The following is a 115,343-nucleotide window of genomic DNA, read 5'->3' as shown; positions in this document are numbered from 1 at the left end:
GGGTGCCCCATATACCGTCATCAAACAGATTTTTTATATAATACAGGAGAAGAAAGAAGATAATAAAGAAGTTCCCCTGCCAGGCTTTGAACAGATATTTTAAACCCAGGAGATGAATAATAAATGCACTGAACAGCCAATACCAAAGCGGTGCCAGAACAACAACAGCCGCCATTTTTCTCTGCCGGTAGTTGGCAAGGAGACGTTCCCGGATCAAGGTGCTGACCAGAAGGAAAGTCATAAAAATACCGCAGCACCAGTTATATACCGCAGCTAAAATATAGTAGGTGCGGCTGTTGAGCTGATAAAAGCGGGTATCTGTCAGCGGGTAAGCAACAGAAAATAAAATAGCTGGTACAAATACTAAAAATTTGAGCCAGCGAAAACTTTTTGGATGTCTCTGGTCAAAATTGCTGAAATAAAAGCCAAACATAATAGCACATGGCATAGCCAGATAATAGAGAACTCCCGTAAGCACAGAGTATATGTGATAGGAAAGCCTGGGCGTGTAAAACGAGAACTCTGCGATCAGGGACGGATCCAGTGAAAAGTAAAGGTATTCCTTAAATACTCCCATGCTGAAGCATAATCCTGCAAAGGCACACCACTGGTTTGATCTGTTTTTCCTGTTTGAGAGATAGACCAGGAGAAACAAAACCCATACAAAAAAAGTAAACAATAATAAGACGATTCCGGGCATGCCCTTAGAAGTGCCGATTCCCATAACATAAGATCCTCCCTCAAAATTTATCATTTCTATACTATTATAATCTAAAAAAAACGTCTACTCCAACTTCCGGGCTTTTTCCTAAACTTTATAGGAAATTATTATTTTGCATCAAAATAGTTTGTATACAAATAAAATTTCCAAAACCTCTTTTTTTCTTCTCCGTATTTGTGTATAATAGCCCAAGAGGTGAATACAATGAATGAAAACAAAAAGATGGATGGTTGTATTGTTTATGGCATTTTTTATTTGGAATACAGTGGCTGGAACAAACGAAAAACAGACTGTTTATGCCTCAGATAAAAAGTCCGTATGGCAGAAAAAACTGAATCAATACCGGTATGACAGCAAAGTCAGACAGCTGATTTTTGTTAAATACAAAAAGAAGTCGAGAGCGGCTGTTTATATGTACCAGAAAAGAGATCATAAATGGAAACGGATCTTAAAATGCAGAGGTTATGTAGGAAAAAAAGGTATATATAAGAAAAAAGAAGGCGATATGAAAACCCCAACCGGTACTTATGGGTTTTCAGGAGCTTTCGGGATCAAAAAGAATCCGGGATCAAAGATGGAATATACGAAGGTGAACCAATACCTTTACTGGTGCGGAGATAAAAAATATTACAACCGGCTGGTGGATATAAGAGAAAAGAAGCACCGCTGCAAAGGAGAGCATTTGATCAGTTATAAGCCGCAGTACAATTATGGTTTATTTTTAAACTATAATCCTAAACATAAATATAAGAAGGGCTCTGCAATTTTTTTACACTGTAAGGGTAAGAAGCCTTATACGGCAGGATGTATCGCAGTCAGCCAGTCAAACATGAAAAAGATATTAAAAAATGCGGAGCCAGGAGCTAAAATCTGTATTTACCGCAAATAATCAGGAGGAGATACCAATGGAATACGAAGGAATGGTTTACAGACCGCCCAGCGAGGCATACAGCCTGATCATACAGGTAACGATTGGATGCAGTCAGAACGATTGTATTTTCTGTAATATGTATAAAGAAAAAAGCTTCAGGATGAGGCCTTTAGATGAAGTTTTAGCTGATTTCAGGGAGGCAAGAGCATATTACAGCTCAATCGGGAAAATCTTTTTGGCAGACGGGGATGCCCTGATCTGTAAGAACGAATATCTCAATGAGATTTTGAAATATATACGGGAGGAGATCCCGGAATGCCGGCAGGTAACGTGCTATGCGTCTCCCAGAAGCGTTATCATCAAGAAAGAGGAAGAATTGCGTGAACTGAAAGAAAACGGACTGGATATGGTCTATATGGGACTGGAATCAGGAAATGCGCAGGTTCTTGAGTTTATGAAAAAGGGAGCAACTCCGGAGGAGATGAAAGAAGCTGCAGCAAAGATAAAGCAGGCTGGCATACGGCTGTCTGTGACAGCAATTTCAGGCCTTGGAGGAAAAAGACTTTGGAGAGAGCATGCAGTTGATACAGGCAAGGTTCTGTCTGCCATGAAGCCGGATTATGTAGGACTTCTCACCTTGATGGTAGAGCCGGGGCTTCCTCTGGAGGAGAAAATCCAGAACGGGGAATTTGAACTGATCTCCCCTTACGACAATTTAAAAGAGACGAAAGTAATGCTGGAAAATATGGACTGTCCGGGATGCATTTTCCGTTCTAACCATGCCTCGAATTATGTTAATCTGAAGGGAACCTTAAATGAAGACAGAGAGAGGATGATTGCACAGCTGGAAGAAGCAATTCAGGGAAATGTACACTTAAAGGAAGAGTGGATGCGCGGGTTTTAGCAAAAAACATTTGAATAGAATAGAGAGGCAAGAGGGGGTGTCCTGACGAAAGGACATCCCCCTTCTTTTATAATTTTATAAATTCTGGTTTTTGCTCCCGAAATACGGTGTAGTAACGAAAACCAAGAGAAGTGAGCAGTTCAGGAAGCTTTGAGAAATCATAGGCCATATGTTCCGGACAGTGTCCGTCTGATCCTATGGTCAGAATCTCTCCTCCAAGCTGCAGATAACGCTTTAATATATCCGGATGTGGATTCGGATATGAAAGGCCGTATTTGTAACCGGCTGTATTGACCTCAATTCCTTTGCCGTCTTCAATGATTGTTTTTAAGATTTCTTCGATTAAGTCAGCATAATCCTTATACACAAAACAAAAGCTCTTATCAGGACAATAGCGAACTGCATAATCCAAATGACCGTAGACACAGTAGTCATGGTAGGTCTTTACATTGCCAAGAATTACTTCTAAATATCTTGTAAGTCCCTGTTTTCCAGGATATGTTTCAAAAAATATGGATTCATATGGGTCCATTTGGTCAACAATATGGGTAGATCCAATGATAAAGTCAAAATTTTCTGAGCGGGCAAAGTCCCTGCATTTGTCATAGGTTGTGGGCATAAGTCCGATTTCAGTGCCGAACATGACCTGTATATGATCTTTGTATTTGTCTTTTAAATCAAACAATTCAGCTTTATATGCACCGGTATCCAGCAGAAAATCAAAGTTTTCGCTGTTTGCAGGATAATCAAAATCCTGGTGCTCGGTAAAACAAATTTTAGTAAGACCCAGTTCTATGGCCTTTTGGATCATAGATTCCATAGAGGCCTCAGAGTCAGATGAGTGGCTGGTATGTAAATGAAAATCTGAACGAATCATGGCATCTCCTTTATATATATTTACGAACGGTTTCACACTTATTATATATAATTATTAAAAAAAATACATGAAAAACAGAGAAGTTACAAAACTTTTACTTTTAATTAACAATTACCTTATGTTAAACTAAGGATGTTTAATACAGGAGGAAAAAAAGAATGAGTACATTAGATCATATAGGGAACCTATTTGCCTTTGCCGGCGGACTGGGTATGTTTCTCTATGGAATGAATGTGATGGCAGATGGACTGCAGAAGACAGCCGGAAATAAAATGAGGCAGCTTTTGGGGTATCTGACCAACAACCGCTTTTTAGGAGTTTTAGTGGGAGCTTTGGTCACAGCCATCATCCAGAGCAGTTCGGCAACAACTGTCATGGTCGTAGGTTTTGTAAATGCCGGGATCATGAATCTTACCCAGGCAGCAGGCGTAATCATGGGAGCAAACGTCGGAACCACGATCACCGCATGGCTTGTATCAGCCAACGAATGGGCAGGAGCATTAAAACCGGAGTTTTTCGCACCTTTGATTCTTGCTATCGGTGCATTTATTGTAACTTTTTCAAATAAACAGAAACTAAACCAGAAAGCAGAGATTGCCGTTGGTTTTGGTGTACTATTCATTGGACTTTCCTTTATGTCCAGTTCGATCGGAGTTTATCAGAGCAGCCCGATCTTTGCAAAAGCATTTGAGATCCTTGGCGGGAATCCTATTCTGGGTATTATGGTTGGTGCCGTAGTTACTGCCGTGATTCAGAGTTCTTCTGCATCTGTAGGTATTCTGCAGACACTTGCCATGAAGGGGATTGTAAACTGGCGTTCGGCCGTTTTTATCACTCTCGGGCAGAATATCGGTACATGTATTACCGCCCTTTTATCCAGTGCAGGGGCTAACAAGACGGCAAAACGGGCCGCAGTGATCCATTTATCCTTTAATATTATCGGGGCCGGCATTTATGGTATTATCATGACAATCTTCTTTGGGGTGTTTGATAATATGGCAATGCAGCATATTACGAGTACGGAGATATCTATTTTCCACTCTATCTTTAATGTGTCCGTTACAGTGCTGTTATTCCCATTTGCCAATGTTTTGGTAAAACTGTCAGGATTGATCATCCACGAGGAACCGGAAGACGAGGAAGACGAAGAAGTAGAGGAAATGGTACTCCGTCATCTGGATCCGCGTATTTTAGAGACACCTTCTTTTGCAGTGGAAAATGCTGTGAAGGAAGTAGTGCGCATGGGTGATATCGTGCTGAAGAATATGAAACGGGTTACAAAAGAGGCCGTGAATCAGCAGCCCAGTGAAAAGCAGCTGGACAAAGTGTTCAGAGATGAGAAGGTTATCAACCATCTGGAAACTATGATTACAGGATACCTTGTAAAAATCAGCAACCTGGCGCTGACTGAAAAGCAGAGCAAGATTGTTACAGATTTATTTTACACAATATCCGATATTGAGAGAGCCGGCGATCATGTCGAAAATATTGCTGAATTTATGCAGATGAAGCATGATGATAAAATTGCGTTTTCAGACCTGGCTAAGGACGAATTGCACAAAATGACGGCTCAGGTTATTAAAACTTTTGACTATGCTATCCGTGCCATTGAAAATGACGATGTGGAAATTGCGAAGCAGGCCCTGGAGGGTGAGGAAGAAGTTGACCGGATGGAAAAGCAGTACCGGAAACAGCACATTGAACGGCTGGAACGGGAATCCTGCATACCTGAGGCAGGTGTAATCTACATTGACATGATGACAAGCCTGGAGCGTATTTCAGACTATGCAGACAATATTGCCAATTATATCATCGATGAAAATGAAAAATAAAAGAATTTAGTAATCTTGTACAAAGGTATGATTTTGTATACATGAGAGAAATGCCAAAATAGACTTGATATTTTTGGACATATTGTTTAAAATAAAAAGGAAGTTTGTCAATAGATTGACAATTGACAGACAACATTAAATTATTCATTCAAGACTTAGGAGGAATTGAGATGGCAGTAAAAGTAGCGATTAATGGATTTGGACGTATTGGACGTCTTGCATTCAGACAGATGTTCGGAGCTGAAGGTTATGAAGTTGTAGCAATCAACGATTTAACAAATCCTAAGATGTTAGCACACTTATTAAAGTATGATTCTGCACAGGGAAGATATGCATTAGGTGACAAGGTAGAAGCAAAAGAATCTTCAATCGTTGTAGACGGAAAAGAAATCGAAATCTATGCAGAAGCAGACGCAACAAAACTTCCTTGGGGAGAATTAGATGTTGATGTTGTATTAGAATGTACAGGATTCTACACATCTAAAGACAAAGCATCTGCACACGTTCAGGCAGGAGCTAAAAAAGTTGTTATTTCTGCGCCAGCTGGAAACGATCTTCCAACTATCGTATACAATGTAAACCACGACACACTGACAAAAGAAGACACAGTCATCTCAGCAGCATCTTGTACAACAAACTGCTTAGCACCTATGGCTGATGCACTTAACAAATATGCAGCAATCCAGTCTGGTATCATGTTAACTGTACATGCTTACACAGGAGATCAGATGACTCTTGACGGACCTCAGAGAAAAGGTGATTTAAGAAGAGCACGTGCAGCTGCAGTCAATATCGTTCCTAACTCTACAGGAGCTGCAAAAGCTATCGGATTAGTTATCCCTGAATTAAACGGAAAATTAATCGGATCTGCTCAGCGTGTACCGGTTCCGACAGGATCTACAACACTTTTAACAGCAGTTGTTAAGGGTGACAATGTAACTGTTGAAGGAATCAACGCAGCTATGAAAGCAGCAGCTACAGAGTCTTTCGGATACACAGAAGAAGAATTAGTATCTTCTGACATCATCGGAATCAAATATGGTTCTTTATTCGATGCAACTCAGACAATGGTTACTGAAGTTGGCGACGGATTATATGAAGTTCAGGTTGTATCTTGGTATGACAATGAAAATTCATACACAAGCCAGATGGTAAGAACAATCAAATACTTTGCAGAATTAGCATAAGCTGCCCTGCAGGCGGACGTGCTTTGCATGACAATGTAAAAGACTCAAACGGGTCCGGTCTTTTTGGACCGGATCCGTTTTTATTGTAATTGGACAGGCATCCGGCAGGATGGACATTTTATTTGATCCTATAAGAAATCCCAGGAGGAAAGAACATGTTAAACAAAAAATCAGTAGATGATATCAACGTAAAAGGAAAGAAAGTTTTAGTCCGCTGTGACTTCAACGTTCCGCTTCAGGACGGAAAGATCACAGATGAGAACCGTCTGGTGGCAGCACTTCCTACATTAAAGAAGTTAATTGCTGACGGCGGAAAGCTGATTCTCTGCTCTCATTTAGGAAAACCAAAAGGAGAGCCAAAACCGGAATTATCTCTTGCACCTGTAGCAGCCCGCCTGAGCGAATTGTTGGGACAGGAAGTAAAGTTTGCTGCAGATGACAATGTTGTAGGACCGAATGCAAAGGCAGCAGCAGAGGCAATGCAGGACGGAGATGTTATTTTACTCCAGAACACACGCTATAGAGCAGAAGAGACAAAGAACGGGGAAGAGTTCAGCAAGGAGCTTGCAAGTCTCTGTGATATCTTTGTAAATGATGCTTTTGGAACCGCCCACAGAGCACACTGCTCCAATGTAGGTGTTACCCAGTTTGTAGATACTGCAGTTGTAGGATACTTAATGCAGAAAGAGATTGATTTCTTGGGAAATGCAGTAAACAATCCGGAACGTCCAATGGTAGCGATCTTAGGAGGAGCAAAGGTTTCATCTAAGATTTCTGTCATCAATAACCTGTTAGACAAAGTTGACACGCTGATCATCGGCGGAGGTATGGCATATACTTTCATGAAAGCTTTGGGAGAAGAAGTCGGAGATTCTTTATTGGAAGCTGACTACCTTGATTATGCCAAAGAAATGATGGACAAAGCCAAAGAAAAAGGTGTGGACCTTCTGATTCCTGTGGACACTGTTGTAGCAGATGATTTTTCTAATGATGCAAATACAAAGGTTGTAGAAAGAGGACAGATTGAAGCTGGATGGCAGGGACTTGACATCGGACCGAAAACACAGAAATTATTTGCAGATGCAGTCAAAGGTGCAAAAACTGTTGTATGGAACGGACCTATGGGATGCTTTGAAATGTCAAACTTTGCAGCAGGTACAGTAGCAGTTGCTCAGGCTATGGCAGATCTTGAAGGTGCGACAACTATCATCGGCGGAGGAGATTCCGCAGCAGCTGTAAATCAGCTTGGATTCGGTGACAAGATGACTCATATTTCTACAGGCGGCGGAGCATCCCTGGAATTCCTGGAAGGAAAAGAACTTCCTGGTGTTGCAGCAGCAAATGACAAATAAGCACTTAACACTTATTGAAAGTAATCGGAGGATATACCATTATGCGTAAAACAATCGTAGCAGGAAACTGGAAAATGAACAAAACACCCAGCGAGACAGTAGCTTTAGTAAATGAGTTAAAGCCATTGGTAGCAAGCGAGATCTCAGATGTTGTCTTCTGTGTACCGGCAATCTGTATTCCGGCAGCACTTGAAGCGGCAAAGGGAAGCAATATCAGCATCGGTGCTGAAAACATGTACTTTGAGGAGAGCGGTGCTTACACAGGAGAGATCGCTCCAAATATGCTGACTGATTTAGGTGTAAAATATGTTATTATTGGACACTCTGAGAGAAGAGAATACTTTGCAGAGACAGATGAGACAGTAAATAAGAAAGTTTTAAAAGCATTTGAGCACGGAATCACTCCAATCGTATGCTGCGGAGAAACTCTTGCACAGAGAGAGCAGGGAGTAACAATCGACTTTGTACGCCAGCAGATCAAGATTGCATTCCAGGGTGTTACTGCTGATCAGGCAAAAACTGCTGTAATCGCATATGAGCCAATCTGGGCTATCGGAACAGGAAAAGTTGCGACAACAGAACAGGCTCAGGAAGTTTGCAAAGCTATTCGTGAGTGTATCGCAGAAGTATACGATCAGGCAACTGCAGATGCAATCCGTATTCAGTACGGCGGTTCTGTATCTGCTGCAAGTGCACCGGAATTATTTGCACAGGATGACATCGACGGAGGATTAGTCGGCGGAGCTGCATTAAAACCAGACTTCGGTAAGATTGTAAACTACAAATAGTCTATATTTAAGCTGTAAATTTAAATTATACTGGATTTGAGCAATTAAATCATCTGTAGGAATACTCCATCTGCTCTTAGAGCAGATGGAGTATTCTTTAATTAAAGAAAAAGTTTATATAAGGGCAGAGGAGGAGAGAGAGAATGGGGAAAAAAGTTATCTGCATTTTGGTTTCGTTAATCATGATGTTCAGCAATGCTGTTATGACTGTCAGCTGGGCAAAAACATCAAATAGCAGTGTAAAGAAATCAGCAACTTGTTTTGCCGGAGGAGATGGTACAGCATCTAATCCATATCAAATTGAAACGCCAGATCAATTAAATGAGATCAGAAGTTATTTAGGAAATCACTTTATATTAAATGATGATATAGATTTAAGTACCAGTTATAAAACGGAAAATTGGACACCCATTGTTGATTTTTACGGGTCTATCGATGGCAACGGAAAGAAGATTAAAGGGTTAGTTGTAGACATGCCAACAAATGTTCAAACTAATGCTGGTTTTATTGCTAATTTCACTTCTAAAGATTTGTACTGTGGGATAAAAAATTTAAATTTTGAAAATGTTAGTGTAAAAGGTTTTTATGCCGGAGGGATCGTCGGTTTTTCAATGCGGCAAAGAGAAATCAGTGAAGGCCGCCGTATCATTAAAAATTGTACTGTAAGCGGAGAAGTGACAAGTGCTCAAAATAATAGTGCAGGTAACGGATATGCAGGAGGATTGGCGGCTAATCTGAATTTTACAGCAATTGAAAACTGTGAAGTCTCCAACATGAAAATTATCTGCGGACATGGCGGAGGAATAGCAGCAGAAATCTATTCATGCAGCGTACAAGATTCGAGTTTCAGCGGTACGTTAGAGTCTGCAGAAGGACAATATGCCAACTTAGGCGGAATATCCGGAGAGTGTGAAAGCACTGTTATAAAGGGATGCAATACAACAATTTCAGCCTCCGGAGGACAAAGTATGGGAGGCATCTGCGGTATGGCCCGCAGAAAGCTGGAGATTATTGGTTGCATAACAAATGGAACTCTTAGGAAAACAACATTTGCAGGAGGAATTATAGGATATACTGATGGGGTATCTTCAATCCAAGGATGTAAAAATAAAATTAATATTAGTGATTCAGAGTATGCCGGAGGAATAACAACCCACTTTTCAAAGGCCGGCTATACCAGTGAATGTTCTAATTATAATCTTTCAAAATGTGAAAATTATGGTACTATAAATGCTTCAAAAGATGCCGGAGGAATTTTAAATACTGCAGATTCTGAGGCGGATATAATTTCTTGTATAAATTATGGAACTGTCACAGGAGGGGAGTTAGCAGGCGGAATTATTTCAACCTCAAAAAAAGATAATTGGACAAGCAGAAATCCTAAAATTATTAACTGTGATAATTTTTCTCGGGTTGAGGGGACGAATGCAGGGGCGATTGCAGGAAGTGCAGAGAGCTCAGATGATGAAAGCAAGTTTTCTCATTGCGGATGGGCCCAGGGAGATTCAGCAACAGGAGAAGGTACTGCAAAAGGAACCTATAGGATTGGAGAAACGTCGAACAGCAAATTGATTAGCGGGGAAGTAAAGAGTTTAAATTCAAAATACCAAGGAGAGATTACCTTAGTTCCGATCTCATCTTCTGATAATAATGTTATTTCTGTTTCAGACAACAATAAATTACGTGCAAATAATGCAGGAAATGCAGATATTACTTATAATGTTACATTGAATAAAAATAATCAGCAGATTAAATATCAGCTTACACAGCAATATCAAGTTTTAGAAAAAGGAATTTTTTCGGAGGGAGACGGCAGTGCTGATTCTCCATATGTCATTAAAACAGAAGAAGATTTAAACAATATTTCACAAGATTTATATGCTAATTATATTATTAATAATGACATAGAAACTACAAAACCTTTTACCCCAATAGGAGACATTTCATCACCATTTATGGGAAATATAAATGGGAATACAAAGACTATAAAAAATCTGAGGATAACAAAATATACTGATTATGCGGGACTTGTTGGTTTTGGCCTTGATGCAAAAATTCAAAATCTTTCATTAGAAAATGCTTATATTTCCACAGGACAATATGCCGGAGGTATCGGCGGATACACTGTAAATAGTAATATTTCTGATATTGTTGTCAATGGAGAAATTACATCCACATCAGTAAGAGATAACTATTCTGGGCTTATTGTAGGTTATGCTATAAATGGTGAAATAAACAATGCCTGTGGACTGGGTGATGTAAAATCAGCTTATGCGGGTGTATTTGCAGGATATGCAAATACAGAGCTTAATAATTGTTATTGGTATGGCCAGGAGACAGAAGAGGGTATTGGTGAAGGAGAGGACAAGGGATTAGAGGAAATAGAATTAAACGTTGGCTCTCTAAATGTAGGAAATACAATAGATGACAGCAGTGATCAGATACAAATTCAGCAGAATGCCAGGGCAGCAGTATCTAAACCAGCGTTAAAAACGAATTTCAGACTGTATGGTAGTCCTAAAAGAATTCTGTTTGTGAAAAGTTATGACAACTCAAAACTTAAGATAGAGAATGGATTATTAAAACCTGTTTCTTCAGGAAAAGCCAAAGTAAATGTCAAGTTTGTTTATGAAAATGGGAAATCAGTAGCGGTTGATTATAAGTTAACTGTAGGAAAAGGGAACCAAAATATCATTGTAGCTGATGTATTCAATAAGAAGTATGAGGATAAAAGCTTTTCTTTAAATGCAAAGACAACTGGGGATGGCAGACTTTCATACAGTTCATCAAATACAAAGACAGCAGCAGTGGATTCTTCAGGTAAAGTTACAATAAAAAATTCAGGAACGGTCCTTTTAAAGATTCAGGCAGCGGAAACTTCTAAATATAAATCAGCTTCTAAAACTGTTAAATTGATAATTCAGCCTAAAAAAGCTGTTCAAACCAAGCCAAAGAAAAAAGTTGTAAAGAAGCCTAAGAAGGCGGTCCTTTTAAAACTTACTTCTCCAAAGAAGAAAATCTTGAAAATAACTTGGAAAAAGGATAAAGAAGTAAAAGGTTATCAAATATATGTTGCTAAAAATAAAAAATTTTCCAAGAGCAAGAAATACTTTGTGAAATCTTACAAAACAACTTCTAAGAAAGTTACAAAGCTTAGCAGAAAAAAATACTACTATGTTAAAATCAGAAGTTATAAACTGGATGGAAACAAAAAAGTTTATGGAAGCTTTAGTAAAGTAAAAAGAATTAAAATTAAGTAGCTGAGTAAATTATAGCGAATAGGGCATATTAGATAAGTTGAAATTAAACAAAAAAAACGTTATAATATTAACGGTATATTTAAGACAGCCAAAATGACAAGATAAAGGAGATAACAATGAGTAAAAAACCTACCGTTTTAATGATTTTAGATGGTTATGGATTAAATGATAAGAAAGAGGGCAATGCGATCGCAGCTGCAAATACTCCGGTTATGGACGGATTGATGGAAAACTGCCCGTTTGTTCCTGGCAATGCGTCCGGGATGGCAGTAGGTCTTCCGGAAGGACAGATGGGAAATTCAGAAGTAGGCCATCTGAACATGGGTGCAGGAAGGATCGTTTACCAGGAACTGACAAGGATCACAAAAGAAATTCAGGATGGGGATTTCTTTAAAAACGAAGCACTGCTTCAGGCAGTGGAAAACTGCAAAAAGAACGGCAGTGCGCTGCATGCAATGGGATTAGTATCCGACGGAGGGGTACATAGCCATAATACTCATCTGTACGGCCTGCTGGAGCTTGCAAAGAGAAATAATATTGAAAAAGTGTATGTACATGCCTTTTTGGACGGACGTGATACAGCTCCGACTTCTGGAAAAGGATTTGTAGAAGAATTGGAAGCAAAGATGAAAGAAATCGGCGTAGGTAAAGTTGCCACCGTTTCCGGGCGTTACTATGCCATGGACCGTGATAACCGCTGGGACCGCGTAGAGAAGGCTTACAAAGCGCTTGTCCTGGGAGAAGGAGTGATGAAAGACTCCGCTGTTGACGCCATTGCAGATTCTTACAAAGAGGAAGTCAATGATGAGTTCGTTCTGCCGACTGTCATTACAGAGAATGGAGAGCCGACTGCTACAATCAAAGAAAATGATTCTGTCGTATTCTTTAACTTCCGTCCGGACCGTGCAAGAGAGATCACAAGAGCAATCTGTGATGACAAGTTTGACAGCTTTGAGCGTCCAAACGGATACTTTAAGACAACCTATGTATGCTTTACAGAATATGATGCAACAATTCCGAATAAAATTGTATCGTTCCATAAAGTTGAAATCAAAAACACATTTGGGGAATTTTTAGCAAAAGAAGGGCTGAAACAGCTTCGTCTGGCTGAGACAGAGAAGTATGCACATGTAACTTTCTTCTTCAACGGAGGAGTAGAAGTTCCAAATGAAGGAGAAGAGAGAATTCTTGTAAAATCCCCTTCTGTGGCAACTTATGATCTGCAGCCGGAGATGAGCGCATTGGAAGTAGGAAGCAAACTTGTGGATGCTATTGAGTCTGACAAATATGATGTGATTATCATCAACTTTGCAAATCCTGATATGGTAGGCCACACCGGAATCTGCGATGCGGCTGTAAAAGCGATTGAGACTGTAGACGCATGTGTCGGCAGGGCAGTGGAAGCTATCAAAAAAGTAGATGGACAGATGTTTATCTGCGCTGACCACGGCAATGCAGAGCAGCTGGTAGATTATGAGACAGGAGCTCCGTTTACTGCTCATACAATCAATCAGGTACCGTTTATCTTAGTAAATTACAATGACGGTGTTAAGCTGAGAGAAGGCGGATGTTTGGCAGACATTGCACCAACACTTATTGAAATGATGGGACTTGAACAGCCGGAAGAAATGACCGGAAAGTCTTTACTAGTAAAATAATTTGATAATTGACAGAGAGCAGCGTGTTTTTTTGAGGCACACTGCTCTCTTTTTGTATTTCAATGTATGGATCTTCATCTATCTGGATAAAATACTACTAATTACTTGTAAAGGATGTGAATGTGTTGAAATATGGCTTATCAATAGAAGATGTTGTAGGAAGAGAAGTATTAGACTCCAGGGGAAACCCTACGGTGGAAGTGGAAGTTATGCTGTCAAACGGACATTTTGGAGCTGCATTAGTGCCGTCAGGTGCTTCTACAGGAAAGTTTGAGGCGCTGGAACTTCGTGACCGTGAAAAACGCTACGGGGGTCTGGGAGTAGAAACAGCGGTAAATCATGTGAATCACCGGATCGCGGACCGTCTGGTGGGAAAAAATGCACTCAATCAGATCGAGATTGATCAGATCATGATAGAGGCAGACGGAACTGAGAATAAGGAGAAATTCGGTGCAAATGCGATTCTCGGAGCATCTCTTGCCACTGCGAGAGCTGCTGCAAATGGACTGGGAATTCCGTTGTACCAGTATTTAGGAGGGAGTTTCGCATGTAAGCTTCCGGTACCGATGATGAATATTCTAAATGGGGGAAAACATGCGGACAATACAGTAGACTTTCAGGAGTTTATGATCGCACCGGTTGGAGCAGAGACCTTCAAAGAAGCACTAATGATGGGAACAGAAATTTACCATAAGCTGAAAAGTATCTTAAAGGAGAATCATCTGAGTACAGGTGTGGGGGATGAAGGCGGTTTTGCACCGAATCTGGAAAGTCCTGAAGCCGCACTGGATCTTTTGGTCAAAGCCATTGAAAATGCCGGTTACAAAGCAGGAGAACAGGTGATGATTGCTATGGACTGTGCTGCTTCAGAGATTTATGATGAAGATGAGGACGTGTACTACTTTCCGGGAGAAAGCAAAATGACCGGAAAGGAAATCCGAAGGAACTCTGAAGAGATGGTACAGTATTATGAACAGCTGGCAGAGCATTATCCTATTTTCTCCATTGAAGACGGATTAAACGAAGAAGATGCTCCAGGCTGGAAGGTACTCACCTACCGTCTGGGAGAAAAAATACTTCTGGTTGGCGATGATTTATTTGTTACAAATAAAAAAAGATTAATGGACGGTATTGAGAATGATATGGCAAACAGTATTCTAATCAAGCCGAACCAGATCGGGACACTGACAGAAACTCTGGATGCTATCGAAACTGCCAAAAGAGCAGGATATAAAACGATTATCTCCCATCGGTCAGGGGAAACAGAAGATACAACCATTGCGGACATTGCAGTGGCTACAAACAGCGGACTGATCAAGACAGGTGCCCCCTGCCGTTCTGACCGGACAGCAAAATACAACCGCCTGCTGAGAATTGAAGAAGAATTAGGGTCCTGCAGGAGATATGGATTGTACTTGTAGAGATACAGTGATATAATCAAGAAAAAAGCAGTATTTCATTGTCAGGAGGGGATGGGGATGAATCATATTAAGAAAGTGATATTATGGATTATGGCAGTCTGCATCTTCTTTGCATGGAGTATTTCGGTAAACGGGGAACAGACTTTAAAACAGGCAGGGCAGCGGTGCAACGTTGTCCTGTTTGTTCAGTTCCCGGAAGATGAGAAAGAGGATTATTTTAACAGTCATCAGGAATCACTGAGTTATGACGGGAACTCAGAGCTATTGGCAGGATTTGATGCATATGAGCGTATTCTGAATGGCAAAGGAGAAAAAAACCGCACCTCGCTGGCGACCTACATAGATGCCATTTCAGAAGGCAAATTAAATATTAAGAATTTATTTTCCCAGTATAGAGGCGAAAAGATTATTCCTATTACAATGGATCACAATGCTGATTATTATGACAGTTATTCTGGAGAAGTACAGTTTTTGGACGAGACGATCCGAAAGGCAAAAAATGTAATAAGTCCTTCAGCAGAAGTGGATCTGGACGGGGATCAGGTTGTTGATAACTTGATGATTTTTGTTCATTATAAAGGAGATTCCGATCAGACAACATTATTTTATCCGCACAAAGCGGACAGCCCGGGGAACTGGGATATAAATGGAAAACATGTAGGGCATTATGTGCTGATCAATACAGGAGATCTTTGGGCTTCATTTCAAAAACAGGGTGTAGTCTGCCATGAATTTTTGCACACTCTCGGACTTCCGGACTTATACCGAAATCAGTCTGTGGAAGGAATTATAAGTTATCCTGTGCAGGTGTGGGATATTATGGGCGGTTCTTCTGAGTTTCTGCAGTATCCGCTGAGCTGGCAGAGGAAGCAGCTGGGCTGGATTGATCTTTCGGAGCAAAATCAGTCAGGGACATATACACTGTATGCTCCGGGAACAAAAGGAAGAGATTATTCCTTTGTGATAAAAAGTCCTATGTCAGATACGGAATTTTTTGTAGTAGAGTATAGAAAACAGGGAAAACAGAGATCTGAAGAACTGGATACCCATATACCTGGAAGCGGATTAATTATTTATCGGGTGGACACTACGAAGGAAGAATATGGAAACATTGGGGGAGATGATTATCTGTATGTATTCCGGCCGGGGAACAAAGACAATCTGTCAGAGTCGTTTTTATCTGAAAATGCAGGAAGAACAAGTTTTGGCACTTCTGACTGGTCAAAAGGAATCAAGGATAATGCGATTACATACTCTGATGGAAGAAACAGCGGAATTGTTATTGATCAGGTGGGGAATGCAGAGGAGTCTATTTCCTTCCGGCTGACATTTCCGGATTATGATGCACTTGCATTATGGAACAGAATCTATACTGGGGAAGATAAAGGCGAATATGACATTGTTTCATCAGTAAACGGTGATGTTTATTTTGCAGCAGAAAGCCAGCAGGGAGTCGAGATCAGGAAGAGAACAGGAAAAGTATGGACAAAAGTAGGGGGTATGATTCAAAATGCGTGCCGGCCTAAACTTGTGGCTGTGGGGAGCGATATCTATGCTATATATTCAGAAAAGAAGGAATACAAAACCGTTTTCAGTAAATTTGAGAATGGTTCATGGACACAGATTTTTAAATCAGATGGGTATGGAAACGGAAAGATTGCTGCAGTGCCCTTTGATCATGGCTTTTATGCTGTATATGATGAAGGGGATAAACTGAAGGCGAAAAGGGTTGCAGACAAAGAAGTAACGGATATGGGAGATGCCGCTGATAAGCTGAAGGCAGTTGGCGAGCCGGGGATTGCTCTGTATCAGGGGGCTCCGGTACTGATCTTCCGGGACATTTTTGGGAGCAATATCCTTAAGGTGATGCGATATGTGGATGGAAGCTGGTCCCTGTTAAAAGAGATCAATACGGAGGCAAATTCGTTTGACTGCGTTGCCATTGACGGACGACTTTATATCAGCAGCACAGGTATGACAGGAACCTCATTGTATGAGTATGACGGAAAACTGTGGAGTAACATAGACATATCACAGCTTCCCGAGGGAAGTGGGTGTAAACTTTCTGTATATCAGGGGAATTTAGCAGTCGGAAGGCTGGAGGATGGGCAGACGACAGCAAAGCTTTATATCAGGAAAGAGGATGTCTGGACTCAGATTGGAAACTATATTACAAAATCTGCCGACGATTCAGAGTGCAGGTTTGCAGTATCCGGGGAAGCTGTCTATGGGGCTGTCAACTGCAGTAACGGACTGGGAATCTTTCTGAAGGGCGAAGAGTTTTCAGAATCAGGCAATACTGGAGATACTGCCACAGAATCAACAAATTCCACTGTATCGGGCAGTACAACTGCAAAGCCAACCCGGCCCACAACATCGGCCGGCACGGAAAGAACAGAAAAAAACACAGCTGTGAGTCCAAGTGTTTCAAAACCCAAACCAAAGAAAAAGATGACTTATCAAGTGGCAAGATATGCAAAAATCCAGGTGACATGGAAGAAATCAAAAGGGCGTTCCGGGTATGCCGTTTATGCAAGGGGAGGAAAGAAAGGGCCATTTAAAAAAGTAAAGACAGTAAAGAAAGCGGCGAAAACTACTGTTTTTCTAAAGCCTGGAAAGAAATATTATTTTAAAGTAAAGCCGTACCGGACAATGAAAAATAAAAAACGCCGATATGACAAAATGAAAAAAGCAAAGGGAAAGAATGCGGTTAATATCATTCAGATCACTTACTCAAATATCAGCGGCTATCAGGGATATGTGGTGGAAATGAAGACCGGGTCAGGAAGATATAAAAAAGTGAAGGAGACATCCAGGGGAGGAACGATCCGGTATGAGAAGAAAAAGATAAGCTTGAAGAAGAAATATCAGTTCCGTCTGAAAGGGTTTCGCAAAGTAAAAGGCAAACGGATATATACTCAGATTTCCGTTAAGAAAAGGTAAGATTTTAAGGCGTCCTTGCATTTTATGGAAAGGTGTGCTAGAATAATCAGCAGTGAGCAGAAACATTAGGAGGAAGAAGCAATGAAAACGGCATTAACAATATTGTTTTTAGTATCGTGTATTGTTCTAATTATATTAGTATTGATGCAAGAAGGAAAAGAAGCCGGATTGGGATCCCTGACAGGGTCAACGATCTCCGGTACGTATTGGAGCAAGAACAAAGGCCGTTCCAGAGAAGGCAGCATTATAAAAGCAACAACTGTATTTACAGTAATCTTTTTTTTGACAGCGGCTCTTCTTTGTTCCAGATTTCTTTAGAATGGAAACACTTCTTAAAGCAGATAATGTTTAAGAAGTGTTTTTTTATTCCATAGGAAAGAGCGCCCTATGAAATAAAAAAGCCCTGCGGGCAGGATGCGCACAAATGCATAAAGAAATTATTTGCCTCCAGCAAATTGCATTTGGCGCGCAAAGTGTACAAGCCCTTCAAAGAATGAGAGGTTGGGGGAACTGAGGTGGGCATGCCCACTTTGGCCTTCCATAGGAAATTATATGATATTCTGCAGAAAGAAAAGGAAACATTATGGACAAGCAATTATTTAATCAAAGAAAAAAAAGAATCAGAGATCTGATTTATGATAAACATTATCAGCCTATGAAGCAAAAGGAAATTGGATATCTTTTGCAGGTAGAGCCGGAAGACCGCAAAGAGTTTACTCAGATTCTGGGGGAACTTGTGGATGAAGGGGTTGTGGAGGTTTCCAAAAGAGGCAAGTATCGCCCTGTTACTAAAAAGATGCTTACCGGAACCTTTGTATGTACCCAAAAGGGATTTGGATTTGTCTCGGTAGAAGGGGAAGACGATGATTTTTATATCGGTGAAAATGATATGAACGGAGCCTTTCATGAAGATACGGTTTTGATTGAGGTGACACAAGAGCAGGCAAAATCCGGCAGGAGAAAAGAAGCCAGAGTTATTAAGATCATTGAGCGGGGAATGAAGGAGATTGTAGGGACTTTTGAAAAAAACAAAAGCTATGGATTTGTCGTTCCTGATAATCAAAGATTTGACAGCGATATTTTTATTCCAAAAGAACAGTGCGGGAATCTTTCAGACGGATTCAAGGTTCTGGTAAAGATTACGGATTACGGGGATATAAGAAGAAGCCCTGAAGGCAGGATCATAGAAGTTCTGGGACACAGAGACGATCCGAGAGTGGACATTCTGTCGATTGTAAAGGCATACAATATTCCTACAGAGTTTGGGGAAGAAGTTATTCAGGAAGTGGAAAAAGTACCTTCTTCCGTGGAAAAAACAGCCCTGGACGGACGGATGGATCTGAGGGACTGGCAGACAGTAACCATTGACGGCGAGGATGCCAAGGATCTGGATGATGCCATAACCCTGACAAAAACGGACAGCGGATATCAGCTGGGTGTTCATATTGCAGATGTCTCTGAGTATGTGAAAGAACACTCTGCATTGGATAAGGAAGCGCTGAAAAGAGGAACTAGTGTATACTTGGTAGACCGGGTGATACCGATGCTGCCTCATCAGCTGTCTAATGGCATCTGTTCTCTCAATGCTGGAGCTGACCGCCTGGCATTAAGCTGTATTATGGATCTGGATGAAAAGGGGAATTTAAAAAGCCACCGCATAGCGGAAACTGTTATACATGTGGACGAGCGAATGACTTATACAAGTGTAGCGGCAGTGCTGGACGGAGATGAGGGAGAGCGTATACGATATAAAGATTTTGTTCAGATGTTTGAGCAGATGAAGGAACTGTCTGATATACTGAGGGAATTGAGACATGAACGGGGAAGTGTTGATTTTGATTTTCCTGAGTCAAAGATTGTCCTGAATGAAGACGGAAAAGCAGTGGATGTGATTCCTGCCAAAAGAAATGCAGCCACAAAAATAATAGAAGATTTTATGCTTTTGGCCAATGAGACAGTTGCTGAGAACTTTTACTGGCAGGAGACGCCATTTGTCTACCGGACTCATGACAATCCGGATGGGGAAAAGGTTCAGAAGCTGCGGACTTTTCTGGAGAATTTCGGGATTGTACTGAAACTGAAAAAGGATGAGATCCATCCGAAAGAGATACAAAAACTGCTGACGAAAGTGGAGGGGACGCCGGAGGAGGCTTTGATCAGCCGGCTTACGCTAAGGTCTATGAAGCAGGCCAGGTATACAACGGAGAGTTCAGGGCATTTCGGCCTGTCTACCCAATATTACTGCCATTTTACGTCCCCGATCCGAAGATACCCGGATCTTCAGATTCACAGGATCATAAAGGAAAGCCTGCGCGGAAAGCTTAATACGAAAAGAATCCGGCATTATGAATCAATACTTCCGAAGGTTTCTGAACAGTCTTCTAAAATGGAGCGCAGGGCAGATGAAGTAGAGAGAGAAGTAGAAAAGCTGAAAAAAGCCGAGTATATGGAACGTCATATCGGGCAGCAGTATAAAGGCGTCATCTCCGGAGTGACAGGATGGGGTATTTACGTGGAGCTTCCGAATACAATAGAAGGGATGGTCCATGTGTCCAAGCTTCCGGGAGATTATTATAATTATAATGAAATGTCATACTCTATGGTAGGGGAAAGAACAGGACGAACCTGGAAACTTGGACAGCCTGTAAAGATTTCAGTGACCGGAGTTGATAAAATTTTGAAAAATATTGATTTTGAGATTATCGAGGAGGATGAACATGGCGAAGACAGGCGGAACAAAGCTGATAGCGAATAATAAAAAGGCACGTCATGATTACTTTGTAGAAGAGACAGTGGAAGCAGGCATAGTGCTTTTTGGAACAGAAGTGAAGTCGATGAGACAGGGTCACTGCAGCATTAAAGAGGCTTTTATCAGTATTGAAAACGGAGAAATTTTTGTAAAGCAGATGCATGTCAGCCCTTATGAAAAGGGAAATATCTTTAACAAAGATCCATTAAGAGAGAGGAAGCTTCTGCTCCATGGCTCTGAGATCACAAGGCTGATGTCGGAGGTAAACAGAAAAGGCTATACGCTGATTCCGCTCCGGGTTTACTTTAAGGGCAGCCTGGTTAAGGTAGAGGTCGGACTGTGCCGCGGTAAAAAATTATATGATAAGCGTCAGGATATTGCAAAGAAAGACCAGAAAAGAGAAGCCCAGAGAGACTTTAAGGTCAGAAATTTAGGATAGGCAGCGGAACTTCCCGGTCCTTCCGGCATACTATAGTTACAAAAGGACAGGAGGAACGTATGCACAGAAGGAAAGGAATTGACGTTAGCTATGCCGACGGACGCATTGACTGGAGAAAGGTCAGGCAGGATGGCATTGAATTTGCCATGGTCAGGGCCGGGTTCGGCGATGGAAATATAGATCAGGAATTTGAGCGGAATGCAAGAGAGTGTAACCGTGAAAGAATTCCTCTTGGAATTTACTGGTTTAGTTATGCCTATACAAAGGAGATGGCCAGAAGAGAGGCCAAACAGTGTGTCGATATTATCAGAAAATACAGGGTTGAGTATCCGGTGGCTTTTGATTTTGAAGAAGATTCCATAGACTACGCAAGGGATCAGGGAGTTATTATAACGAAGGATCTGGCAACAGATTTTACAAGAGAGTTCTGCAATGAAATCAGAAGGTCCGGTTATAAGCCTATGTTTTATACAAATTTGTCTGATCTGGAAGATTATTTTGATATACGCCGGCTGAGAGAATATGAGCTGTGGCTTGCTAAATATCAGCATGTCCTCGGTGTTGAGGATGTTGACATGTGGCAGTATACCAGTGACGGGAGAGTAAGAGGTATCCGCAATGCCGTGGATATGGATTATAGTTTTAAAGATTATGATAAGAGAGATCCGTCGGAAAAGCACAGGCTTTGTCCGGAAATCAGAAAAGACGAAGAATAACAGATCCCCATTCTGGTACAGGCAAAATGCCTGGAACAGAATGGGGTGTTTTTATATCAGGCCGAATTTTTTCAGCCCGTATTCAATGCCGTCTTCCAGCAGGGGCAGAGTTTCATAGGCAGCCCGGCGTTTGACCTCATCCGGGCTGTTTCCCATAGCGATTCCGAAGGAGACGGCATCAAACATTTCCAGGTCATTTCTGCTGTCCCCGAATGCGTAGCTGTCTTCCCTGGTAAGCCCTAAATGGGATAATAAGATGTTGATGCCGGATGCCTTAGAATAACCGGCCGGCATAATTTCATTGTAGCAGTGTTCCGGATGAAGTATGACCTGAAATTCCGGCTGCAGTTCACGGACAAGTGCTTCAATATCGCTGTCTTCCTTTGGATAACCGGTGATTTTAGAAAAACGATAATCACAGGAAGAGAGAGGGCGAAGATTTTGTGCGTAGCTGTGTCGGATCCTTTTTACTGCGGCGCGGAAGCTGTCTCCTGCCTCAGCGTCATCCAGATAGACAAAGTCAGGGGATTCAATAAAAAAGTTTACCTTGGTTTTGTGAAGTACAGATACTGCATGTTTTCCGATCTGTTCAGGAAGCACGGCATTGTGCAGTTCTCTGCCGCCGAATTCTACATAGGTTCCGCAGCCGCCTATGATACCATGAAATCCCAGATCAAGGATCTTCTGTTTGATGATGCTTTTATTGCGGCCTGTACAGATTACTGCAAAGTGGCCGTTAGAAATCAGTTGTTTTATTGAACGTTCTGCACTTTCAGGTATGATGCCGGAACGGTCATGAAGTGTGCCGTCTATATCAAAAAATACAATTTTGGGACGTGTCATGGCTGGTTCTCCTTTTCCGTTTAAGATTGGTATTATTTTACCACATCCGGGTTTGGGCATGATATAATAATCTTTAAGAAAGCGGAGTTTTTCACGGGGAAGGAGCTGAGCCATGAAAAGAAGAAATGTTATAGCGGCATGTCTGCTGTTTGCGGCAGCATGTCTTTCAGGCTGCAGCCACAGCGGTTCAGGAAAGGCTGCGAAACCATCAGAAGCTCTTTATAAAAAGCCACAGTATGAATGGAAGAAGAAGGTCGGACAAACCTTAGTGCTTTGGTCTCAGGAGCCGGAGATGGAACGGGTGTATATGAAGAGGGCTGTTAAAAATTATGAAACTTCCACAGGCAGCCGAATAGAGATAAAATCTTTTCCAAAAGATAAATTTCAAAAAAAGATCAAGAATGCATTTTCAGGGAAAGAAAGCAGGCCGGATCTTTTGCTGACCTATGGAGGGACAAATATTGACAGTATTGATCCGGATGAAAATTTATATGATTTTACAAAAGCGGTCTGGGTGGATGATCTGACAGATACGTCGGTCAACCAGGCAGTCTATCATGGAAAAATTATAGGTCTCCCTCACTGGGAGGCATCTATTTCCGGAACCATTTACAATAAAACAATGTTTGATAAGCTTGGTTTAAAGGTTCCCAAAACCCAAAAAGAATTTATGGAAGTATGCAGGGTGCTGAAAAAGAATGGCATCACACCGCTGTACATGCCTTTTGAGGAGTCTTCCATGATGCTTTATCAGTTTCCTTTGGATACTATAGTGGATGATTCACAGATTCTTGAAAATTTGAATGCCCAAAAAGCCGGTTATCAGGATCTTCCGGAGATGGAAACTGTGCTTAAGTGGTATAAGACGATGGCGGAAAAAGGATACTTTGGGCAGAAGTTTACGGACAATACCTGGGACGGAATGAACAGTGCCATGAAAAGCGGAAAATACGGCATGATGCTTTGCTGGGATACATGGCTTTATACGGATTTTGACGGTGATCCGGAAGAGTTTGGAATTATGCCTGCTTTTATGGGTGCCCCGGAGCAGGGGACCTTTGAAGGGCCGAACCTTGCACTGATTACGGTGAACAAACACAGCACAAAGCTTTTGGAGGCCCTTAATTTTGTCACTTTTTTGGCAGATCCCTATAATTATAACAAAGCATTTGAGGGGATTTATACAGCACCGGTATTTAAAAATCAAATGGCAAGTATCTCTACACCGCAGTATATGCAGTCTGAGCGCTTGATTGACCGAAATTATCACGATTCCGCCGCATGGCTGAGGATCAAAGGGTTCTCTCAGACTGATGCCTTATGCATTCAGGAGTACATGGTTTCTGATGATATAACAGAAAAAGAGTGCCTGAAAAAGATGGAGAAACTGCGGAGACAGAGGATGAGACAGGATAGATAACGGTGACGGCAGGGAGAACGGCTTATGAAGAAAAACAAAATGAAGATTTCAGGTTTTAATAAAAAAGTAATCTGCTGTCTCTGCGGGGCTATTTTGGTGCTGACGGTGCTGTTTATTTCTGCTGTATTTTTTTATTTTCGCAGATTTGACCAAACACTCGAAAAAGAAAATAAGGCCCGCCTGTCAGAGACGGCACAGCAGATCACTTCACATGCACTGACGATTGTTGAGGATACCAAAACATCACTGGAGATATCGGCTGATGCACTGGCGTCCATTGAAGGGAAAACTAATAAGTTATCTTATCTTTCCGAGGTAAGAAAAAAGCCGGGAATCGCATTCATCGGATATGCAGACAAAGACGGGACTTTATGGACGCCTGATATGAAGCATCCGGATAATGTGTCCAGGGAACCATATTTCATTGATGCGTGCCGGGGCAAAACAGCGGTTACCGATGTACAGCGCAGAATCCTGGAAGACAAGGCTGTGTCAGGAATTACTTTTTGTATTCCGGTTGCCGGTGAATACGGACATACAGACGGCGCACTGATTGCAATGCTGGATATTAAGAAACTTCAGGATGCGCTCAGCATCAGCAGTTTTAACGGGAATGGATATGCTTATCTGATTGATGCCGGCGGAGAACTGATACTGCGGACAAAGAGCATGGATTATAATAATTATTTCAGGGTGCTTGAAAATGACGCTTTCAGCGGTGATTACAGTCTGGCAAAAGTAAAAGAGGATATAAAGCATCACAGAAAAGGAATGACACTTTACGAGCACTTGGGAATGGAACAGTATGCTTATTATCAGCCATTAGGCATGAATGACTGGACCATTGTAAATATTGTGTCTAAAGATACCGTGTCTGCAAATACTGCAGTTTTGACAAAGGAACTGGCAATGCTCAGTGTGTCCAGCGTGGCCGTTTTTGCTGTACTTTTAACTATGGTGGTGGTATCTCTTGCAGTTTCTAAAAACCAGCAGCATATAGCAGAAATGAAATCTGCTTTTTTGGCTAATATGAGCCATGAGATCCGGACACCGATGAATGCTGTTACAGGAGTCAGTGAACTCCTGCTGCGGGAAGAACTAAGTGCAAAGCAGAGGGAGTATGTGGAGACTATTGACCGTTCGTCCAGAAGCCTGCTCGTAATCATCAATGACATTCTGGATTATTCCAAGATTGAATCCGGAAAATTTACACTGATGGAGGAAGAATATAGTCTGCGAAGCCTGATTGCAGATATAACGGCTCTCACGGTTTTAAAAATCGGCGAAAAACCTGTGCACTTCTATGTGGACTTGGACAGACGGCTGCCGGCCCGCCTTTACGGAGATATCACACGGGTGAAGCAGATTATGGTGAATCTGCTGGGTAATGCTGTGAAATTTACTGAGAAGGGTTATATCTGTCTGCATCTGAGCTGCAGAATGGAACATGATAATTTTCAGCTGATGATAACAGTGGAGGATACCGGGACCGGAATCAGGAAGCAGGATATGCATCGTCTCTTTAACAGCTTTGAACAAATCGATACTCACTACAGCCACAGCAGTGAAGGCACCGGTCTGGGCCTTGCCATATCTAAGAATCTTGCAGAGATGATGGGCGGAGGTATCAGTGTTGAGAGTGTCTATGGAAAAGGTTCGTCTTTTTCAGCAGTTATCTGCCAGAGGCCTTTGGGAGATGAAAAGCTTGTTCATGTCAGATGGCCGCAGGGAGGTGTTCTGGCTGTATATGAGGCAAATAAGGATCTCTGTGTCCAGTACCAAAAGTCATTAGAGGAATACCGGATTCCTTGTCAGATTGAATCAGACCAGTTAAAATTTTTAGAGATGGTCAGCCGTGGAACTTATGAGTTTATTTTGGCGGATCAGGAAACATTGTCCATGATAGATCGTACAGATTTAAATCGGCCATATGAAAGCACGGTTCTTCTGCATCAGAAAGAAGATCCATATGGGTATGAAAAGCCGGCGGTTTATTCTCCGCTGTTTTGCTTAGGGCTGGAATTCCTGATGGATTCAGGGAAAAAGAATGTGTTCCGGACAGCCGGACAGTTTGATATTTCTATGGTGCATCCATTTCCGGAGGCAAAGATTTTGATTGTAGATGATAATCAGATTAATCTGGGAGTGGCAGAGGCCTTGATGGACCCGTATCAGATGCAGATTGACTGTGCAAGTTCCGGAAAAGAGGCTGTGCAGGCTGTGAAGAGATTTGGTTATGATTTGATTTTTTTAGATCATATGATGCCGGAAATGGACGGTATTGAAACATTAAAAGCCATCCGTGCTTTGCCGGACCCGAAAAATAATATTCCGGTGATTGCTTTAACGGCAAATGTGACAAAGGAAGCGCAGGAATTGTTTAAGAAGGAAGGTTTTGATGGTTTTATGCCAAAGCCTGTTGATATTCGGCTCTTAGATGAAATCCTGATGAAGTATTTATCATATGCCAAAGAATAAATGAATCTATTTCTTTTTATTGACTTTTTCACAAAAAAAGGGTTATACTATATAAGGAAATATTCGGGCTAGTACTGGTTTCGACAGGGATTCTGAAGCTCGGGAAGCCATTCGGAGAGACCACGTCACGGTGTAAACTTAAATTAAACGCAGATAATAAATTAGCGTACGCTGCAGCCTAAGGGCTTGCAGTAGTCTGTGGCAGGTCATCTACAGCCTGTCATTAGGCTTCAAATAATGTAGAACCCTCGTCTGCTTAAGCTTTGCGGCAGATGAAGTATTTATGAAGCTACTGAAGTGCTGATCCTGTCTCTGGGAGCAGCATAGAGGGAATGTCAGTACAGAGACTGTAATGGGAGATGCCTGAGGGGATGGGTTTTTGGACGCGGGTTCGATTCCCGCCTAGTCCATCGTAAGGAGCGCGTATTTACGTGCTCTTTTTGTTTTTCGTGCTGCATTTTTCACAAAATAATCATCAGTACTAATAAGTCCCTTTACGCCTTCTTAAAAATGAGCACAAAAATAACACCTATTGCCAGAACGGGTGCCAAAATGATATAATATGAATGTGAATTGTACTATATCATGGCATTTGTCTGGTAATAGTATCTTATGTGCCGTCCGGTTGCCGCCGGGCGGTTTTTTGATTATTTATAAGCTTTGTTTACTCCGTACCTTGCCTGCTTTGGCGTAAATCCTTCATATTCTAACTGTTCTATTAGACCGGATTTAGAGAAAGACTGGTTCTTTAGATATTGTTCAGCTTTTTTTACGGCTTGTTCTTTCCAATTTGCCCCACAATTATTCGCCGCATATTTTGCTTCTTTTTTTGTAAATCCTTCATATTCAAGCTGTTCAATTAATCCTGATTTTGAAAATGCCATGGTGTTAAGGTAGCTATAAGCTTTGCTTAGAGCATTTTCTTCTCCTGTAGTCGGTGTGTAGGCTTCTGTTGTGTCCTCGGTAGTGATTTCTTCGGTGGTAGGTTCAGTGGTTGTTGTAGGACTTTCAGTAGAAGATTCACTATTTTCTATTTCATCCAAACTGATGGAATGAGTTATTTTTTTAAAATATGAATCGTAGTTGCTATTTGGTAAAGATGTCATGCTTATTAATACATAACCGTTTTTACAATTAAAAATAATAGCCTTTACTTTAAAAGTTTCATTATTTGTATCCATATTGTAATAAAAACGCATTAAAGGAATTTTATTAATTTCAGTATATTCTGATTTAAAATCGTCCTTATAGTGATCAGATTTTTTTATACCACCTGCAAGTGATTCAAATATTGTATCATCTGTTACGTCACCTTCAAAATCAGAGTAGTTAACATATAACATACCATCTCCTGAACCAATTTCTTTTTTGTAATAGTATGCATCTGTTTCTGTGTTTGAATCACTAATTTTCCACTTCTTTGGTACTTTGTACTTTAATCCATAGGATGTTTCTATTTGTTTGTAATTTTCATACGGATCTTTGTCTTCATTATTTGCGGTGTTGACAGAACTTTTGCATCCTACTAATAACAACAACATCATTACTGTTAATATCGAAGTTAGTAATCTTTTTTTCATATGTATTTTTTCCTCTCTAAAGCATTTTTTATTGACACCATAACTTATATAATTCTTCATTATACCCTAACAGGCTTGCAAACTGTCTGGTTTTAATTTTTAATTTCTGTCCAGTTGCCGCCGGGCGGTTTTTGTTTTTTATTATTTGTTTGAATATGAATTATCATTAGCAATATTATAAATAATACTAAATCCTACGCTACCGTTTTTCATTTTGGCACCCGTTCCAACTAGCTGAGACGTTTTATATCTAGCATCTTTTGAAACGAAAAATGCTTTGTATATAAAACCTTCATAGTAAACACCGGCAATATCAGCTAAGTCAGAATTTTTTTCAACTGCCGAATCAGTTTTCTCTAATTTACCGATCGAACCTTTATCATTTTTGTCTTCCCTGACAAAGAAGAAATGCTCCTTAAACTTCTGTGTTTTTTCTAATTCTGAATATATTATCTCAAATTTTTCCTTATAGTCATTTTTGTTATTCGCAAAATAGTATAATTCAACGTCTTTTAATTTATCACTTTTAAATTTAAGTGATGCTGAGATATGAGACTTTTCTACCGTGCCTAACGAATCTATAACAATATCATCTAAGTAATATTCAGAATCATATCCTTCGCCAGGAAATGTTTTTTTTGTGTATCCGGCTTCTTCTATTTCCTCCCCAGTATATTTCCAATTTATAGATTTTATAAACGAATTTATACTGGAATATTCTTTTTTCAAAGGATCAATTTTTAATACTTTTTTCTTGTGATTGGACGCACATCCTGTCATTGAAAATGAAAATATTAAAACTAAAGTTGTAAATAAACAGAATATCTTTCTCTTCATAAAAAATCTCCTTGTAGTTGTTGTATTTATTTGTATGCTTTCTTCACACCATATCTCGCTTGTTTGCTTGTAAAACCTTCGTATTCAAGTTGTTCTATCAATCCGGATCTGGAAAATGATTGATTCCTCAAATACTGTTCAGCCTTCTTTGCAGCCTGTTCTTTCCAATTTGCCCCACAATTATCAACTGCGTATTTTGCTTCTTTTTTTGTAAATCCCTCATACTCTAGCTGTTCAATTAATCCTGATTTTGAAAATGCCATGGTGTTAAGATAACTATAAGCTTTATCTAATGCGTTTCTTTCACCTGCCGTAACCTGTTGCTCAGTAGTTTCCTCATCATCATAATAGTCATTTAAAGAAGTGTCATCGTCAGAATAATCTTCTTCGTAAGTTGTACTATTACCGTCACCATAATAGTTTTCTGTTGCTATTTCTGAATCGTTAGGGTCATTTTTGATTTTAAGATGTATATATGCATCATTATAATTTTCACTCAGTGTTCCGTCATTAAATGCTATATCAAGTAAGATTTTTTCAAAACTTGAATCTGATGGATTATAGTATGCTTCGATTACAATTTTATCTTTGCTTTCAATTTTATTTGTAATTAAAGTAGTTAAATCTTCATCATTACTTAATTTATCATAATTATAATCATCTTCTTCATTAGATATCTCATAATTTCGTATTTTTTGAGACGAAATAGAATAGTTTTGGCCCAATTCATCTATAATTTTACCTATAACTTCAATGGCTTCTTCTTTTGACTTTACTTCAAAATCTAGAACGGCATTGATGATTTCTTTACCTTTTTTTGTCTCATACGTAATTGAAACATTATCTGAAATACTTTCTATTTTTTCATCACTGCTATAATCATATCCTCTATGACTGAAAGAAGAATTTTTTAAATCATCACCTTCTAAATCCCAGTCCGTCAAATCATGTATATAAGAAAGTAAATCTTTATGACTTGCACCATCTCCGAACACGGTTTCATTTTTTCTGCAACTTGTCAGAATAATTAACGACAACGTCAAAAAAATAGCGATTAAAGTTCTTTTTTTCATAATTCCACCTCATTGTTAAAGCTATAAGCTACATCCCTCTTAAGTGTATTAATATCTTTGTTAAATACTGTCAAGCATCATCTTGTCGTAAATAATATATTTCCTTTCATTATCATCCTATATAAATTTTCGATGTTTTTTTGACTGGCGATATGGACATAATAGCTCTTTTGAATTTATAATCTCACGGGCACACTGTCTGCAAGTTTTTATACTATAAACAAACTTGTCTCCTTTTTTTAATTGTCGGTATATCGACCAGTCTACATAATCAATATGGAAAGCACTCCTTTTATACCATTCTTGATAGTCTTGCAAGATTACCTCTGATGCCTACAGGCTTGTATCAATTACCATTGCCACATCAGCAGCATTCTGGCATTTATTTTTATAAAAGGTCTTTAGTTATACAAAAATAAATAGTGCTATGAAAAAGTACTTAAAGACCAAGAATGGCTTAGATATACGGAGTTTGAATAAACCGCATAAATAAGCCATTCTTGAAAAATTGTCTTTTTCGGGTTCGATTCTCGCCTAGTCCATCGTAAGGAGCGCATATTTACGTGCTCTTTTTGTTTTATTTATTCTTATCCTGCCCGGTATCAGCCGGGCGGATTTGTTTTATCTTAGAAAGTATATTTTACCCAATATTCACCGAAGGAATTTGTTTGAATGGTGTTGCTGAAGGAGGTCATTCCATTTGGAACATACAGAGCCATGTGCATTTTGCTGCTTGCCCCTGAATATAACATTAAAGAGGCGTTGTCCTGTGATTCATGTGGTCCGTTTAAATAGCACGCTTCTATTCGATTAATCTTCTGTGTACAAGAACCATTATATAAATCATAAGAATTTATAATATCCAAACCCTTAAGCGGGTATTTAGAATATCCGCTTATTGCTTTGACATCATATTCAAACAAAACCAATGTAGTTCCGGGATTTTCAGCATAATCCTCCTCTTCGTATTCTCCCCATTCACCCATAGAAATCAATTGGGATACTGCAGATGTGCCTCTGTATGTTTTTGTAAGTTTAAAATACATAGTCCCATTTAAAGCTTTAACGGTAACGCCATTTCTTGGATTTGCAGGGTTAGTCCTCGTACCTAACTGATTGTAAACGGATATTATGCAATAATATGATTTATCAGAGATTTTTACTGTGATCTTTGCAGTTCCCTGTTTCTTTGCGGTAACAACTCCTTTGCTTGACACAGCAGCTACAGAGTTATTGCTTGTATAAAATTTCTTTGATCTAGAACAGCCATTCAGCTTGAGCGTATACTTGCTGCCTGCCGCTATGCTTTTCTTTGTTGCAGATAAACTCGGAGTCTCTACTTTTACCTTGCATTTGTATTTTTTCTTCCCTATTTTTGCTGTGATAGTAGCAGATCCGCGTTTCTTACCAGTTACTTTGCCCTTTTTAGAGACGGTAGCAACAGATTTTTTACTGCTTGACCATTTAGCCTTTTTCTTTGTGCCCTTTACTTTTAATGTGTAAGTTTTTCCTTTTGTAATAGTAATGGATTTTTTGTTCAGTTTGATTGATGCAGCCTCTGCATTATTTGATGGTGTTACTGCTAAAACAAGAATAATCATTACTATAATAGACAATAATTTTTTACAATTTTTCATGTGGTTCTCCTTATAGTGGAATGTGTATATAGTTACTTCTTTTTTAGAATTCTAATGCAGCCAAGTATAAAAAATTATGAATTTTTCCTATTCTTTCCGCTCTTAGTAGCAAACTTTACAAGGTCTGCTTTTAGGACAAGAAGATAAGGAGCCAGAGTATATTGTCCGAGACCGGCTGAGTGTAGGACAATTTACAGTTCTGTGGTATACAGAGCCTCCTGGAGTCCAATATACAGTTCCTACAACCTTTTTCTTTGAAGCTTTCTTTTTGCGGGAAACTTTAATCTTACATGTGGCTTTCTTGCCGGATTTCATGGTAACTGTGATTTTCGCAGTTCCTTTACTTTTTGCCTTTACTTTTCCTTTTTTTGAAACAGTAGCAACTTTTTTATTGCTGGATTTCCATTTCTTTACGGAGTCACCCTTTGCATATTTAATTTTCAGTTTGTAAGTTTTTGATACTTTTAATTTGACTGTTTTCTTTGTGAATTTTACATAAGGTTTTAATTTCGCAGTTTTCTTTGACTGTGCTGCATCACATATAAAACACTCGCGCTCTTGCAGCCCTGTTTTATGGATAGTTGGTTTTTTTACGGCATACCAGTCACTCCACTCATGGCGGCATGGCTCATCAGCAGGCACTGTCATGGCCGGGACTGCCATGGCAATGACTAAAAATAAACAAAACAGCTTTTTCTTCATACAATAATCTCCTTTTTGTTAAATTTAAAGTTACATCCCTCTTGAGTATACAAATGATACCAATATATATAAATATAACACAAATGATGACAAATGGAGTAAAATATATGTAGATTTTCTGGATAAAATGGATTTATAAAGAGGCAGTAACTATCTGTGTATATATCATTTACTAGGATGCGTGGATTGTCTGAAAGAAATGAAAAAATTTGAAAGGCTGTGAAAGGATTCTCCCTGATGAATCGTATTAATAATAGAACGTTAAAACATTGAAAGAAAGAGAAGGTGGATCAAATGAAAGTTTCAGCAGCAATCATCACAACAGGAATTTTGTTTTTAGGCGGAGTTTCTTCCTTTCCCGGAAACAGCGCACAGAAAAATATGTCACTCAGGAAACCTGCAGTGCAGACAGTTTGTTCTGTAAAATCATGCAAAAAAACAAAGGCTCATAAGCATCATGCAAAAACAAAACATCATAAAAAAACAAAACACTACAACTGCGGCGTATCTAAGTGTACAATAAAGAAGAAGCATACTCATAAACGCCATTATACACATCACAGAAACAGCCACAGCAGCAGTCATCATGGGAAACACCATTCATAAGACAAAAAGCTTGCAACAGTTATGCCTGGGAGGGCAAAAATGAGAAGTGAAGCAGATCTGACCCGTACAATAGAAATATATTCTGATATGCTCAGAAAGATATGTTTTATGCATCTGAAAAACTACAGCGATGTGGAGGATGTATTTCAGGATGTATTTTTAAAATACATGCAGAGCGACATCAGCTTTGAAAGCGAGGAGCATAAAAAGGCCTGGCTCATTCGGGTTACTGTGAACAGATGCAAGGATGTGCTGAAGAATTTTTTCAGAAGAAATGCGGTATCCATAGATTCTGCAAGTACGGAGCCGGTTTTCTTAAATGAAAGAGATCTGGATGTTTTCGATGCAGTAGCAAAGCTGCCGACTAAATTTAAAAATGTAGTGTATCTATTTTATTATGAAGAATATACGGTGCCGGAAATCGCACGGATTCTTCATAAAAAAGAAAACACGATTTATACCTGGCTTGGAAGAGCAAGAAATAAGCTTAAGGAAAATTTAGGAGGTGACTTTTTTGAAGAATGATATAAGCAGGTCTTTTGAAAAAATCAAGGCGGAAGAGGAGTTAAAGGAAAAAACAAGAGAAGCGGTATTAAACAGGTTAAACGAAAGGCCAAAGCCGAAACGGAGACTTCAAAGATTTTCTGTTGTATTTGCAGCCGCAGCATTCCTGCTTTTTTTCGGAATCGGGTCGTATCAAATATATTTTTCTGAGAGCAGTTATATAGATCTGGATGTGAATCCTTCTATTGAATTATCTGTCAACCGTTTTGAGCGGGTAATCGGGGCGTCTGCTTATAATCAAGACGGCAGGGAAGTGCTCTCCGGGATGAATCTTAAGCATAAGAGCTACAAGGATGCAGTTTCTCTCCTTTTAAAGAAGATAAAGCAGAAAGGATATCTGAAGAGAAGCGGTATCATCTCTGTGACGGTCCAGGGAAGAAAGGATGCAAAATCTGCTGAGATTAAAGATCTGCAGACCGAGATCAGCCAATGCATCAGCGGGCATGAAAAGGAACATAAGATTGAAGTTTATGCTGTGTCGAAAGCGGTGAAGAAAAAGTCTCACTACTGGAATGTATCGCCGGCTAAGTATCTTGCAATTAAGCAGCTTCAAAAGGTAGATCAGTCAGCAACTGTGGAGACGTGCAGGGATCATTCCATCAGTGAAATAAAAGACTATACAAAGAAATGTGAGGAAGAACACGGAGAGGATCAGCAGCAGGGCCATCACAGCCATGGAAACCATCACGGCCATTAGTGCTTTTATTGTGTCTTAAAGGTCACAGTAAGGCACAGAAAAGTTCCGCACATGGAAGCACAGACGGAACCGTGCATCTTTTCGGTAAGAATTTTTACCACAGAAAGGCCGAGTCCGGTACTTTCTGTACTGCGTGAAGGATCTCCGGTATAGAACCGTTCAAACAGCCTGTTTACGTCCAGCAGTTCAGGATTACGGACAGGATTTGATATCTGGAAGACAGCTTGGCTGTCCGGCAGCACAGAGAGACGGATGTCTATAGTACCTGTCGTATAATGGACTGCGTTCGTTATCAGATTGAGAAGGATACGGTCCAGCATATTGGGATCTGCCAGTACAAATACAGAGACATCGGGCATCGTGATCTGCGGATGGATATGTTTGTGTTCAAATAAAGGAGCATTTTCTGCCATAAAATCAAAGAAAAAATTAGAAAAGCTGATCTTTTCCAGCTGAGGTTTGAGCTGTTCTGACTCCATCAGTGACAGATCATAAAATGTGTTGATGAGATCCTTTAGGCGGTAAGATTTTTGAAGAGAAGTCTCAATCTGCGCCAGCTGATCCGGGAGAAGGGGAGTACCCATCAGCATTTGGAGATGACCGATGATGACGGTCAGTGGAGTACGCAGGTCATGGGAGATGCCGGATATAGATTCTTTCAGCTGTTCTTCATGGCGCAGTGTCTTTGCTACGGCACTTCGCTGGACAGCAAAAACAGCATTGATCTGTCCGGCCAGCAGTTCTAAGTCGGAGTCAATAAAGGAGATGTCCAGCATTTTTTCAGATTCACAGGAGATCACCTGCTTTATTTGGCGGGAGATATTGTGAATCTGTTTTTTTAATGTCATATACTTTATAAACAGAATAATGGCCAGGATGGCAAGAAACAACACAGCAATGTTCATAAAAAATCCTTTCCGTCTAAGTCAGGTCGCAGCGGCAAAAGATACTCCAGGAAGCAGCGAGCAGTACGGTGTTCCATAACAGAGCGACTGCCAGGCTTTCTATAGAAAATATCCCGCTGTTGGTTACCACTTCCCGGATCTGATAGGACGGAAGAAAACGGATGGGAAGCTTCAGCATCATGCCATATCCGAGATACAGGCTGGAGACAAAAGTGATGAGGGCGGCAGCGGAGAGTGCTTTGGCCATATTTTGAAGAACAAAACAGCACAGTATCGGGATGAGCAAAATGCAGCTGTTAAGCAGGAAGGAATGAAAGGCTGCTTTTGCAAAGGCATAGAAAAAGGTTCCTGCGTCCGGGAGACCGAAGCGCGGTATTTCTCTGATGCATCCGGCAGCAGGGTAGATCAGCGCCAGAAGATTGAATGCAGTGAGGTAAACAGCTGTTTTGCTCAGGAACACGCTGAGCCTTGAGTGGCCCGCACTGATATCCTGATGAATTGTCCGGAAAGAAAACTCCTGACCAAGAATCAGTGCCAGAATGCAGGAAATGATCACAAGCAAAAAAGTACTGTCGTAGACCATGCCATTCAGAATATCGGTGAGTGAATGCGCAGTGTCTCCTTTCGGACCGAACAATTCTGACAGATAAGTGTCGGCAGTCACAAAGCCCAATAAAAAAACAGCAAATGCACTCAGCCAATAAGTTCTGTTGTGAAATAGATGGAAACGTTCCATTTTTATAAGATTGTTCATAATATTCACCTCAATTCAAATCTGCACGGGAAAAATCCCGGTATGCCCAGGTGTAACAGACAATAAGCCAGATACAGTCTGCCAAAAAGGCTGATACATATAAGTTTGAAAGCTGGCCAAGGGACAGCAGGCGGAGCTGGCCCATCGGAAAACAAACTGCCATGAGCCGGTAGTGCCGGCCGTTTAGGAGAAAAAGCATGATGAAGTAAAGCATCAGCGGCACGGTCAATGTCTTTCCTATATCTTTAAAAAGAAATGCACAAAGGAAAGGGAGCAGACCCATCATGCAGATGATGATAAATGCCAGGACCAGCTTTGTGAGAATCGGGATGATACCGTTGTCTGATATGCCGTACAGTATGAACCCGGTGGCTGTGTGAAACAGAAGAGGAGCAAACAGGATGGCGGCACAGCCTGTAAGATGGACGATGCTTTTAGCTGCAAGGATGCTTCCTCTCTTGTGACCGGCAGAAATGTAGATTTGTATGGTGCGGAGATCAAAATCTTTTCCGATAAACAAGGCTCCGAAGATCATGATCAATACATAGAGAAGAGGCAGTATGTAAAGTGCATGATCGAAAAACGCGGAGCTGTCTGACGGAACAGATCCGTCAAGCATGAGGATGCTGCTTAATAAAAAAGAAAATATGGCCAGGCCCCAAAAACTTTTTTGTGTTCCTAATTTATAGAATTCGGATTTTAACAGCTGCTTCATGAACCGGCACCTACCTTTCTTAAGAAGTAGTCTTCTAAGGTATCACCGGACATGTTCAGGCCGGTCACAAGGATACCGGACTCTGACAGAAGCTCAGCCACTGTTTCTATGTCATCCAAATGTTCATACAGGCGGATGGTGCCGTCCGGCATCAGGCGAAGCTGTTCTGTATGAAGTTTTTCTTCCAGGGAAAGGAGCGCTTTTTGGGGAGATGTGGTTTTAATGGCTATGTGTCTTTTGCACTGTTCGTTTAACTCACTGTCTGAAATCTCTTCAATGATGCGTCCTTTATGAAGCAGTATAAATTGTGAAGCTGTCTGGTAAAGCTCTTCTAAAATGTGGCTGGATACCAGGATGGTCATTCCGTATTCTTTATTTAAGCGCCTGAGAAGACTTCGGATCTCAACGATTCCGGCAGGATCCAGCCCGTTGACAGGCTCATCCAGAATTAAAAATTCGGGAGTATTTAAAAGTGCAAGGGCGATTCCCAGACGCTGGCGCATTCCAAGAGAAAAGTTTTTCACCGGCTTTTTTTCAGTGTTTTCCAAGCCCGCCATGCGCAGGCACTCTGTAATGACAGATTTGCCGGGAATACCCCGGGAAAGGCGCTGGACCTCCATATTTTGACGGGCAGTCAGGTTGGGATACAAAGCCGGAGTTTCAATCATACATCCCATCCTTTTCCGCTGTTCCTGCAGGCCGGCACTGCTTTGCTCTCCCCAGAGGGAAAGTGTGCCTTCGGAGGCAAAGGACAGACCGGCTGCGATGCGCAGAAATGTGGTTTTGCCTGCTCCGTTTTGGCCGATGAATCCATAGATCTTTCCTTTTTGAATGGTTAGGTCCACATGGTCCAGTACCAGTGAATGCTTAAAATATTTTGTAAGGCCGTGTGCCTCTAATACTGAAGAAATCATATGCTGTGCTCCTTTCTTTGTTCAGTACCAGTATAAGCCTCAATATTAAAGAATTTCTTAAATAGGAGCCCGAAATTATAAAAGAAACCTAAAGGACCATCAGCTTTTATGCAGACGGTATCCGATCCCCCATACGGTATCTATGTATTCCTGATTGGAAGAGGCGGCTCTCAGTTTGTTTCTTAAATTGCTGATATGAACATTTAAGGTATTATCTTCGCTTGAATAGTCGCTGTTCCAGACACTTTCAAACAGGTTTGACTTTGAAAATATCTTTTCCGGATGTCTCATCAGCAGTTCCAGAATCTGATACTCCTTGGAAGTCAGCAAAAGTTCCTGGTCTCTGATATATACGGTGTGGGCTGACGGATCAAGTGTCAGTTCCTGAAATTTAAGTGTACAGTCCGGTGCCGCCCGGAGGTTTGCCCTGCGCAGATTGCACTCGATTCTTGCCAGAGTTTCCTCTAAGTCAAAAGGTTTTGTTATATAATCATCGGCGCCAAGGCGGAGAAGATCAATTTTGTTTTGAGTGGTTCCCTTTGCGGAGATAACGATCACCGGGATATTGGAGCAGGAACGTATTTGGGCGAGGATCTGGTCACCGCTTTTATAAGGAAGCATAAGATCCAGCAGAATCAGATCAGCTGAACAGTCCTGCAGAGTTTCTGAGATCCGGCGTCCTTCGTGTTTACAGATTGTTTCATATCCATATTCACCTAAAAAATCAGACAGAAGATGACAGATTTCCTTATCATCTTCGATGATTAATATTTTTGGCATGTACGCCACCTTACCCTTTCTGTAAAATTGATTAGAGTATAACACAGGTATATGGTTTTCACCAGTTCTCCGGTTCCGCCGTTATTGATGAGGGAAGAGAAACAACAGCAGAACATTGGAAGGGAAATGTACGGTCCTGGATTTTTAGGTTGCATATCTTACGCTGTTTCTTTAAAATGTTGATTAAGAAGCCATTACCCGGGAGGATAAATAAAAATGATAAAAAGAAAAAAACAACTTGTCTCTCTGCTGCTTTCTCTGCTGCTGGCGGTTTCGCTGGCCGGGTGCAGCACTCCGTCCCGTGAGGGCACTGCAGATCAGGGGAGCAGTAAGGCTGCTGCAGAACAGCAGGCAAAGACCGGCAGACAAAAAGAGTTCGACAAGTTTTTAAGCCGGCAGGTAAAGGAGAGTCTTTCAGAAAATACGCTGAATCTCCATTATCAGCTGAAAGATCCGGAAAAATACGGGATCAGACAGAAGAAGGTTTCCATTGGGCATATCGTCCCGGGAACTGATGAAAAAGCGCTGGAGGAAAATAAAAAGACAGCCAAAGAGCTTGCCGGATTTGACAGAAGCAGCCTGACGAAGGAACAAAAGCGGACATATGATATATTAAAAGACTATCTGGACATGCTGATAGAGGAGCAAAAGTATCCTCTGTATTCAAATATCATCGGAGATGTATCCGGGATCCAGTCCAATCTTCCTGTGACATTTGCGGAATATCAGTTTTACAGAAAGAAGGATGCAGACGATTATCTGGAGCTGTTAAGCCAGCTTAAGGGCTATCTTGCAGAGGCAGGAGACTATCTGAAGGCACAGTCAGAAGCCGGCCTGTACGTGACTGACAAAACAGCAGACAATGCCGCAAAACAGATTGATGATTTTTTAAAGGAGAGCGGGTCAAAGAATATCCTGAGTGCAACCTTTAAAGAACGTATCAATTCACTTTCGGGGCTGAGCAATAAGCAGAAGTCTGATTATATCAAGCGGAATAAAAAACTGCTTTCAGGTTCTGTATATCCCGGATTCCGGGAGTTCAAAAAGACAATACTGTCTTTAAAGGGTACCGGAAAGAACAGCGGAGGAGTATGCAGGCTTAAAAATGGAAAGGATTATTATCAGCTGGTATTAAGACAGCAGACAGGGACAGATAAGACGATCAATGAACTGGGATTAAAAGTGACGCAGCGTCTTCAGAGCTGTATGAGACAGATGATGCAGCTGATGGAGAGTGATAAAAGCCTTCAGAAAAAGTTTTACAGCTTTGATCCGGTAATGACAAATCCTAAAAAGATACTAGAAGACCTGGAAAAACAGGCGAAAAAGGATTATCCTCCGCTCAAAAAAGTCAATTATAAGATCAAGTATGTGCCGGAAGCTTTGGAGGACACACTGAGTCCGGCCTTCTATATGATTCCTCCAATGGATGATGAGTCAGAAAACACAATTTATATCAACAAAGGATCCACAGATAAAAATGGCCTTTATACTACTCTAGCCCATGAAGGTTATCCGGGTCATCTCTATGAAAACAATTATTTTCTCGGTACAGATCCGGATGACATCCGGCTGATTATGGATTTTCCCGGGTATTCCGAAGGCTGGGCTTCCTATGTGGAGATGCATGCATACGATTATGTTCCCTATGATAAATCTGTCGGAAAGTTACTGCGTGTAAATACGGAAATGAATATGTGCCTGGGAAGCGTGATGGATATTAAAGTCAATTACAGCGGCTGGAGTTTAAGCAAAGCAAAAGAGTTTTTAAAAAATATAGGATACAGTACATCTGACGCAGAAAGGCTTTATCGGCTTGTGACAGCAGAACCCGGCTATTATCTTAAGTATTATGCGGGAGCTTTGGAATTTCAGGAACTGCGGAGCAGGGCATCCAAAGAGCTTGGAAAGAAGTTTGAAGCAAAAGAGTTCCACCGGGCGGTCCTTGAAAACGGCCCGAGTAATTTTGCAGCAGTGAGAAAAGCCGTAGAGGCCTATATAAAAGAGAATAAGTAAAAAGCAGGAAGGAAGTTTATATTATATGGAAGATATATTACAGGTGGGGGCCATCGCCTCAACCCACGGTGTGCGGGGAGAAGTAAAGATCTATCCGATGACGGACGATGTGGAGCGGTTCAGAGATCTGAAAGAGGTTCTGCTGGATACAGGAAAGGAAATGCGGTTGCTGCATGTGCAGTCCTGTAAATTTTTTAAGAACCAGCCGATTCTGAAATTCAAAGAGTTTGATGATATTAATGATATTGAACAGTATAAGCGCTGCGGACTGTTTGTTACAAGGGAGAATGCAGTGAAGCTTGAGGAGAATGAGTTTTTCATCGCCGATATTCTGGGATTTGATGTTTACAGGGAAACGGGAGAAAAATTAGGCATATTGCATGATGTGCTTCAGACCGGAGCCAATGATGTTTATGTGGTAAAAATGGAAGGCGGAAAAGAAGTACTCCTCCCTGCCATCAAGGACTGTGTCAAAAAGGTGTCCCTGGAAGAGAAAAGGATTGATGTATTTGTAATGAAAGGATTGTTAGATGAATAAGTTTCATGTTTTGACCTTGTTTCCGGAGATGATAGAAAGCGGATGCAATACAAGTATTCTCGGAAGGGCTAAAGATGCGGGGCATATCAGTGTGGAAGCTGTCAACATCCGTGACTTTACAAGGGACAAGCATAAAAAAGTAGACGATTACCCATATGGGGGTGGTGCCGGGATGGTGATGCAGGCAGAACCAATATACCTGGCATATCAGCATATTGAAAAAAAGATGGAGAAGAAACCAAGAGTAATCTATGTCACTCCCCAGGGAAAGGTTTTTCATCAGGAGATGGCCAAGGAACTTGCGAAAGAAGAGGAGATTGTTTTCCTGTGCGGGCATTATGAGGGCGTGGACGAAAGGGTTCTGGAAGAAATCGTGACAGATTATGTGTCCATCGGGGACTATGTTCTGACGGGAGGAGAGCTTCCGGCCATGGTAATGATTGATGCGGTTTCCAGGCTGGTTCCGGGAGTACTGAATAACGGCGAGTCAGCGGAGTATGAGTCTTTTGAAAACGGAATGCTGGAATACCCGCAGTATACAAGGCCGCCGGAATTTTTAGGAAGAAAAGTGCCGGAGGTGCTGCTGTCAGGCCATCACGGCAGGATTGAGGAATGGCGAAAAGAGCAGTCTTATATAAGAACGAAGGAGAGAAGGCCGGATCTGCTCGAGAAATAATAAAAATTCCTTGCAAAAGAAATATTGATATGCTATTATATAGCAGTTGTTATAAATAGGATGGTCCTCTGTTACGCAAGGTATTAAGAACATCTAAAATGATTTAAGGAGGAACAACATGAACGATATTATTAAAAGTATTGAAGATGCACAGTTAAAAGAAGTTGCAGATTTCAGAACAGGTGACACTGTAAAAGTATACGGAAAAGTAAAAGAAGGAAACCGTGAGAGAATCCAGGTATTCGAAGGAACTGTTATCAAAAGACAGAACGGCGGAGCCCGCGAAACATTTACTGTCCGCAAGAATTCCAGCGGTATCGGCGTAGAGAAAACCTGGCCTGTACATTCTCCGATCATCGAAAAGATCGAAGTAGTGCGCAAAGGTAAGGTTAGACGTGCGAAATTATACTACTTACGTGACCGTGTAGGTAAAGCTGCGAAAGTTAAAGAAAGAGTATAGTCTGTCCGATTCAGGAAAAGACAAACAGGGACGAGCCGGAGCTTGTCCCTATTTTATTCTGCGGGGAATTCCTATGACATTTTGACCAGTTCGAATGCAAGGCCTCGCGAACTGGTCAAAATGGATGTAATGTCTGCTGGAGAGTGGTCAAGCCCTTCCAAAAAGAGTGAGGGGCCCAGGAGATAAGGTGGGCTTTCCCACTTTGATCTTATTATTTTAGAAAGGATGTGAGGTCGGTGAGTGGTTATACAGTAACTTATCAGATGAGAAAGAAAAAAAGGCAGAGACGGGATAAAATTGCAGCCTATCTTTTGGCTTTTGCGGCAGTTGTTTTTATAGCATTCTTAATTGTCAGGTTTCTCTGTGCCGGTTATACGATACAGGGTGATTCTATGCTTCCCACATATCAAAGCGGAGAAAAAAGGCTGGTCAACCGTCTGATTTATAAAGTGAAAAGTCCTTCCCGATATGATATAATATTGTTCAAATCGGAAGATGAAACCAATCAGCAGTATTATGTAAAAAGAGTCATCGGGCTTCCGGGCGAGACAGTAAAGATTAAAAACGGAGATGTTTATGTAGACGGAAGAAAAGCCAAAAGCTTTGGAACTGAAAAGATCCTGTCTCCGGGACTGGCAGCTGACGGTGTGAAACTTTCAAAGAATCATTATTTTGTTATAGGAGATAATTACAATAACAGCGAAGATTCCAGAAGTGCTGTTGTAGGGAATGTAAATAAGGCACAGATTATAGGAAAGGTCGGCATAAAGTATTGGCCGTTTGGATAAAGAAGGAGGACATATGCAGTTTCAATGGTACCCAGGTCACATGACCAAGGCAAAGAGAATGATGCAGGAAAATATCAAGCTGATTGATATTGTGATCGAATTGGTAGATGCAAGAATTCCATTCGGCAGCAGAAATCCTGATATTGACCAGCTGGCCCAGAACAAATCCAGGCTGATACTGCTGAACAAGACAGACCTTGCAGACAGCAGAAAGACAGAACTTTGGGAGAAGTATTTTAAAGACAAAGGTTTTTTTGTAGGGAAGGTGAATTCCCAGAAGGGGACAGGCGTCAAGGCAGTTCAGGGCATAGTTATGGAAGCCTGCAGGGAAAAGATCGAAAGAGACAGGAAAAGAGGCATTAAGAACCGCCCGATCCGTGCGATGATTGCAGGGATTCCTAATGTTGGAAAGTCTACCTTTATCAACAGCCTGGTAGGAAAAGCCTGCACCAAGACAGGAAATAAGCCGGGGGTGACCAAAGGAAAACAGTGGATTAAGCTGAATAAGAATATTGAGCTTTTGGACACACCGGGAATTTTGTGGCCAAAGTTTGAAGATCAGACAGTAGGCCTTCATCTGGCTCTGATCGGTTCTATTAAGGATGAGATCTTAAACAGGGAAGAGATGGCCATGGAGCTGATTCCTTTTCTGGTAAAAGAATATCCCGGAATTTTGGCCGGCCGGTATCAGGCAGACGAAGGAAGCAATACATTAAAGATATTAGAGCAGATAGCAGCAAACCGTAACTGCAAAGAAAAAGGAAATCAGCTGGACTATGAAAAAGCTGCACATATTCTGCTGGAGGAGTACAGGAATGGAAAGCTTGGAAAAATCACGCTGGAAGTTCCCGCTGACTATGAGGAGTAATCAATCACATGCTGTTTCGAATAAGGCGCAGAGCGCACCGTTTTTATTCTGAATTATTTTTCTGGTTATCAACTGTGGTAATCGCAGTTATTGTCTCTTTTTTTGTGATCAGCTTCGTGGGAGAGAGGACCGGAGTCTCCGGATATTCCATGGAACCTACACTGGAGGACAAAGACAGCGTATTGGTGGATAAGCTTACGTACCGTTTCCGGGATCCGCGGCGTTTTGAGGTTGTGGTATTTCCCAACCCCGCCGACAGGAAGGAAAAGCTTGTTAAAAGAGTGGTTGGCTTGCCCGGGGAGACAGTGGAGATTCGGGGTGAGACCGTTTATATTAACGGACAGGAAATCTCCTATGATTATTCCAAAGACCATATGACCCTTCCTATCAATGTAGAAGGGAGTGTCACATTAAAAGCTGATGAATATTTTGTTTTAGGAGACAACAGGAACAACAGCATGGACAGCAGAGACATACGTGTGGGGCCCATATACAGGAAAGAGATCAAAGGAAGAGTCATCTTCCGTCTGTTTCCGGTAAGTCATGCAGGCAGGATCCGTTAGAAGAGGTACTTATGACAAAACAGGAAGAAAAACGCTTGGAAAAATTAAACACAGAGAAGGAACGAATGTATGAGATGTTCTCCTATGAGAGGGAATACGCAGATTATTCTCATATATGCGGGATTGACGAAGTAGGCCGGGGGCCGTTTGCCGGGCCGGTGGTGGCCGCAGCGGTGATTCTTCCGAGGGACTGTGATATTTTATATTTAAATGATTCAAAAAAAGTTTCTCCGAAAAAAAGAGAAGCTTTGTATGATGAGATATACGAAAAGGCTGTGGCAGTGGGCATTGGGATGGCCTCAGAAAAAGCCATTGATGAGATCAATATTCTGAATGCCACCTATGAGGCTATGAGGATGGCGGTTTCAAAGCTTTCTGTGGCTCCGGATCTTTTGCTGAATGATGCAGTGACTATTCCCGGGATTGATGCAGAACAGGTACCGATTATCAAGGGAGACGCCAAGAGTGCTTCTATTGCTGCGGCAAGTATTGTGGCAAAGGTAACCAGAGACCGGATGATGGAAGAATATGATCAGATTTACCCCCAATATCAGTTTGCAAAAAATAAAGGCTACGGGACAAAGGCACACATTGAAGCGATTAAGGAATCCGGCATCTGTCCTCTTCACCGTAAGACATTTGTAAGGAAGTACATATGAGAAATCAGAGAAAAACCGGGATGGAGAAGGAAGAGACTGCGTGCCGGTTTTTGGTGTCCCAGGGATATGAGATTCTGGAGCGGAACTTCTATTCCAGACGCGGGGAGATTGACATTGTTGCCCGGGACGGAGAATATCTTGTGTTTATTGAAGTGAAATATCGGAAAAACGCAGAATACGGATATCCGTCTGAAGCGGTTAATGCAAAGAAACAGCAGAGAATCCGCAGAACTGCAGAGTATTATCTATACTCCCGCAGTCTGTTCCCGGTACCGGCCAGGTTTGATGTGGTAGAAATATTAGGAAAGAAGATCAGGGTGATAAAAAATGCATTTTAAAAAATCAAACGAAAATCATTCTACAAAACTGCATGAAGGAAATGTTCCGTACCTGACATTCAGAAAGCTGGATCAGGCAGGAGTTGTCCACGGCTTTTCGACAAGAGCGGGAGGCGTCAGTGAAGGGATGTTTTCATCCATGAATTTAAGTTATACAAGGGGAGACGATAAGAAAGCAGTAGATGAAAACTTTCGGAGGATCGGAGAAGCTGTCGGTTTTGACCACACAAAGCTTGTGTTTTCAAATCAGGTTCATGGGACGCAGATAAAAAGAGTCGGGGAGAGTGACTGCGGAAAGATCATGACAGATATGGACGGATTAGTGACGAATGTACCGGGAGTTCCTTTGTATACCGGATATGCGGACTGTGTACCTTTATTTTTCTATGATCCGGTGAAAAAGGTGGCGGCGCTGGCTCATTCCGGATGGAAAGGAACGGTCGGAAGAATCGGTGCCAAAATGGTGAAAAATATGGAGGACGGATACGGATGCTGTCCGGAACATATTGTAGCTGCTGTGGGACCTTCTATCTGCAGGAAATGTTATGAGGTCAGCGGCGATGTGGCAGAACAGTTTATAAAAGAATTTTCCGGGCATCCGAGAGAAGAGTTCCTGGATGAAAAGGGAAACGGAAAGTATCAGCTGGATCTGTGGAAAGCAAATGAAATTATTTTAACGGAAGCAGGAATCCTGCCGGAGCATTTGGATCTTACGGATTTGTGTACCTGCTGCAACAGTGATTATTTATTTTCACACCGGGCAACCAGGGGCAGGCGCGGAAATTTAGGGGCATTCATTGTCCTATGAATATGATATAATGGACACATAGTCCGGATTATATGATCTTTACAAGTGGGAAAGATTATTTTATAATCAAACGGAAGTTTTAGGAAGAAAGATTCCATACAGAGAGGAAATAAACATGAGTAAACCGATAGTAGCAATTGTGGGAAGGCCGAACGTGGGGAAATCCACGCTGTTTAACGCACTTGCGGGAGAGAATATTTCGATTGTCAAAGATACCCCCGGAGTGACCAGAGACAGGATATATGCGGACATTACCTGGCTGAATTATAATTTTACACTGATTGACACAGGAGGAATCGAACCGGATTCAGGAGACGTTATCCTTTCCAGGATGCGGGAGCAGGCACAGATCGCCATAGAGACAGCCGATGTTATCATCTTCCTGGTGGACGTAAGACAGGGATTGGTGGATGCCGATTTTCAGGTTGCGGACATGCTGAGACGTTCACAAAAGCCGGTTGTCCTGGCAGTCAACAAGGTGGACAACTATGATAAGTTTTTGGCGGATACCTACGAATTTTACAATTTGGGACTGGGTGATCCCCATCCGGTTTCTGCAAACTCTAAGCTGGGATTCGGTGATCTGCTGGATGTAGTAGTTGAGCACTGCGATCCGGAGGCTCTGGAGGAAGAGGAAGATGAACGGCCGAAGATTGCCATCATCGGAAAACCGAATGCGGGCAAATCTTCTATTATCAACAAGATGCTTGGCGAGGAAAGGGTCATAGTTTCTGACGTCGCAGGAACCACAAGAGATGCCATTGATACAGTCATTGAAAAGAACGGCAAAGAATATGTGTTCATTGATACGGCAGGACTCCGAAGAAAGAACAAGATCAAGGAAGAACTGGAGCGCTACAGTGTGATCCGTACAGTATCTGCCGTGGAGAGGTGTGATGTGGCAGTTCTGGTTATTGATGCCACAGAAGGCATCACGGAACAGGATGCAAAGATCGCAGGGATTGCCCATGAGCGCGGCAAAGGGATGATTATTGCGGTGAATAAATGGGATCTTGTGGAGAAGGATGACAAGACGATCTACAAGTTTACCAACAAAATCCGTGAAGTTTTAGCTTACATGTCCTATGCAGAACTGGTTTTTATTTCTGCAAAGACCGGACAGCGTTTTCCTAAAATCTTTGATACACTTGACGCGGTTATCGAAAACCATGCTATGCGGGTGCAGACCGGAGTGCTGAACGAGATTCTGGCTGAGGCAGTGGCGATGAAACAGCCGCCGTCAGATAAAGGAAAGAGACTGAAGCTTTACTATATGACACAGGTATCAGTAAAACCGCCGACATTTGTTGTATTTATCAATGACAGGCAGCTGATGCATTTTTCATATACCAGATATATTGAAAATCAGATTCGGAATACCTTTGGATTCCGGGGAACCCCGATTCACATCATTGCTCGGGAAAGGAAGGAGAAGTAATGGTCCTTTGTGTTTTTCTCTGCCTGGCGATGGGATATCTGCTGGGCTGCATTCAGACAGGATACATCATTGGAAAGATCAATCACATTGATATAAGGAATTACGGAAGCGGAAATTCAGGAACTACCAATACACTCCGGACTTTGGGAAAGACAGCGGCACTGCTGACTTTCCTGGGAGACTCCCTGAAGGGGCTTATCGCAGTCAACGCTGCGAGATACATACTGATTCCACAATTCGGCGGCATGGCCCATGAGGCTACGCTCTGGCTGGTGACCGGTTTTGCAGTGGTCATCGGGCATAATTTTCCTTTTTACCTGCACTTTAAGGGCGGAAAGGGAATCGCTACTACAGGAGGAGTGATCTTTGCATTTGACTGGAGGCTGGGACTCCTTTGTCTGCTGATCTTCTCTGTAGTAACGGGAATCAGCAGATATGTATCACTGGGCTCCATTTGTATGGTGCTGGTGATTCCTTTTATATTATATTTCAGCAGCCCGGATGACTGGCAGCTGGTGGCAGTGGGATGTGTATTCACCGCAATGGCAGTCTGGCGGCATAGGGCAAACATTGACCGGCTGATTCACGGAACGGAAAACAAGCTTGGACAGAAGGTAAAACGTTAGGAGGAAACTATGAAGAAGGTAAGCGTAATCGGTGCAGGAAGCTGGGGAAGTGCTTTGGCTGTTCTGCTGGCGAACAATGGGCATGAAGTGACACTGTGGTCTCATGACCCTAAGGAAATTGACATGCTTATGAAGGAAAGAGAGCAGAAAGACAAACTTCCTGGAGTGAAGCTTCCTGAAAATGTGAAGGTGAGCGGTGATCTCGAGGAAACCCTCACCGGCAGAGATGTTATTGTTATGGCTGTACCGTCTCCGGTAGTCCGTTCTATGGCAGGGCGGATGGCTCCTTTTATAAAAGAAGGACAGGTCATTGTCAATGTGGCAAAGGGTATTGAGGATGAGACCTTTAAAACGCTGACGGAGATTATTGAGGAGGAGATTCCGGGCGCTGTTGTCTGTGTGCTTTCGGGACCAAGCCATGCAGAGGAAGTGGGAAGAAAGCTTCCTACCACCTGTGTTGTCGGCGCCAAGAAGGAAAGTGTAGCTGTTATGCTGCAGGATCTGTTCATGAATGAAGTATTCCGTGTTTATACAAGCCCGGATATTATGGGAATTGAACTTGGAGGAGCGTTAAAGAACGTCATCGCTCTCGCGGCCGGCGTCACAGACGGTTTGGGATACGGCGACAATACAAAAGCTGCATTGATGACCAGAGGAATCGCAGAGCTTACCAGGCTCGGAGCAGCCCTTGGAGGAAAGATTGAGACATTTACAGGACTGACCGGCATCGGTGACCTGATCGTTACCTGTACCAGTGTCCACAGCCGAAACAGGAAAGCCGGGCTTTTGATGGGTCAGGGATATTCCCCGAAAGAAGCTATGGACGAAGTCAAGATGGTGGTAGAGGGTGTATATTCGGCGAAGGCTGCCCTTGGGCTTGCAAGACGGAATCATGTAAATGTTCCGATCATCGAGGAAGTCAACAAAGTGCTCTTTGAGGAGAAGGACCCGAAAGAGGCAGTGGCAGATCTGCTGCTCAGGGAACGCAAGAAAGAACATACAAATCTGAAATGGGAAGAAGAATAAGAAAGGACAAAGCTATGGCAGAATTCGCGGAAATGTCAAAGGAAGAATTGGAACAGGCAAAGGAAGCAGCAGACAGGGAGTATGAGGAACTGAAAAGCAGGAACTTAAGTCTTGATATGTCAAGAGGAAAGCCTGCACCGTCCCAGATTGACCATGCCAACGGCATGCTGAAAGAGATGACGGATTATCATACCAAGGCAGGGATGGATGTCAGAAACTATGGCGTCTTAGACGGGATTCCGGAAATGAAGGAACTTTTCAGTGAACTTCTTGATATTAAAGCTGAGAATCTGATCGTCGGGGGAAATGCCAGCCTTAACTTAATGTTTGACGCAATGATGCGTCTGTTTGTATTTGGCACTATGGGAGAAAAACCATGGGGACAGCTGGACAAAGTAAAGTTCCTCTGTCCGAGTCCCGGATATGACCGTCATTTTACGATCTGTGAGACACTGGGTGTAGAAATGATCCCGGTTCCTATGACAAAAGAAGGCCCGGATATGGACATAGTAGAAGAACTTGCCGGAAATGATGAGTCCATAAAGGGAATCTGGTGTGTTCCGAAGTATTCCAATCCCCAGGGTATCTGTTACAGTGACAAGACAGTAGACCGACTGGCTTCCATGAAGACTGCCGCGAAAGACTTCAGGATATTTTGGGACAATGCCTATGGTGTGCATCCTGTCTTTGAAGACGTAAAAGTAAAGAACATTTTAGATGCATGCCGGGAGGCAGGCACTGAGAACCGCCCATATTATTTCTTCTCTACATCAAAGATCACCTTCCCGGGAGCTGGTGTCAGCCTGATCGCTTCCAGTGATGACAACATCAGGGAAATCAAAAAAGTAATGGGTGCCCAGACCATCGGTTATGACAAGGTAAACCAGCTGCGTCATGTACAGTTCTTTAAAAATGCAGAAGGACTGAGAGCACATATGCAGGTTCTGGCCGGCTGTATGAAGCCGAAGTTTGAGACCGTTCTTAAGTATCTCAGCAGAGAGCTTGCAGGAACCGGACTTGCATCATGGGAGGAGCCGAAGGGAGGATACTTTGTGTCAGTGGATGTATATCCAGGCTGTGCAAAGGAAGTGGTCCGCCTGGCAAAAGAAGCAGGCGTTGTACTTACCGGAGCCGGAGCTACCTATCCGTACAAAAAGGATCCTAAGGACAGCAACTTAAGGATTGCTCCTACATATCCTGCAGTGGAAGAATTAGAACAGGCAATGGAATTATTCTGTGTCTGTGTAAAAAAGGCGGGAATTCAGAAACTGCTGGAACAATAAATATGAAACATAAATTCAGAAAGGCTTTACCTGAGACGGTAAAGCCTTTTTTTGCTGTATAGAAAATTCCTTCAGAATCCCCTGTGCAGTAAAAAGCACTCCGTACAGGATGCACGCAAAGTGAAAAAATTCATACGTCTGCCGGCGGTTTCAATTTTCTGAAGACGGTGAGCAGCATGGTGGCATAGCAGGCCGCTCCTCCGATAAAGTTGGAAATTGGTTCTGCTATAAAAACGCCGTTGACCCCCAGACCGAACAGCATTGGCAGGCAGACGGTCAGAGGCAGAACGATCACTACTTTTCGGAAAATAGAAAAGAAAATGGCCTGTTTGGACTTGTTCAGTGCAATGTACGTGGATTGGCCTGAAAACTGAAGAGACATCATAAAAATCCCGAAGAAGTAGAGCTTCAGGGCCGGAACTCCTTTTGCGATAATTTCCGGACTGCTGTTGAATATATGGATAAAAAAGTGCGGTGCCAGAAGCAGAATTCCCCAAACAAAAAAGGTGTAGCCTATACAGGCAAGTGTCATAAAACGGATGGCCTGCTTGACTCTGGTGTACTGTTCAGCACCGTAATTATAACCAAGTACCGGCTGTGCACCGTTGGTAATGCCGGTTACCGGCATGGTAATAACTTCCCGGATGGAGTTTAAGATGGTCATGACTGTCACGTAGAGATCTCCGCCGTAGATCTGCAGTGTAGCATTACAGGCAATCTGGACAATGCTGTTGGTGATGGACATGGTAAATCCGGACAGGCCCAGAGCAGCGATCTGTTTTACAAGCGGCAGCTTCAGTTTGAAATTTTCAATCTTCAGTTTTAAAATGGTCTTTTTGCCGGAAAGGAACAGAAGGACCCAGACTGAAGAAATAAACTGGGAGAGAATGGTTGCCAGAGCTGCGCCCCTGACACCAAGGTGCAGGACAAAAATAAAAATGGGATCTAAAACGATATTCAGAACCGCGCCGATTAAAACCGTCAGCATGCCTGTTCTTGCAAAACCCTGTGAGTTGATAAAGCTGTTCATTCCAAGACCGATCATTACAAATACAGAACCCAGCAGGTAGATTGTAATATAGCTGTCCGCATATGGGAACGTGGCATGGCTGGCTCCAAACGCATAAATAACAGGCTTTTTAAAAATAAGAATTACAGATGTAAGAAGAAGGCCCAGGACGATTAGGAGGAAAAATGAATTCCCCATAATCTCCTCAGCTTTTTTTTGATTTCCTTTTCCACGCTCTATAGAACACAGAGGGGCGCCGCCCATACCGATTAGATTGGCAAAAGCCATAATGATTGTGATGATGGGGAAGGTAATTCCCACACCACCCAGGGCAAGCGCTGCATCTGTCCCCATCCTTCCGATGTAGATGCGGTCAACAATACTGTACAGAACATTGATAAGCTGAGCCAAAGTCATAGGTACAGCCAGGTTTATAATATTTCTCGTTACACTTCCTTTTGTAAAATCATTTGTCTTATTTTCCATATAAAATGCGCCTCTGTTCCTAAAAATCATTCTCTTTTCAGTATATCGTATCCTTCAAAGTGCGTCTACCCGGAAGCACTTTGAAGGATGCAGTTGAGCGGATTAACAAATATATAACATTTGGATATATTTACACAAAGTTTGGACTTATGAAAAAAGATCAAGAATATTGATAAATTTGCTTTGATGTATATAAAAATGTATAAAATAGGCCTTGTTAAAGAGAAAGTTTTGTTAAAAACAACATATAACTAACATTTGGACATATTATGCACACAAAACCATCTGGAAAAAGTATATCCGGATGTTATAATTTAATCAACATCGATGGAAGAAAAAAGAAATATTCAGGAGGTAAGAAAATGGCATTATTTTCAAAAGGAAAAGAAGTGTTCGGATGTCCGATGGACGGTGAAGTGAGGCCCTTGGAAGAGACGCCGGACAAGGCATTTGCCGAAGGGCTTCTGGGAGACGGGGCTGTTATTTTTCCATCAGGTGATAAAGTATTTGCACCGTCCGATGCAAAAATAAACTTTACATTTCCCACACGTCATGCGATCGGTCTGGAAACAAAGTCAGGGCATGAATATCTGATTCATGTGGGAATCGATACAAATCAGCTCAAAGGCGAAGGCTTTCATATATATGTAGAACCTGGAGACTTTGTAAACAAAGGACAGCTTTTGCTGGAATTTGACCGCAGTCTTTTAAAAAAGAAAAAACTTTCGGAGGCAACACCGATTGTATTTGCTGACGTGGAAAAGGACAACATTGAGGTGCTGAAGGCGGGAAAAGTAAAAGCCAACGAAGATTTATTGATCGTAAAAAAATAGGAGGATGGATAGTATGAAGCTGTCAGCGCGAGAAAAATATAGCTACGGAATTGGAGCATTGGGAAAGGATATGATCTGCGGAGTAATCTTTACTTATGCAATGGTATACTTTACGGATGTATTGAAAGTATCGGCGGCATTTGTGGGAGGCCTGTTCTTTTTTGCAAAGTTCTGGGATGCTGTTAATGACTTGGGCATGGGTATGGTCGTTGACAATACAAAGACCAGATGGGGAAAATTCAGGCCATGGCTGGCTGTGGGAACTTTGGTGAATGCAGCTGTGTTTGCCTGTCTGTTTACAAATTGGGGGCTTTCGGGGACTGCCCTGTATGTGTTTGCAGCCGTCATGTATATTCTGTGGGGCATGACATACACCATCATGGATATTCCCTATTGGTCCATGCTTCCCAATCTGACCAGTGATAAATCAGAGCGGGACCGGGTAGCTGTCATACCGAGAATCTTTGCATCCATCGGAGGATCCCTGATTGTCGGAGGATTTGGCCTTCAGATCATGGATTTCCTTGGAAAAGGGGATGCACAAAAAGGATATTCATACTTTGCATATATTATTACAGCAGTATTTGTTATCACCATAGCGGTCACAGTGTTTAATGTAAAGTCAGCCGATAATGTAAAGGCTGTAAAAGAAGAAAAGACATCCTTTAAAAAATTAATACATATTATTGCAAAAAATGACCAGCTGCTGGTTGCAATTGCTGTCATTCTCACATTTAATTTCGCTATGCAGGTTATGACCGGAGTGTCCCTCTATTACTTTTTATATGTAGCAGGAAGCAAAGCCATGTTTTCCATCTTTACGATGTTTGCAGGTATTGCCGAGATATCAGGGCTGTTTCTGTTTCCGTGGATCGCAAAGCATCTGCAGAGAAATCAGGTTTATCTATTGGCAAGCGTGATCCCTGCCATTGGGCTTGTAATTCTTCTGGCTGCCGGATTTCTGGCTCCGACCAATTTTGTGCTGACAGCCATTGCAGGGTTCGGCGTGAAATTCGGTTCCGGGCTTCAGCTTGGAATTGTGACGGTAGTGCTGGCTGATGTGGTAGACTATGGTGAGTATAAATTCGGGACGAGAAATGAATCTGTTACGTTTTCTATCCAGACCCTGCTTGTTAAATTTACATCTGCCATGGGAGCACTCCTTACCGGGATAGCGCTGAACGCTACAGGATATATTCCGAACGCAGTGCAGACGATGTCAACCCAAAACGGCATTCGTCTTGTGATGGTCGGTGTACCGATTCTTTTTGTGGCACTCAGCTATGTCATTTACAGGACAAAATTTAAGCTGCACGGAGCATACTATGAAAAAATCATGAATGTGCTGGCACTGAGAAAAGAAAAGCTTGACGAACGTCTGGCAGGCAATATATCATCTTAAAAACGGAGGAAAGATTATGTCAATTATTTTTCATGAAACTTCAGAGACATTTCATTTATACAATCAAAATATCAGCTATATTTTTAAAATACTGAGAAACAGGCAGCTGGGTCAGCTCTATTACGGAGCGGCAGTGAAGGACAGGGAGGAGTTTGATCATCTGTTTGAGGCCAGACAGCGGCCTATGGCTCCCTGTACTTTTGAAGGGGATCTGACATTTTCTATGGAACACATCAAACAGGAGTACCCATCGTATGGTTCAGGAGATATGCGTTATCCGGCCTATGAGGTTCTTCAGAAGAACGGCAGCAGAATTACAGATTTTACTTATGTGTCTCATACAATCACAGACGGAAAACCAAGTCTCAAAGGACTGCCGGCAACTTATGCAGAGGAGCCGGGCGAAGCCCAGACATTGGAGATCCTTCTGAGAGATGAACTGATCCGGACAGATCTGATACTTTCGTATACGATCTTTGAAGAGTATGGAGCCATCGCCCGCAGTGCACGCTTCATTCATCACGGAGAAGAGCCGGTCGTTATAAACCAGGCTATGAGTCTCTGTGTAGATCTGCCGGATTCAGATTATGAGATGATAGAACTGACAGGGGCATGGTCCAGAGAGCGGCATATCAAAGAACGCAGGCTTTGTCATGGGATTCAGTCTGTTTACAGTATGAGAGGCTGCAGTTCTAATAACTATAACCCGTTTATTGCCCTGAAGCGGGAATACACAACAGAGCACAGCGGTGAAGTTTACGGATTTTCCTTCGTGTACAGCGGAAATTTTCTGGCTCAGGTGGAAGTGGATACTTATGATGTCTCACGGGTTACTATGGGGATTAATCCAAACACCTTTTCATGGGAACTCCAGCCGGGGGAATCATTTCAGACACCTGAGGCAGTGACCGTTTACAGTGATCAGGGACTGAACGGCATGAGCCAGATTTATCATGATTTATATCAGAAACGCCTTGCAAGGGGTGTGTGGAGAGACAAGGTCCGGCCGATTCTTGTGAATAACTGGGAAGCAACCTATTTTGATTTTAATGAGGATAAAATTCTTTCTATTGCAGAGACAGCGAAAAGGCTTGGAATTGAACTCTTTGTCCTGGATGACGGATGGTTTGGAAAAAGGGATGATGACACAAGTTCTCTGGGAGACTGGTATCCGGATCTTAGGAAGCTTCCGGAAGGGATCAAAGGCATTGCAGAAAAGATTGAACAAATGGGATTGAAATTCGGTCTTTGGTTTGAGCCGGAGATGGTAAACAAGGACAGTGATCTGTACCGTACCCATCCGGACTGGATGTTTTCTGTCCCCGGACGAAACAGCTGCCACGGAAGGAATCAGTTTGTTCTGGACTTTTCCAGAAAAGAAGTGGTAGATTATATTTACGGACTTATGGAAAAGGTTCTGGAGGATGCCCCTGTGTCTTATGTAAAATGGGATATGAACCGCTGCATGTCAGAAGTGTATTCTGCAAAGGCAGATGCCAGTGACCAGGGGAAGGTTGCCCACAAATATATCTTGGGGGTATATGATCTGTATGACAGACTTACAAATAAGTTTCCTCATATTTTGTTTGAGTCCTGTGCCAGCGGAGGTGCAAGATTTGATCCCGGGATGATGTACTATGCGCCTCAGTGCTGGACCAGTGATGATACCGATGCGGTCGAGCGGATCAAAATCCAGTATGGCACAAGTATGGTTTATCCGGTCAGCAGTATGGGAGCCCATGTGTCTGCAGTGCCAAATCATCAGGTGCTCAGAAACACTCCGATTGAGACGAGAGCAAATGTTGCCTGCTTTGGGACCTTTGGATACGAATTAGACTTGAATAAGCTGACAGCAGAAGAACAGGAGAAGATCAAGGAACAGGTGGAATTTATGAAAACGTATCGGGAAGTTCTTCAATTCGGAACTTTCTACCGCCTGAAAAGTCCCTTTGAATGCAACACGAGCGCCTGGATGGTGGTCTCAAAAGACAAACGGACAGCCATAGTCGGATACTTCCGCACATTGGAACCGGTAAACTCCGGATATACAAGGCTTAGGCTGCGGGGACTTGATGAGGATTTATGTTACCATGTAACAATTAATGAAACCAGCCATTACGGCGATGAACTTATGAAAGCCGGATTGGTGACTTCGGATGCTTCCAGCGGTGAAAACCACGAGAAATTTAACGGAGCCAACGGAGATTACCAGTCTCGCCTATATATCTTAACGGCAGAAGACGAATTGCGAGCGCCTTCTGCACGTTCCTAAAAAGAAAAACTCTGCGCCTTTGGCGCGGAGTTTTTCTTTTGCTGTTATTCTGCCTGATGCGGGTTTTCCGCTTTATGGGGGTCGTAATCCCGGACGGTATTGGGTACATTGCGGTTTTCCCTGCGGTAAGCGGTAGGACTTGATCCGGTAATCTTTTTGAAGGCTTTGGAAAAAGCCAGCTGGTTGGCATATCCGCAGGAGTAGGAGATGTTTTTGATTGGAAGGTCTGTATCCACAAGAAGTTCGGTAGCTTTTGTAATGCGGAACCGAAGGAGAAACTGCTGCGGAGACATATGAAGATTCTCCTGGAACATACTGGACAGATAACTCCGGTTCAGGGAAACATAGGCTGCAATATCCGTGACAGTAATGACGTTCTGGTAGTTTTTCTGTATGAATTCTATAGCCTTGCTGATATGAATATTTTCACTGGAAAAGTCCGACTTATATTTAATATCTGCAGACCTGCTGAAACAGGCAAAGATCAGAAAAAGGATACCCTGGATATACAGCTCGTTGCTGTAGCTTAAAGTATTGTGCCTGAGAATATCTTCTATGTAAGATACAAGAAGATCCTTTTCTTCACAGTGGCAGATGAGATGGCGGCTGTCCAGACCGCAGCGCTCCAGGTAATCATCGGCCTGGCTTCCGGAAAAACCTACCCAAAGATAAGTCCATGGATCCTTTTCGTCAGCCTGGTAAAATGTGACTTCTCCGGGCAGAATTAAAAAGGCATCTCCCGGTCCGATGGTATACTGCTGATCTCCGGCATAATAATAACCTTTACCGCTGACACAGTAATGAAGCAGATGGTGGCTTCGTACAGCAGGGCCGAATGAATAGAGCGGAGTGCACTCCTGCATGCCGCAAAAAAGAAGATAAAAATCCGAAAACATCTGGCTTTTAATTTCTAAAAAAGAATACATGGCCTGTCCTTTCCCTGTTTTTTACTATTATTTTACAACAGAAAGCCGGAAAACACAACTGAGAGACGGCAGAAAACACTTTGTGTTTCTATATTGATTATGGTAGAATAAATAAAATATTAATAACAATATGAAAATAAGGAGTGATTCCATGAAATTTACAAAGATGCACGGCTGCGGCAATGATTATGTATATGTCAACTGTTTTGAAGAAAAGATAGAAAATCCGAATGCGGCAGCAAAGTTTGTCAGTGACCGCCATTTTGGGATTGGTTCGGACGGCATGATCTGTATTCACCCTTCCGATAAAGCAGATTTTCGTATGGCAATGTATAATTCAGACGGTTCGGAGGGAGCTATGTGCGGCAACGGAGTCCGCTGTATTGCAAAGTATGTGTATGATTATGGACTGACTGATAAAACAAGAATTACAATAGAGACAAAAGGCGGCATAAAAGAACTGGATCTTACGGTGGAGAACGGAAAGGTCACATGGGTTAATGTTGACATGGAAGCACCGGTGCTGGATGCTGAAAAGATTCCGGTCATCTATGATGAGGAAGATCAGGTCATTGACAAACCTGTCATTGTGGACGGCAGAGAATACAGGATTACCTGCGTATCCATGGGGAATCCGCACGGTGTTGTGTTTGTGGACTCTGTAGATGATCTTGACATTGAAAAGCTTGGGCCTATGTTTGAGAACCATCCCATGTTTCCGGACAGAGTCAACACAGAATTTATTGAGGTAATTGACGAGCAGACCATCAAAATGAGGGTCTGGGAACGCGGGGCAGGAGAGACACTTGCCTGCGGAACCGGAGCATGTGCGAGTGCCTATGCAAGCTATTTAAATAAGAAGACCGGCAAAAAAGTTCTGGTCCATCTTTTAGGCGGAGATCTTCAGATTGAATATGATGAAGAAAAGCATACGATTTTTATGAAAGGGCCTGCCACAAAAGTATTTGACGGAGAGATTGACCTTACGGAAGTTCTGGCTTAGGAGGAATCTATGAAATTATCAAAATTATTAGAACGTTCAGAATATACCCTTGTGCAGGGTTCAGAAGACACAGAGATCAGCACTCTTGTGTATGACTCAAGAAAAGTTGAAGAGGGCAGTGTATTTGTCTGTATTTCCGGGGCGGCCTTTGACGGCCATAAGTTTATCAGCCAGGTTGTACAGCAGGGTGCCAAAGCTATTGTGGCTGAACAGGACATTGAGGCACCTGAGGATGTAACAGTGATCCGGTTTGGCGATACAAGGAGAGCACTGGCTGAAATGTCAGCAGCTTATTTCGGATATCCTGCAGAGGAGCTGACTACCATTGGGATCACAGGGACAAAAGGGAAAACAACGATTACTTACATGATCCAGTCTGTACTTGAGCATGCGGGGCAGAAAACAGGACTGATCGGAACGATTGAGACGGTGATCGGGGAGGAGAGAATCCCTTCAGTCAATACAACGCCGGAGTCTTATGTAATTCAGGAGTCTTTCCGAAAGATGGCAGATGCGGGATGCAAAAATGTAGTTATGGAAGTGTCCTCACAGGGTCTGATGCTTCACAGGGTGAGCGGTTTTGTCTTTGACTACGGGATTTTTACGAATCTGGCAGAAGACCATATCGGTGAAAATGAGCATAAAGATATGGATGACTATATTCACTGTAAGTCTCTGCTGTTTCAGCAGTGCAGACAGGGGATCGTAAACGGCGATGACAGTTATGTGGACCGGATTGTAAAAGGGCATACCTGCTCTCTTGAAACTTTTGGCATGAATGAGAATAACGATGTGTATGCCCAAAATGTAAAGCGGATCCAGGAACCGGGGTATCTGGGTGTTTCCTATGATCTGAAGGGAAAGGAAGAGTACAATGTCCATGTAGACATACCGGGGGATTTTACGGTCTACAATTCACTGGCAGCTATCTCTCTGTGCCGTCACATGGGGATCCAAAAGTCCGATGTACTGGAAGCTTTGAATACAATCCAGGTAAAAGGACGCCTGGAGATCGTAAAAACACCGGGTGAATATACACTGATGATTGATTATGCACACAACGCGATGAGTCTGGAGAGTCTTCTTACGACAATCCGCAAATATGAGCCGGAAAAGATCTACTGCCTGTTCGGCTGCGGAGGCAACCGGGCAAAAGCAAGAAGATATGAAATGGGAGAAGTATCCTCAAAGCTTTCGGATCTTACTGTGGTGACGTCTGACAATCCAAGAAATGAAGAACCTATGGATATCATCAATGACATTTTAGTCGGCGTCCATAAAGGCCCGGGCAAATACGTAACAATTCCGGACAGGAAGGAAGCCATACGCTATTGTATGGAACACGCCGGCAAGGGAGATATTGTTATTCTTGCAGGCAAAGGGCATGAAGACTACCAGGAGATCAGGGGAGTCAAACATCATATGGATGAAAGAGACCTGATCCGCGAGATTATAGAAGAAGCATAGCTGAACAAAAGCGAAGGCATGCGGCGCCTGGCTGCCGGATGCCTTTCAGATAAAATGATAACAAAGAAAAAGGGCAGCTTTGCAAGTCTGCCAGAGAAAAGAGTAGGAGGAACTATGGACAGCAGAATCAAAGGAACAACAAAATTACTGGGACTGATCGGATCACCGGTGGGGCATTCAGGATCACCGGCAATGCACAATTATGGCTTTCAGGCATTGGATATTGATGCAGCTTACCTCGCATTTGATATTAAAGAAGAACAGGTAAAAGATGCAATCAGTGCAGTCCGCACCCTGAATATGAAAGGGATTAACGTAACGATGCCGTGTAAGACTGAAGCGGCAAAATACATGGATGAGCTATCTCCGGCGGCCAGGCTGATCGGTGCAGTCAATACTGTAGTGAACAGGGATGGAAAGCTTTACGGACATATCACCGACGGTGAAGGATTTGTGGCAAACTTAAATGACCACGGTGTTGAGGTGCAGGGAAAAGATATTGTAATCTTCGGTGCAGGCGGTGCAGCAACTGCTATTTTAGTTCAGTGTGCCCTGGATGATGCAAAAGAGATCACAGTAATCAATCCGAGAGATGATTTCTTCGGACGGGCTGAAGAGATGCACAAAAAACTCCGCGTGGAAGCACCGGACTGCAGGATCTCGCTGATTGACCTGGCAGATGAAGCTGCAGTGAAAAAGGCAGTTGCCAAGACAGACATCCTTGTGAACGGAACTCTGCTTGGAATGAAACCGAAAGAAGATACTTCCGTGATCCAGGATACAAGTCTGTTCCATGAAGGCATGGTTGTTGCAGATGTTGTATATAATCCAAAAGAGACAAAGCTTTTAAAGGATGCAAAAGCGGCAGGCTGCAAAACTGTGCAGGGAGACGGAATGCTTTTATGGCAGGGAGTGGCAGCATTTAAACTGTTCACAGGACAGGATATGCCGGTAAAGGAAGTTAAAGAAAAGTTTTTTTCCTGACAATACATAGTGACGAAATATAAAAAGGACTGCAGGGGCAGTCCTTTTTATATTTCATAGGAAATCGCCAAAGCGGCCCTCAAGCGGGATTCTTTTTTGCTGTTACAGTCATAACTTACGGAGAGTCCGCATATACTTTAACAGTCTATCGTAGGAGGATATTATGGATTACTTTAATGTATATAAGGATATTATGGCCAGGACCGATGGGGAAATCTACATCGGCGTGGTAGGTCCCGTGAGGACTGGGAAGAGTACATTTATCAAGCGGTTTATGAACCTGATGGTTCTTCCGAATATGGAAAATGAGAATGAAAGAAACCGTGCCAACGACGAGCTTCCCCAGTCGTCCAGCGGGAAGACCATCATGACAACGGAACCGAAGTTTGTGCCCAATGAGGCGGTAGAGATTAACGTGGATGACGGCATCAGCATGAAGGTCCGCCTGATCGACTGTGTCGGCTATATGGTAAACGGAGCGGTGGGCCATATTGAGGGGGAAGAGGAACGGTTGGTCAAAACGCCGTGGTTTGATTATGAGATTCCGTTTACAAAGGCAGCCAGCATTGGAACAAAAAAGGTTATCACAGAGCATTCCACCATCGGCATCGTTGTGACAACAGACGGTTCTTTCGGAGACATAGAGGCGGCTAATTACCAGGAGCCGGAAGAAGAGACGATCAAACAGCTGAAAGCATTACATAAACCATTTGTGGTACTTTTAAATACCAGCCGCCCTTATTCCGAGGATACAGTGAAGCTGGCCAGGGAAAAAGAGGAAAAATATGGGGCAAAGGTGCTGCCGATGAACTGTGAGCAGCTTAAAAAGGATGATATTTATTTCATACTGAAAAGTGTTCTGATGGAATTTCCAATCTCATCCATCGGATTTTTCGTGCCGAAGTGGGTGGAGGTACTGCCGAAAGACCACAAGATCAAACAGGAGATTATGGATACGGCCCGCAGGATGCTTATGGAAAAGGATACAATGAAGGACATCTATGAGGAGGAAGATTACGAAAATCAATACATAAAACAGTGGAAGCTGGATTCTGTAGCCATGGATACAGGTGTAATCCGAATCGCAGTTGATATGGATGATTCTTATTATTATGAATTTTTAAGCGACACAATCGGGCTGCCGATTAAAAATGAGTATGAATTCATTTCTATTATGCAGGACCTGGCAAGGCAGAAGAAAGAATACGAAGAGGTGGCAGATGCACTGAATGCGGTGAAGCAGCGGGGCTATGGAGTTGTGACGCCGACCAAAGGCGACATTGTACTGGAAGAACCGAAGATCGTCAAGCACGGCAATAAGTATGGAGTAAAGATCAAAGCCAGTGCTCCGTCTATTCATATGATCCGGGCGAACATCTCAACGGAGATTGCACCGATTGTCGGGGAAGAATATCAGGCAAAAGATCTTATGGAGTACTTTGACAAGGGAAAAAGTGATTCTCAGGAGAGTATCTGGGATATCAATATTTTCGGAAAGACACTGGAACAGCTGGTGGGAGAGGGTATGCAGTCCAAAGCCCAGAAGATGACCGAGGAAAGCCAGCAGAAACTGCAGGATACGATGGAGAAAATCGTAAACGAAAGCAATGGCGGGCTGGTCTGCATTATCATTTGATAATAGCTGGGCACCATTGACAAATCGGGGAAAAAAGAATATACTTTGGTAAACAAAATATTAGGAAAGCGCAGGATAAATGATAAGATATGTCGATTAGAATATTAGGTACAGGAAGTTATCTTCCGGAGACGATTGTTACAAACGATGATTTAGCAAAAGTGATGGATACCAGTGACGAGTGGATTGCCAGCAGAACAGGTATCCGGGCGCGTCATATTTCTGTAGATGATACAACATCCGGCATGGCAGTCAAAGCTGCAGAAAAGGCCTTAGAGGAAAGCGGAGTTGCTCCGGAAGAGCTGGACTGTATCTTTTTTGCGACATTGTCCGGCGACCGGGCTACTCCCAACGGTGCATGTGATGTGCAGAAGGCCATCAAAGCTGTAAATGCAGTCTGTATGGACTTAAATGCAGCCTGCTCCGGGTTTGTTTATGCACTGACGACTGCCATTGCATACGCAAAGGCCGGCATGGCCAAAAAAATGCTGGTCATCGGTGTAGAAACTTTATCCAAGATCGTAGACTGGAATGACCGGAGCAGCTGTGTTTTGTTCGGGGATGGAGCAGGATGTGCGGTTGTGGAAGCAGATGATTCCAAGGAAGTCTTTATTGATTTTGGATCTAACGGAGAACTCGGCGAAGCATTGACCTGCGGTGAGAGAAAATTAAATAACTTATTGGTAGAAAATCATGAGCCTTTGGAGCCTGTTTTCATGGACGGACAGGAAGTGTACCGCTTTGCGGTAAAGACGGTTCCCAAGACGATTGAGAATGTACTTGAGAAAGCAGGAGCTTCAAAAGATGAAATCAAATACTATGTCCTGCATCAGGCGAACAAACGGATCATTGATTCGGCGGCAAAGCGTCTGAAGCTTGACATTGAAAAGTTTCCGATGAATCTGGACCGATGCAGCAATACATCGTCGGCGAGTGTTCCGATCTTATTAGACGAGATCAATAAAAAGGGAATGCTTGAGAGAGGAGATAAGCTTGTTTTGTGCGGATTCGGCGGAGGGCTGACCTGGGGAACGATTTATTTAGAATGGTAAGAAACGGCCGGAGACAGTTCCGGTATCATCTGAGAAAAAAGTAGGGCTTTCCTGCTTTTTTTGTTTGTTGGGGGTGTTTTTCTCCCTTGCCTTCCGTCGGCTCTGGAAAGGCCTTCTCCAGGCAAGGGAGAAAAACGAACAGCCCTCTTAGATGAGGGACCTCCAAACAAAAGGTGGTGTTTCAGATCTTTTGGCGGCCGCAGGGCATCCCGCATTATAAATCCTTCGGATGAGCGTGCTTCGCACGGCAAGGTATGGTATAATATATTAATATAGATTAAGGGAGGTGTTGGCAATGGAATTACAGATGTGGAGAGAGATCCTTTGCCCTTACGACTTAGCTGTGGAAGAATTAAAGCTGAAGTTCGTACACATCATGAATGAGTATAGGACTGCAGGCCGTTATTCACCGATTGAACAGGTGGACGGCAGAGTAAAGAGTATTTCCAGCATTCTTGATAAGATGCAGAGAAAGAAAATAAACATAAATGAAATAGAGACAGATCTGGAGGACATTGCAGGCATTCGGGTCATTTGTCAGTTCGTGGAGGATATTGACCGGGTGGTTGAGATCATTGAGCAGCGCTCGGATATGGAGATCAAAACGAAAAAGGACTATATCACAAAGGCAAAAGACAGCGGATACCGGAGTTATCACGTTATTATTTATTATGACGTGGATACGATCTACGGCAAGAAAAGGATTCAGGCAGAGATACAGATCCGTACCCTGGCTATGAATTTCTGGGCCACGGTAGAGCATTCCCTTCAGTATAAGTATAAGGAGAACATTCCGGAGCATATCACAGATAAGCTGATGAATGCGGCAGATGCTATTGTGGTGCTGGATAAAGAGATGTCCATTGTCAGAGATGAGATCATGGATGCGCAGAATTCTTTCCGGAAAAAGGCAAATATTGTTTCAGAGATTCTGTCAACGATGCAGAATTTATATAAAGTTGCCAATAAACAGGAAGTGATTAAGATACAGGATGAGTTTTACAAAATATATGAGACAGGGGATATGGAACAGCTGATCCATTTCAACAAGCAGCTGGATATCATTGCGGAAGGCTACCGCGCGCAGAGCCTGTCATAGGAGAAATTATGGAACTACCACAGTTATTCGTTGAGAAGATGAAGTCTCTTCTGGGAGAAGAATACAGCGATTATGAGGCATGCCTTCAAAGACCAAAGCAGAACGGCATCCGTGTAAACACCTCTAAGATTTCGGCAGAGGAATTTCAAAAAATAGCACCTTTTAAGACAGAGCCGGTGCCATGGACAAAAAATGGCTTTTTTGTGGAAGCAAAAGAACAGCCGGCAAAGCATCCGTTTTATCATGCGGGGCTTTACTACATCCAGGAGCCGAGTGCTATGGCACCTGCGGCGTTTCTGCCGGTGAAGCCGGGAGATAAGGTTCTGGACCTCTGTGCAGCTCCGGGAGGCAAATCTACGGAACTTGGAGCGAGACTGCAGGGGGAAGGGATTCTTGTATCCAATGATATCAGCATTACAAGAACAAAAGCTCTGCTTAAAAACTTGGAGATGTTCGGGATCAGCAACAGTGTGATCGTAAGTGAGGAACCGAAAAATCTGGTGCCGGCATTCTATGAATATTTTGATAAAGTATTAGTGGACGCCCCGTGTTCAGGGGAAGGAATGTTTAGGAAGGGCAGCAGTGAGATCAGGAATTGGGCGGAATACGGGATTGAACCCTATGTAAATATCCAGAGAGAAATCATTCTGGATGCAGTTAAGATGCTGAAGCCGGGAGGCTGTCTCTTGTATTCCACCTGTACCTTTTCACCGGAAGAGGACGAGCAGCTGATCGAGTATCTGCTGGAACAGGTGCCGGAGCTTTCTCTGGCAGACATGCCAGAGGCAGAAGGGTTTGACAGGGGGCATCCGGAATGGACTTTGTCAGGCCGTTCGGATGTTAAGAAGTGTATCAGACTCTGGCCGCATAAGATTAAGGGAGAGGGCCATTTTCTTGCACTTCTGAAAAAGGAAGGGGAATCAGCGCCGGCAGGAAAAACTCAGAAATCTCCCTGTGCAAAGATTTCCCCGGAGGCGGAGGAATTTCTCTCTGAATGCACAATCAGAATGGACAGGAAACGCATAAAAGAGCACAAAGGAAGACTGATTCTCACGCCGGAGGATCTGCCCGATTTGAGTGGGCTGAGAGTACTGAGGCACGGCCTTCTGCTGGGAGAGATGAAAAAAAGAAGATTTGAGCCAAGCCAGGTGCTGGCAATGGCACTATCCGGAGACGGATATGCAAGAACACTGGATTTAAGTCTCTCCGATGAGCGGCTTATGAAGTATCTGAAATGTGAAACAATTCTTTCAGATGAAAAGGAAGACGGTATGTATCTTGTCACTGTTTTGGGATATCCTCTCGGATGGGGGAAACTTTCCAAAGGACGGTTAAAAAACAAATATGCACCGTCATGGAGATGGATGTGATGAAGGCAATGCGTTTGGACAAGTTTTTATGTGAGGTTTCAGGCTGTACAAGAAGTGAAGCAAAAAAACTGATCCGGCAGGGAAAGGTTCTGGCGGCAGAAGAAATTGTGAAAAAGCCGGAATTTAAAGTAGTGCCGGGGCAGGATAAGGTCACACTTGACGGAAAAGAGCTTATGTTCCGGGAGTATGAGTACCTGATGATGAACAAACCTAAGGGCGTGGTCACCGCAACGAAGGATTCCAGAGAAGAAACTGTTATGGACCTGATTCCAGGAATCCATAAAAAGGGTATGTTTCCAGTGGGAAGACTGGATAAAGACACAGAAGGACTCCTTCTGATTACAAATGACGGAGAACTGGGCCACTGTCTGCTGTCGCCCAAACATCATGTCACGAAACGATACTCTGTCACTGTAACAGGGGAAATCGGAAGAGCGCAGCAGCAGGCTTTTGAAGCGGGGATGGATATCGGAGACGAAAAGCCTTTAAAGCCCGCAAAGCTTGAAATCATTAAATCAGGAGAGGTTTCGTCTGCTGAGGTATTTATCACAGAAGGAAGGTTCCATCAGATTAAGCGGATGTTTGAGGCAGTGGGAAGCCAGGTACTTGAACTGAAGCGTTTGGCTATGGGCCCGCTTGTTCTGGACCCGGAACTTTCGCCCGGGCAGTTCAGGGAACTTACAGAGGAAGAGATCAGATGTTTAAAGGAGAACCAATGCTGAAGGATAAAAAAGCAGTTATTTTTGATTTGGACGGAACCCTGGTAGATTCCATGTGGATTTGGAAAGAGATCGATGAACGGTTTTTAGGACAGTATGGATTTCAGGTTCCGGAAGGGCTGAATGATGCGCTGGAAGGGTTCAGCTTCAATGAAACGGCGGAGTACTTTAAAAGCCATTTCACGCTGCCCCTGACAACAGAGGAGATTAAAGATACATGGAACCGCATGGCATATGAAATGTACATGAATGAGATTCCTTTGAAAGAAGGAGCAAAAGAGTTTCTGGATATTTTGAAAGAAAAAGGTCTGCCGCTCGGCATTGCGACCAGCAATTCCAGAGAACTGACAAAAGCATGTCTGAAGGCTCACGGCATCGGAGAATATTTTCAGTATATCTGTACTTCCAATGAAGTGCCGAAAGGAAAACCGGCTCCCGATGTTTACTTAAAAACTGCTGAGAAGCTTTCAGTGGCTCCGGAACATATTTTAGTTTTTGAAGACATTCCATATGGCATTATGGCAGGAAATAACGCCAATATGACGACCTGTGCTGTGAGGGATTCTTATTCCCAGGCAGTGACGGACAAGAAGAGGGAACTGGCTGATTACTATATTGACACTTACTTTGATATCATAAATGGAACCTATCAATCAGTTTAAGCGATACGAGAGGTGATAACATGAAGAAAGTTGCGATTATTACAGGAGCTTCCTCAGGACTTGGAAGACAGTTCGTTCTGCAGACAGCAAAAAGCCATGGATTTTTAGATGAAATCTGGGTAGTGGCCAGGAGAGCGGACCGCCTTTTAGAACTGGGAGTGCTGGTATCCAATATTGTGATCCGGCCGATTCCGCTGGATCTTTCAAAAAAAGAAAGTATCCAAAGAATGAAAAGTATTCTGGCCAAGGAAAAGCCAAAAGTTTATGTGCTGGCAAACTGTTCAGGACTTGGACTGGCCGGAATGTTTGACCGGCAGGATGAGGAACTGCTGGACCAGATGCTGAAGGTGAACTGTATGGCACTTACGAGGATCACCAGAGCTGTGCTGCCGTACATGCCGAGGAAGGCCCGCATTATTCAGGTGGCATCCTCAGCGGCCTTTGCGCCTCAGCCGGGATTTGCAGTGTATGCAGCTACAAAATCTTATGTACTGAATTACAGTTTGGCTTTGAGACAGGAATTGAAGAAGAGAAAAATTTTTGTGACGGCCGTGTGTCCGGGACCGGTAAACACAGAATTTTTTGATACAGCCTATCAAAAAAACGAAATGAAACTATACAAAAAGCTTGTAATGGCAAAGCCGGAAAAGGTTGTGAAAAAAGCCCTCAAAGATGTGAAAAAAGGCAGAGCAGTCTCTGTTTACGGAATATCTATGAAGGCTGTGAGAGTGCTCTGCAAGCTGCTTCCAAGCAGCCTGATCGTCAGGCTGATTCATTAGAGGGAAAACACATGAAAGAAATCAGGATTTCAGAAAGAGAAGAAGAACAGCGCCTTGACAAACTTCTTGCAAAGTTTTTGAACAAGGCTCCCAAGAGCTTTCTTTATAAAATGCTCCGGAAAAAAAACATCAAGCTGAACGGGAAAAAAGCTTCCGGAAGTGAAAAGCTGAAATCCGGTGATGTAGTATGCATTTACCTTGCGGATGCAACCATTGCATCTTTTCGGGAGGAGCCGAAAACCGAGCGGAAAAAAGCTGATCTGTCAGTGGCCTATCAGGATTCCAATGTGCTGATTATTAATAAGCCGTATGGCATGCTGTCACAGAAGTCAAAGCCGTCGGATGTGTCGGTCAATGAACTGATCGTCCCTTACTGCCTGGAGCATGGGATTTTAAAGGAGTCTGATCTGGAGCTGTTCCGTCCGTCAGTCTGCAACCGACTGGACAGAAACACAACAGGACTGCTGATCGCGGGAATATCTCTGGAAGGGCTTCAGACTATGGCAGAAATGCTGAAGGAGCGCACAGTTAAAAAGTATTACTATTGTATTGTAAAAGGGACGGTCAAAGACAGATGCCGGAGGTCAGGATATATCAGCAAAGACCGCAGGGAAAATAAAGTTTCCTTTTCTGATAAGAAAGAAGGGGAAGGGAGTTTTATTGAAACTGCATATGAGCCGGTGGCCTGCGGCCGTGGCTTTACCCTTTTAAAAGTTGAGCTGATTACCGGAAAGACCCATCAGATCCGTGTCCATTTGTCAGAAATGGGGTATCCTCTGGCTGGGGATACCAAGTACGGGGACAGGGAAGTGAATCTTTGGATGAAAAAGAAGTTTGGTGTGAAGCACCAGCTTCTGCACTGCGGCTGTCTTGTATTTCCGGAGGGGATGAAAAGATGCAGGGAACTGTCCGGAAGGACAGTCACCGCACAGATGCCGGAATTGTTTGTAAAGGCGGCAGAGGAATTGTTTGGGAGTGCAGTATGGGAACCTGGAATTTAAAAGGACTGAGGGGATCGGTTCTGGAGGAACTGATCAACCACACCAATGAAAAGTATAAAGAGCAGGGGCTGGCGCTGGTCCAGAAAATACCGACCTCCATAAAGCCGGTCAGGTTTGATAAGGCCAGCAGGCAGATCACCCTGGCGTACTTTGACCAGAAAAGTACGGTCGATTATATCGGAGCCGTCCAGGGATATCCGATTTGTTTTGACGCCAAGGAATGCGGAAATGACGTATTTCCTTTACATAATATTCATGAGCATCAAATAGAATTTATGGAGAGGTTTGAAAAGCAGGGCGGCATCAGTTTTCTTCTGATTTATTTTACGCACAGGCAGGCATGCTACTTCCTGTCTTTTGAAGAGACAATGAAGTACTGGAACCGCCAAAAAGGCGGAGGACCGAAGCACTTTAAATTTGGAGAACTGGATGCAGGCTTTTTTGTCCCGATGAAGAAGGGAATGGTTCTGCATTATCTGGAATGCCTCAATAAACTATTGGCCGCAAGGCGTTGACTTGGCGGCCGGTTTTTCGTATAATAAAACATTGAAACAGCCGTTACGTCCGGCAAATGAATTCACAGAAAGAAGATAGACCAATGATTAGAAGCATGACAGGATTTGGACGCAGCGTCGTATCCAATGACAACCATCAGACGATCACCGTTGAGGTGAAATCAGTCAATCACAGATACTGTGATATATCATTAAAGATTCCAAAAAAGTTTACTATGTTTGAGGCGGATGTCCGCAGCCTGTTCAAGCAGTTTGCAAACAGGGGGAAGGTCGATCTGTCCATATCATATGAAGATTTATCCGAGACCAGCGTAGGTCTCCACTATAACCGCGCCATGGCAAAAGAATACATGGATGCTTTTCATCAGATGGAAGAAGAGTTTGGTATTCCTGTGTCAATCACGGCAGAGCGGCTGTCCCAGTTCCCCGAGGTCCTGTCTTTGACGGAAGAGGTGTTCGATGAGAGCCAGTGGTGGAGTCTGATTGAGGCGGCTGTTAAAGAAGCAGGGGAGAAGTTCGTGGAATCCAGGACTGTGGAAGGGAAAAGGCTTCTGGAGGACATGGAAGGAAAGCTTGCACAGATGGAAGAAGATATTGAGTTTATCGCAGAGCGTTCTCCGTCTATTATCAAAGAGTACCGCACAAAGCTGGAGGATAAGGTTAAGGAATTTTTAGAAAATGCGGCTATGGATGAGAGCCGGATTGCCGCAGAAGTAACCTTATATGCAGATAAGATATCCGTGGATGAGGAGATTGTCCGTTTTAAGAGCCATATCAAAGCGATGCAGGAAGAACTTTACGAGAAAGACAGTGTCGGAAGAAAACTGGATTTCCTTGCCCAGGAGATGAACCGGGAGGCCAACACGATCTTGTCCAAGTCCAGTGACGTGGAACTTTCCAATCACGCCATTGAGCTTAAGACAAATGTGGAAAAGGTCAGAGAACAGGTTCAGAACATTGAGTAAGGAGGAAAAACAATGAAAAAAGGTGCATTGGTCATCTTATCCGGATTTTCCGGCGTTGGAAAAGGCACAGTGGCAAAACGCCTGGTGGAGAAATACGGCTACAGCTTATCCGTCTCCGCAACAACGAGAAAGCCCAGAGAAGGGGAAGTGGACGGCAGAGATTATTTTTTTAAGTCCGAAGAAGATTTCCGAAACCTGATTGACTACAATGGATTTATAGAATATGCTAGATACGTTGAAAATTTTTACGGCACCCCGCGGAAGTTTGTAGAAGAAGAACTGGATGCAGGGCACAATGTGATCCTGGAGATCGAAGTACAGGGAGCTTTTGCCATCAGAGAACAGTACGAAGATGCTCTTCTGGTGTTCATTACGGCACCTACTGCCCAGGAGATTAAGAACCGCCTGATCGGAAGAGGGACGGAGTCAGAGGAAGTCATCCATAAGAGACTTTTAAGAGCTGTAGAAGAGTCTGAGGATATGTGCCAGTATGATTATATTATCGTCAATGACGATCTGGAAGTATGTGTGGATCAGGTGCATGCGGTTGTCACCGCACAGGCATGTGAGCGCAGGCACAACATGGAATTAGTAAAAGAGACAATGGAAGGTTTAAAAACCCTATAGGAGGAATCATATTTATGCTACACCCATCATATTCAGAATTAATGCAGGTCATCAACGGAGATGATGAAGACAAGAATATCATCACCAGCCGCTATTCACTGGTTATTGCCAGCGCTAAAAGAGCAAGGCAGCTGATTGGAGGAGATATGCCCCTCAGTGAAGATGCGGATGAACAGAAGCCTCTTTCTACAGCAGTAGAGGAGATAAGAAGCGGCAAAGTAAAGATTCTTCAGGACGGAGAAGATGAAGAATAGAGAAAGAAGGAAGGGTGAATAGGATTTTTTCTAGTCACCCTTTTCAAATATTATTTTGAAAGGAACAGGACATGGATCTTATATTAATCTTAAAAACCGTCATTCTCGGAATTGTGGAGGGTATTACGGAATGGCTCCCAATCAGCAGCACAGGGCATTTGATCTTAGTGGATGAGTTCATAAACTTAAACGTCTCAGGAGCATTTAAGGAGATGTTTGACGTGGTGATTCAGCTGGGTGCCATTATGGCGGTGGTTGTGCTTTATTTTCACAAACTGAACCCGCTCTCACCGAAGAAAAACAGGGCGCAGAAGCATGAGACTATGGTTCTCTGGTATAAAGTAATCATTGCAGTCCTGCCGGCGGCTGTCATCGGCATTTTATTTGATGATGCTATTCATGACCGGTTTTTTAATCCTGTAGTGGTTGCGGCAACACTGATTATCTACGGTATTTTATTTATTGTCATTGAAAACCATAACGAGAGAAGACACAGAAGAGAGATGAATTCTCTGAAAGGGCTTACATACCGGATGGCCTTTGTTATAGGTGTGTTTCAGGTACTGGCACTGATCCCCGGAACCTCCCGTTCCGGAGCTACGATCGTCGGGGGAATCCTGATCGGATGCTCCAGGACAGTGGCGGCAGAGTTTTCTTTCTTCCTTGGAATACCGGTTATGTTCGGCGCAAGCCTTTTAAAGATCGTAAAATTTGGCTTTGCATTTACCGGAACTGAGCTGATTGTACTGGCGGTAGGAATGATTGTTTCTTTTCTGGTATCCATCATTGCAATTAAGTTTTTGATGGGATATGTAAAGCGGCATGACTTTAAAGCATTCGGTGTTTACCGGATTATACTTGGTATCCTGGTCATCGGATATTTTATGTTTTTGAAATAGGAGAATTACATGGATAAAGAATTATTTTTAAAGGGAATGCAGGAGCTTCTGGAGGTGGCAAAGGCCGGGGGCGATAAAATCCGCAAGAAAGATATTTTATCATACTTTGAAGGAATGGACATAACGGATGAGATTGAAGCAATGCTCTGTGATTATTTTGTGGAAGCGGGAGTCCGTGTGGAAGGTTATGACCGCATTCCCAAGAAGGAGCAGCCAGAAGAAGAGACAGAGCCGGGGGTTATCCGGTTTTATGAGGAGGAACTGGCAGAAAGGGGAGAATCTGACCCGGAGACCGTCAGGGATTTGATTGTCCGGCTCGTCAGCGGGGAGGATGTAAGAAACGAACTGATTGAGAGTCTGCTCACTGATGTGTCTTTAACTGCCAAAAAGTATACAGGACGCGGTGTTTTGCTTGGGGATCTGGTCCAGGAAGGCAACATGGGACTTATAGAGGCTGTTTATGAATTAGATGAAAAAGATCCCCGGAAAGCGGAAGAATTTCTGAAGGCGTCTGCCGAGGCAGCAATTAAGGCAGCCGTTTCAGAACAGACAAATGCAGATTCCATGGGAGAGCAGATGGCAGTAAAAGCGAACCGTCTTGATGAGGCAGCCAGATATCTGGCAAAGGATTTAGGAAGGGAAGCGACTGCAAAGGAACTTGCCGATGAGCTTTCCATGACTGAGGAGGAAGTAAAAGAGATCATGAAGATGTCGCTGGATGCGATCTCTGTGGTTGAGACAGACATTACCCAGAAATAGGCAGGATTTTCCGGCCGCCCATATGTGCAGGAAGAGGTGGGGCAATGAACATCAGAGAAAAGCAGGAACAGACAGAACAGGAGCTGTTAAGCCCGTATGCGACGCTGAGCAGCCAGACAAGAGGAAGAGAAAAGCCTGAGGTGGAGTGCGAGCTTCGGACCTGTTTCCAGAGAGACAGGGACCGGATCGTCCACTGCAAGGCTTTTCGGCGTTTAAAAGATAAAACCCAGGTGTTTTTATCACCGAAAGGGGACCATTACCGGACCAGGCTCACCCATACCCTGGAAGTGTCTCAAAATGCCAGGACCATAGCGAGAGCGCTGAATTTAAATGAACTGCTCACCGAGGCCATTGCCCTGGGCCATGATTTGGGGCACACACCGTTCGGCCATGCAGGTGAAAGGGCTTTGAATGAACTGAACCCGGAAGGGTTCCGCCATAATCTGCAGAGTGTCAGGGTAGTGGAATGCCTGGAAAAGAACGGACAGGGGCTGAACCTTACCTGGGAAGTCCGTGAGGGGATGAAAAATCATTCCACACACAGTGTTTCTGCCACTCTGGAGGGAAAGATCGTGCGTCTGGCCGACAAGATCGCCTATATTAACCATGACATTGATGACTCTATACGTGCGGGAGTTATGAAAGAGTCCGATCTTCCGGCAGAGTATACAGATGTGCTCGGGCACACCGTGAGAGAGCGCATCAACAATATCATCTGCGATATTGTAAAGCACAGCGAGGACAAAGACGATATTCTTATGTCTGAGGAAGTGCATACAGCGATGTTTGGTCTCAGGAGATTTATGTTTGACCATGTATATTTTAATCCTCAGACAAAAAAAGAGGAAAAAAAGGTGCACCATATTATAGAGCCGCTTTTTGAATATTATCTGCTGCATACGGACCTGCTTCCTGTTTATTCCAGAGAGAGGATCGGTGTCACAGAGTCCAGAGAGCAGGCAGTTTGCGATTATATTGCAGGAATGACGGACCATTTTGCTATTGAGACATACAAGGAAATCTTTATTCCGAAGTTCTGGCTTGAAAAGTGAGAAAAATAAAAAGGAATGAATCAATTTATGTAGAATAATATATATAGAGGACATTTATCACACAGATAGGAGGACAGGCTGTTGTTATACGGAGATGACATTATTGAAGAGGTCAGAAGCCGCAATGACATCGTGGATCTAATCTCTTCATATGTACCACTGAAGCGGAAAGGCAGCTCTTATTTTGGCCTTTGTCCTTTCCATAATGAGAAATCACCGTCGTTTTCTGTCAGCAGGGACAAGCAGATGTATTACTGTTTTGGATGCGGGGCAGGCGGCAACGTTTTTACTTTCATTATGGAATATGAAAACTTCACATTTCCGGAAGCCGTGCGCTACCTGGCGGAACGGGCCGGGATGGAGCTTCCCGAAGAGGAACTCAGTACAGAGGCAAAGCAGCAGGCAGATGCCAAAGCGAAACTAAAAGAGATGAATAAGATGGCGGCCAATTACTTTTATATTCTCCTGCACAGCAAAAGAGGGGAAAAAGGGCTTGCATATCTGAAAAAGCGGGGCATTACTGAGGAGACGATAAAGAAGTTCGGCCTTGGGTATGCGGATATTTACCAGGATGACCTCTACCGCTTTTTAAAGAGCAAAGGATTTTCAGACGAAGACTTAAAAGATTCTGCATTGGTCTCCATTGACGAGGCCAGAGGCGGCAGCGATAAGTTCTGGAACCGGGTCATGTTCCCGATCCAGGATGTCAACAGCCGGGTCATCGGCTTCGGGGGACGGGTCATGGGCGATGGAAGCCCCAAATATCTGAACTCCAGAGAGACGAAGCTCTTCGATAAAAGCCGGAATCTTTACGGACTGAATTTTGCACGGAGTTCAAGAGAAAAGTTTATGATTCTATGCGAAGGATATATGGATGTTATCACCATGCACCAGGCTGGTTTCACCAATGCGGTGGCGGCGCTGGGAACCGCATTTACGGAAGGGCATGGGATGCTGCTGAAACGCTATACCGATGAAGCCATACTCTCCTTTGACAGCGATGAAGCCGGACAGAGGGCCATTCTCAGGGCGATACCGATCTTAAAGGGTGCCGGACTTACCGTTCGGGTTCTTGACTTAAATCCATATAAAGATCCGGATGAGTTTATCAAGGGGCTGGGAAGCGAAGAGCTTACGAAGCGTATCCAAAAAGCCCGGAGCAGTTTTATGTTTCAGGTTTCTGTAGCGGCAGAAAAGTACAATCAGGACGATCCGGAGGAAAAGACAAAGTTTCAGCACGAGGCGGCCAAGCTCTTGTCTTCCATAAGAGAGCCGCTGGAGCGCAGTAATTACTGCGAGGCTGTATCCCGGGAATATTTCATGGGAGTAAAGGAACTGAAGGATCTTGTTGAATACTACGGCACCAGCGGATATGTCCGGGAAAAGCCGAAAGAGCCGGAACGGAAGCCGGCTGAATTCAAAAAAGAAGAAAAGAAACTGGAGCCGCAGAAGCTTCTGCTCACATGGCTGGTCAATGAGCCTGTGCTGTTTGAGAAGCTCCGGGGCATCATCGGGCCGGATGACTTTATTGAGCCGATTTACCACGGTGTTGCTTTACTGCTGTTTCAGGAATATGAGCAGGATGGAAAGGTTACGCCGGCAAAGATTCTGAACCAGTATGTGGACATGGAAGATCAGAAGAAGATCGCGGAACTGTTCAACACTACGCTGAAACTGAAGCCGCTGCCGGAGGACAATGACAAGGCACTGACCGACATTGTCCGCAAAGTAAAGGAAGACAGCATTGAACACAAGATGAATGAATCCAACGACATTATGAAATGGCAGGAGCTGATCCAGGAAAAGGGCAGCCTTGCAAAGCTGCATATTTCGATTTAGGTTGGTTAAAATAGGTATGAGAGGAAGGAAATCAATGGACGACACAATGTTACAATTCAGCGAGAAGCTGGCAGGTTTAGTAGAACTGGGGAAGAAAAATAAAAATTTCTTGGAGTATGCACAGATAGAAACATATTTCAAAGATTTTAAGCTGACATCTGATATGATGGAGGCGATTTTTGATTACCTGGAACAAAATGGGATTGATGTGCTTACGATTCCGGAGGGAGACGAAGACGAAGATCTGGAGATCAAAGAAGAGATTGAAGAAGAAGCGGACCTGACCATCCCGGACGGCGTCAGCATCGAAGACCCTGTGCGCATGTACTTAAAGGAAATCGGAAAAGTACCGCTGCTCAGTGCCGATGAGGAGATCCGTCTGGCCCAGAGGATGGAAGAAGGAGACGAGGAAGCAAAGAAGAAGCTGGCAGAAGCCAATCTGCGTCTCGTTGTCAGTATTGCAAAGCGTTATGTAGGACGGGGAATGCTGTTTCTGGATCTGATTCAGGAGGGAAATCTCGGCCTGATCAAAGCAGTAGAGAAGTTTGATTACAGAAAAGGATATAAATTCAGTACGTATGCCACTTGGTGGATCCGCCAGGCAATCACCAGAGCGATTGCTGACCAGGCGAGAACAATTCGTATCCCTGTGCATATGGTGGAGACCATCAACAAGCTGATCCGAGTATCCAGACAGCTTTTGCAGGAACTCGGACGGGAACCGCTTCCGGAAGAGATTGCAGAGGAGATGGATATCCCTGTTGACCGGGTACGGGAGATTTTAAAGATTTCCCAGGAGCCGGTTTCTTTAGAGACTCCGATTGGTGAGGAAGAGGACAGCCATCTTGGAGACTTTATACAGGACGATAATGTACCGGTGCCGGCAGATGCGGCGGCATTTACTCTGCTCAAAGAGCAGCTGAGCGAAGTTCTGGGAACTTTGACAGAGAGAGAGCAGAAGGTGTTAAGACTGCGTTTCGGTTTGGATGACAGCCGTGCAAGGACGCTGGAAGAAGTAGGAAAAGAGTTTAATGTCACAAGAGAGAGAATCAGGCAGATCGAAGCCAAGGCTTTGAGAAAGCTAAGACATCCGAGCCGCAGCAGAAAACTGAAAGATTATCTGGATTAATTGGGTGAATTATGGAGCTGTCAATACGGTTAAAAACAATTGCTTCTTTTGTATCCGAAGGGATGTATGTCGCCGATATCGGGACAGATCATGGATACATACCGATTTACCTGACATCCAGCGGGATTTCTGACCGGGCATATGCCATGGATGTCAACCGGGGGCCCCTTGAGAGGGCAAGACAGAATATAAAAAAAGAAGGACTGGACGGACAGATTGAGTGCATCCTTTCTGACGGCATGGGAGCGCTTCCTGACGATGCAGACAGTGCGGTCATTGCCGGTATGGGCGGGGATCTGATGGAACAGATCCTGATACGCGGGGAAGACAAGCTGGGCAGTGTGGCGGAGCTTGTCCTTTCTCCCCAGTCCCATTGGGAAAAGGTGCGGAAGTTTCTTCACAGACATGGATTTGCCATCGAAAAAGAAGCATTGGTTAAGGAAGACGGAAAGTATTATATTGTGATAAAGGCAGTCAAAGGCAGGGAGGCATATCAGTTTCCCTGGCAGTATACTTACGGTAACTGTCTGCCTTCATCAAAGGATCCATGTATGAAGGAATACCTGTTAAAAGAAAAAGAAGATATACAAAAAATCCTTATATCTTTTCATGGAAAGGACTCAGAAACTCTGAGATGCAGGGCAGAAGAATTATCCCATGCCCTGGAGGAAATAGAGGAGGCACTGAAGAATTATGAAATGCAGTGAACTGATTGAAATATTAGAAGCTTATGTGCCGGCAGATTATGCTATGGAATGGGACAATGTAGGGCTTCTTGCGGGACGCAGAGACAGAGAAATTAAGAAGATCATGGTCGCATTGGATGCAGACAATGGGGTGGTGGAAGAAGCAGTCAGCCAAAATGTGGACTTTCTGCTGACCCACCACCCTCTCATTTTTTCACCGTTAAAAAGCATCACCGTTGATGCAGGAACACCGGCCAAGCTGCTTTCCCTGCTGGAGAACGGCGTCAGCTGCTATGCCATGCATACGAATTTTGATGTTGTCCATATGGGAAAGATTGTATGCGAAGCACTGGGACTTGAAAGCCTTGCCCCGGTGGAGGTCACTTGTACACAAGATGGTGTACCTATGGGAATAGGAACAGTTTCTGAACTTGACCGTCCGATCTCTGCAGACAGCTTTGCAGACCTGGTAAAAAAGGCTTTTGATCTCAAGCATGTGCTGTTGTTTGGAGATGGGGAAAAAGAGATCCAAAGGATTGCGGCAGTGCCGGGGTCCGGACGGCACATGGAAAAAGCAGTATCCGATGCCCGGGCTGATTTGTTTCTCACCGGAGATATAGGGCACCATGAGGGATTGGATGCCCTGGATCTGGGCATTACGGTCATAGATGCAGGACATCACGGACTGGAAAAGATCTTTGTTGATTTTATGGGAGATTATCTTCAGAAACATATACCAGAATGTGAAATAATCTTAAGACATACAAAGTGTCCGTTTGACGTAAAATAGACCAGAGAGGAGATGATGCACAGAATGTTGCATGTGACAGCAGAAGGAGCAGAGATCAGTGTAAAAGAGGGCACCACGCTTGAAGACATTGCAAAACGTTTTCAGCGACCGGGAGCACCTGTGATCCTGCTTGCCTATACAGGAGAAAAACTGAGGGAATTATACCACACAATAGATGAGGACTGCGAGATCCGGTTTGTCACCAACAAGGAACAGACCGGGTATATGACATATAAAAGAACGGTAAATTTTGTTTTCTTGAAAGCGTGCGAAGAAGTTCTCGGAGAAGGATCCACCAACAGGATCACGATGAATTATTCCATCGGCAACAGTACATTCTGCGAATTTGCACAGGATGATCTGCTGGTTGATGATGACCTGGCAAAAAAAATTCAGGAAAAAATGCGGGATCTGGTCAGCCGTGATTTGAAGATTGAAAAGATTTCCTACAATACGTTTGAAGCAAGGAGAAGGTTTGCAAAGCAGGGAATGAAGGAAAAGGTAAGGCTTTTCCGGTTCAGGAGAGTTTCAAGGACCAATGTGTACTCTCTGGATGGATATGAAAATTATTTCTACGGATATATGGCTCCGAGTACAGGGTATATTCAGGATTTTTATGTGGACGCATATCAGGGAGGAATTGTTCTGCAGATTCCGAGACGGGATCATCTCCATGCAGTCTCACGTTTTACGCCGCAGCCAAAGCTTTTCCATGTTATGCAGCGGTCCAGGTCCTGGAGCAAGCTGATGCGGGTGGATACGGTTGGAAAGCTCAATGAGGAGATCACAAACGGAGATATCAATAACTTGATTCTTGTACAGGAAGCACTGCAGGAGAAACTGCTTGCGGACATTGCCACAAAGATTGTAGATGACGGCAAGAAGGTGGTATTGATTGCCGGGCCGTCTTCTTCCGGAAAGACTACTTTTTCCCACAGGCTTGCCATACAGCTTCAGATTGATGGACTTACGCCCCATCCGATTTCTCTGGATGATTATTTCTTAGACCGGGAACTGTCTCCGAGGGATGAGGAGGGCAATTACAATTTTGAAACCATTGCTTCACTCGATCTGGAACTGTTTAATGAGGATATCAACTGTCTGCTGGCGGGAAAACAGGTACAGCTTCCAACTTATAATTTTATTTCCGGAAAGCGGGAATATAAAGGGAATTATAAAAAGATCGGGCCGGATGACGTTCTGGTTATCGAGGGAATTCATGGACTCAATGGGATGCTGTCCAGTGAAATATCAGAGCAGGATAAATATAAGATTTATGTTAGTGCACTGAGTCAGATCAATATTGACGAACACAACCGGATTCCAAGTTCAGACGGACGTTTGCTCCGCAGGATCGTAAGGGACGCCAGACACAGGGGGATGGATGCCAAAACGACCATCGGGCGCTGGGAATCTGTACGCCGGGGAGAAGAACTGAATATTTTCCCTTATCAGGAAGAGGCGGATATTATGTTTAACTCCGCCCAGATCTATGAGCTGGCGGTGTTAAAACAATATGCGGAACCTCTTTTATTTCAGATCAGCCCCGGATGTCCGGAATATCAGGAGTCCAAACGTCTGCTGAAATTTTTAGATTATTTTTTAAATGTCAAAAGCGAAGATATACCGAAGACCTCTCTTCTCAGAGAATTTATTGGGGGAAGCTGCTTTGAGACTTGATGTATAAACAAGAAGAAAAGATTCTAACTATTACTGGAAAAATCAGCTCTTATATAGTAAAGGACAAAGGGACAAAGAATACTATGTAAAGGGGAGTAATATTGAAGAGATTAAAACGGGGAATTAGTTTTATAGCGGTGTTCTGTATCTGTTTTACAATGACGTTCCAGCCTTCGGTTATCAAAGCAGAAACAGAACCTGCACTGTCAGCAGAGACAGGAAAGCGAAACGAACATTTTGGGGAAAAGGATTCAGAATATGGATATCGGCAGCCGCCGTCAAAAGCAGAAGTATCGATTACAGGAACTTCTCTTGGACGGAAACGAAGTGCAGTATTACCATCAAAATATGACGGCAGAGAACAAGGCCATATGACTTCTGTGAAAGATCAGGGAAATGTGGGAGCCTGCTGGACTTTTGCAGGGAGCGGATTATTTGAATCAAAAGTAAAGACAAGTTCAGGGAATGATACAGACCTGTCGGAACAGCATATGCTTTGGACAATGAATGGCCTGACAGGTACAGGATATATCAATAACACTACTAATGATAATGGTGGGAATGAATGGATGTCGGCAGGATATTATGCTTCCGGTTTTGGACCCAAGTCAGAAAGGGATATTCCGTTCAAGAATTTTGTGTTTAATTTTGCAGATGAGAATCCACCGGGTAATTTGAACACTGCACCAAAGTTATATCAGGCCACAGACATACAGTTTTTAAATCCAAACGATAAGGCCGGGATTAAACAGGCTGTTATTAATAATGGAGCAGTAGGGACAGGGATTTATTGGAGAAATGGTGCGAAATATTTAACTGGAAGTTCTTACTACTGTACAGAAGAGGATGCCGTACAGAATCATGAAGTTGAGATTGTGGGATGGGACGATAATTATTCTAAAAGCACTTTTAAAGAGATGCCAGCTGGGAACGGAGCATGGCTGATAAAGAACAGCTGGGGAACCATGAGCGGTGACAGAGGATACTATTGGGTTTCTTATGAAGATACTTCTATTCTGCCTGATTATACAATCAGAAACTATAAGACATATGATCAAAATGAAAAATTATATCAATGGGATGAGTTTGGCACAGTTGATTCTGCCCAGTTTACCGGGCTGGAAGATGGTTATTTTATCAATGTTTTTGAGTTTGGGAAAAGTGAAGTGCTGGAATCAGTTACATTTTTTACAGAGAATGCAAATGCTGAATATCAACTGTTTATTGCACCGGTAAATGACAGAGGAACTCCTGTTTTGGCGGAGAAAAAGAGTATATCTAATAAAGAGGATGTACCATTTGCGGGTTATATAACAAAGAAAATATCTCCCCTTAGTGTTTCAGGAAAAAATGCGGTTATAGTTGAACTGAAAAGCAAAACAGCAGGACAAGAGGTAAGTATTGGTGCAGAACATACACAATATTTTGAAAATGATGACGGCGAGATCGAATGTTATTATAAAGGAGTTATTAAACCAAAACAGAGCTTTGCTGCAAGCAGATCAGAAGGAAACATAATAGATATTTATGATTTGCCAGAACTTAATAACGGTTTGGGAGACGAATCAAAAAAAGATCGTTTGTGTAACTTTTCTATAAAGGCAACAACAAAAAAGGAAGTTCAGAAGAATGACACCAATGTTCCTGCGGTCACACCAAAACCAACATCACCTGCAGCTACATCTGCTTCTCAGCCGAAACCGACCACGACAGCAAAACCAAATGTAACCTACACTAAACCTTATCTTTCAAAGTATTCTTTGGATATCTATAAAGGCAATAAATCAAGTGTCACAGTAAAAAATAAAGTAAAAGGTGCAAAGGTTGCGTTTTCAAGTTCTAAAAAGTCAGTGGCCGCTGTGAATTCCTCAGGTAAAGTAACTGCTAAAAAGGCCGGAACTGCTGTTATTACGGCAAAAGTAACACAACAGGGTAGAAGTTATAACCTGAAATGTAAGGTTAAAGTCAGCAATAAGCGTCTGGCATTTTCTAAGAAAAAAGCAAAGATCAAGAAAAAGAAATCATATACGTTTAAAGTAAAAAAATACGGTGTGTCCGGAAAAGTGAAATGGAAAGTCAGCAATAAAAAGCTGGCATCCATCGGAAAGACCAGCGGAAAATTTAAGGCGAAAAAGAAAAAGGGCAAGGTTAAGATAACTGCATACTGCGGCAAATATAAAGTGAGTTATACTGTGAGAATTTATTAAATTGTTTGACGGAACTCATAAGAACATGGTATAATTCCACTCGGAATTTAGTTAACCGAATGATCGCGCCAAAGCAGTTTGGTGAGGAAAGTCCGGGCTTCGCAGGGCAGGATGCCGGATAACGTCCGGTAGGGGTGACCCTCAGGCCAGTGCAACAGAAATAAACCGCCGGTTATTGCCGGTAAGGGTGGAAAGGCGGGGTAAGAGCCCACCGCCTGTCTGGTAACAGACAGGGCACATGTAAACCCCATCCGAAGCAAGGCAGGAGAAGAGCTATGGGCTTGCCCGGCCCGCTTTTCGGTGTGCCGCTGGAGCTTGCTGGCAACAGCAAGTCGAGATAGATGATCATTTAAGACAGAACCCGGCTTACAGATTAACTAAATTCCATTTTTAATAAAAAAGAAATATTTGATAAGACATCAGAATCTAAAATCTGGTGTCTTTTTTGTCTAACTAATCAAGCAGCAGAAAGATCTTATAAAGTCAAAAATCATTTGTCTGCAAAAAGTGCACTTGTCAGGCAGGAAAGGAAGGGAAAAGAATGAAGAAACAATGGAAGAGGTGTATGGCTGCTGCCGTGCTTACACTGGCGCTGGGGATTGATTCAGGGACAGAGATGCTGAGAGCGGTGGATACAGAGCAGGAAATGTCTGGAAAATCCGGGGGGGGGTATTTCCAGATTAACTGAAGAAGAACCGGAAGGTCAGGCAAAGACTGAAGCCGCCCCTGAAGAAAAGAAAGAAACAAAGAATGGAGAGGGAAAAACAAATTCTAGAAAGGCAGTGAGCAGATCCGGAGGCATTGCGGAGAACGGTCAGACAATTCTTGATGTCAGCGAAGGAGATATAGTAATCACAAAAACAGGCGCTACAGTGGGAGGGGTATCCAAGGACGATGGAAGCCTGAATCCAAAGGGATATTGGGTTACAGGGACTACAACAAAATATAATGTGATTGTAGAAAAAGGAGTCAGGACAGAGATGACTCTTAATAATGTCAATATCACATGTGATAAAACAAAAATGGACTGTATTAATGTGTCCCATGCGAAGGTAACGATGACACTCATAGGAAATAATATTTTACTCTCTAAGTCTGGAAATCCAAAGGATGGATACAAAGGAGATGAAGGAAATGCCATTACAAAAGACGGAATGGACGGAGAGCTCATTCTTCGATGTGAGAAGGCAGATGAAAAAGGACACCGCTGTGACAGCAGCTGCGGAAGCCTCACAGCAGCAGGACAAGATGACCAGTATCATGCAGGCGCTATTGGAAACAGTTTTCGGGGAACTAAAATAGACGGCGAGTGTGGACTGGCGAATCTCATCATCAAGGGTGGAAACATTGAGGCAAAAGGCGGATATCACAGTCCGGGCATCGGAGGTGCCTGTCTGACAAGTTATGAATATACATTTGGCAGCGGTGTTTTCCCGGCCTGCAACCAAAAAGTAAGCAATCTTTCTATATCCGGAGGAAACATTAAGGCTGAGGGAAATTATGGCTGTGCAGGACTTGGAGGAGGTGTCTGGGTTAATATAGACGGGCTTTTTATTACCGGGGGCAGAGTCGAGGCGGTCGGCGGAAGCTGTGGTCCCGGTATCGGGGCAGTCTGTACATCGTCGCTTAACAATATTGTAATCAGCGGAGGTGATACTTTAGTCATTGCAAAAGGTGATGAAGCCAGCAATGCCCCGGGGATTGGGGCGACCGATTATCCGGGATTTACAATACCTACAGAGTTCGGACGATTTGTTTCTTCTCCGCAGGAAGGCTATCAGGGGTATGTCCAGGACGGAGATTCCATGGATCATTATACATTTATGGAAGGAACGCCGTTTAAATCTGAAACACAGATCCACGTTGGAAAATTTTATACAGTAGCTTATTTTGGACCGTTCAGAGATGAAAACACAGTGGAGCCAACTACGAATGAACAGATCGGAGCCAATCATATTATCAGTAAAACGGGAGGAAACGGATTTACAAAAGAACAGTTAAAACAGCTTACAAAAGTTACAGCAAAAGATAAAACAGGAAATGATTTATCGGTTGACCAGATCAGCTTTTATGATGAAAAGCAGATACAAGATTTAAACGAGGCAAAAAAGGCAGGAAAGATCGGAGATTACCCTCTGACATTTAAGACTGCTGACGGCACTAAAGTGACAGTCAGTGTCTGTCTGCGGGATGACGGTACAGATGCCGCAGGGATGAATCCCAAGGATCCGGATCCGACGATCGGAGCCAATGATTTTGAGAAGGATACGGGCGGAGATGCTTTTACGGAAGATGAACTTAAGATCTATGGAGAACTGAAGGGAAAGGATAAAGAAGGAACGACCATTTCGTTAGATGGTTTTTCTGTGGACAAAGAACAATTTGACAGAATAAATAAGGCAAAGACATCCGGTGCATCCGGTGTATTTGAACTGACCTATACATCAAAGGCCGGAGCCAAGGTTACGGTAACTGTTTCTTTAATGAAATATGATGAGACAGGCACAAGTACAGATCCGGACAGCGGGGAGACGATTAAAGGAATGGATATTATCAGCAGAACCGGAGGAGAAGGCTTTACCGAAGAACAGCTGAAGGAGCTGTCTATTGTCAAGGCTTTTGATAAAGATGGAAAATTAGTGGAAAGGGACTGCATCACATTTTCTGAACCAGATCAGATCAGGAGGATCAATGAGGCAAAAACGGCTGGAGAAACCGGGAATTTTCAGCTGACAATGAAGGCACCTGGCGGAACAGAGGTGACAATTCAAGTATACTTAAGGGATAAGGGGACCGACAGTGCCAAATTTGATCCAGGCCATGAGGAACCATTTCTGGCGGCGAACAACGGAACCCATCCCACAGGAGGAGCAGAGTTTTCAAAAAAAGATCTGCTTGAACTCTGCAGGGTAAAAGCGAAGGATCAGAGCAGAAATACGATAGAGCCTTCGATTGATGAGAAGCAGTGGAAAGTCCTGAATGAGGCAAAGAAAGCCGGCAGAACCGGAGAATTTTCTTTGACCTTTCTCATAGAAAATGGTATAAAAGCCGAAGTCAAAGTGACACTAACCGGCGATCACAAAGTAAAGTTTGATTCCAACGGAGGCTACAGCACACCGGCGGTCCAGACAGTCAGAGGCGGAACTCAGGCCATAGAGCCAAAAGATCCAAAGAGGGACGGGTATGAATTTGAGGGCTGGTATTATACGGATGAAAACGGAAAAGAAGTTAAGTGGGACTTTACAGAACCAGTGCATCAGGATATGATACTAAAAGCAAAATGGAAGAAGACGGAAACAGAGGTGACAGGCGGCGGAAGGTCTGAAAAAGCAGAGAAAAAGAATAATACTCCGGGAAAAAGTGATCATTGGAAATATAAAGAGATCCAAAAAAATGGACAGATAGCAAAAACAGGAGAAGAAACTAAAGCCCTATGGATCATTTTGAGTATTTTAGGGGGCAGTGGCATTTTGTACGCTCTTAGAAAAAAGAAATCATAAAGCAGATGACATAAAAATAAGATTCCGCGGTATTGCTTCTGGCCTGCAATTATCTTTTTGATGAGGACATAAATTTTACAAAAGTGTGAATAATGTTTCAAAAATGTCATACACTATATTAAAGGAGTGTATATGACATTGAAGAAAAAATGGAAAGTAGCAGCCATATCTTGCGCGATTGGCTTATGCAGCGTAGGGCAGCAGGTCTTTGCAAGTGACACATTATTTCAGCCGCCGAAAGGCGACAATGGCGTAGATCAGCTTATCCAGAGAAAACTGTTGGAGGAACAAGAGCAGTTTAAAGAGCGCAAGGCACTGGTTAAAAAGTTAAATATTGAACGTCAGATAGAAAAAGTGCAGAAAGTCAAAGGACTGAAAAGCATATCTACAAGAGACAAAGCGATCCTGACAAGGATTGTGGAAGCAGAAGCTACGGACAAAGACATTAAGAGTAAGATCTTAGTCGCAAATGTGATATTAAACAGAGTGCGTTCCAAAGAATTTCCAAACAGCGTTGAAAAGGTTGTATTCCAGAGAACAAACGGCAGTGTCCAGTTTTCTCCTACAGCCGATGGACGGTATAATTCTGTCACTATAAAAGCATCTACAAGGGAAAGTGTGGAACGGGCACTGGAGGGGGAAGACTATTCAGAGGGCGCTTTGTATTTTGTAGAAAAGACAATGGCAAATCCGAGAAATGTATCCTGGTTTGACAGAGCATTGACAAAACTGTTTACTTATCAGGGACATTCATTTTATAAATAAGGGATAAATTCAGGGTTGACACAAATCGGAAAAAGTATTATCATTTCATCATATAGTGATAAACCGATGAGAAAGAGTAGTAGTCAGGAGCAGAAGGATTTAAAGAGAACTGCAGGCGGTGGGATTGCAGTATGAATTCCCTGATGAATGGACTTTCGAGGGCAGTTCTGAACATGTTTTAAGTAGGAGTTGCCGGGCACCCGACCCGTTACCTGACAGGGCATATATGATAGTATATGAAAAAAAGTGGGCATTATTTATGATGTCAATTTGAGTGGTACCGCGGATATCCGCCTCAAGCGTAAGCTTGGGGCGTTTTTTATTCTATTATGCAGCTGCCGCCCAAAAAAGATTGTTTATCTCTATCGTGCAGAAAATCAGTTGTAGAGAAAAGGAGAGAAAGTTATGAGAAAAAAATTATTAGCAGCAGGATGCAGTATGGTACTGGCAGCTTCTTTATTATTCGCAGGGTGTTCAAAGAAAAGTGAGGATCAAACTTATGAGATAGGGATTCAGCAGTTCGCAGAGCATGAATCATTAAATAACTGCCGGAAAGGATTTATTCAGGGATTAGAAAAAGAAGGAATCAAGGAAGGCGAGAATTTAAAAATCACTTATAAAAATGCACAGGCGGATACTGCAGCAGATAACCAGATCGCTTCCAATTTTGCATCCAAGAAACTGGATCTGATCTGCGCCATTGCTACTCCAAGTGCACAGAGTGCATACAATGCGGCTTCTGAATCAAAAACACCGGTTATTTACACTGCAGTTACTTCACCAAAACTGGCTGGATTTGTAGACCAGAACGGGAAGAACGTTGGAGAGGTTACCGGAACCTCTGATTTAATTCTTGCAGATAAACAGCTGAAACTGATCCGTAAAGTACTGCCGAAAGCAAAGAATGTGGGGATCTTGTACAGTACCAATGAGGTCAACTCGAAAGCCGGAATCGAGGCATATGAAAAAGTAGCCAGGAAAAACGGATTTAAAATTGTTACACAGGGAATCAGTGCAGCTGCAGATATGCCGATGGCAGCAGACAGTCTGATCAAAAAAGTAGACTGTATTACAAATCTGACGGATAATCTCGTAGTCAGCTGTATGCCGACCTATCTGGAAAAAGCCAACAAGGCAAAAATTCCGGTATTTGGATCTGAGATTGAGCAGGTGAAGCTTGGATGTATCGGATGTGTTGGAATTGATTTTGTGAAACTTGGAGAGCAGACAGGAAAAATGGCTGCAAAAGTATTAAAAGGGGAAAAGAAAGCATCTGAAATCCCGTTTGAAACATTCAATCAGGGAGATGTTTACCTGAATGAAAAAGCTGCAAAGGATCTGGGAATCAAACTTCCGTCTGATGTGCAGAAAAAAGCAGTCGAGACATTTACAGAAATTAAAGCAAGCAAATAATAGGAGCAAAAAATGGAACAATTGATCATTGGCGTCTTCGAGCAGGGATTTATCTATGCTGTAATGGCTCTGGGCGTATACATTACTTATAAAATACTGGACTTTCCGGATTTGTCTGTGGACAGTACCTTTCCGTTAGGTGCTGCCATAACCACGGTGCTGCTGATGAATGGATTCAATCCGATTCTGTCGCTGATACTTTCAACAGCGGCAGGAGCAGCGGCAGGGGCTTTGACTGGAATCATTCATGTGAAGTTTAAAGTCAGGGACCTGCTGTCAGGTATTATCATGATGACAGGGCTTTATACAATCAACCTGCGGATTACCGGGGGAAGCGCCAATGTTCCTCTGTTTAATTACAATACTATATTCAATAATAATTTTGTCGACGGACTGTTTCCGGAAGCTTTGCAGCCATATAAAACACTGATCATCATTACGGTGATCATGCTCATCGCAAAGCTTCTGCTGGATCTCTACTTAAAGACCAAGTCCGGATATCTGCTGAGGGCTGTTGGGGACAATGAAAAGATTGTCACATCACTGGCAAAGGACAGTGGATTTGTAAAAATTGTCGGATTATCCATTGCCAATGGACTGGTGGCCTTAGCAGGAAGTGTAATGTGTCAGCAGCAGAGATTTTTTGAGATTTCCATGGGAACAGGAACGATTGTCATCGGCCTGGCCAGTGTGATTATCGGAACCAACATATTCAAAGGGAATTTTTTAAAAGCGACAACGGCAGTTATTGTCGGCTCTGTCATATATAAAGCCTGTGTGGCGGCAGCGATTGAGATTGGGCTGGATTCTCAGGATCTTAAGCTGATTACTGCCATCCTGTTCCTAGTCATTCTGATCGTCAGCATGGACCGCAAGAAGAAGGTGAAAGCATGATTGAACTTAAAAGCATTGACAAATATTATAATATCGGAACGGTAAATGAGATCTGTCTGTTTAAAGACTTCAATTTAAAAATTCAGAACGGAGATTTTGTATCTGTGATCGGAAGCAACGGTTCAGGCAAGACCTCTATGCTGAACTTAATCTGCGGAAGTCTGCAGCCGGAAAATGGCTCTATATTCCTGAGCAATGAGGATATTACAAAGCAAAAGGAATATGTCCGCCAGAGGAAGATCGGGAGGGTGTATCAGGACCCGGCTATGGGAACCTGTCCTTCCATGACCATTCTTGAAAATATGTCCCTGGCAGATAATAAGGGCAGAGCATATGGATTGAGGCTGGGTACAAACAAAAAGAGAATCGGCCATTACCGGGAAATGCTTTCACAGCTGGGGCTGGGACTTGAGGATATGATGGGAACAAAAGTGGGAGCTTTGTCCGGCGGTCAACGGCAGGCCATGGCTCTTCTGATGACCACAATGACTCCTATTGAATTTTTGATTTTGGATGAGCATACGGCTGCATTGGACCCTAAGACTGCAGAACTGATTATGGAGCTGACAGATAAGATTGTAAGAGAAAAAAATCTTACAACGGTTATGGTCACACATAATTTAAGGTTTGCTGTGGAATATGGAAACCGTCTGATTATGATGCATCAGGGCCAGGCGATTTTAGACAAGGGCAGAGAAGAAAAAGAAGCGCTTGCTATAGAAGATCTGTTGGATCAGTTTAATGAGATCAGTATAGAAACAGGAAATTAAGAGCCCTGGTTTTGCTTATGACGCTTGTATCGGTTTATTGAAAGCGGGCAAGATAGAAACGATATGAAAAAATCTCTGAGTATATACTCAGGGATTTTTTTGCTTTCTTGAGAATTCACTTAAAATAGCACCGCCTAAAATCAGGAAAGCTCCCAAAAGCTGTACGGCGGATAAACGCTCTTTAAGAAACAATGAGGAGAATAATAGGGCAGACATGGGTTCTATGTAACCGCAGACGGCGACAGAGCCTGCGGGCAGCCGGTCGATGGAAGAAAAATAAAAGTAACAGCCTATTCCTGTATTGACAATGCCTAAAAATAGTACAGGGAAAAGGAAAGGAACAACAGAGGGTATGGCAGGAGGTTTTCTTGTCATCATGAAGACAGCAGAGGTAAAAAAACTTATAATCAGCTGGAGGGCAGAGTTTTCCAAACCTGTGATGCTTTTTGCCTTTTTATTAAATATCACCATAAAGGCATACATAACAGCGGACAGAAGGCCAAAAACCAGACCGGAAGAAATACAGGCCCCGTGCAGGCTGCTTTTGTTGACCAGATACATGCCGGCCAGTACAGCGGTAAATCCTGAGAGTTTTCGCAGGGTCATCCGCTCGTGGAAAAGCAGGGGAGAAACAGCTATTACAATGACCGGACCGCAGTAGTAAGCCAGTGTGGCAATACTGACACCAACGGTTTTATACGCCTCATAGAGAAACATCCAGCTGACTCCCATGGCAATGCCTGAAATCACTATATAAAAGACGTGACGTTTGTTTAGGAAATACTGGGGTTTCCTGCGGGACAGAAGCAGGATTCCCAAAAGAAATATACTGCCGGTCAGAGTCCTTAAAAATACAATTTCATAGCTGTTTAGCAAAATATAACTTGCAGCGATTCCGTTTGAGCCAAACAGCAGCAAGGCTGAGAAATATTTAAGATATGTTTTTTTCATATGAATACAGAACACCCCTTCAATTTTCTTGAATCTTATATGGTCCTAATGTATCATAAAATAATAAATAACAAAAACAAATATTTATCATATATAGCATTACAAAATCAGATGAATAGAAGAAGGTAAATTGTATGGATATGAACATTCAAAAATATATGGCCTTTGTTAAGACAGTGGAGTTTAAAAGTTTTACAAAAGCAGCAGCGATGCTGAACTATTCCCAATCCGGCATCAGCCGAATGATCCATGATCTGGAGGCTGAATGGGGTATGGCACTCCTTGAAAGAGGACGTTCGGGGGTGCGTCTGACATCGGATGGTTTGAAATTACTTCCGTATGCCAAGAATGTGTGTGATGAGTTTCAGAAACTGCAGATACAGGTTGATGAACTGAAAGGTCTGGAAGCGGGACTGATAAGGATTGGAACATTCTCGAGTGCCGCCACTCATTGGCTTCCGAACATCATTAAAAAGTTCCGGGAAGATTATCCCAATATCGATTATGAGCTTTTGCTGGGAGATTACACAGAAATTGAAAGCTGGATTTCAGAAGGACGGGTGGACTTCGGCTTTTTGCGGCTTCCCACACTTCCGGATCTGGAAACTATTTTTTTGGAACAAGACCAGCTGATGGCAGTTCTCCCGGAACACCATCCTCTGGCCGGATGCAGCCGTTTCCCGATGAAGGCTTTATGTGATGAGCCTTTTATGCTGCTGGAAAAAGGAGCAAAAGCTGAGATTTCAGAAATATTTGAAAGGTGCCAATTGACACCAAAAGTTCAATTTACCACGTGGGATGATTACGCAATTATGTCTATGGTGGAAAGCGGTCTGGGAATCAGTATCCTGCCGAAACTTATTTTGCAGCGTATCCCCTACCGCATTGCTGCAAAAGAGCTGGAACAGCCTGCTTACCGCAGCATAGGACTGGCTTTCCGTGACAGAAAAGGAATGTCTCTTGCGGTAAAACGGTTTTTAGACTACTTGGAGTACAGATAAAAAGCCGATGTTAACTTTAGTTGACACATTTCCAACTGCATTTGGTGGAAAAAAAGCCAGGAAATTCTTATGATATATATAAACTGACAGAGGAGATTGGTTATGGAATTTGATAAAAATTTGAATCGTTTAAGAAAAGAAAAAGGATGGTCACAGGAAGAATTGGGAAACCGGCTGAATGTATCCAGGCAGACCGTATCGAAGTGGGAACTGGGGACAACGGCCCCTGAGATGAACAAACTGATAGAATTGAGCCGCCTTTTTGAAATCAGTATGGATGAACTGACAGGAAATGTAGCTGCTTCAAGAGAGAAGGAAATTGTCTATGTCACTGTAAATCAACATTATGAATATAAGAGTAAAACAACAGTGTTCGGGATTCCTCTGGTGCATATCAATTTTGGAAGGGGAATGTATCGGGCAAAAGGGATTATAGCTGCCGGGAATTTTGCTGTGGGCTTGTTGTCTGCGGGAATATTTTCTGCCGGACTGCTTTCTCTGGGAATGGTTTCTTTGGGCCTTTTTGCTTTCGCAGGGCTTGCTCTGGGAGGAATGGCAGTGGGTGGAGCAGCTTTCGGTATTTTTGCAGTCGGAGGTCTGGCGGTGGGAGTGTATGCCGTTGGCGGATGTGCTGTGGCGGCCCGCATCGCTGTTGGCGGATATGCCAGTGCACATATAGCTATTGGCGGAGCAGCTGATGGTGCATTTACTTTTACAGAAAAAGGCCCGGATGTGAGCAATGAGATCAGAAAAACAATATTGAGGGAATATCCGCACACGTGGAAGTTTTTGGTGCGGCTGTTTGCAGCGTCCATGAAGTCACTCTGATCCTGTACCGGACGATTAAGTGCAGGATCAGAATAATTATATTTTTATTGTTTCATATTGAGCAAAAGTGTGCTATACTCAATTAGTTATTTAGAATATATCAGACAGTTCATTCGTACCATCCTGTCTTTAAACAAAACTAGGACAAAATAAGAATCTATGTATTTGACATAGTTCTTATATCTTAGAAGAATGCTTAGAGACACGGACACCGCAGGTGGCGTGTCTTTTTTATTGTATAGGAAGTTCCTTTGGAATCCCAATCCCTTATGCAATAAAAAGCACTCCGTGCAGGATGCGCACAAATGCACAAGGAATCTATTTGCCTGCGGCAAATCGCATAAAGATTATGAAAGAGAAGGGGAAATAACATGTACCAGTTAAATACACATGCATCCTTTGATTCCGCACATTTTCTGGCGGGCTATGAGGGTAAGTGCAGAAACCTGCACGGACACAGATGGAAGCTTTCGGTGACGATCCGGAAGGAAAACGTGGAAGAGCAGGGACAGACCAGAGGAATGGTCGTAGACTTCGGAGAGTTAAAAGACAAGGTCAAAAAGATAGCAGACGAGTTTGACCATGCGTTGATTATAGAAAGCAATACGCTGAAACCAAGGACTATGGAAGCGCTGAAGGAGGAAGATTTTCGGATCATTGAAGTGGATTTCCGACCTACAGCGGAAAACTTTGCAAAATATTTTTACGACAGGATAAAAAATGGCGGTTATGATGTATCTTATGTGGAAGTATATGAGACACCGAACAACTGCGCCATTTACGGAGAATAGCCATGGAAGAGTTTAAAATAGCAGAAAGTTTTGTGAGTATTAACGGTGAAGGTAAAAAGGCGGGCAGACTCTCTATGTTCATACGTCTTAGGGGATGTAATCTGAGCTGTTCTTACTGTGATACGAAATGGGCCATCAGCAAAAAAGGAGAGGCAGAGATTATGACAGCTCCGGAAGTGGCCCGGATGGTGAAGGAGTCAGGAACAGAATTAGTGACCTTAACCGGAGGAGAGCCGTTATTGGATGAAAATATTAGCGAGCTGATCGGATGTATATTGTCTCTTCCCAAAACGGAACTGGAAATTGAAACCAACGGCAGTATCCCGATCCGGCCGTGGAGAGAAAGAGATGCAAGGCTTTCCATGACTATGGATTATAAACTGCCGTCCAGCGGCATGGAAGAGTCCATGTGCCTGGAAAATATGGAGGAATTAAAGCCCTGGGATGTGGTGAAATTTGTGATTGGAACAAAGGAAGATTTGAGAAAGGCAAAAGAGGTCATTGACCGGTTTTCTCTCTGCGAAAGAGCCATTGTATATTTCAGCCCGGTTTTCGGAGCAATACCTCCGGAAGAGATTGTGGAATATATGAAGGAACACAGGATGAATAAGGTCAGATTTCAGATCCAGATTCATAAAGTTGTATGGGATCCGGAGCAGAAGGGAGTCTAAATAGTTATGGCGATTGATAAAGAAGCGATTAAGAAACATATCAGAGGCATACTGGAAGCATTGGGGGATGACCCTGACAGGGAAGGACTCACAGAGACACCGGACCGGGTTGCCAGAATGTACGAAGAAGTATTTGAAGGGATGAATTACAGCAACAGTGAGATTGCGGAAATGTTTTCCAAGACCTTTGAAGATGACCTGTCAGTAAAGAATCATAAGGACATGGTGATTGTGAAGGATATTGAAATTTTCAGCTACTGTGAGCATCACTTGGCGCTGATGTACAATATGAAGGTTACGGTTGCGTACCAGCCAAAAGAAAAGATTCTGGGTCTCAGCAAAATAGCCAGAATCTGTGATATGGTCGGGAAAAGGCTTCAGCTTCAGGAGCGCATCGGATCAGATATTGCAGAGATTATCTCCAAGGTGGCCGGGACAGAGGATGTGGCAGTGCTGATTGAGGGCAATCACAGCTGTATGAGTGCCAGAGGAATTAAGAAGAATCAGGCAAAGACCATTACATCCACGATGAGAGGGCGGTTTGAGAAGGACGCTGCCGCAGAAAACCGTTTTTATATATTGGCGGACAGATAAGAAGATCAGGAGGAGAAAATTATGGCGAAACCGACAAAAGCAGTTGTAGTATTCAGCGGGGGACAGGACAGCACCACTTGTCTGTTCTGGGCGATGAAAAAATATGAAGAAGTCATTGCACTTTCTTTTAATTACGGACAGAAGCATTCGGATGAATTGATTTGTGCCAAAGAGATCTGTAAAAAATATAAAGTGGAGCATCATATTTTGGATATGGGGCTGTTAAATCAGCTTGCCCCTAATTCTCTTACGAGGGCAGATATTGAAGTGGATAAAGAAGCTCCGGAAACAGGAACCCCCAATTCCTTTGTAGATGGAAGAAATATGCTGTTCCTTACTTTTGCAGCAGTATTTGCCAAACAAAGAGGGATCCATGTACTGGTGACCGGCGTTTCACAGAGTGATTTCAGCGGATATCCGGACTGCAGGCATGTATTTATCACATCCCTGGAGACGACGCTTACTTTAGCTATGGATTATGAGTTTGAGGTGATTACGCCGCTCATGTGGATTGATAAAAAAGAGACATGGAAAATGGCTGATGACCTCGGTGTATTTGATATTATCAGGCAGGAAACTTTGACCTGCTATAACGGTGTAAAAGGCGACGGATGCGGGGATTGTCCTGCATGTAAGCTGAGAAGAAAAGGGATGGAAGCCTATCTTTTTGAGCGTGGAAACTGAGAAAAGCCATTAGAAAAAATGTCTAAGTGTCATCTTGTCTCAGATTTTTATTGATAAAACATTAACAAAATAGTACAATAGGAATGTAACCAATGGTCAGGGTTGTCAACATATCAATCCTCTGCAGCAAAGGAGATAACGTATGGGAAGATTTACATTACCTAGAGATTTGTACTTTGGAAAAGGATCACTTGAGACACTGAAGACACTGGATGGAAAAAAAGCTGTTTTAGTCATCGGCGGCGGTTCTATGAAACGATTTGGATTTGTAGATCAGGTTGTTGACTATTTAAAAGAAGCAGGTATTGAGACAAAATTAATCGAAGGAGTAGAGCCGGATCCTTCTGTTGAGACTGTATTTAAAGGCGCTGAGGTCATGAGAGAGTTTGAGCCGGACTGGATTGTGGCAATGGGCGGTGGCTCTCCGATTGATGCCGCAAAAGCTATGTGGATATTCTACGAACATCCGGAAACTACATTTGACGATGTAAAGGATCCGTTTACAGTTCCGAAGCTGAGAAATAAAGCCAAATTCCTTGCGATACCATCAACATCAGGTACAGCAACTGAGGTGACTGCATTTGCTGTTATCACAGACTATAGTTCAGGAATTAAGTATCCGCTGGCAGATTTTGAGATCACACCGGATATAGCTGTCGTAGATCCTGCACTGGCAGAGACAATGCCTCCGAAACTGACTTCTTATACAGGAATGGATGCGCTGACCCATGCGATTGAGGCATATGTAGCAGGACTGCATTCTCCGTTTTCAGATCCTCTGGCAGTAGAAGCGATTGAAATGGTATTTGACAACTTAAAGGCTTCTTACGAGGGAGATATGACAGCCCGTGAGAATATGCATTATGCACAGTGTCTTGCAGGAATGGCATTTTCCAACGCACTTTTAGGAATTGTACATTCTCTGGCCCACAAAACAGGAGCAGTTTTTGATACCGGACATATCACACATGGATGTGCAAACGCTATTTATCTTCCATATGTGATCCAGTTTAATGCAAAGGTTTGTGAAGACCGCTACGCTGCCATTGCAAGAAGAATTGGCCTTCCTGGAAATTCTGACAAAGCACTGACTCTTTCTCTGATCGAAGCAATCCGGGAAATGAACAAGAAGCTGAACATTGTTTCCAGCCTGAAAGAATTCGGAATCAATGAAGAAGAGTTTAACCAGAAAAAGAGGATGATCGCAGAGCGTGCTGTGGCAGATGCATGTACCGGATCCAATCCTAGAGAGACCTCTGTAGATGACATGGAAAAAGTTTTAGAGTGCATCTACTACGGAAAAGACGTAACATTCTAAAAACTTATCGCTGAAAGGCCGGGACATCAGTTGTCCCGGTCTTTTTTTCTTGTATAAATACCTTGTAAATGAATCGGTATGCCTGATATATTGTCAGATTATTTTTGATGAAAATATAAATAATCAAATAATCAGATAACTTAAGAAAAAAATGCTTTACAAGCCGGCCATATTTTTGTATGATAGATTCCAACGTAGGAATTCTACAAAAAATAACATTTCCAAGCAGCAGGAAGAAAGGAAGAGATTTATGACGAACAAGAGAGACAACACCCCAGGGTTATACGATTCCAGTTTTGAGCATGACAACTGCGGGATTGGAGCCTGTGTTAATATTAAAGGAATCAAAAGCCACAAGACCGTGGACAATGCTTTAAAGATCGTTGAGACTTTGGAGCACAGAGCCGGTAAAGATGCGGCAGGAGAGACCGGAGACGGTGTCGGAATTATGCTTCAGATCTCCCATAAGTTTTTTGAGAAAGCCTGCAGGGAGGCAGGCATCGGCATCGGGGGAGAGAGAGAATACGGCGTCGGAATGTTTTTCTTTCCAAATGACGAGCTGAAAGTCCAGCAGGCTAAAAAGATGTTTGAGATCATTGCAGAAAAAGAAGGGATGAATTTTCTGGGCTGGAGGGAAGTGCCCACAGACAGTAAGGTTTTAGGAAAGAAAGCGATTGAATGTATGCCCAAGATTCTTCAGGCATTTATTGAAAAGCCGGAAGATGTGGAAAAGGGCCTGGAGTTTGACCGCAGGCTTTATATTATCCGAAAAGTATTTGAGCAGAGCAACGAGGAGACCTATGTGATTTCGCTGTCCAGCAGGACGATTGTATATAAAGGAATGTTTCTGGTAGACCAGCTCAGGACCTTTTTTAAGGATCTCCAGGATAAGGACTATGAATCAGCCATTGCACTTGTACACTCCCGTTTCAGTACGAATACGACTCCGAGCTGGGAGAAAGCTCATCCGTACCGTTTTATCGTACATAACGGTGAGATCAATACGATCCGCGGCAACGCAGATAAGATGCTTGCCAGGGAAGAAAATATGGAGTCCAAGTATCTGAAGGGCCAGATGCATAAGGTAATACCAGTGGTCAACCCCAACGGGTCTGACTCCGCAAGGCTTGACAACACACTGGAATTCCTTGTAATGAGCGGCATGGCTCTGCCTCATGCCATCATGATCACGATACCGGAGCCATGGGAAAACAATAAAGTGATCAGCCAGAAGAAGCGGGATTTTTATCAATATTATGCTACGATGATGGAGCCGTGGGACGGACCGGCCTCTATCCTGTTTACTGACGGAGACCAGGTGGGAGCCGTGCTTGACCGGAACGGACTGCGTCCTTCCAGATATTACATTACAGATGATGACCAGCTGATCCTGTCTTCTGAGATCGGAGTTCTGGATATCGATCCTACCAAGATTCTTGTGAAAGAACGCCTGCGTCCCGGAAAGATGCTCTTGGTGGATACTGTCAAAGGCGAAGTCATTGACGATGACGTTGTCAAGGAGTCTTATGCCGGAAAAGAACCTTATGGTGAATGGCTGGACAGCAATCTTATGGAGCTTAAGGATTTAAAGATTCCGAATATTCCGGTTCCTTCTTATGAGACTGAACAGAGAGAGAAGCTTCTGAAAGCTTTCGGATACTCTTATGAGGAAGTAAAAACTGCCATTCAGCCTATGGCCCTGAACGGCTCAGAGGCTATTGCGGCTATGGGAACAGATTCTCCTTTGGCGGTACTGTCAAAGAAGCACCAGCCGCTGTTTAACTATTTTAAACAGCTGTTTGCACAGGTTACCAATCCGCCGATTGATGCGATCAGAGAGGAACTTGTGACATCCACTACCATCTATGTCGGGAAAGACGGAAATATCCTGGAAGAGAAGCCGGATAACTGCCAGGTTTTAAAGGTCCACAATCCGATCCTCACGGACACAGATCTGCTGAAGATTAAAAATATGAAAAAGGAAGGCTTCCAGGTGGCGGAACTTCCGATCGTTTATTATAAAAACACATCCCTGGAAAAGGCACTGGACCGTCTGTTTGTAGAAGCAGACCGTGCATACAGGGATGGAGCCAATATCATTATTTTGTCTGACAGAGGGGTGGATGAGAACCATGTAGCCATCCCGTCTCTGCTGGCGGTATCCGCAATGCACCAGCACTTGATCAAGACGAAAAAAAGGACTTCAGTAGCTCTGATACTGGAGAGTGGGGAGCCAAGAGAGGTACATCACTTCGCAACTCTGCTCGGATACGGAGCCTGCGCGGTGAACCCATATCTGGCACTGCAGGCAGTCCAAAAGCTGATTGATGATGACCTGCTGCACAAGGATTATTACGCCGCAGTGGAGGATTACACAAATGCAGTGCTCCACGGAATTGTTAAAATTGCATCCAAGATGGGAATTTCCACGATCCAGTCTTACCAGGGATCCCAGATCTTTGAGGCAATCGGAATCGATTCCAAGGTCATTGACAAATACTTTACAAATACAGTGAGCCGTGTAGAAGGGATCACTCTGAAGGATATTGAAGAGGATGTGGATATCAGACATTCTTCCGCTTTTGATCCGCTGGGCCTGGAAAATGACTTGATGCTTGAGAGTACAGGAAGCCATAAGTTCAGAAGCGGCAAGGAACAGCATCTGTATAATCCTCAGACTATCCATACACTGCAGATGGCCGCAAGGACCGGAAATTACGACACATTTAAGCAGTATACACATATGGTAGACGAAGAACTGGAGCCGGGAAATTTAAGAGGACTGATGGAGTTCAATTATCCGTCTAAAGGAATTCCTCTGGAGAAGGTTGAGAGTGTAGAATCTATTGTAAAAAGGTTCAAGACAGGCGCCATGTCCTATGGTTCTATCTCAGGCGAGGCTCATGAAACATTGGCCATTGCCATGAATATGCTGGGAGGAAAGTCCAACAGCGGAGAGGGCGGAGAGCGTCCGGAACGTCTGTCCGTGGGAAGAGACGGAAAGAACCGCTGTTCTGCCATTAAACAGGTGGCGTCCGGAAGATTCGGGGTCACAAGCGAGTATCTGGTCAGTGCAAAAGAAATCCAGATCAAGATGGCCCAGGGGGCGAAACCCGGAGAAGGCGGGCACCTTCCGGGGAAAAAGGTTTATCCATGGATTGCAAAGACCCGTCATTCAACGGCAGGCGTGGGACTGATCTCACCTCCGCCGCACCACGATATTTACTCTATTGAGGATTTGGCACAGCTGATCTATGACTGTAAAAATGCAAACAGGGATGCAAGGATTTCTGTAAAGCTTGTTTCAGAGGCAGGAGTGGGAACGGTAGCATCCGGTGTTGCGAAAGCCGGAGCACAGGTGATTCTGATTTCCGGGTATGACGGAGGAACCGGAGCTGCACCAAGAAATTCAATCTATAACGCAGGGCTTCCATGGGAGCTGGGACTTGCGGAGGCACACCAGAATCTGATTATGAACGATCTGAGAAACAAAGTAGTTCTGGAGACAGACGGCAAGCTCATGAGCGGACGGGATGTAGCGATTGCAGCTATGCTCGGGGCAGAGGAATTTGGATTTGCCACAGCGCCGCTTGTCACTTTGGGATGTGTTATGATGCGTGTCTGCAATCTGGATACCTGCCCGGTGGGTGTTGCTACCCAGAATCCGGAGCTTAGAAAGCGGTTTGCCGGAAAGCCTGAGTATGTAGTGAACTTTATGAGATTCATTGCCCAGGAACTGAGAGAGTATATGGCAAAGCTTGGTGTGGCAACGATTGATGAACTGGTAGGGCGTACAGATCTTTTAAAGCCGACCAAGGAGACAAAAGAAAAGCATATTGATTTGTCAAGAATATTGGATACCTCCTATGTAAAGGCAGAGAAGATCGATTACAACCGCAAAAAAGTGTATGATTTTAAATTAGATAAAGTGGCAGATGAGACAGTCCTTCTGAAACAGTTAAAATCTGCTCTGGAAAATAAGCAGAGAAAGAGCATTGAACTTGATGTGACCAATATTGACCGTACGTTTGGAACTATTTTCGGTTCAGAAATCACCAAGCGGTGGGGAGAAAATACACTTCCTGATGATATGTATACAGTAAAATGCACCGGTGCCGGCGGACAGAGTTTTGGAGCATTTATACCGAAAGGACTGACGCTGGAACTTGTGGGAGACAGCAATGACTACTTTGGAAAAGGTCTTTCAGGAGGAAAGCTTGTGGTTTATCCGCCGACCGGAGTTAAGTTTAAGCCGGAAGAAAATATTATCGTAGGAAACGTGGCGCTTTACGGAGCAACCAGCGGAAAGGCATTTATCAACGGAGTTGCAGGAGAACGGTTCTGTGTCCGGAATTCCGGAGCAACAGCCGTGGTAGAAGGCGTAGGGGATCACGGATGTGAATATATGACCGGAGGGCGTGTCTTAGTCCTCGGTGAGACAGGAAAGAACTTTGCCGCAGGTATGAGCGGCGGTATTGCTTACGTTTTAGATGAGGACAGCAGTCTTTACATGAATGTCAACAAGGAAATGGTGACCATTGAGAACATCACTTCCAAATACGATGTGCTGGAAGTCAAGGAAATGCTGAAAGAGCATGTGGCCTACACAAACTCTGAAAAAGGAAAGAAAATCCTTAAGAATTTCGAGGAGTATCTGCCGAAGTTTAAAAAGATTATGCCGGTGGATTATAAACGGATGCTCAACCTGATCGTGCAGATGGAAGAACGCGGACTGAGCAGTGAGCAGGCACAGATTGAAGCATTTTACGAGAACGCAAAGTAGGAGGACAGACGAATGGGAAAACCAACCGGATTTATAGATTACCAGAGAAAAGATGCAAGAGCTGAAGATCCTAAAGAAAGAATCAAGCATTATAATGAATTCCATATTCCTCTTCTGACGGAGGAACAGCAGAGACAGGGAGCCCGCTGCATGGACTGCGGGGTACCGTTCTGCCAGGCCGGCCTGATGTTAAACGGTATGGCATCCGGGTGTCCGTTAAACAATCTGGTTCCGGAATGGAATGATTTGATTTATACAGGCAACTGGGAACAGGCATTCAAGAGACTTAAAAAGACTAATCCTTTTCCGGAATTTACCGGCCGGGTCTGCCCGGCTCTCTGCGAGGCGGCCTGTACCTGCGGACTCAACGGAGAGCCGGTCTGCTCCAAACAAAATGAGTTAAGCATCATTGAATACGGATATGCCAACGGACTTGCGGAGGCGAAACCTCCCAAGAGCAGGACGGGAAAAAAGGTTGCAGTCATCGGTTCAGGGCCAGCCGGCCTTTCAGCAGCGAATTCGCTGAACAAGAGGGGCCATCAGGTCACAGTCTATGAACGCTCTGACCGGGTGGGAGGTCTGATGATGTACGGAATCCCCAACATGAAGCTGGAAAAGCAGATCGTGGAGAGAAAGATCCGGATTATGGAGGAAGAAGGAATTCGTTTTGAGACCAACACCGATGTAGGAAAGGATCTCAAGGCAGATCAGCTGAAAAAGGAATACGACAGTATTATTTTGGCCTGCGGCTCCTCAAATCCGAGAGACATTGAGGTTCCCGGAAGAGATGCGAAAGGAATTTATTTTGCAGTAGACTTTCTCAAGTCAACGACAAAAGCACTGCTGGACAACGGCATGAAAGATAATACCTATATCAGTGCAAAAGGGAAGAATGTTATGGTCATCGGAGGCGGCGATACCGGAAATGACTGTGTGGGAACTTCCATACGCCATGGGGCAAAGAGTGTTATACAGCTGGAAATGATGCCGAAGCTCCCGGATGAGCGCTCCGAAGACAATCCATGGCCCGAATGGCCGAAAGTCTGCAAAACAGACTATGGTCAGGAAGAAGCTATTGCTGTATTCGGGCATGACCCGAGAACCTATCAGACTACGGTAAAAGAATTCAAAAAGAATAAAAAGGGCGAGGTTTCAAAAGCTGTCATTGTAAAGCTTGAGAGCAAAAAGGATGAAAAGAGCGGACGGATGATGATGGCCGAGGTTGCCGGGACGGAGAAAGAAATACCCGTGGATCTTGTGCTGATCGCCGCCGGATTCCTTGGAAGTGAATCCTATGTGACGGATGCGTTTGGAGTAAAGGTTAATGAGCGCACAAACGTAGCCACACAGGCTGACTCATTCCGCACTAATGTGAAGAATGTTTTTACCGCAGGAGATATGCACCGCGGCCAGTCTTTGGTTGTGTGGGCGATCCGTGAAGGAAGAGAAGCGGCAAGAGAAGTGGACCTTGAGATGATGGGCTACACCAATCTATAAGTATTTCACAAATGATTCAGGAGAAAAGCAGTGCCGGAGACAAAACCAGTTTGGTTTTGTCTCTGGTTTTTTTTACTTTTTTTCCGTATAATAAGAAAGAAAAATATTAGGAAGGGCGGGTCAGTGTATTGAAGGAATATAAAGAGTTGTTTTTGACCTTTTTTAAGATGGGTGCATTTACATTCGGCGGAGGTTATGCCATGCTCCCGATGATTGAGCGGGAAGTTGTACAGAACAAAGGATGGGCTACAAGTGAAGAGGTTATGGACTATTTTGCGGTAGGGCAGTGCACGCCGGGAGTGATTGCCGTCAACACCTCTACGTTTATCGGATATAAATTAAAAGGGATCCGGGGAGGCATCACGGCTACACTGGGATTTACAGCGCCGTCTTTGGTCATTATCATGGTGATTGCGGCTTTTATGACCAACTTCAGTGAATTAAGGGCAGTGCAGAGTGCATTCTGGGGCATCCGGGTCTGTGTCTGCGTTTTGATGATCAACAGTATAAAAAAGATGGTAAAAGGCGGTGTGGTAGACTGGCTGACCGGGATTATTTTTGCCGCAACGTTTTTCGGTATGGTATTTGTCATGAATAATCCGGTGGTCTATGTGATCATAGGGGCTGCTTTAGGCCTTCTGCTCTGCAGGAAAGTGAGAAAAGGGGGAGAAAAACAATGATCCTTCTTCAGCTGTTTGTGGAATTTTTTAAGACCGGGATGTTTGCCCTGGGAGGAGGTCTTGCAACACTGCCCTTTCTCTACAGCATGGCAGACAGATTTCACTGGTTTACCCACGGTGATATTGTCAACATGCTGGCGATTTCAGAGTCCACGCCGGGAGCCATCGGGGTCAATATGTCAACCTACTCCGGATATCATATCGCAGGCATTCCAGGAAGCCTGACCGCAACCTTCGGCCTTGTGCTTCCGTCGGTGATCATCATTATCCTGGTGGCAAGAGTGCTGGAAAGCTTTAAGAACAACCGTCATGTGGAAGCAGGATTTTACGGTATCCGTCCGGTAGTGGCAGGACTGATCTGTGCTGCTACATTATCTGTCTTTAAAGTAGCATTCTTAAAAAGCGGGGAACTGAATATTCATAAAATACTTTCTTCCATTGACTTTAAATCTGTGATTCTTTTTGTTATATTATATATGGTAAATAAGTTAGCAGAAAAACGGGGGACATCCATACATCCGATTTTCCTGATTATATTGTCGGGCTGTATTGGAATTGCCGTGCTGGGAGTTTGAGTATGCATATTTTAGGACACTTCAGAACAATTACAAAGCACAAAATCCTGGTGGCAAAGGGCTGTTTTAAAATCGGTCTTTACTGGCAGGGGCTTATGCACGATATGTCAAAGTATTCTCCGACGGAATTTATTCCCGGAGCAAGGTACTATCAGGGGAATCAAAGCCCAAATAATATAGAACGAAGAAAATACGGGGTATCCAGGGCATGGCTGCATCATAAGGGAAGGAACAGGCATCATTTTGAGTATTGGATTGATTACAGCCTGAATCCGGACGCAAAGTGCCTGGTGGGAATGAAGATCCCCAAAAGATATATGGCAGAGATGCTGGTTGACCGGATCAGCGCAGGGAAGATTTATAAAAAGAATGACTTTACCGCAGAAAGTCCTCTGGAGTATTTTAACAATGGGATCGGGGCATCCATTATGCACGAAGCATCCAAGGACTATCTGATGATGCTTTTAACAATGTATGCAAAAAAAGGCGAAAAGGAAACTTTCCGATATCTGAAAAGGGATCTGAAGGAAGATATCAGCGGATATGATAAAATTTCTCCTTTTGAAAAAACCGGGCCCGCAGTGATAGGCTGAACGCTGGAAAAATTGACTTGCATATATTTCTTGAAACTCAGGAATACTTAAGGTATAATAACTGTAAAGAAACGGAACTAACAGCCTGGGGTGTACGATAACGCCTGCTATTTTGAACCTACAACTATTTGAACGGGATTCCGAATATCCGGCTGGATACCAAGCCACAATACGGTGGAAGGTAGAAGGCAGGATGAGGAAACCCACCTAGCTGTGGCTAGGAGTCAAAATTGCGGGGAACGGCATCTTGGGCATATCAAAAGATAATATTTAGAGACTGTCGGTATTGAACCGGCAGTCTTTTTTATTTCATGGGAAAGAGCGTCCCATGAAATAAAAAACGCTCCGCGAGGATCGCACTGCGGCGATAAGGAATCATGTCGCCAAAGCGACCCGCCGCAGGCGGAGAATCCCGCAAGCAGGATTCTTTTTTGTTTCTTTCATAGAAAAGTGCGTCCCATGAAATAAAAAAACGCTCCGCTTGTATATTTTCCAAATTCATTCCATTTTTTTGCACTTGCGTTTCCAAATTAATTATTTTATAGTAAACAATAAAGCAGATAGGAGTGGAAAATGGAGAGAGAAAACACTTATGAGAAAATGTGCCCTTATGTGGAGAGGGCAAAAAACGGAGACAAACAGGCTTTCGAGTATCTTTATCACAGTACATATGAGTCTACCAGGAACTTTGTCTCAAATTTCTGCAAGGATCAAAATGATGTAGAGGATATCCTGCAGGAAGTTTACCTGGAGGTTTATCATTCTCTGCCGATTTTGAAAAATAGCATGGCTTTTTTCGCATGGCAGAGGCGGATCACCTATCACTGTTGTCTTAAATCTGTCAGAAAACAGAAGCCGGACATCATCGGAGATGAAAAGATCGAGTTTGTTAAAAGTTTGATGGAAGACAGTGTGCAGCCTCAGGATGTTGTTCTGCAGAATGAAAAGGCACGGATCTTAAATGAATGTATCCGTAAGCTACCGGAAAAGCAGCGGGCTGCAATGATTTTAAATGTTATTCAGCAGCTTAAGATGAGAGAGGCTGCCGAGATTCTTGACTGCAATGTCAATGCAGTGAAAAATCTTTTGTATCATGGAAAGAAAAATTTAAAGAAGCAGATCGAAGCACTGCCAAAAGAAGACAGAGAGGCTTTAGGGCTCCGAAGTTTTGGATTTTTTTCTTTATATCCGGTGCTCCGCAGTTCTATGGCAGAAATGGGGAAAGCAGGATCACGAAAAAATATACTTCTTGCAAAGAAGGTCATGGCCGGAGTATTGACAGCCTGCGGAGCAGGAGCCGCAGGATTCCTGCTGCTGAACAGAGAAACGCTGCCGTCCCACAGTTTTCAATCTGTTCAGACGCCAAATATTATGTTTGAGACAAGCGATTTAAAAGGAATCCGTATTCCAAAGCCCGAACCGAAACCGGTGCAGAAAAGTACAGGGCCGTCGGTATCGCTGAAACATGTGGGAGAAGACAGGGTATCCGGACGCATTGTGATCCGTGCAGGCGGTGACATTGACTACCACAACACCTATCTGCAGGGGGAAAACGGAAAACGAGTTTCGGCGGCAGGCTATGATTCAGAAAAAAAGATATTATATTTTCCTCCCCAGAAAAATGCTTTTATACTGCATCTGGTCGGAACAGACGGAAAACAGAGGCTGTTCCGGTACCGGAAAGTTCTAAAATAAGAAACAGAAAATGTTTCTTATTTTTTTGTGAAGATTTCTAACCATCCTGTTTGACACCGGACCATCAATGTCGATATTGGGAAAATGCCTGTCATTGACTAAAAAATAGGAGGGAGCGGAATTATGCAGAAGAAAAAAACTTGGTATGTTCTTCTGGCTTTTTTGCTGTCGGTTGTTCTGACAGCGGGATCAGGAGCCTTGTCTGCAAAGGAAAATACAGAAGAGATAAACCGGGAGCAGCAGGATCAGGAGCAGCCAGAATCAGAAGAGGGGAAAGGAGAAGAAAATGAGCTAAACGGAACTGAAATAATAGACGAGCAGACAGAGGAAAAAACGGAGTCTGTCCTCAGTACAGAAGAAAAGCGTGCCGCGAAAATAAAGAGGGCAGACACAAAGGAGACTGGGAAAAAAGAAAATGGAGAAACCCAGCCGCAGAATACACAGACCCAGCTGGATGTGAGCAAAGGAAGTATTCAGATCAAAGCAACAGGAGCAGTGGGCGGAGGACTTCCTCAGGCAGAGAGCAGTCTGAATCCCAAAGGCTACCGGATCACGGGGAAGACGACAGCCAACAAGATTGTGGTAGATCCGGGAGTAACGACGGAGCTGATATTTGACAATGTCAGCATCACCAACCAAAGCAGGAGTGAAAACTGTGTGACGGTATCCCATGCAAATGTCATAATAACGCTGATTGGGAAAAATAAATTGTCTTGTGGCAAATCAAATTATGGGGCATTAGTGAAAGATGGTGTGGATGATACTACATTAACTTTGCAATGTGAGCACGTTAAAGAACAGGAACATAAGTGTTCAGAGGATATTTGTGGGAGTTTGGATGCAGAAGGAACGGAAAACCACGCTACTGCTATTGGAAATATGCTTATAAACAGAAATGTGAAAAATGAAACTGGATTTTCAAATTTAACAATAAAGGGAGGAATCATTACAGCGCAGGCGGGTGCACATAACAGTGCTATTGGAGCAGGATGCAACAGCTATGTTGTTGAAAAAGGATATACAAAAAATATTGTGATTTCAGGAGGAATTGTCACTGCAATTGGAGGAGAGCATTGTGCAGGCCTTGGAAGCGGATCATGGACACCAGTTGATGGTATCTATATTACCGGAGGAACCGTATATGCAGCAGGTGGCATGGATTCTCCGGGAATCGGTTCCGGCGGAAGTGACGTAGAAGAAGCATTTTATAACGGAAAAGCAAAAGTTGATATCTCAAATATTGTTATCAGCGGAGGCGATACAATAGTAAAAGCGGTAGGCGACCAAGATACCAATATGCCAGGAATTGGATGCGGGAAACCGCCAATTGGAGATCCGGAGGGAACTGTAACAAATGTGATTGCATCACCAAATGTGGGATATCAGGGTTATATCCAGGACGGAACAACCGAAGACAATTATAACTTTACAGATGAAAGTCCGTTTCACTCTGATACGGCTATTTCTGTAGAAAAATACTATACAAAAATCTACTTTGGCCCGTACCGGGACGAAAATACCATTGCAAAGGATACGAAAGAGCAGATCGGAGCCAACCATGTGATCAGCAAGACCGGTGGGAATGGATTCACCAAAGACCAGTTAAAGGAGCTGACAAAGGTCAATGGAAAACAGGAGAACGGGACCAATTTTCCAACAGGGGACCTGACTTTTACAGATACTGGCCAGATTGAGGCTGTCAACAAGGCAAAGATGTCAGGAAAGGTTGGAGACTATCCGCTGACGTTTCAGACACCGGAGGGAACAAAAGTTACGGTGACCGTATCGCTCAGGGACAGCGGAACCGATGCCTCCAAGTTTGACCCGGAGAATCCTACACCGGTGATCGGAGCCAATGATTTTGTTCAGGATACCGGGGGAGATGCCTTCACAGAAGAACAGCTGAAAAAATATGGGGAAATCAAAGGAAAAGACAAAGAAGGAAATACGATCTCTCTGGAAGATTTTAAGATAGATGCAGAACAGTTTCAAAAGATCAATGAAGCGAAAACTTCCGGAAAAACAGGCGTGTTTGACCTGACCTATACAGCGGGAGACGGAAACCAGGTAAAAGTCAAGGTATCTTTGGTTGGATACGATGAGGTCACAGAGGATCCGGATAAGAAAGAGAGCATCAAAGGAATGAATGTGATCAGCAGGACCGGAGGGGCTGAGTTTACAGAAGACCAGCTGATGGACCTGACGAAAGCCAGGGCTTTTGATGAAAACGGACATGAGATTGACACAAAAGACCTGATTTTTGCTGAACCGGATCAGATCGACTGTATTAACAAGGCAAAGAAGGCCGGAGAAACCGGGAATTTTTCGCTGACGATTCAGACAGCCAACGGATCAAAGGTGACTGTCACAGTTTATCTGAGAGATGAGGGAACAGACGGAGCCGGGTCAGATCCGGGGAACCCGGAACCTTCCGTTGCGGCCAGTGATGCGGTACATAAGACAGGGGGAAATGCTTTTACAGAGGAAGAGCTGATCAGCCTGTGCAAAGCCAAGGGAAAAGATGAAAACAGAAACAATGCAGAGATCAGCATCAGCAGGGGAGAGATGGAAGAGCTAAATACTGCAAAGCAGGCAGGAAAGACAGGAGCATTTCGTCTGACATTTTCTGTCGCAGGGGGAAAGGAAGCGAAGGTTACCGTCACTCTGACAGGAGAGCACAAGGTAAGCTTTAACCCCAACGGAGGAGATTACACCCCGCAAACCCAGACAGTAACCGGAGGAACGTGTGCGGTGGAACCAAAAGAGCCGGGACGGGATGGCTATGTATTTAAGGGCTGGTACTATAAAGATGAGAATGGAAAAGAACAAAAATGGGATTTTGAAACTCCGGTCCACTCTGACATCTCCTTAAAAGCGCATTGGACAAAGGATACTAAAAAAGATGAGAGTACTCCGTCAAAGGATAAGAACGAAGGCGGAAGCAAAACAAAGAAAAAGAAAGAACGGAATTACTCATGGGAAGGAGAAGAGATCCAGGAAAGCAGCCAAAGTGAAGAATCTGTGGCAAAAACCGGTGACACTGCAGATATACCTGTACTCTTTGCACTGTTTACTATAGGCGGAGCAATGGTGACCCTATTATATAGAAATAAAAAGAACAAATCTTAAAAGAAGACGTCTATGAAAAGAAGGACTTTTGCAATCCAAAATCAGAGTGCAAAAGCCCTTCTTTTATTTTGCGGACAGTCTGGAAGCGTTGAGAGAGAAAAAAGGAAAAGTCTCTCTGCGTACTTGTTTGAGATAAACCTGTCCGATGGGAATCGGAGATTCATTGTCTGTAAGATAAATATTTTCCTTATCCGCGTCTGAAATATAAGAGAGATTCACAATATAAGAGCGGTGAACACGGATGAATCCTCTGTTTTTTACGGCCTGCTCTATGATATTCAACTTAGAATAGAACTCAAAAGTACGGCTGTTAAAGTGGACCACAGCAAGGCGGCCGAGAGCTTCAAAGTGTGAAATATCGGAAAGCCTGATGCACTGATAGGCAGACCGGTTCCTGCACACAATGAATGGCTGCTTTCTCTGCTTAAAAATAGAGTAAGCACTGAGAAAAGCAGATTCGCCTCTGGTATAGTTAAGCCGTGATTTGATGATGTAGTTAAATGGTAAAGCGGCAAAACAATCACCTGCATATTCCGGGCGGATGCCCAGGAAAATGACCAGCCCGTTTGGATCAAAATCTCTGAGACGAAGCGCGGTATCAATTCCGCTGATTCCTTTCAGCTCCGTATCAATAAAATAAAGATCGAAAAAATGGTTTGGATTTTCCAAATAGGTGAGAAGGTCTTTTCCGGAGGAAAAGGCACGGATACTTACAGGGATCTGATGTCTTACTGCCATCGACTGAAAAAGTTCCGTGTATTTTTTAATGGTGGTATAGGAATTATCACAAAAACAGATAGAAAACATAATATCACCTTCTTTATTTTATATGGAATAGATCTTCAGCTGAGTGAGCGTTTTTCGGACCTGGCTCAGATAGGTAGTTCCAATTGGAAGAACAAATCCGTTAGTGAGCCGTACGGAGTGGTCAGTGATCTGGTCAATGTGGCGCAGGTTAATGAGGTAGGACCTGTGGATACGCAAAAATCCTTTTGGAGTCAACTCTTTTTCCAGGCAGGACATGGATTTATAAAAAGAAAAACTTGTATTATTGTGATATACAGTAGTAATTCTTTGAAAAATCTCAAAATAGTAAATATCAGTCAAAGGAATGATGTGTTCATCTGCATCACTGCCGCACTGAAACAGCCGGTTCCGTCTTCTCTGGGCAAGTGAAAGAGCTTTTACATAGATATTTTCAAACTCTTCAAAGGTCAGGTGTTTCGTATAAAAATAATAAAAAGGAAACGTCGGAAATGTATCCGCAGCCAGCTGTTTGTTGGCAGAGACATAAATGAGCAGGGCATGGCAGCAGAGTTTCCTCAGACTCTTTGCAGCCTCAAGTCCGGTGATCTGTTCATCTTTGGATTTGGATATCCGCAGAAAGATGATATCTGCTCTCTCGGGATGAGAGGAAAGATCGAATACAAACTCGTCCTTGTTGCTGTATTCATAAACATTTATGCTGTACTTGTACTTTTCTGCGATACTGGCCAGTATATCTATATTTTCTGCGGTGTTTCTCCGGTTATTGTTATATATGTAAATGTTCATTGGTATCATCACTCCATTTTGCATTTTGTACAACTCTATCTTACCATGGAAAAACTTAGAAATACAACAACAATCCGAATCTTTTTTAATATCTCTGGATATCTGATTTCATTTCCGGTATAATTGTTTAATATCTTTTAAAAGGAGCTGTATGATATGAAATTTTACAATAAAAATACCCAGGGATTCTTCGGACTTGTAGCTTTTGGCATCCTTCTCTATCTGGGGGTCAGCAACATAAGCTACATATTAAAAGGGATCTCCTATCTCATCTCTGTAGTTTTTCCGTTTGTAATCGGGGGATGTATGGCATTTATCATCAATGTGCCAATGAGATTTTTTGAAAACCGCCTGTTTTCCAAAGTAAAAAAGGGAAAGAGAGCCCTGAGCCTGATGCTGGCAATTATCTGTATTATCGGAGTCCTGGTGCTGATCAGTTTTCTGATCCTGCCGGAGCTTGCCAATACACTTTACAGCCTGGCATCCAGCATTCCCGGATATATTGAGGAGATCAAAGACTTTTTGCAGAAACTTTCCAATAATCCGCTGCTTACAAAACAGAACCTGATGAAAATTGATCTGGACTGGAATAAAATCAGCAGTGAGCTGATGATGTTCTTTCAATCCAGTGCCAGCAGCGTGCTCGGATCTACAGTCTCAGTGATCAGTTCTGCTGTTCAGACTGTGGTGACCTTCCTTCTGGGAATAGTGTTCGCCGTAAATGCGCTGCTGAAGAAGGAGAAGCTGATATTACAGACCAAGAAGCTTTTGTATTCCTATCTGAAAGAAGCTTATGCAGACCGTATCGTATATATTGGGAATATGTGCAATCAGGCTTTCTCAAGCTTTTTGTCCGGCCAGTGTACGGAAGCGGTGATTTTGGGCACCATTATTTTTGTATGCATGAATATTATAGGTCTGCCTTATGCTATGCTGATCGCAATGTTTATCGGAGTCACTTCCCTGATACCGATCTTGGGCGGGTTCATCGGCAGTACCTTGGGGGCAGTTTTGATTTTTATGGTAAGCCCGTTTAAAATGATTATCTTTGTTATCATGTTTGTTGTAGTACAGCAGATAGAGGGGAATCTGATTTATCCTCATGTCGTAGGGAATTCTGTAGGCCTTCCGGCAATCTGGGTTCTGGTGGCAGTGACGGTGGGCGGCAATCTGGCCGGAGTTCCGGGCATGTTTGTCAGCATTCCGGCCTGCTCTGTCATTTATGCACTGCTGAGAGATGCGGCCAATGAGAGACTGAAGAAAAAAGGTCTTTTGGAGAAAGTTGAGAAGAAATAAGTATATTCTGCGAATTTTAGGTTCATAATAACTCCATAAAATAATGGAGGTGGAAGGAATGGAACGAGATGATATCATCTGTCCATGCGTCGATGTGACCGTGGGAGAAGTAATAGATGCCTATGAAGACGGCGCAACTACAGTAGATGCAGTCAAAGATGCCACAGGTGCAGGCAGCATCTGCGGGGCATGTCTTGACGATATTGAAGAATTACTTACAGAGTTAAAATCAAAATAAGACCGAATGTAAAAAGCCGGGTGTTTGACTGAGAAGTCAGATTCACCCGGCTTTTTCTTGACACCTTCCGGGAGAAAAGATACAATGAAAGTAAGCACTTGCATCAGGGAGGGAAACAAAAATTTATGGATGAGACCAGTCAGAAAATCATAGATGCTGCCATGTCCCTGGTAAGGGATAAAGGCTACACGGCAACCACCACAAAAGACATCGCAAAGAAGGCAGGGGTCAACGAGTGTACTCTGTTCCGGAAATTTCAGAATAAGAAATGTATCGTCATGAGCGGTATAGATCAGGAAAAATGGAGAGGCAATCTGACACCGGAGGTTTTTTGTGATATTCGGTGGGATTTACAACAGGATCTGGAGATGTTTATGAGAGAATATATGAAAAGGATAACTCCGGACTTTGTCAAGCTGTCCGTCGGACTCAGGGCTCCTCAGATTTATGAGGACACGGCCCCTTTTATTATGAAGATTCCCCAGGCCTTTCTGTCATCGCTCACAGAGTATTTTGAACAGATGGAGCAAAAAGGGAAGATACCCAAACTGGATTTTGAGGCCCTGGCCCTGGCGTTTTTCTCCAGTACCTTTGGCTTTACATTCCTGAATGCTTCGTTTGACCGGGAACTTATGGGGATCGGCAGAGAGAGATTTATCAAACAAACAGTCACTGTGTTTTTGCGGGGGATTCAAAACAACAAATAGAGCGGTATTGTCCTGGCGGCAGTACCGCATCATATTCCTTCGTATGCAAGCAATTACTTGCATACGAAGCATGCAGAATGGAGGAGATAAGATGCAGATATCAGGTGCGGAGTTGGTTGTGAAAGCACTGAAGGAAGAAAAAACAGATACCTTATTCGCCTATCCGGGAGGCCAGGCCATAGATTTATTTCACGCGCTCTATGGTGAGAGGAATATAAGGGTCATTACTCCGCGGCATGAACAGGGTCTGGTTCATGCCGCAGACGGATATGCACGCTCCACAGGGAAAACAGGCGTCTGTCTGGTGACCAGCGGTCCCGGCGCTGCGAATCTGGTTACAGGGATCGCCACGGCCAATATGGACAGTGTTCCCCTTGTCTGTTTTACAGGGCAGGTGCCGAGAAATTTGATAGGAAAGGACTCCTTCCAGGAGGTTGACACCGTCTCCATTATGAAGACAGTCTGCAAATACGCAGTGACGGTTCGAGACCGGAAAGAACTGGGGCCTGCCATAAAGAGGGCATTTGAAGCTGCCAAAAACGGAAAACCCGGAGCAGCAGTCATTGACCTGCCGAAGGATATACAGCAGGAACTTGGTTCTGATCTGTATTCTGCCAGTGAAAAACTGCAGCCTGCAGCAGATGTATGTTTGGAACAAATCAGACGCGGGACGGAACTTTTAAAAACGTCAAGAAGGCCTCTGTTTTTGGCAGGAGGCGGTGTCAACATCGCCCATGCCGGAAAGGAGATGACACGTTTGGCAGAAAAAACAGGCATTCCGGTTGTGACAACAATTATGGGGAAAGGTGCTCTTCCAACCAGCCATCCTCTCTATGCCGGAAATATAGGGATACATGGAAGTTTTGCGGCAAACACGGCAGTCAGCCAGTGTGATCTTTTGTTCGCTGTCGGCACCCGGTTCAGCGACCGTGTCACCGGAAATACAGATGAGTTTGCCAGTCAGGCATCAGTGATCCATGCAGACATAGAGCCAAAGATCATTTCCCGGAATATCCATGCGGATGTGGCGATTGCAGCAGATGCCGGGGAAGTGATCTCGGCACTGTCTGAAACAGCGGAGGTCCTGGAGACTGAAGAATGGAGAAGGCAGATCACACTCTGGAAACAACAGCATCCGCTGGTTTTAAAGACAAAATATAGAGATAAAATGAATGCCCGGGACGTGATAGAAGCAATCAATCAACTATTTGAAAGTGCTGTCATTACGACAGATGTGGGGCAGAATCAGCTTTGGACGGCACAGTTTCTTGAATTGACTGACAAAAAACAGATGATTACATCCGGAGGCTTAGGTACGATGGGCTATGGCTTTCCGGCTGCCATCGGAGCGAAGCTGGGAAATCCGGATAAGGATGTAGTCTCTGTCTGCGGAGACGGAGGGTTTCAGATGAACATACAGGAACTGGCTACGGCAGTGGCCTATGAACTGCCGGTGATTGTGTGCATTTTAAATAACGGTTATCTCGGAAATGTACGCCAATGGCAGGAAATGTTTTATGACAGACATTATTCTGGAACCTGTACCCGTTATCGTCAGAGCTGTCCTGTCATATGCAGCGCTCCGCGGCCAGACTGCCCTGAGTATATTCCTGATTTCCTGAGGCTGGCAGAAAGTTATGGGGCAAAAGGAATCCGTGTGCAAAAGAGTGAAGACATAAGAGCTGCATTGTCAGAGGCTAAGAGAACAAAAAAAGTTCCGACGGTTATTGAGTTTATGATCGGACCGGAGGATAATGTTCTGCCCATCGTTCCGCCGGGAAGTCCGCTGAATGGTATGATTGAGTGAGAAGGCGGCGACATACCTGAGAATGGATACAAATACAAAAACAGCCCTCCAAAATGGAGAGCTGTTTTTGCTGTTAAAGCATTCCCTTTAATATAAATATGCCGGCAATGGGACTCGAACCCTAGTTCGCATGGAAAAAACCGCATAGAAAGGAGCTTTGCACGCTACTTTTTCTAAAGGTAATCAAAAAGGTAATC

Annotated in this window: 103 protein-coding genes, 3 other RNA genes and 1 other annotated feature (1 of these 107 running past the window's edge); of the genes, 87 read left to right on the top strand and 19 right to left on the bottom strand. The window is 43.3% G+C overall.

The window, feature by feature from the left end; genetic code table 11:
- Positions 1–724, bottom strand: partial view of a sensor histidine kinase gene (locus KH180_RS08540; protein WP_290759185.1) — the beginning only. 725 nt of this gene lie to the left of the window's left edge; the window shows 724 of its 1,449 coding nt (coding positions 1–724); the start codon lies at positions 722–724; the stop codon falls past the left edge of the window.
- Positions 725–929: 205 nt separating this feature from the next.
- Here KH180_RS08540 and KH180_RS08535 point away from each other — a divergent pair, with 205 nt between their 5' ends.
- Together KH180_RS08535 and KH180_RS08530 are read left to right on the top strand one after the other, a co-directional pair.
- Positions 930–1,610 (top strand): L,D-transpeptidase family protein, encoded by a 681-nt coding sequence (locus KH180_RS08535; protein ID WP_290759182.1) that lies wholly within the window; start codon positions 930–932, stop codon positions 1,608–1,610.
- 16 nt (positions 1,611–1,626) lie between these two features.
- The gene (locus KH180_RS08530; RefSeq protein WP_290759179.1) at positions 1,627–2,496 is read left to right on the top strand and encodes a radical SAM protein; all 870 of its coding nucleotides are present in this window, start codon (positions 1,627–1,629) and stop codon (positions 2,494–2,496) included.
- Positions 2,497–2,563: 67 nt separating this feature from the next.
- Here KH180_RS08530 and KH180_RS08525 read toward each other — a convergent pair whose 3' ends face one another.
- Entirely contained in the window at positions 2,564–3,373 is an 810-nt protein-coding gene (locus KH180_RS08525) for a histidinol-phosphatase HisJ family protein (protein ID WP_290759176.1), read from the bottom strand.
- Between the two features lie 158 nt (positions 3,374–3,531).
- Between KH180_RS08525 and KH180_RS08520 the strand changes: the two genes are divergently transcribed.
- The 12 genes from KH180_RS08520 to KH180_RS08465 all read left to right on the top strand — a co-directional run bounded on the left by KH180_RS08520 (position 3,532) and on the right by KH180_RS08465 (position 21,718).
- Positions 3,532–5,205, top strand: coding sequence for a Na/Pi cotransporter family protein (locus KH180_RS08520; protein WP_290759173.1), 1,674 nt, complete (start codon positions 3,532–3,534; stop codon positions 5,203–5,205).
- Between the two features lie 170 nt (positions 5,206–5,375).
- A complete protein-coding gene (gap, locus tag KH180_RS08515) occupies positions 5,376–6,392 on the top strand; it encodes a type I glyceraldehyde-3-phosphate dehydrogenase (RefSeq protein ID WP_039946056.1) in 1,017 nt (338 codons plus the stop codon).
- A gap of 155 nt (positions 6,393–6,547) precedes the next feature.
- Entirely contained in the window at positions 6,548–7,744 is a 1,197-nt protein-coding gene (locus KH180_RS08510; RefSeq protein ID WP_290759165.1) for a phosphoglycerate kinase, read from the top strand.
- A 38-nt stretch (positions 7,745–7,782) separates the two neighbouring features.
- The gene (gene tpiA / locus KH180_RS08505) at positions 7,783–8,532 is read left to right on the top strand and encodes a triose-phosphate isomerase (RefSeq protein ID WP_290759267.1); all 750 of its coding nucleotides are present in this window, start codon (positions 7,783–7,785) and stop codon (positions 8,530–8,532) included.
- A 143-nt stretch (positions 8,533–8,675) separates the two neighbouring features.
- Entirely contained in the window at positions 8,676–11,792 is a 3,117-nt protein-coding gene (locus KH180_RS08500) for a hypothetical protein (protein ID WP_290759163.1), read from the top strand.
- 116 nt (positions 11,793–11,908) lie between these two features.
- Positions 11,909–13,450, top strand: a complete 1,542-nt coding sequence (gene gpmI / locus KH180_RS08495; RefSeq protein WP_290759160.1) for a 2,3-bisphosphoglycerate-independent phosphoglycerate mutase — start codon at positions 11,909–11,911, stop codon at positions 13,448–13,450.
- Positions 13,451–13,575: 125 nt separating this feature from the next.
- The gene (gene eno, locus KH180_RS08490) at positions 13,576–14,871 is read left to right on the top strand and encodes a phosphopyruvate hydratase (RefSeq protein ID WP_290759158.1); all 1,296 of its coding nucleotides are present in this window, start codon (positions 13,576–13,578) and stop codon (positions 14,869–14,871) included.
- A gap of 57 nt (positions 14,872–14,928) precedes the next feature.
- Positions 14,929–17,814, top strand: a complete 2,886-nt coding sequence (locus KH180_RS08485) for a hypothetical protein (RefSeq protein ID WP_290759156.1) — start codon at positions 14,929–14,931, stop codon at positions 17,812–17,814.
- A gap of 81 nt (positions 17,815–17,895) precedes the next feature.
- Positions 17,896–18,132: a preprotein translocase subunit SecG gene (gene secG / locus KH180_RS08480; protein ID WP_290759153.1), complete on the top strand. Its 237-nt coding sequence runs from the start codon at positions 17,896–17,898 to the stop codon at positions 18,130–18,132.
- Between the two features lie 265 nt (positions 18,133–18,397).
- Positions 18,398–20,569: a ribonuclease R gene (gene rnr / locus KH180_RS08475; RefSeq protein WP_290759150.1), complete on the top strand. Its 2,172-nt coding sequence runs from the start codon at positions 18,398–18,400 to the stop codon at positions 20,567–20,569.
- Positions 20,532–21,002 (top strand): SsrA-binding protein SmpB, encoded by a 471-nt coding sequence (smpB, locus tag KH180_RS08470; RefSeq protein ID WP_290759147.1) that lies wholly within the window; start codon positions 20,532–20,534, stop codon positions 21,000–21,002. Before rnr ends, smpB begins: the two co-directional genes overlap by 38 nt.
- 59 nt (positions 21,003–21,061) lie before the next feature.
- Positions 21,062–21,718: a glycoside hydrolase family 25 protein gene (locus KH180_RS08465; protein WP_290759145.1), complete on the top strand. Its 657-nt coding sequence runs from the start codon at positions 21,062–21,064 to the stop codon at positions 21,716–21,718.
- A 51-nt stretch (positions 21,719–21,769) separates the two neighbouring features.
- On the opposite strand, the gene KH180_RS08460 is transcribed toward KH180_RS08465, so the two are convergent.
- Positions 21,770–22,561, bottom strand: coding sequence for a Cof-type HAD-IIB family hydrolase (locus KH180_RS08460; RefSeq protein WP_290759142.1), 792 nt, complete (start codon positions 22,559–22,561; stop codon positions 21,770–21,772).
- Positions 22,562–22,673: 112 nt separating this feature from the next.
- Between KH180_RS08460 and KH180_RS08455 the strand changes: the two genes are divergently transcribed.
- The 3 genes from KH180_RS08455 (at position 22,674) to ssrA (ending at position 26,872) form a co-directional block, all read left to right on the top strand.
- Positions 22,674–23,981 carry an ABC transporter substrate-binding protein gene (locus KH180_RS08455; RefSeq protein ID WP_290759140.1) on the top strand — a complete coding sequence of 436 codons (1,308 nt, stop codon included), beginning with the start codon at positions 22,674–22,676 and terminating at the stop codon, positions 23,979–23,981.
- 24 nt (positions 23,982–24,005) lie between these two features.
- Entirely contained in the window at positions 24,006–26,459 is a 2,454-nt protein-coding gene (locus KH180_RS08450; RefSeq protein WP_290759136.1) for a hybrid sensor histidine kinase/response regulator, read from the top strand.
- Positions 26,460–26,524: 65 nt separating this feature from the next.
- Positions 26,525–26,872, top strand: a transfer-messenger RNA (tmRNA) gene (gene ssrA, locus KH180_RS08445).
- Between the two features lie 234 nt (positions 26,873–27,106).
- Here ssrA and KH180_RS08440 read toward each other — a convergent pair.
- The 5 genes from KH180_RS08440 to KH180_RS08420 all read right to left on the bottom strand — a co-directional run bounded on the left by KH180_RS08440 (position 27,107) and on the right by KH180_RS08420 (position 32,288).
- Positions 27,107–28,039: an Ltp family lipoprotein gene (locus tag KH180_RS08440; RefSeq protein ID WP_290759134.1), complete on the bottom strand. Its 933-nt coding sequence runs from the start codon at positions 28,037–28,039 to the stop codon at positions 27,107–27,109.
- A gap of 141 nt (positions 28,040–28,180) precedes the next feature.
- A complete protein-coding gene (locus KH180_RS08435) occupies positions 28,181–28,876 on the bottom strand; it encodes a hypothetical protein (protein ID WP_290759132.1) in 696 nt (231 codons plus the stop codon).
- Between the two features lie 26 nt (positions 28,877–28,902).
- The gene (locus KH180_RS08430) at positions 28,903–29,949 is read right to left on the bottom strand and encodes an Ltp family lipoprotein (protein ID WP_290759128.1); all 1,047 of its coding nucleotides are present in this window, start codon (positions 29,947–29,949) and stop codon (positions 28,903–28,905) included.
- A gap of 626 nt (positions 29,950–30,575) precedes the next feature.
- The gene (locus KH180_RS08425; RefSeq protein ID WP_290759126.1) at positions 30,576–31,586 is read right to left on the bottom strand and encodes an Ig-like domain-containing protein; all 1,011 of its coding nucleotides are present in this window, start codon (positions 31,584–31,586) and stop codon (positions 30,576–30,578) included.
- A gap of 102 nt (positions 31,587–31,688) precedes the next feature.
- Positions 31,689–32,288, bottom strand: coding sequence for an Ig-like domain-containing protein (locus KH180_RS08420; protein WP_290759123.1), 600 nt, complete (start codon positions 32,286–32,288; stop codon positions 31,689–31,691).
- 294 nt (positions 32,289–32,582) lie between these two features.
- On the opposite strand from KH180_RS08420, the gene KH180_RS08415 reads away from it, so the two are divergent.
- Genes KH180_RS08415 through KH180_RS08405 form a run of 3 tightly spaced genes read left to right on the top strand, consistent with a single transcriptional unit; the run spans position 32,583 to position 34,155 of the window.
- Positions 32,583–32,894, top strand: coding sequence for a hypothetical protein (locus KH180_RS08415; RefSeq protein WP_290759120.1), 312 nt, complete (start codon positions 32,583–32,585; stop codon positions 32,892–32,894).
- 39 nt (positions 32,895–32,933) lie between these two features.
- Positions 32,934–33,419 carry an RNA polymerase sigma factor gene (locus KH180_RS08410; RefSeq protein WP_290759118.1) on the top strand — a complete coding sequence of 162 codons (486 nt, stop codon included), beginning with the start codon at positions 32,934–32,936 and terminating at the stop codon, positions 33,417–33,419.
- Positions 33,400–34,155: an anti-sigma-I factor RsgI family protein gene (locus KH180_RS08405; RefSeq protein ID WP_290759116.1), complete on the top strand. Its 756-nt coding sequence runs from the start codon at positions 33,400–33,402 to the stop codon at positions 34,153–34,155. The genes KH180_RS08410 and KH180_RS08405 overlap by 20 nt, the downstream gene beginning before the upstream one ends.
- Before the next feature lie 5 nt (positions 34,156–34,160).
- Here the strand turns inward: KH180_RS08405 and KH180_RS08400 are convergent, their stop codons facing one another.
- From KH180_RS08400 to KH180_RS08380, 5 genes are all read right to left on the bottom strand, one after another.
- Positions 34,161–35,060, bottom strand: a complete 900-nt coding sequence (locus tag KH180_RS08400; protein ID WP_290759114.1) for a sensor histidine kinase — start codon at positions 35,058–35,060, stop codon at positions 34,161–34,163.
- Between the two features lie 16 nt (positions 35,061–35,076).
- Positions 35,077–35,814 (bottom strand): ABC transporter permease, encoded by a 738-nt coding sequence (locus KH180_RS08395; RefSeq protein WP_290759111.1) that lies wholly within the window; start codon positions 35,812–35,814, stop codon positions 35,077–35,079.
- A 10-nt stretch (positions 35,815–35,824) separates the two neighbouring features.
- Positions 35,825–36,529 carry an ABC transporter permease gene (locus KH180_RS08390; RefSeq protein ID WP_290759109.1) on the bottom strand — a complete coding sequence of 235 codons (705 nt, stop codon included), beginning with the start codon at positions 36,527–36,529 and terminating at the stop codon, positions 35,825–35,827.
- On the bottom strand, positions 36,526–37,443 hold the full coding sequence (locus tag KH180_RS08385; RefSeq protein ID WP_290759106.1) for an ATP-binding cassette domain-containing protein: 918 nt from the start codon (positions 37,441–37,443) through the stop codon (positions 36,526–36,528). The genes KH180_RS08390 and KH180_RS08385 overlap by 4 nt, the downstream gene beginning before the upstream one ends.
- A gap of 99 nt (positions 37,444–37,542) precedes the next feature.
- Entirely contained in the window at positions 37,543–38,223 is a 681-nt protein-coding gene (locus tag KH180_RS08380; protein ID WP_290759103.1) for a response regulator transcription factor, read from the bottom strand.
- Positions 38,224–38,439: 216 nt separating this feature from the next.
- On the opposite strand from KH180_RS08380, the gene KH180_RS08375 reads away from it, so the two are divergent.
- The 14 genes from KH180_RS08375 to KH180_RS08310 all read left to right on the top strand — a co-directional run bounded on the left by KH180_RS08375 (position 38,440) and on the right by KH180_RS08310 (position 50,310).
- Entirely contained in the window at positions 38,440–40,239 is a 1,800-nt protein-coding gene (locus tag KH180_RS08375) for a DUF885 domain-containing protein (RefSeq protein WP_290759100.1), read from the top strand.
- A 25-nt stretch (positions 40,240–40,264) separates the two neighbouring features.
- Complete coding sequence (gene rimM, locus KH180_RS08370; RefSeq protein ID WP_290759098.1) at positions 40,265–40,777, top strand: ribosome maturation factor RimM; 513 nt, start codon at positions 40,265–40,267, stop codon at positions 40,775–40,777.
- On the top strand, positions 40,770–41,453 hold the full coding sequence (gene trmD / locus KH180_RS08365; RefSeq protein ID WP_290759095.1) for a tRNA (guanosine(37)-N1)-methyltransferase TrmD: 684 nt from the start codon (positions 40,770–40,772) through the stop codon (positions 41,451–41,453). The genes rimM and trmD overlap by 8 nt, the downstream gene beginning before the upstream one ends.
- 118 nt (positions 41,454–41,571) lie before the next feature.
- Positions 41,572–41,913: a 50S ribosomal protein L19 gene (gene rplS / locus KH180_RS08360; RefSeq protein WP_137328309.1), complete on the top strand. Its 342-nt coding sequence runs from the start codon at positions 41,572–41,574 to the stop codon at positions 41,911–41,913.
- 236 nt (positions 41,914–42,149) lie between these two features.
- The gene (gene lepB / locus KH180_RS08355) at positions 42,150–42,701 is read left to right on the top strand and encodes a signal peptidase I (protein WP_290759090.1); all 552 of its coding nucleotides are present in this window, start codon (positions 42,150–42,152) and stop codon (positions 42,699–42,701) included.
- 13 nt (positions 42,702–42,714) lie between these two features.
- On the top strand, positions 42,715–43,569 hold the full coding sequence (ylqF, locus tag KH180_RS08350; protein WP_290759087.1) for a ribosome biogenesis GTPase YlqF: 855 nt from the start codon (positions 42,715–42,717) through the stop codon (positions 43,567–43,569).
- 8 nt (positions 43,570–43,577) lie between these two features.
- On the top strand, positions 43,578–44,132 hold the full coding sequence (gene lepB / locus KH180_RS08345) for a signal peptidase I (protein ID WP_290759084.1): 555 nt from the start codon (positions 43,578–43,580) through the stop codon (positions 44,130–44,132).
- An 11-nt stretch (positions 44,133–44,143) separates the two neighbouring features.
- Complete coding sequence (locus KH180_RS08340; protein ID WP_290759082.1) at positions 44,144–44,791, top strand: ribonuclease HII; 648 nt, start codon at positions 44,144–44,146, stop codon at positions 44,789–44,791.
- Complete coding sequence (locus tag KH180_RS08335; RefSeq protein WP_290759079.1) at positions 44,788–45,129, top strand: YraN family protein; 342 nt, start codon at positions 44,788–44,790, stop codon at positions 45,127–45,129. The genes KH180_RS08340 and KH180_RS08335 overlap by 4 nt, the downstream gene beginning before the upstream one ends.
- Positions 45,119–45,937 (top strand): peptidoglycan editing factor PgeF, encoded by an 819-nt coding sequence (pgeF, locus tag KH180_RS08330; protein ID WP_290759077.1) that lies wholly within the window; start codon positions 45,119–45,121, stop codon positions 45,935–45,937. The genes KH180_RS08335 and pgeF overlap by 11 nt, the downstream gene beginning before the upstream one ends.
- Positions 45,938–46,052: 115 nt before the next feature.
- On the top strand, positions 46,053–47,375 hold the full coding sequence (gene der / locus KH180_RS08325) for a ribosome biogenesis GTPase Der (RefSeq protein WP_290759074.1): 1,323 nt from the start codon (positions 46,053–46,055) through the stop codon (positions 47,373–47,375).
- Positions 47,375–48,001 carry a glycerol-3-phosphate 1-O-acyltransferase PlsY gene (gene plsY / locus KH180_RS08320; RefSeq protein ID WP_290759071.1) on the top strand — a complete coding sequence of 209 codons (627 nt, stop codon included), beginning with the start codon at positions 47,375–47,377 and terminating at the stop codon, positions 47,999–48,001. Before der ends, plsY begins: the two co-directional genes overlap by 1 nt.
- Positions 48,002–48,010: 9 nt before the next feature.
- Positions 48,011–49,027 carry an NAD(P)H-dependent glycerol-3-phosphate dehydrogenase gene (locus tag KH180_RS08315; protein ID WP_290759068.1) on the top strand — a complete coding sequence of 339 codons (1,017 nt, stop codon included), beginning with the start codon at positions 48,011–48,013 and terminating at the stop codon, positions 49,025–49,027.
- A 14-nt stretch (positions 49,028–49,041) separates the two neighbouring features.
- Positions 49,042–50,310: an aminotransferase class I/II-fold pyridoxal phosphate-dependent enzyme gene (locus tag KH180_RS08310; RefSeq protein ID WP_290759065.1), complete on the top strand. Its 1,269-nt coding sequence runs from the start codon at positions 49,042–49,044 to the stop codon at positions 50,308–50,310.
- 130 nt (positions 50,311–50,440) lie between these two features.
- Here KH180_RS08310 and KH180_RS08305 read toward each other — a convergent pair whose 3' ends face one another.
- On the bottom strand, positions 50,441–51,805 hold the full coding sequence (locus KH180_RS08305; RefSeq protein WP_290759063.1) for an MATE family efflux transporter: 1,365 nt from the start codon (positions 51,803–51,805) through the stop codon (positions 50,441–50,443).
- Between the two features lie 362 nt (positions 51,806–52,167).
- Here KH180_RS08305 and KH180_RS08300 point away from each other — a divergent pair, with 362 nt between their 5' ends.
- The 3 genes from KH180_RS08300 to KH180_RS08290 are packed head-to-tail and all read left to right on the top strand — an operon-like array spanning position 52,168 to position 56,312.
- Positions 52,168–52,638 carry a PTS sugar transporter subunit IIA gene (locus KH180_RS08300; protein ID WP_290759061.1) on the top strand — a complete coding sequence of 157 codons (471 nt, stop codon included), beginning with the start codon at positions 52,168–52,170 and terminating at the stop codon, positions 52,636–52,638.
- A 13-nt stretch (positions 52,639–52,651) separates the two neighbouring features.
- Positions 52,652–54,040 (top strand): melibiose:sodium transporter MelB, encoded by a 1,389-nt coding sequence (gene melB / locus KH180_RS08295; RefSeq protein WP_290759058.1) that lies wholly within the window; start codon positions 52,652–52,654, stop codon positions 54,038–54,040.
- 16 nt (positions 54,041–54,056) lie between these two features.
- Positions 54,057–56,312 carry an alpha-galactosidase gene (locus KH180_RS08290; RefSeq protein WP_290759054.1) on the top strand — a complete coding sequence of 752 codons (2,256 nt, stop codon included), beginning with the start codon at positions 54,057–54,059 and terminating at the stop codon, positions 56,310–56,312.
- Positions 56,313–56,356: 44 nt separating this feature from the next.
- Here the strand turns inward: KH180_RS08290 and KH180_RS08285 are convergent, their stop codons facing one another.
- Positions 56,357–57,238, bottom strand: a complete 882-nt coding sequence (locus KH180_RS08285) for an AraC family transcriptional regulator (protein WP_290759051.1) — start codon at positions 57,236–57,238, stop codon at positions 56,357–56,359.
- 151 nt (positions 57,239–57,389) lie between these two features.
- On the opposite strand from KH180_RS08285, the gene dapF reads away from it, so the two are divergent.
- The 31 genes from dapF to KH180_RS08130 all read left to right on the top strand — a co-directional run bounded on the left by dapF (position 57,390) and on the right by KH180_RS08130 (position 89,754).
- Positions 57,390–58,241 carry a diaminopimelate epimerase gene (gene dapF, locus KH180_RS08280; protein ID WP_290759048.1) on the top strand — a complete coding sequence of 284 codons (852 nt, stop codon included), beginning with the start codon at positions 57,390–57,392 and terminating at the stop codon, positions 58,239–58,241.
- Between the two features lie 9 nt (positions 58,242–58,250).
- Positions 58,251–59,708, top strand: a complete 1,458-nt coding sequence (locus KH180_RS08275; RefSeq protein ID WP_290759045.1) for a UDP-N-acetylmuramoyl-L-alanyl-D-glutamate--2,6-diaminopimelate ligase — start codon at positions 58,251–58,253, stop codon at positions 59,706–59,708.
- Positions 59,709–59,822: 114 nt separating this feature from the next.
- A complete protein-coding gene (locus KH180_RS08270; RefSeq protein WP_290759043.1) occupies positions 59,823–60,692 on the top strand; it encodes a shikimate dehydrogenase in 870 nt (289 codons plus the stop codon).
- A 163-nt stretch (positions 60,693–60,855) separates the two neighbouring features.
- Entirely contained in the window at positions 60,856–62,328 is a 1,473-nt protein-coding gene (spoIVA, locus tag KH180_RS08265; RefSeq protein ID WP_290759041.1) for a stage IV sporulation protein A, read from the top strand.
- An 89-nt stretch (positions 62,329–62,417) separates the two neighbouring features.
- Positions 62,418–63,380 (top strand): beta-ketoacyl-ACP synthase III, encoded by a 963-nt coding sequence (locus tag KH180_RS08260; protein ID WP_290759038.1) that lies wholly within the window; start codon positions 62,418–62,420, stop codon positions 63,378–63,380.
- A 295-nt stretch (positions 63,381–63,675) separates the two neighbouring features.
- Positions 63,676–64,479, top strand: coding sequence for a GTP pyrophosphokinase (locus KH180_RS08255; protein ID WP_290759035.1), 804 nt, complete (start codon positions 63,676–63,678; stop codon positions 64,477–64,479).
- An 8-nt stretch (positions 64,480–64,487) separates the two neighbouring features.
- Positions 64,488–65,849, top strand: coding sequence for an RsmF rRNA methyltransferase first C-terminal domain-containing protein (locus KH180_RS08250; RefSeq protein WP_290759033.1), 1,362 nt, complete (start codon positions 64,488–64,490; stop codon positions 65,847–65,849).
- On the top strand, positions 65,849–66,571 hold the full coding sequence (locus tag KH180_RS08245) for a pseudouridine synthase (protein ID WP_290759263.1): 723 nt from the start codon (positions 65,849–65,851) through the stop codon (positions 66,569–66,571). Before KH180_RS08250 ends, KH180_RS08245 begins: the two co-directional genes overlap by 1 nt.
- A complete protein-coding gene (locus KH180_RS08240) occupies positions 66,565–67,230 on the top strand; it encodes an HAD family hydrolase (RefSeq protein ID WP_290759260.1) in 666 nt (221 codons plus the stop codon). Before KH180_RS08245 ends, KH180_RS08240 begins: the two co-directional genes overlap by 7 nt.
- A gap of 20 nt (positions 67,231–67,250) precedes the next feature.
- The gene (locus KH180_RS08235; RefSeq protein ID WP_290759031.1) at positions 67,251–68,009 is read left to right on the top strand and encodes an SDR family NAD(P)-dependent oxidoreductase; all 759 of its coding nucleotides are present in this window, start codon (positions 67,251–67,253) and stop codon (positions 68,007–68,009) included.
- Positions 68,010–68,020: 11 nt separating this feature from the next.
- Positions 68,021–69,010 carry an RluA family pseudouridine synthase gene (locus KH180_RS08230; RefSeq protein ID WP_290759028.1) on the top strand — a complete coding sequence of 330 codons (990 nt, stop codon included), beginning with the start codon at positions 68,021–68,023 and terminating at the stop codon, positions 69,008–69,010.
- Complete coding sequence (locus KH180_RS08225) at positions 68,992–69,525, top strand: Holliday junction resolvase RecU (RefSeq protein ID WP_290759025.1); 534 nt, start codon at positions 68,992–68,994, stop codon at positions 69,523–69,525. Before KH180_RS08230 ends, KH180_RS08225 begins: the two co-directional genes overlap by 19 nt.
- An 83-nt stretch (positions 69,526–69,608) precedes the next feature.
- A complete protein-coding gene (locus KH180_RS08220; protein ID WP_290759022.1) occupies positions 69,609–70,490 on the top strand; it encodes a YicC/YloC family endoribonuclease in 882 nt (293 codons plus the stop codon).
- Positions 70,491–70,502: 12 nt separating this feature from the next.
- Positions 70,503–71,117: a guanylate kinase gene (gmk, locus tag KH180_RS08215; protein WP_290759019.1), complete on the top strand. Its 615-nt coding sequence runs from the start codon at positions 70,503–70,505 to the stop codon at positions 71,115–71,117.
- Between the two features lie 14 nt (positions 71,118–71,131).
- Positions 71,132–71,371, top strand: coding sequence for a DNA-directed RNA polymerase subunit omega (gene rpoZ, locus KH180_RS08210; RefSeq protein WP_290759016.1), 240 nt, complete (start codon positions 71,132–71,134; stop codon positions 71,369–71,371).
- Between the two features lie 71 nt (positions 71,372–71,442).
- Entirely contained in the window at positions 71,443–72,270 is an 828-nt protein-coding gene (locus tag KH180_RS08205; RefSeq protein ID WP_290759013.1) for an undecaprenyl-diphosphate phosphatase, read from the top strand.
- Between the two features lie 9 nt (positions 72,271–72,279).
- The gene (locus KH180_RS08200) at positions 72,280–73,029 is read left to right on the top strand and encodes a sigma-70 domain-containing protein (RefSeq protein ID WP_290759007.1); all 750 of its coding nucleotides are present in this window, start codon (positions 72,280–72,282) and stop codon (positions 73,027–73,029) included.
- Positions 73,030–73,073: 44 nt separating this feature from the next.
- Positions 73,074–74,081 (top strand): deoxyguanosinetriphosphate triphosphohydrolase, encoded by a 1,008-nt coding sequence (locus KH180_RS08195; protein WP_290759005.1) that lies wholly within the window; start codon positions 73,074–73,076, stop codon positions 74,079–74,081.
- 81 nt (positions 74,082–74,162) lie between these two features.
- Positions 74,163–75,920, top strand: coding sequence for a DNA primase (dnaG, locus tag KH180_RS08190; RefSeq protein WP_290759002.1), 1,758 nt, complete (start codon positions 74,163–74,165; stop codon positions 75,918–75,920).
- A gap of 34 nt (positions 75,921–75,954) precedes the next feature.
- Positions 75,955–77,049 carry an RNA polymerase sigma factor RpoD gene (gene rpoD / locus KH180_RS08185; RefSeq protein WP_137328338.1) on the top strand — a complete coding sequence of 365 codons (1,095 nt, stop codon included), beginning with the start codon at positions 75,955–75,957 and terminating at the stop codon, positions 77,047–77,049.
- A gap of 11 nt (positions 77,050–77,060) precedes the next feature.
- Positions 77,061–77,756 (top strand): tRNA (adenine(22)-N(1))-methyltransferase, encoded by a 696-nt coding sequence (locus KH180_RS08180; protein WP_290758998.1) that lies wholly within the window; start codon positions 77,061–77,063, stop codon positions 77,754–77,756.
- The gene (locus KH180_RS08175; protein ID WP_290758995.1) at positions 77,743–78,525 is read left to right on the top strand and encodes a Nif3-like dinuclear metal center hexameric protein; all 783 of its coding nucleotides are present in this window, start codon (positions 77,743–77,745) and stop codon (positions 78,523–78,525) included. Before KH180_RS08180 ends, KH180_RS08175 begins: the two co-directional genes overlap by 14 nt.
- Before the next feature lie 24 nt (positions 78,526–78,549).
- Positions 78,550–80,205 carry a nucleoside kinase gene (locus KH180_RS08170; RefSeq protein ID WP_290758993.1) on the top strand — a complete coding sequence of 552 codons (1,656 nt, stop codon included), beginning with the start codon at positions 78,550–78,552 and terminating at the stop codon, positions 80,203–80,205.
- 101 nt (positions 80,206–80,306) lie between these two features.
- Positions 80,307–82,412, top strand: a complete 2,106-nt coding sequence (locus KH180_RS08165; RefSeq protein ID WP_290758991.1) for a C1 family peptidase — start codon at positions 80,307–80,309, stop codon at positions 82,410–82,412.
- 47 nt (positions 82,413–82,459) lie between these two features.
- An RNA gene (gene rnpB, locus KH180_RS08160) (RNase P RNA component class A) lies at positions 82,460–82,797 on the top strand.
- Positions 82,798–82,953: 156 nt separating this feature from the next.
- Positions 82,954–83,100 carry a hypothetical protein gene (locus KH180_RS08155; protein WP_290758988.1) on the top strand — a complete coding sequence of 49 codons (147 nt, stop codon included), beginning with the start codon at positions 82,954–82,956 and terminating at the stop codon, positions 83,098–83,100.
- A gap of 94 nt (positions 83,101–83,194) precedes the next feature.
- Complete coding sequence (locus KH180_RS08150) at positions 83,195–85,912, top strand: InlB B-repeat-containing protein (RefSeq protein WP_290758986.1); 2,718 nt, start codon at positions 83,195–83,197, stop codon at positions 85,910–85,912.
- A gap of 132 nt (positions 85,913–86,044) precedes the next feature.
- Complete coding sequence (locus KH180_RS08145) at positions 86,045–86,677, top strand: cell wall hydrolase (RefSeq protein ID WP_290758983.1); 633 nt, start codon at positions 86,045–86,047, stop codon at positions 86,675–86,677.
- A 57-nt stretch (positions 86,678–86,734) separates the two neighbouring features.
- Positions 86,735–86,978: a binding site (T-box leader), on the top strand.
- Positions 86,979–87,082: 104 nt separating this feature from the next.
- Positions 87,083–88,090 (top strand): ABC transporter substrate-binding protein, encoded by a 1,008-nt coding sequence (locus tag KH180_RS08140; RefSeq protein WP_290758980.1) that lies wholly within the window; start codon positions 87,083–87,085, stop codon positions 88,088–88,090.
- A gap of 12 nt (positions 88,091–88,102) precedes the next feature.
- Positions 88,103–88,984, top strand: a complete 882-nt coding sequence (locus tag KH180_RS08135) for an ABC transporter permease (protein WP_290758977.1) — start codon at positions 88,103–88,105, stop codon at positions 88,982–88,984.
- Positions 88,981–89,754, top strand: coding sequence for an ABC transporter ATP-binding protein (locus KH180_RS08130; RefSeq protein ID WP_290758971.1), 774 nt, complete (start codon positions 88,981–88,983; stop codon positions 89,752–89,754). Before KH180_RS08135 ends, KH180_RS08130 begins: the two co-directional genes overlap by 4 nt.
- Positions 89,755–89,841: 87 nt before the next feature.
- Here the strand turns inward: KH180_RS08130 and KH180_RS08125 are convergent, their stop codons facing one another.
- Entirely contained in the window at positions 89,842–90,705 is an 864-nt protein-coding gene (locus KH180_RS08125; protein ID WP_290758968.1) for a DMT family transporter, read from the bottom strand.
- Positions 90,706–90,839: 134 nt separating this feature from the next.
- On the opposite strand from KH180_RS08125, the gene KH180_RS08120 reads away from it, so the two are divergent.
- The 13 genes from KH180_RS08120 to ssrS all read left to right on the top strand — a co-directional run bounded on the left by KH180_RS08120 (position 90,840) and on the right by ssrS (position 104,978).
- Positions 90,840–91,706, top strand: a complete 867-nt coding sequence (locus KH180_RS08120) for a LysR family transcriptional regulator (RefSeq protein ID WP_290758967.1) — start codon at positions 90,840–90,842, stop codon at positions 91,704–91,706.
- A 102-nt stretch (positions 91,707–91,808) separates the two neighbouring features.
- On the top strand, positions 91,809–92,534 hold the full coding sequence (locus KH180_RS08115; RefSeq protein ID WP_290758965.1) for a helix-turn-helix domain-containing protein: 726 nt from the start codon (positions 91,809–91,811) through the stop codon (positions 92,532–92,534).
- A 371-nt stretch (positions 92,535–92,905) separates the two neighbouring features.
- Positions 92,906–93,325, top strand: a complete 420-nt coding sequence (gene queD / locus KH180_RS08110; RefSeq protein WP_290758963.1) for a 6-carboxytetrahydropterin synthase QueD — start codon at positions 92,906–92,908, stop codon at positions 93,323–93,325.
- Between the two features lie 2 nt (positions 93,326–93,327).
- Positions 93,328–93,996 (top strand): putative 7-carboxy-7-deazaguanine synthase QueE, encoded by a 669-nt coding sequence (gene queE / locus KH180_RS08105; protein WP_290758958.1) that lies wholly within the window; start codon positions 93,328–93,330, stop codon positions 93,994–93,996.
- 6 nt (positions 93,997–94,002) lie between these two features.
- Positions 94,003–94,590 (top strand): GTP cyclohydrolase I FolE, encoded by a 588-nt coding sequence (gene folE / locus KH180_RS08100; RefSeq protein WP_290758956.1) that lies wholly within the window; start codon positions 94,003–94,005, stop codon positions 94,588–94,590.
- A 21-nt stretch (positions 94,591–94,611) separates the two neighbouring features.
- On the top strand, positions 94,612–95,274 hold the full coding sequence (queC, locus tag KH180_RS08095; RefSeq protein WP_290758954.1) for a 7-cyano-7-deazaguanine synthase QueC: 663 nt from the start codon (positions 94,612–94,614) through the stop codon (positions 95,272–95,274).
- A gap of 142 nt (positions 95,275–95,416) precedes the next feature.
- On the top strand, positions 95,417–96,592 hold the full coding sequence (locus tag KH180_RS08090; RefSeq protein WP_290758949.1) for an iron-containing alcohol dehydrogenase: 1,176 nt from the start codon (positions 95,417–95,419) through the stop codon (positions 96,590–96,592).
- 250 nt (positions 96,593–96,842) lie between these two features.
- Complete coding sequence (gene gltB / locus KH180_RS08085; RefSeq protein WP_290758947.1) at positions 96,843–101,375, top strand: glutamate synthase large subunit; 4,533 nt, start codon at positions 96,843–96,845, stop codon at positions 101,373–101,375.
- A gap of 12 nt (positions 101,376–101,387) precedes the next feature.
- Positions 101,388–102,872 carry a glutamate synthase subunit beta gene (locus KH180_RS08080; protein ID WP_290758946.1) on the top strand — a complete coding sequence of 495 codons (1,485 nt, stop codon included), beginning with the start codon at positions 101,388–101,390 and terminating at the stop codon, positions 102,870–102,872.
- Positions 102,873–103,000: 128 nt separating this feature from the next.
- Positions 103,001–103,552 (top strand): chromate transporter, encoded by a 552-nt coding sequence (locus KH180_RS08075; protein ID WP_290758944.1) that lies wholly within the window; start codon positions 103,001–103,003, stop codon positions 103,550–103,552.
- Positions 103,549–104,127: a chromate transporter gene (locus KH180_RS08070; RefSeq protein WP_290758941.1), complete on the top strand. Its 579-nt coding sequence runs from the start codon at positions 103,549–103,551 to the stop codon at positions 104,125–104,127. Before KH180_RS08075 ends, KH180_RS08070 begins: the two co-directional genes overlap by 4 nt.
- Before the next feature lie 2 nt (positions 104,128–104,129).
- Positions 104,130–104,720: a DUF5662 family protein gene (locus tag KH180_RS08065; RefSeq protein WP_290758938.1), complete on the top strand. Its 591-nt coding sequence runs from the start codon at positions 104,130–104,132 to the stop codon at positions 104,718–104,720.
- A gap of 79 nt (positions 104,721–104,799) precedes the next feature.
- Positions 104,800–104,978, top strand: a non-coding RNA gene (gene ssrS, locus KH180_RS08060) — 6S RNA.
- Positions 104,979–105,024: 46 nt separating this feature from the next.
- On the opposite strand, the gene KH180_RS08055 is transcribed toward ssrS, so the two are convergent.
- Entirely contained in the window at positions 105,025–105,237 is a 213-nt protein-coding gene (locus KH180_RS08055) for a hypothetical protein (protein WP_290758935.1), read from the bottom strand.
- A 56-nt stretch (positions 105,238–105,293) separates the two neighbouring features.
- On the opposite strand from KH180_RS08055, the gene KH180_RS08050 reads away from it, so the two are divergent.
- The gene (locus KH180_RS08050) at positions 105,294–106,415 is read left to right on the top strand and encodes an RNA polymerase sigma factor (RefSeq protein ID WP_290758932.1); all 1,122 of its coding nucleotides are present in this window, start codon (positions 105,294–105,296) and stop codon (positions 106,413–106,415) included.
- A 123-nt stretch (positions 106,416–106,538) separates the two neighbouring features.
- Positions 106,539–109,544, top strand: coding sequence for an InlB B-repeat-containing protein (locus tag KH180_RS08045; RefSeq protein ID WP_290758929.1), 3,006 nt, complete (start codon positions 106,539–106,541; stop codon positions 109,542–109,544).
- A 63-nt stretch (positions 109,545–109,607) separates the two neighbouring features.
- Here the strand turns inward: KH180_RS08045 and KH180_RS08040 are convergent, their stop codons facing one another.
- Together KH180_RS08040 and KH180_RS08035 are read right to left on the bottom strand one after the other, a co-directional pair.
- The gene (locus KH180_RS08040) at positions 109,608–110,351 is read right to left on the bottom strand and encodes a LytR/AlgR family response regulator transcription factor (protein WP_290758926.1); all 744 of its coding nucleotides are present in this window, start codon (positions 110,349–110,351) and stop codon (positions 109,608–109,610) included.
- Between the two features lie 18 nt (positions 110,352–110,369).
- A complete protein-coding gene (locus KH180_RS08035) occupies positions 110,370–111,098 on the bottom strand; it encodes a LytR/AlgR family response regulator transcription factor (protein ID WP_290758924.1) in 729 nt (242 codons plus the stop codon).
- Positions 111,099–111,254: 156 nt separating this feature from the next.
- On the opposite strand from KH180_RS08035, the gene KH180_RS08030 reads away from it, so the two are divergent.
- The 4 genes from KH180_RS08030 to ilvB all read left to right on the top strand — a co-directional run bounded on the left by KH180_RS08030 (position 111,255) and on the right by ilvB (position 115,146).
- Complete coding sequence (locus KH180_RS08030; protein ID WP_290758921.1) at positions 111,255–112,394, top strand: AI-2E family transporter; 1,140 nt, start codon at positions 111,255–111,257, stop codon at positions 112,392–112,394.
- A 58-nt stretch (positions 112,395–112,452) separates the two neighbouring features.
- Positions 112,453–112,632: a (2Fe-2S)-binding protein gene (locus tag KH180_RS08025; protein WP_290758919.1), complete on the top strand. Its 180-nt coding sequence runs from the start codon at positions 112,453–112,455 to the stop codon at positions 112,630–112,632.
- Positions 112,633–112,757: 125 nt separating this feature from the next.
- Complete coding sequence (locus KH180_RS08020) at positions 112,758–113,339, top strand: TetR/AcrR family transcriptional regulator (protein WP_290758916.1); 582 nt, start codon at positions 112,758–112,760, stop codon at positions 113,337–113,339.
- 91 nt (positions 113,340–113,430) lie between these two features.
- Positions 113,431–115,146 carry a biosynthetic-type acetolactate synthase large subunit gene (gene ilvB / locus KH180_RS08015; RefSeq protein ID WP_290758913.1) on the top strand — a complete coding sequence of 572 codons (1,716 nt, stop codon included), beginning with the start codon at positions 113,431–113,433 and terminating at the stop codon, positions 115,144–115,146.
- Positions 115,147–115,343: the final 197 nt, after the last annotated feature.

This window comes from Anaerostipes sp. (assembly GCF_018381315.1).
Lineage (GTDB): Bacteria > Bacillota > Clostridia > Lachnospirales > Lachnospiraceae > Anaerostipes.
This window is presented reverse-complemented; position numbering and strand designations above follow the sequence as displayed.

What these genes read in the sequence shown, in the direction of transcription:
- KH180_RS08535 (WP_290759182.1), top strand. Translation starts at nt 930, where the DNA reads ATGAAAACAAAAAGATGGATGGTTGTATTGTTTATGGCATTTTTTATT.
- KH180_RS08530 (WP_290759179.1), top strand. Translation starts at nt 1,627, where the DNA reads ATGGAATACGAAGGAATGGTTTACAGACCGCCCAGCGAGGCATACAGC.
- KH180_RS08525 (WP_290759176.1), bottom strand. Translation starts at nt 3,373, where the DNA reads ATGATTCGTTCAGATTTTCATTTACATACCAGCCACTCATCTGACTCT.
- KH180_RS08520 (WP_290759173.1), top strand. Translation starts at nt 3,532, where the DNA reads ATGAGTACATTAGATCATATAGGGAACCTATTTGCCTTTGCCGGCGGA.
- gap (WP_039946056.1), top strand. Translation starts at nt 5,376, where the DNA reads ATGGCAGTAAAAGTAGCGATTAATGGATTTGGACGTATTGGACGTCTT.
- KH180_RS08510 (WP_290759165.1), top strand. Translation starts at nt 6,548, where the DNA reads ATGTTAAACAAAAAATCAGTAGATGATATCAACGTAAAAGGAAAGAAA.
- KH180_RS08500 (WP_290759163.1), top strand. Translation starts at nt 8,676, where the DNA reads ATGGGGAAAAAAGTTATCTGCATTTTGGTTTCGTTAATCATGATGTTC.
- gpmI (WP_290759160.1), top strand. Translation starts at nt 11,909, where the DNA reads ATGAGTAAAAAACCTACCGTTTTAATGATTTTAGATGGTTATGGATTA.
- KH180_RS08485 (WP_290759156.1), top strand. Translation starts at nt 14,929, where the DNA reads ATGAATCATATTAAGAAAGTGATATTATGGATTATGGCAGTCTGCATC.
- secG (WP_290759153.1), top strand. Translation starts at nt 17,896, where the DNA reads ATGAAAACGGCATTAACAATATTGTTTTTAGTATCGTGTATTGTTCTA.
- rnr (WP_290759150.1), top strand. Translation starts at nt 18,398, where the DNA reads ATGGACAAGCAATTATTTAATCAAAGAAAAAAAAGAATCAGAGATCTG.
- smpB (WP_290759147.1), top strand. Translation starts at nt 20,532, where the DNA reads ATGGCGAAGACAGGCGGAACAAAGCTGATAGCGAATAATAAAAAGGCA.
- KH180_RS08465 (WP_290759145.1), top strand. Translation starts at nt 21,062, where the DNA reads ATGCACAGAAGGAAAGGAATTGACGTTAGCTATGCCGACGGACGCATT.
- KH180_RS08460 (WP_290759142.1), bottom strand. Translation starts at nt 22,561, where the DNA reads ATGACACGTCCCAAAATTGTATTTTTTGATATAGACGGCACACTTCAT.
- KH180_RS08455 (WP_290759140.1), top strand. Translation starts at nt 22,674, where the DNA reads ATGAAAAGAAGAAATGTTATAGCGGCATGTCTGCTGTTTGCGGCAGCA.
- KH180_RS08450 (WP_290759136.1), top strand. Translation starts at nt 24,006, where the DNA reads ATGAAGAAAAACAAAATGAAGATTTCAGGTTTTAATAAAAAAGTAATC.
- KH180_RS08440 (WP_290759134.1), bottom strand. Translation starts at nt 28,039, where the DNA reads ATGAAAAAAAGATTACTAACTTCGATATTAACAGTAATGATGTTGTTG.
- KH180_RS08435 (WP_290759132.1), bottom strand. Translation starts at nt 28,876, where the DNA reads ATGAAGAGAAAGATATTCTGTTTATTTACAACTTTAGTTTTAATATTT.
- KH180_RS08430 (WP_290759128.1), bottom strand. Translation starts at nt 29,949, where the DNA reads ATGAAAAAAAGAACTTTAATCGCTATTTTTTTGACGTTGTCGTTAATT.
- KH180_RS08425 (WP_290759126.1), bottom strand. Translation starts at nt 31,586, where the DNA reads ATGAAAAATTGTAAAAAATTATTGTCTATTATAGTAATGATTATTCTT.
- KH180_RS08420 (WP_290759123.1), bottom strand. Translation starts at nt 32,288, where the DNA reads ATGAAGAAAAAGCTGTTTTGTTTATTTTTAGTCATTGCCATGGCAGTC.
- KH180_RS08415 (WP_290759120.1), top strand. Translation starts at nt 32,583, where the DNA reads ATGAAAGTTTCAGCAGCAATCATCACAACAGGAATTTTGTTTTTAGGC.
- KH180_RS08410 (WP_290759118.1), top strand. Translation starts at nt 32,934, where the DNA reads ATGAGAAGTGAAGCAGATCTGACCCGTACAATAGAAATATATTCTGAT.
- KH180_RS08400 (WP_290759114.1), bottom strand. Translation starts at nt 35,060, where the DNA reads ATGAACATTGCTGTGTTGTTTCTTGCCATCCTGGCCATTATTCTGTTT.
- KH180_RS08395 (WP_290759111.1), bottom strand. Translation starts at nt 35,814, where the DNA reads ATGAACAATCTTATAAAAATGGAACGTTTCCATCTATTTCACAACAGA.
- KH180_RS08390 (WP_290759109.1), bottom strand. Translation starts at nt 36,529, where the DNA reads ATGAAGCAGCTGTTAAAATCCGAATTCTATAAATTAGGAACACAAAAA.
- KH180_RS08385 (WP_290759106.1), bottom strand. Translation starts at nt 37,443, where the DNA reads ATGATTTCTTCAGTATTAGAGGCACACGGCCTTACAAAATATTTTAAG.
- KH180_RS08380 (WP_290759103.1), bottom strand. Translation starts at nt 38,223, where the DNA reads ATGCCAAAAATATTAATCATCGAAGATGATAAGGAAATCTGTCATCTT.
- KH180_RS08375 (WP_290759100.1), top strand. Translation starts at nt 38,440, where the DNA reads ATGATAAAAAGAAAAAAACAACTTGTCTCTCTGCTGCTTTCTCTGCTG.
- rimM (WP_290759098.1), top strand. Translation starts at nt 40,265, where the DNA reads ATGGAAGATATATTACAGGTGGGGGCCATCGCCTCAACCCACGGTGTG.
- trmD (WP_290759095.1), top strand. Translation starts at nt 40,770, where the DNA reads ATGAATAAGTTTCATGTTTTGACCTTGTTTCCGGAGATGATAGAAAGC.
- rplS (WP_137328309.1), top strand. Translation starts at nt 41,572, where the DNA reads ATGAACGATATTATTAAAAGTATTGAAGATGCACAGTTAAAAGAAGTT.
- ylqF (WP_290759087.1), top strand. Translation starts at nt 42,715, where the DNA reads ATGCAGTTTCAATGGTACCCAGGTCACATGACCAAGGCAAAGAGAATG.
- lepB (WP_290759084.1), top strand. Translation starts at nt 43,578, where the DNA reads ATGCTGTTTCGAATAAGGCGCAGAGCGCACCGTTTTTATTCTGAATTA.
- KH180_RS08340 (WP_290759082.1), top strand. Translation starts at nt 44,144, where the DNA reads ATGACAAAACAGGAAGAAAAACGCTTGGAAAAATTAAACACAGAGAAG.
- KH180_RS08335 (WP_290759079.1), top strand. Translation starts at nt 44,788, where the DNA reads ATGAGAAATCAGAGAAAAACCGGGATGGAGAAGGAAGAGACTGCGTGC.
- pgeF (WP_290759077.1), top strand. Translation starts at nt 45,119, where the DNA reads ATGCATTTTAAAAAATCAAACGAAAATCATTCTACAAAACTGCATGAA.
- der (WP_290759074.1), top strand. Translation starts at nt 46,053, where the DNA reads ATGAGTAAACCGATAGTAGCAATTGTGGGAAGGCCGAACGTGGGGAAA.
- plsY (WP_290759071.1), top strand. Translation starts at nt 47,375, where the DNA reads ATGGTCCTTTGTGTTTTTCTCTGCCTGGCGATGGGATATCTGCTGGGC.
- KH180_RS08315 (WP_290759068.1), top strand. Translation starts at nt 48,011, where the DNA reads ATGAAGAAGGTAAGCGTAATCGGTGCAGGAAGCTGGGGAAGTGCTTTG.
- KH180_RS08310 (WP_290759065.1), top strand. Translation starts at nt 49,042, where the DNA reads ATGGCAGAATTCGCGGAAATGTCAAAGGAAGAATTGGAACAGGCAAAG.
- KH180_RS08305 (WP_290759063.1), bottom strand. Translation starts at nt 51,805, where the DNA reads ATGGAAAATAAGACAAATGATTTTACAAAAGGAAGTGTAACGAGAAAT.
- KH180_RS08300 (WP_290759061.1), top strand. Translation starts at nt 52,168, where the DNA reads ATGGCATTATTTTCAAAAGGAAAAGAAGTGTTCGGATGTCCGATGGAC.
- melB (WP_290759058.1), top strand. Translation starts at nt 52,652, where the DNA reads ATGAAGCTGTCAGCGCGAGAAAAATATAGCTACGGAATTGGAGCATTG.
- KH180_RS08290 (WP_290759054.1), top strand. Translation starts at nt 54,057, where the DNA reads ATGTCAATTATTTTTCATGAAACTTCAGAGACATTTCATTTATACAAT.
- KH180_RS08285 (WP_290759051.1), bottom strand. Translation starts at nt 57,238, where the DNA reads ATGTATTCTTTTTTAGAAATTAAAAGCCAGATGTTTTCGGATTTTTAT.
- dapF (WP_290759048.1), top strand. Translation starts at nt 57,390, where the DNA reads ATGAAATTTACAAAGATGCACGGCTGCGGCAATGATTATGTATATGTC.
- KH180_RS08275 (WP_290759045.1), top strand. Translation starts at nt 58,251, where the DNA reads ATGAAATTATCAAAATTATTAGAACGTTCAGAATATACCCTTGTGCAG.
- KH180_RS08270 (WP_290759043.1), top strand. Translation starts at nt 59,823, where the DNA reads ATGGACAGCAGAATCAAAGGAACAACAAAATTACTGGGACTGATCGGA.
- spoIVA (WP_290759041.1), top strand. Translation starts at nt 60,856, where the DNA reads ATGGATTACTTTAATGTATATAAGGATATTATGGCCAGGACCGATGGG.
- KH180_RS08260 (WP_290759038.1), top strand. Translation starts at nt 62,418, where the DNA reads ATGTCGATTAGAATATTAGGTACAGGAAGTTATCTTCCGGAGACGATT.
- KH180_RS08255 (WP_290759035.1), top strand. Translation starts at nt 63,676, where the DNA reads ATGGAATTACAGATGTGGAGAGAGATCCTTTGCCCTTACGACTTAGCT.
- KH180_RS08250 (WP_290759033.1), top strand. Translation starts at nt 64,488, where the DNA reads ATGGAACTACCACAGTTATTCGTTGAGAAGATGAAGTCTCTTCTGGGA.
- KH180_RS08245 (WP_290759263.1), top strand. Translation starts at nt 65,849, where the DNA reads ATGAAGGCAATGCGTTTGGACAAGTTTTTATGTGAGGTTTCAGGCTGT.
- KH180_RS08240 (WP_290759260.1), top strand. Translation starts at nt 66,565, where the DNA reads ATGCTGAAGGATAAAAAAGCAGTTATTTTTGATTTGGACGGAACCCTG.
- KH180_RS08235 (WP_290759031.1), top strand. Translation starts at nt 67,251, where the DNA reads ATGAAGAAAGTTGCGATTATTACAGGAGCTTCCTCAGGACTTGGAAGA.
- KH180_RS08230 (WP_290759028.1), top strand. Translation starts at nt 68,021, where the DNA reads ATGAAAGAAATCAGGATTTCAGAAAGAGAAGAAGAACAGCGCCTTGAC.
- KH180_RS08225 (WP_290759025.1), top strand. Translation starts at nt 68,992, where the DNA reads ATGGGAACCTGGAATTTAAAAGGACTGAGGGGATCGGTTCTGGAGGAA.
- KH180_RS08220 (WP_290759022.1), top strand. Translation starts at nt 69,609, where the DNA reads ATGATTAGAAGCATGACAGGATTTGGACGCAGCGTCGTATCCAATGAC.
- gmk (WP_290759019.1), top strand. Translation starts at nt 70,503, where the DNA reads ATGAAAAAAGGTGCATTGGTCATCTTATCCGGATTTTCCGGCGTTGGA.
- rpoZ (WP_290759016.1), top strand. Translation starts at nt 71,132, where the DNA reads ATGCTACACCCATCATATTCAGAATTAATGCAGGTCATCAACGGAGAT.
- KH180_RS08205 (WP_290759013.1), top strand. Translation starts at nt 71,443, where the DNA reads ATGGATCTTATATTAATCTTAAAAACCGTCATTCTCGGAATTGTGGAG.
- KH180_RS08200 (WP_290759007.1), top strand. Translation starts at nt 72,280, where the DNA reads ATGGATAAAGAATTATTTTTAAAGGGAATGCAGGAGCTTCTGGAGGTG.
- KH180_RS08195 (WP_290759005.1), top strand. Translation starts at nt 73,074, where the DNA reads ATGAACATCAGAGAAAAGCAGGAACAGACAGAACAGGAGCTGTTAAGC.
- rpoD (WP_137328338.1), top strand. Translation starts at nt 75,955, where the DNA reads ATGGACGACACAATGTTACAATTCAGCGAGAAGCTGGCAGGTTTAGTA.
- KH180_RS08180 (WP_290758998.1), top strand. Translation starts at nt 77,061, where the DNA reads ATGGAGCTGTCAATACGGTTAAAAACAATTGCTTCTTTTGTATCCGAA.
- KH180_RS08175 (WP_290758995.1), top strand. Translation starts at nt 77,743, where the DNA reads ATGAAATGCAGTGAACTGATTGAAATATTAGAAGCTTATGTGCCGGCA.
- KH180_RS08170 (WP_290758993.1), top strand. Translation starts at nt 78,550, where the DNA reads ATGTTGCATGTGACAGCAGAAGGAGCAGAGATCAGTGTAAAAGAGGGC.
- KH180_RS08155 (WP_290758988.1), top strand. Translation starts at nt 82,954, where the DNA reads ATGAAGAAACAATGGAAGAGGTGTATGGCTGCTGCCGTGCTTACACTG.
- KH180_RS08145 (WP_290758983.1), top strand. Translation starts at nt 86,045, where the DNA reads ATGACATTGAAGAAAAAATGGAAAGTAGCAGCCATATCTTGCGCGATT.
- KH180_RS08140 (WP_290758980.1), top strand. Translation starts at nt 87,083, where the DNA reads ATGAGAAAAAAATTATTAGCAGCAGGATGCAGTATGGTACTGGCAGCT.
- KH180_RS08135 (WP_290758977.1), top strand. Translation starts at nt 88,103, where the DNA reads ATGGAACAATTGATCATTGGCGTCTTCGAGCAGGGATTTATCTATGCT.
- KH180_RS08130 (WP_290758971.1), top strand. Translation starts at nt 88,981, where the DNA reads ATGATTGAACTTAAAAGCATTGACAAATATTATAATATCGGAACGGTA.
- KH180_RS08125 (WP_290758968.1), bottom strand. Translation starts at nt 90,705, where the DNA reads ATGAAAAAAACATATCTTAAATATTTCTCAGCCTTGCTGCTGTTTGGC.
- KH180_RS08120 (WP_290758967.1), top strand. Translation starts at nt 90,840, where the DNA reads ATGGATATGAACATTCAAAAATATATGGCCTTTGTTAAGACAGTGGAG.
- KH180_RS08115 (WP_290758965.1), top strand. Translation starts at nt 91,809, where the DNA reads ATGGAATTTGATAAAAATTTGAATCGTTTAAGAAAAGAAAAAGGATGG.
- queD (WP_290758963.1), top strand. Translation starts at nt 92,906, where the DNA reads ATGTACCAGTTAAATACACATGCATCCTTTGATTCCGCACATTTTCTG.
- queE (WP_290758958.1), top strand. Translation starts at nt 93,328, where the DNA reads ATGGAAGAGTTTAAAATAGCAGAAAGTTTTGTGAGTATTAACGGTGAA.
- folE (WP_290758956.1), top strand. Translation starts at nt 94,003, where the DNA reads ATGGCGATTGATAAAGAAGCGATTAAGAAACATATCAGAGGCATACTG.
- queC (WP_290758954.1), top strand. Translation starts at nt 94,612, where the DNA reads ATGGCGAAACCGACAAAAGCAGTTGTAGTATTCAGCGGGGGACAGGAC.
- KH180_RS08090 (WP_290758949.1), top strand. Translation starts at nt 95,417, where the DNA reads ATGGGAAGATTTACATTACCTAGAGATTTGTACTTTGGAAAAGGATCA.
- gltB (WP_290758947.1), top strand. Translation starts at nt 96,843, where the DNA reads ATGACGAACAAGAGAGACAACACCCCAGGGTTATACGATTCCAGTTTT.
- KH180_RS08080 (WP_290758946.1), top strand. Translation starts at nt 101,388, where the DNA reads ATGGGAAAACCAACCGGATTTATAGATTACCAGAGAAAAGATGCAAGA.
- KH180_RS08070 (WP_290758941.1), top strand. Translation starts at nt 103,549, where the DNA reads ATGATCCTTCTTCAGCTGTTTGTGGAATTTTTTAAGACCGGGATGTTT.
- KH180_RS08065 (WP_290758938.1), top strand. Translation starts at nt 104,130, where the DNA reads ATGCATATTTTAGGACACTTCAGAACAATTACAAAGCACAAAATCCTG.
- KH180_RS08050 (WP_290758932.1), top strand. Translation starts at nt 105,294, where the DNA reads ATGGAGAGAGAAAACACTTATGAGAAAATGTGCCCTTATGTGGAGAGG.
- KH180_RS08045 (WP_290758929.1), top strand. Translation starts at nt 106,539, where the DNA reads ATGCAGAAGAAAAAAACTTGGTATGTTCTTCTGGCTTTTTTGCTGTCG.
- KH180_RS08040 (WP_290758926.1), bottom strand. Translation starts at nt 110,351, where the DNA reads ATGTTTTCTATCTGTTTTTGTGATAATTCCTATACCACCATTAAAAAA.
- KH180_RS08035 (WP_290758924.1), bottom strand. Translation starts at nt 111,098, where the DNA reads ATGAACATTTACATATATAACAATAACCGGAGAAACACCGCAGAAAAT.
- KH180_RS08030 (WP_290758921.1), top strand. Translation starts at nt 111,255, where the DNA reads ATGAAATTTTACAATAAAAATACCCAGGGATTCTTCGGACTTGTAGCT.
- KH180_RS08025 (WP_290758919.1), top strand. Translation starts at nt 112,453, where the DNA reads ATGGAACGAGATGATATCATCTGTCCATGCGTCGATGTGACCGTGGGA.
- KH180_RS08020 (WP_290758916.1), top strand. Translation starts at nt 112,758, where the DNA reads ATGGATGAGACCAGTCAGAAAATCATAGATGCTGCCATGTCCCTGGTA.
- ilvB (WP_290758913.1), top strand. Translation starts at nt 113,431, where the DNA reads ATGCAGATATCAGGTGCGGAGTTGGTTGTGAAAGCACTGAAGGAAGAA.